Below are 115,343 nucleotides of genomic sequence, written 5' to 3'. Positions count from 1 at the left end.
TGACTCCGTTGGAAATATTGTACGTGTTACCGAGTTTTTCTTTGTTTAAACAATTCAATGAGTTCCACAATCATACTTTGAACGGCATCCTCTTGTGGCATTTTAATATACCTGCTCAAATGAATGATGTCGTCCTTAAAGAAATTTATTAATTGAATGATAGCGTCATGGTTGTTCTGTTGGGCTAATTGAATCAATCTTGAGAAGTCATCGTCTGATATAGAAACTGGAGACTTTTTTTCTTCCATTTATTCACCGCCTGCTGACTGATGTTTAGATTTTGAGCAACCTGTACCTCCGTCTTATCTTGCAAATAAAGTTCATATATAATTTTTTTCCCTGTAGCTGAAGGAATAGAGCAAATCAATTGATGCAACAAGACGGATTCCACCCACTCAGTTGAATGGTTAGGTTGTGGACTATAATAAGTTAGTGGAAGTTCACGGTTACAATTTCTTCTTGCCCGATATTGCAGTCGCCATGCGATTCTATGAAGCTCTTCTTTATAAGAATCTATAATACTTAAGCCTTGGTTCATTGGATATACCCCTTTTATAATTAATGACTTCATAAAATATGGAGTTCAAAAAAGGAATTTAACAACCAATATGAGAACTTATGTTCCTATATTAATACGTATACAACAAATTTAAAAGACAAAAAATGTTATATTGTATCGAAAAAAAGGATAAAAAAAGCTCCCGCATCACTTTTTGTGATACGAAAGCTTGTATTAAGGCTCATGAGTTCAGCATCATTTAGGGCAATATCATTATGAAGCTACCTCTTGTTTCTCTTTGCCCCCTGACTGTAGTCTACCTTTACCAATAAACAGCGATACGAGTATACCGAGCACAATAAAGATTAGGCCGCTCAAAAATACGGTAGAGAAGGAAGCTGACCAATTGTCTTTAACAAGGGTAATAATCGTATCTTTTGCTGCGGCCGGTATTTTCTCCTGCACCTCAGGATTCACTAATATTTGATACAGTTTGTTAGAATCTGTTCCAATTTGTTCAAACATTCCTTTGACCAGCGGGTCTGCATGAGCAGTAGCTGAGGCCATGTTAGATTTGACCACTTCGTTCATGATAACGTTAAATACAGTAGCACCGATTGTTCCCCCGATAGAACGGAAAAACGTAGTCGATGAAGTAACCGTACCTAACTGCTCCCGCGGAAACTCATTTTGCACAACGATGGTAATCGTAGGCATTACTAGACCGATGCCGAATCCGAGCACAATCATAAACAGATATGCGGTGAACTGTGAAGTGCCTACCCCCATCGTACTCATCAAATAAAAGCCAACTCCAGCAATTGCCATGCCTGCCGCCAGCACACTGCGGTAAGGTACTTTCAAGAGCATTCTTCCCCCGAGTATACTAGCTGCAATAAGGGAGATCATCATAGGTGTCATCGTCGAGCCTGCTTGAGTAGAGGAGACACCCAGTATACCTTGCATAAACATCGGCACAAACATAATGGCCCCAAACATACCCAAACCAACAAGGAAGCCGAGCGCAGAAGAAACGTTAAATACACGGCTTTTAAACAAGCTCATATCAATTATAGGTTCCTCTGCACGTCTCTCTACAAAGATAAACAGAATAAGAAATACAAACGATGCTGCGAACAACGATAACGTTGTAAAGGAATCCCAAGGGTAAGTCTCATGATCAATAGACATTGCCAGCAGCATAAGCACCAAGCACGGTATTAGTGTCATTATGCCGTACCAGTCAATGGGTGGTCTTTTGCCCGAAAGGGTCACCTTTGGTTGTTCAATTGCTTTCATGCCAATAAAAATAAGTGCAGTGGACAACAATCCAAAAGGTACATTAATCAGGAAAATCCAGTGCCAGCTAATATGGTCTACAATAAATCCGCCGATAAACGGCCCAATAACAGAGCTTAATCCGAAAATGGCACCAAATACACCTTGCCACTTGGCGCGCTGTTCAGCGTCAAATATATCACCGATAATCGTCTGTGACATGGGCATCAACATGCCGCCGCCCAAGCCTTGAATGGCTCGGTAAATAACTAGCTGCTCCATATTAGTCGCAGTTGCGCATAGCGCGGAGCCGACAACAAAGATAAGCCAGCCGATCAAATAAATAAATCTTCTACCGAACATATCGGCTAATTTCCCTGCAATTGGGATAACGGTCGTAGAACAGATCATATAGGCTGTCGTTACCCAAGCAAAGAAGGAAAAACCATTAAGCTCCTTAATAATCGTGGGCATAGCCGTACCTACGATGGTCTGTTCTAGGGCGCTAAAGAACATCCCCAAAATTAGTCCGGCCAACACCATGTTACGCCTTGACTTTACGTGGTCATTACTCATGTAGATATCACCTTAATCCTTTCTAAATCTGTGACTGTTGCGGTATTCATTCGCTCGCGATGCACATTAATGACGCGGTGGACACTGCCGTGACCAAGTGGTCAAAAATAATCATGACTTGTAATATATACTGTGATGACTTAAAAGTCAAATGTTTTCGTTCTAAAATATTTCTTTCACAAACAGCTTTATGTTACCATAAGGGGTAGAACATAACCGATGCATGACTTCATGGTCAAATGACATCGGTGAGGAGGCCGAGTCACATTGGAACCGAAGAAGCGTCAGATTATGGAGGCTGCCTTGGCGTTATTTGCTGAAAAGGGATACCATGATACGTCGATTCAAGAAATCGCAGATCGAATTGGTATTGCAAAAGGGTCTATTTATACGTTTTTCCGTTCAAAGGAAGAGCTGATGACTACGATATTTGAATATTATCATCAGCATATGTACGAGAAACTTCGCGACACCTTAGCTGAACAAGTACCTCCGCGAGACAAGATGGAACGATTAATTACACAATCATTGGAACAGTTTGTTCGCTTTAAAATGTTTATCTTTTTACAAAGAAAAGAAGCACATCTTCAGCAGAAGCGTGAGCTTAAAGAGATGATCTTTGATTTCCGAGCAAAGCGCTTCTTTACGTATCGGCATATTGTTAGTGAAGTGTACGGCGCACAAGCGGAACCTTACTGGTTAGATTTGGCAGCCGTATTAAGCGGAATGACTTTCGAGTTTATGAATTATACGGCTTTTGACAAGAAGCATATCGATTATGAGCGGGTAAGTGGGTTTATTATGAGTGTGCTGGATGCATCTGCCGAACACTTTATGAAACGTCAGACGGAACCGCTGCTCACAGACGATATGATGAATGACTTCATTCGTGCAGGCCGGATTGGCATATCGCCACAGCAGCAAGGGCTGCTGAATACAGTATGGAAGCTCAAGGATACCATTGCAGTCTGGGACTGTGATGTGAAGCATAAAGAAGAAGCTGAACAGGCTTATACGGTACTGGAATCTGAAGTGTTAAAAGGTAACGGGGATAGTGTGAAGGCACGGGCTATGGCGATGTTTCTCCAGTCGATGCCGAATCCGCTCATTCATGAGGCGGTCGCGGATGTATTCAACGGAATCACATTGCTGACGGAATCGGCAGAGAGCGGCAGGGGGCTGCAGTTGTAGTATGGCTAACACGGGTAAGAATGGAACCCGCCTGCGGGCATGGCTGCATACAATTGACCCGCTGACAAAAGGGATATGGCTGCTCAGCACGGGACTTGCCGTCATGATGACGATGTCTTTGGCGGGACAAGCAGCTTGGTTTGGTTCTGTCCTCTTATTAGGATGGACAGGAGGAGATTGGAGCAGCAGACAATGGAAGCTGCTTGCCATCTGGCTGTTGAGCTTTGGCATTCCGCTCATCGTGTTTCAATGGCTTGTGCTTCCCGGTGAGACGCCTATTTTGGCTTCGCTCACCGGGAAGCTGCTGACCGAAGAGGCGTTGCGTGATTCGGTCAGCTTGACGCTGCGATCGATGACGTTAATGGCGTCATCGATCGTATATGCGACGACCACGGAGCCGCGCGATGTGGTCGCCGCGCTTACCGGGCGGCTGCGCGTACCGGATCGCATAGCGTACGCGGCCGCCATTGCGCTCCGCTTCGTGCCGCTGCTGCTTGCCGAAGCGGAGCAGATGCGCCATGCGCAGCGCCTGCGGCGCATGGCGCCAGCACGCGGGATTGGCGAGCGGCTGCGCTCCGCTCGCCAACTGCTGCTTGCCGTGACCCAGACTGCGCTGCGCCATGTTCACGTCGTGTCGACGTCAATGGAGGCGAAGCGCTTTGGTCAAGGCGGGCAGCGGACCCAGTGGCGCAAGCTGCCCATTCCGCCACTGGGGATAGGCTTGGCAGCGGTTTCTATAGGTACCGCTGCCACTTCCTTGTATTGGCTATAGCTTTATAGCGCGTGTGCAATAATTTACGCTTGCATTTCTGAAGGTCCCCTTGTACCTTATATAAAGGTAAACCATTTTTATTTGAAAAGGGGTAACATTTACATGAGACAAGCAGGTAAATCATTCATACAGTCCATTACGATTACCGAGTGGGTGCTAATGGCACTTTTAGCTGCATCCAATAGTGTGCTATCCAGTTTAATCTCACCGCTTAGCAAGCTGCTGACTGCATGGGGAGGTCCTATACTTACATCAACTATAACTGGTGTGTATATGGTTTACGGTTTGCTTGCGATGTATATCATTCGCAAGCCAGGCGCGGCATTATTTACTTATGCTATAGGTGCATTACTGCAAATTATGATCGGGGTAGCCTACGGTGCCTGGTCCGCAATAGCCGCGGCGGCATGTTACGCTGTTATTGTTGAGCCGATTTTTTATTTGTATCGGTACAAAAAGTTCAGTTGGGTTACGATGCTGTTAGTGGGAACTCTTATGGTGCCGTTATGGTTTGTAGTCGCGGCATTTATGTTTGGTTATACGAAGTATGCACCTGTAATTTTGCTTATTACTTTGATCGTACGCTGCATAAGTGGAATGCTGCTTTGCGGTGCCCTGACCAAGTGGCTAGGTGATCAATTAGCGGGTACAAGATACGTTCGTCCATTTGCAATTGGACGGGATGCTCGCTCGAAACAAGCTTGAGTCTAATCGATTTTACGCTTATTATTATGTAAGAGCATACACAAGGGAGGGGCTATCTGTGGAACGAACACGGATGGAGTATAGTTTGCAGCAGCCCCTGCACAGAGCGGAGAAGGTCATGCGTGTAGAGCGCGTGACCTTTACCTATGTCGGGGAACGGATGCCGATCCTTCACGAGTGCAGCATAACGATCATGCAGGGGTCTGTTCATCTTGTTGTTGGTCGTAACGGCAGCGGCAAATCTACATTATGCAAACTGCTTGCAGGTTTAATGCATACGCACGATGGTGATCTGTCTGGTCATATTGGCTGGTACGAGAGCGAGGACCAAGCAGTTACTCAAGAAGTAAACGAAGATGAACAATGGACAACGTCTAACCGAAGTAACGTATGTCTCCCACCAGAGCTTTCACCCGTAATTGGATATATAGGTGGCGACGCTTCGCAACAGTTTGTAATCGGTGTAGTTGAGGATGAGCTTGCATTTGGTCCAGAAAATATGGGGGTAGATGCGGCAGAGATCGGTCACAGAATAGATGCCCAATTGGCGGCTTTGAGTATGGAGCCTTACCGGCATGCAAAAGTAGAAAAGTTGTCTGGTGGTCAGCAGCAGCGAATAGCAGCAGCATCGGTATGGACGATGGAACCGGATGTGCTTATTGTGGATGACGCTTGGAGTCATCTGGACGCAGAGGGGCGTAGGCTCTTTGCAGCATCCCTTTATAAATGGATGTACCCAAACGGTGAACGCTCTGCTACACGTACGTTATGGATGACGGTTCCACGGCTCGATGCGGAGGATTGGCAGCATCCGATTTGGCAGCATGCAACATGTTGGCAATTGGACAATGGCAAGCTGCAAAAGTATAAACCAGACGGCACGACAAGCCGTGTCGATATGTCTGCTGCTCGCGGTTCAGAAGCAGAAGCTGTGTACCCGGGATCAGCACAGGTGCGTAAGTTACCCGTTCACGTCGTACTTGACGCAGTATCTGTCCGTTACTCACATGGAACGGAGGCGTTACGTGGTGTAACGGCTGAAGTGCGTGGAGGGCAGGGTATATTGTTGACAGGTGCAAACGGAGCAGGGAAATCAACCTTATTCCGAGTATTAACTGGCGCGTTACGTGGCTATCGTGGATCTGTATTATTTAACGAGCACGAACTGCGTATGATGAAGGCGGAACCATTAGCTCAGTATGTCGGATACGCCCCTCAACAAGCTTATGCGTCATTTATTACTGATCAGGTCTGGAAAGAATGTATGGCGGTGTGGGATTCGTTGGATCTGGCGCAGCAGTCCAGTTCATTGAACGCATGCAGCCTACTTGAGCCAGCTTTATCAACTTTATCAGCCAAGGAATGGTGCCACCAACAGCTGGTGAAACTTGAACTGCTGCAAGAAGCGGATCGTCATCCTCTCGATTGCTCCTTATCTGCTCAGCGTAAGCTCAGCTTGTTTATTGCAACTGCTCATGCCCCTGCGCTCATATTGTTGGACGAACCGACAGCGGGTTTGGACTTGGAAGCAGCGCTAGACATTATAAGCTGGTGCGATCGCGCAAGAGCTAACGGTGCTGCTGTTGTGGTTGCTACGCATGATACCTTGTGGACAGCGCTTACAGAAGGAAATTCAGAATGGTTGAATTGGAACATGCATGAAGGAATACTGCGGGTGTAAGATGAAATTATTGTATTCTCAGCCTTGCTCAGCAGAGAACATGAGGAGGACCAAAATATATGTCTAGCGAGACGTCAAATGGTGGTGCCTATCACAACGGTCACGAAGCGACAATGAAGCCTGGGCGCAGCCGTCAGATGGTTACGCTAGCACTTCTATTGTCTACTTTTTTAGCTGCAATAGAAGTTACCGTTGTTAGCACAGCTATTCCTAAGATTGTAGCCGATCTTGGAGGGCTTAAACTTATTAGCTGGGTCTATGCGGCTTATTTATTAACGACGGCTGTATCTACGCCGTTATTTGGCAAGTTATCTGATTTATTTGGACGCAAAAATGTGTTTATTTTTGGGTCCGTGCTGTTTGTTGTCGGCTCGATGTTGTGTGGGTTGTCCCAAAATATGACGCAAATGATTGTATTTCGGGCGATTCAAGGGATAGGAGCTGGCGCGGTGCTGCCCGTGACATTTACGATGGTTGCGGACATTTATAACTTCGAAGAGAGAGCCAAGATTCAAGGACTATTCAGCTCGATCTGGGGAATTGCGGGGCTTGTGGGACCGCTTGTTGGCGGATTTTTTGTGGACTCTTTATCGTGGCACTGGATCTTTTTCTTTAATGTCCCGTTTGGCATTATATCGGTATGGATGATCATCGTCACTTTCCATGAAAAGGTTGAGCGTAAAAACAAGCCGATTGATTATGCCGGTGCGGTCACATTTACGATTGGGATGACGGCCTTCTTGTTTGTGCTGATTACGGGAGGGCAAGATATTGCTTGGAATTCTCCAGTGATGTATACACTTATCGGAATTGCAGTTGTGTTTTTAATGTTGTTTTTCCGCATTGAATTAAAAACGGAGGAGCCGATGGTTCCGCTCCAATTGTTTCGTGTCCGAGACATAGCTGTCTCCAATGGTATTGGCTTTTTATTAAGCGGGGTACTTATCGGCATTAATTCTTATATGCCGCTTTGGATACAAGGGGTGCTCGGAGAGAGTGCGCAGCATTCTGGATTATCCTTAACGCCGATGTCTATCGGCTGGCTGATCGGTTCCGTTGTCGGTGCACGTATGTTAATCAAAAGTGGTGCGAGACTTGCGGTAGCTATAGGAACGACAGCAGTTGTAATAGGCTCAGTATGGCTTGCCAGCATAAGCGGTCATACCTCAATGTGGATGATTATGGCGCTTACCTTTATTTCGGGACTCGGTTTTGGATTTTCCTTTACTTGTTTTACGATTATTGTCCAATCTACCGTCGCTTGGAACTTGCGTGGAGCGTCAACCGCACTGAACACGTTTATCCGTACATTAGGGCAAACGTTAGGTATAGCAGTGTTTGGTACTTTTTTGAATAGTCACATTGCCCAAGCGGTTCGTCATGCGGGTTCTGAGGTGGCTTCCAAAGTGACTAATGAGGACCTGAACCAATTGTTAACACCGGAAAAGGCGCATCAGCTGTCACCGGATTTGCTTGTCCAATTGCGTCAGTTTTTGGAGAATGGCTTACATAGTGTATTTGTATTATTGGCGGTACTTGCTGTGGCAAGCTGGTTGTTTGTCTGGTTCATGCCAGCGCATCAGTCAACTGCCAATAAGCAGCATGCTACGGAAGAGCAATGTAAACAAGCGAATTAGAGACATTTACCGACAACTATCGGTTGTCGGTTTTTTTCTGATTGTGGAGTAGGAAAAAGTAACCTTGATGTCGAAATCATTGTACAGGGAACTTCTATACACAGATGGAGTATAGATGGAATGCGTTTGATATGTAAAGGAGCATCACCGTTATGCCGCGTACTCTCATGCCTTATCATTCGCTTCGTGCGAGTGTCGTCTGCGCGCTGCTCATCATTCTGGCGGCCATATCCACGCAATACGGCATACAGTATTCATATGGCGCGGAATTTATGATTTGCAGTGCCTTTTTGCTCGTCATTCTTGTATTGTTTGGCTCTTATTGGGCTGCGAGCTCGGCGCTAGTAGTCAGCTTAGGGCTTTACTTCTTCGGGCACGGTTCGATTACGTTGCTGCTGATTGGTCTTGAGTTGATTATGGTCGGATACTTGTACGAACGTAGAAAAGCTCACTTGCTTCTTTGGGACGGCGTGTTTTGGTTTGTGATCGGCGCACCGTTCGCCACATTATTTTTTTACCTGCAGACTGATATTTATAGCTCCGAAGCACTGCTGCAATATTTTATGTTCGCGATGAATGGCCTGCTTAACGCCTTTATTGCAGATATCATCATTACGTATTTTCCGTGGTCGAGGATCATTCCTAACTCGGAGAAGAAGACCGTATCCTTAAGTCAATTACTTACCCACCTCTGTGTTGCAGCCGTATTTATCCCGTTTATGATCAATATGGTGCTGGATAGCCAACAAATGCGTAAAGAGATTGAGACGGATTCGCTTAGTCTGGTAGAAACGCAATCGCGCCTTATGACGGACTGGCTGCAAAATATGAGCCCAAAAGAACAGCAAGGTTTGTATTTACGCTCCATTATTGAGACTGGAAAAGTAGAGGAGAAGCTGAATAGCTACTCGCTTCACAGCCTGTTGAAGATGGCCGTATACGATGAACAAAACCGTATTGTCGGCTCAACGGATCCACGCTGGTTCGACTCTATGAACACGTATAGACCACAAGGAGAAATTGATGAGGTAGCTTTAGTCCTGCTAAGTGACAAAGTATCTCAAAGTACAGCCAATCCTAACGTGGATAAAATGTTCTATCGATGGCTGCCGCCCGAACACCAATATGATTATGACACTAGGCGCTGGAATGATGGCTATTATGTGCTGGAGAAGACGATCAGCAATCATCCGGCCCATCGTGTAATGACGTTTATTCCGATCTCGTACTATTTGCAGGGTACGATTGAGATGTATCTGAAGAAGTTTTTGACGTTGTTTTTGTTATGTGCGTTAGCAGGCGGTATTGCCTTGATGGTTACCCGTTATATCACACGTTCTTTAGGCAATTTGAAAGAAATAACGACAGGCATGCCAACGAAGCTGCTTACGCAGCAGTCGGTTCCGTGGCCTGACAGCAACATTGGTGAAGTGAGGTCGCTTGTGCATAACTTCAAGATGATGTCCGAACGATTGATCGAGATGTTTCGCGAGATGCATCGTATGAATGAGAAACTGCTTGATCAGACCAATATGTTGGAAAAGTCAGAGGAACGACTGCAACAGCTTGCTTACTATGACACACTCACCCAGTTGCCCAATCGCCACTACTTCTCTATTAATTTAGAGAAGGCCATTAAGGCAGCCGAAATTAAATCTTCGCAAATTGTGCTGTTGTTTATCGATCTGGATCGCTTTAAGCACATTAATGATTCGCTTGGTCATAATGTGGGAGATGCGCTGCTCGTAAGAGTCGCTCAGCGATTAAGCGGTTGTATGTCCAAGCTAAGCGGTTCGCACATGTGTGCTCGTTTGGGCGGCGATGAGTTCGTGATCGTACTGGAGGATAGCACAAGGCAAGACGCAAAGACGGTTGCACAGCGTATTTTGTCGCACTTTAGCGACAGCTTCTTTGTGTTGGAACATGAGCTGTATGTCTCGCCAGCAATCGGAATAGCAGTCTATCCTCAAGATGGACAAGAGTTTACGACGTTGCTGAAACATGCGGATACAGCGATGTACGCAGCCAAAGATCGAGGCGGTCAGACTTACATGTTCTATGATCAACTCCATCCCGAACAGCTTCCAGAGCGATCCATGCTGGAAAGCGAGTTACGCAAAGCGATGGAGAGAGATGAGTTGCTGCTCCATTATCAGCCCATTGTAAGTGCTGACGGAGAAGTGACAGCGGTAGAAGCACTTATACGGTGGAATCATCCAGAGCGAGGCTACATCTCACCTGCTCAATTTATTCCGTTAGCGGAGGAAACAGGAATCATTATTCCTGTAGGGGAGTGGGTGCTGCGCACAGCTTGCATTCAGCATAACGCTTGGATGGAGACAGGGAACATGCCGTTGTTTGGTCTATCCGTAAACGTGTCGCTCCGGCAGTTTTTGAATCACGACTTTGTAGCAATGGTGGACCGAATTTTAAGAGAAACCAGTTTTAATCCGCATCATCTGATTTTAGAAATAACGGAAGGTTACGTGCACAAGCATGTGGAACAAGCTAATTATGTACTCCGACAACTGAAGAAACGTGGCATCCGGATTGCGGTAGACGATTTTGGCACAGGTTATTCCTCATTAAGCCGCTTAAAAACGTTGCCTATACATGTCCTTAAGATGGACAGGTCATTTGTTCGTCACTTGCAGCATGATCAAGCGAATGCCTCGATTGTACAAGCGGTTATTCAGATGGGGCAAAGCATGAATCTGAAAGTGATGGCCGAGGGTGTAGAGACAATTGAGGAACTGATCCATTTGAAGTCGCTTCATTGTATGCAATATCAAGGATATCTCATCAGTCCACCGCTTGCAGCGGATGAATTTGCCGCTCGGTTTCATGAGTTTTCGGTTGTGGAAAGGATACTCGGAGCGGCGCAACTTGGGGGTTGAAACGGTATGACTCATGCAAGGTTGTTACGAGGGTATGGTTGGATAAGCTTCTTTATACTGGTTTTGCTCCTAACAGGATGCAGAACAGAGAAGATTTCGACGCTGCCTGTAGAGAATGTCAGTGCATCAGATGTTCAGCCTCCACAAGAACTGACGGTATGGTGTTATGGTGATAGTTGTGCCGATTTTGCGAGTAAGTTTGAACAAGAGAACAAGGGTGTTAAGATTAATGTCAAACGTTTTACCTACAATGATCATGCGCAAACGTATTTAGATGCTATGGTCAAGGGGAAAGCACCTGATGTCATGGAAGTGGAGAATACGTTTCTGGGTGAATTTAATGCTATTGAAGGCATCGTAAATTTGTTGGAGGAACCGTTCAGAGCAGATTTGCTAAAGGCTACCGTTGCTCCAGCACTGTGGGATGCGACGTTATCTTATGACGGGACCAGACTGATTGCTTTGCCCGTTGCCTCTTCACCCAGGGTCACGTTCTATCGAAAAGATATTTTGGAGAAGTACGGCTTTCCCTCAGAGCCAGAGGCGTTGGGGCGTTATATGGAGGACCCTGAGCGGTGGCTGAATATGGCCATTAAGCTGCGTAAAGAAGGAATCTTCATTACGCAGTGGGATGCGGACCCTATGGAATTGTACGAGACAACAGTACCTCAATTTGATAGTAGTATGAGATTTAACCGCAATAATGAAGTTATTCGACAGGGGCTTGAGTTGTCCCAAGAGGTTAACCGCAGAGGGCTTGATGCTAATATCGGATTATGGACAGAGCTAGGAGAGCAAGCCTTACAATCAGGCAAGCTGGCGATGGTATACCTTGGCACATGGGGAGAACTGCAATTAGAACAGTGGGCCCCTAAGACAACTGGACTATGGCGTGTAACACGTTTGCCCTTTAATCTTTATGGATATTCTGGATCTACATCTTTGATGTTATCAGAACAATCCAAAAATAAGCCGCTCGCGTGGAAATTTATGTACTCTATGTTTATGGGGATGGATGGTAACGCTACGGTAGCCGCGCATTTGCCTTCTAGGAAGACTGTATTAGATCGGAAATACAGCAGTAATTTCCTCGGGGGCCAGTATTCAAACGAGCTGTACATGGATCTGGCTATGAAGATGAGAGAATACAAGCCGACACCACTTGATGTGGTGGCTAATGAGTGGTTCCGTGTGGCTAAGCTAAAAGCGATTGAATTTAATATGTACCCTGCAACAGCTTTAAAGACGATAAACGATGAGATTAATGTAAAGCTAGAAGAATCCAGACGGATCTTGTTGGCACGTCTAAATAAACGACGATAAGCGCGTTAACGCGAACGATGTAAATTCGTACCATCGTCGGTATAGGATAAACTTCTGTTTAAGTAGACTGCAATAACGTTACAGCCTAAAGAGCCGGTATAACTACCGGCTCTCGCTGTTGAGATTAAGATCCCGATTTGTTGTTGGTGCATCCAAGTCGTTCAGCTTGCAGCCCCAGTTTCTTTAATAAGGCAATCGCCTGCTGCTTCTCATCCAGCGTAAGGCCGCTTAGTGCTCGACGAAGCATGACTGCCTGACGTGGGAAAATACGCTCCATCATGTTACGACCATCTGCTGTCAATTCCGCGAAGATAACACGGCGATCTTTGGCGCTCGGGTGACGCTCCAGATACCCATTTCGCTCTAGCTTATCGATGACATAAGTTACATTGCCGCTTTGCAATAACAGCTTGGAGCCAATCTGTTGAATGGGTTGCGGGCCTTTATGATAGAGCATTTCAAGTACGGCGAAATCAGTTGGGTTAAAACCTTCATGTTTGCAACCGGCTGCGGAATGATCAGACACACTTTTAAATGCTTTGGAAAATACACGGAACAAATGTAAAGATGCTTCGGTTTCTCGGTCAATACGCTCATGCATAGTAATCCCACCTTACTCGAATGGTTACGATTTCATGATAGTACGAAATTAAATTTTGTAACGTAACATTAATCACATTTGTGAAAGATTGAACACAATAAATTTAAACTTTTTTAATTTGTTTGATTTTTGGTCAGATTATGAATGCGAAATCTCACATTTAAGGAGGATTATGAGGATGCAAAATAGGATGAAGGCATGTTTAGTTGGAAGTGATCATGACTTATACTGGGGGGATTGGGAAAAGCCAACATGTGGTCCCGATGAATTGTTAGTCCGAATTTATGCAACGGCCGTCAATCGGGCAGATCTATTACAGAAGCGTGGCAAATACCCAGTACCGCCAGGCGCTTCTCCCATTCTTGGCCTTGAAATGGCAGGCACGATTGAGGAAGTAGGAGCAAATGTCGTGAATTGGCAGGTTGGTGAACGAGTAGCAGCGCTTCTCTCAGGTGGCGGATATGCACAATATGTAGTAATCCCACAAACGATGGCGATTCACATACCCGATCAATTGTCGCTGGAGCAGGCTGCTGGTATTCCTGAAGTTTTTCTGACGGCTTATTTGAACGCTTTTAAGTTAGGCGGACTACAGGCGGGAGAGCGTATTCTTGTGCATGCAGCAGCAAGCGGTGTAGGTACGGCAGCTGTTCAACTGGCGAAAGCCGCAGGTGCTCACGTGTATGCAACTGTCGGTACAGATGAGAAGGCGGAGGCAGTGAGGAGACTTGGCGCAGATTGCGTTGTAAACTACCGTCATCAATCGTTTAAAGAGACCATTCAACAAGAAACAAATGGGCATGGAGTAGAGCTTATCCTAGATCCCGTAGGGGCCTCTTACTGGCAAGATAACGTGGACAGTTTGGCGTATGATGGTCGCTTCGTGTTGTATGGTGCGCTTGGCGGCGCCAAGATTGACTCGTTTGATCTTATGGCGGTCATGCTGAAGCGGGTTCATGTTATAGGAAGCACCTTAAGAGGGCTCCCTCTGTCCCGAAAGGCAGCATTAACAGCTAATTTTGTCGAATGGGCGCTGCCTTTATTTAAGTCAGGGCAGTTGCAGCCGATTATCGATTCTGTCTGGGATGCAGAGGAAGTTAATGAAGCGCATGCCCAGATGGAGAGAAACGCCAACATTGGCAAGCTGATTATATTGACTCCGTGATGTTAGAAGGGGTCTGGTTGGTTTGAATTATAATATTTGCTTGTGCACTAGGCAAAAGTCTGCTCATTATGTGCCCTTGATGAATTATATGTAAGGGTACATCAATACCGCGCTTGAGCGGCTGCGGCAGGGGGCTCGGTACTATTGAATTACGTTCTGGGAATATTCTATGTGAATCGTTTGGATTTATTGTATAAGGCACTTTACAGTGTTCAAGCGTATTGGCCTCATGTAATTGTGATTGATAATTCTTGGAACAAGGAGTTGCGGTCCGCGGTGGCTATCCCGAAAGGGGTTACCGTATATGAGCCGCCGATCCCGTTGTCGCATAGCCAATCACAAAATATGCTTCATTACTGGGGCAAGGAACAGAATTGCGACTTTGTGATGTATATGCATAGTGATGCTGAAGCGGAGAGCGGCACACCTGAACTGTTTCTAAAACGTCTAACGTGTCTAATGGAGGACGGGACGAAGTGGGGGGCAGCGAACACATATTTCGACACCTTGGCTGCATTTTCTATGAAAGCCATTCAATCCGTCGGTCCTTGGGATCAGAACTTGCCGATGTATTACTCCGATATTGATTGGTTCAGAAGGATGCGTCTCTGTCACTATGAGCTGATTGAGACGTTGCTTCCGGTTAAGCATCATAATGATGGAGCTTCTACGGTGAAATCAGACGTGTATTTGTTGCATGTACACGAGGTGACATTTCCTCTATATCAGGATTATTATATAAGAAAGTGGGGCGGCGGCATGGGACAAGAGACATTCTCCCTAGCGTTTGATCGTTTCCCCCTTAATCCAGTCCCCGATTATTTGGCTGACCGTTAACGTCTGCCTCTATGCGAAGTATAGTGACGGGGACAAACGGATGGTTATAGAGGAGGATCGTGTATGAGCATACTTAAAGTCAATTTGGAGCAAGCAGGGTACGATGCTCAGGAAATGAAGATCCATCAGATTAGCTTTGACGTGCAGCCTGGTGAATTGGTAGGCATAATCGGGCCAAATGGGGCTGGGAAAAGCACTGCCATTAAGTCGATACTAGGTACTATGAGGCATGTTAAAGGCAGCGTCAGCTTTGGTCAAGACGGGAAAGGCAAATATGCTTATGTGCCAGAACAGCCCATCCTGTATGATACGATGACATTATGGGAGCATCTTGAGTTAGCAGCCGCCGCCTATAATATGTCTGCGGAGCAATTTAAAGCTCGAGCAGACGAGCTTCTTACCCGCTTTCAGCTTAATGATGTCGTCCATCATTATCCGACAAGCTTCTCCAAAGGCATGCAGCAGAAGTTGATGTTGATTATTGCCTTTATGTTGCAGCCTTCACTTTACATTATTGACGAGCCCTTTGTAGGTCTGGACCCGCGAGCGACCAAACGATTTTTGGACATGCTTTATGAGGAGCGGGTAAGGGGAGCAGGGGTGCTAATGAGTACCCACGTGCTTGATACGGCTGAACGAATATGCGATAGGTTTATTCTAATTCATCAAGGTCGAATTGTGGCACAAGGGACGTTTGAAGAAATAAGAGAACAGAGCAGCCTGCCGGCGGGTACGTTGATGGACTGCTTCGAGGTATTAACATGATGCGGCCGTGGCCGCTGGTGTTTCGACGTTGGCGCTTGAATCTGAACTATCAATGGAAAGCCCTGCGTATCGTGATGGATTGGACAGTTATGTTGTATATAATTGTACCCGCTTTGCTGCTCGGCTTTAAATTTTATTATGGCTGGTGGACAGAACCCGTTGTTATTCCGTCACAAGCAGTATTTCAGACGTTATGGATTTACCCGTTTTTTGTACCCATTCTGATGTCACGTGTTCGAACATGGTCGGAAGGCGGGGACATTTTGTTTCTACGTCAGCACCCCGTCTGGTATGAGACATTTGTTCGGTTTGGCTTGTTAGAGCTTGCCGTGAGGCAGACGCTGCTGACAGGTGCTGTGACCTTGCTTTTGTTGCCTTGGCTTCTTTATGGATATCATTTTGAAGTCGCAAGTGTAGTGATGTTAGTGCTCCTTACAGGATTGGTTGGCTGTATGCATGCACTCATAAGTAATCAGATTACTGTACGTATAAGTGGCTGGAAGAAGGTTGTATGGATTTGGGTATGGAATGTGGCTATGTTGCTAGCTTTTCGATACATAATGATTTCCACGTTGTCGTACTTGCTCGCAAGTGCAGTGATTGCCGTGCTGCTCATCCTGTGTACATATGTGTTGGCTAAATGGCGCATCCATGTCCGATATACATTCGACAGAGATGTAGATGTAGAGACAGCCTTTAAGATGAAGCTGACAAGTCTGCTGTTAAAACAAGCGCTTGGCAAACAACCTAGACTGAAACGTGGCAAGAAGCCGCTGCTGTTTCCTCATTCAGGGTACTGGAGGCCGCTTAATACCGCAGGTGAGCGAATAGGTGCTATCGCCGTAAAGACGATGTGGCGGAGCAGTGTTCATCTCCTATTTTATGGCCAACTTATTGGGGTAGGTATGATTGCACTGTTTATAGTGACGTTAAAGGCGGTATCCTTGTTGATGCTCGTTTTCCCAGTGCTGTGTGCGATTTTGGGATACTGGCTGAATTCCTATTGGCGGGAGCTAATAGGCAGTGAAGTGTGGAAGATGTATGCCTTTGATAGGGAACAAGTTCAGATTGGAGCCTCTCATTTTGTGAAAATAAACGGAATAGTGCCTGGTATTCTGTGGGGTGCGGCTTCCGGCTGGCTCATATCACCTGTGGCGGGCATCTTATATATGGTAGGAGGTGCTATTGCATCGTCCTTTATATCCCACATGGTAATGATGATGCGCGGCTACAAACTGAAGGAAGATTATAAGGTGGAATGAAGGCCATCGTGAAGATGAACGAGCCACAGCAGCATGATCTTTTCCTGATACGGGTATAGTAACACCATCCAGTATCAAGTAGGAGGGGTTTTCATGCAGCAGGCTGTAATCAGATTTCAATTTAGCGATGCTCACAGCACCGCACTGGCGTATGATACATTGGACGAGTTGGGTTATCATCCCGTCAAGGAGGCTGCGGTTAACCAGCTTCATATTCATGTGGAGAGGCAGGATATTACGTCTGCATTGGAAATCGTCGAGGCGCATGGCGGTCAACTAATAGAGCAAGCTGAGATGACTGAAATGAGTGTTATAAACGATGCCTACGGAATGGACATTATCCCGATACCTGCCCATGTGGTGAATGAAGATTGGATTCATCATGATGCATATGTACAAATTGACCCTAGAGAAGACGATTTGTCCCATCGTGATGAGGAGACGCGAGGTTGGTCAGATGAGGAATCAACGAATCACTTTCAAGGTGGGATTCACCTGTAGCCCCTGTTAACCAATAGAGCCGGAAAGATTCACTTGTTCCGGCTCTCTGCCTATTACTTAAATGGACATCTATTTCGCCGCGCTCATGCCGGCGGTATATCCTGTTACAAATGCGGCTGTAATGTTGTATCCTCCTGTATAGCCGTGGATATCAAGTATTTCACCGCAGAAAAATAGGCCGGCTGTAAGGCGTGATCCCATCGTTTTAGGATCAAGCTCTTTCAGATGGATTCCCCCACCTGTTACAAATGCTTCTTCCAAGGTGCGGGTTCCGCTAGCTTTTAGCGGAAATGCCTTAATATGCTGACACAGGAGCGTCCATGCCTGTTTAGGGACGTGATCAAATGTGATGGATTCGTCAATGTCAGTCATGCTAAGCAGCAACGCAACCATTCGTTCTGGAACGATCTGCTTTAAAATGTTCTTGATCGCTTTTTTAGGTTCTTGCTTCCACAAGGCAAGCGCTTCTTGACTCAGCGCATCAAGTGACAATTGGGGCTTGAGATCGATTGTTAACTGTACGGTCTCGCGGCCGGTGCGTTTACGTTCCTTCACGACGAACTGGCTACAGCGCAGCGCGGCTGGACCAGACAGTCCGAAGTGGGTGAAGATCAAATCACCTTCATGTTCCACTACTTTTTTACCTTTCTCATTCCACACAGCGATGCGGATATCTCGTAATGAGAGCCCTTGCAGCACTCGATCACGAATAAAGGAAGTATTCGACGTTAAGGGAACCTCTGTTGGATATAGCTCTGTTATCGTATGACCAGCAGCTTCCGCCCAAGGATAACCGTCACCTGTTGAGCCTGTGTGCGGAACAGATTTACCACCTGTTGCGATCACCACGGAATCTGCCCGTAGACAAGAGCCGCTCTTTAGTCGGACACCACGGACAGCGTTGTTCTCATAGAGAACTTCTTCAACAGGTTCGTTTGCTCGCAGTACCACGCCAAGTCTGACCGCTTCGCCAATGAGAGCATCCACGACAGTTTTGGCTTTGTCCGACACGGGGAACATGCGCCCGTTGTCCTCTTCTTTTAAAGCTATTCCCAAACGCTCAAAGAAAGAAATGATTAGATCAGGATTAAAATGCTGGAACGCACTATGCAGAAAGCGGCCGTTACCAGGTATGTGACGGATGAGCTCATCGAGCGGCTTGTTGTTTGTAACGTTGCAGCGACCACCACCTGATATGGCCAGCTTGCGCCCTAATTTATCTCCTTTATCAATAAGCAGTACTTTAGCTCCATGCTCGGCAGCTGAGATTGCGGCCATCAGCCCAGAAGGACCGCCTCCAATAACTATAACTTCAGTTTGTTGCATCGTAATCTCCTTTTACGGTAATTCGCCATGATTAATGATTCTTGTCTTATTGTATCCTTGTGTAGATTGAATGCAACCACGGTTTAATAAAAATATACTAAAAGTTAATCGATAACAATTGTTTAACTAGCAGTAGTATGCTTTAATCTAAGCGACAGAGGAAGAAATAACCAATTTAATATGGAGGAGTCGTGTATGTTTGTTGCTTTAAAGGAGACCGTATTGCAAGTTTTTATTGCCTACATACCCGCTTTTTCCTGCCAACTGTATACGATGAAACCAGAGCGTATATCAAAGTCCCATATCAATATAGGAGTTTTTTCATCCTTTTCTGTACTGTTGTGTATGATGTTGTCATTTTACTATTTTGCAGAGACAGCGCAGCCTTTTGATTTTCGGTTAATTCCTTACATGCTAGGTATCCTTTATGGAGGCTATCGTATTGGGGGGCTCGTATCAGCGCTTTATTTTTTTATGCTGCTCGGATTTCCAGAAGCTTATTTTTCATACTCGATATGGAGTGATGCTCTTGTTTATTTAACGCCATTTCTATTTATGTATGTTAATAAATTCGCACATTCGAGCGCCCGACAACGGATGATAATCGTTATGAATTTTGCTTTGCTTGGTATGGCGCTGTATTTCATTCATTATGTATATGTCCTGTGGGAGAGTCGAGTTAAACTAGACATGGACGTATTTTTGTTTATGGCGATGTTTGGTGCGGTGTTTTTGCTGGCAGCGTGTACCGTTGTGCATTTTATAGAGAGTGCGCGCGAAAAGGCTTATTTACAGCAGAGCTACTTATCCATATGGCGGCAATATAGACAGGAGGCACAGAAGCTGCATCAGGTTATTGATGCAACACCATTAGGTGTTATTGCGGTTGATGCCAACGCTCGTATTACGGCTGTTAATCAATCGCTGCTCCACACGCTTCGTCAAATTAATCCACATTATGATGCTTCAAATATAATCGGGCAAGAGTATGGACAATATTTTGCTGACAATCAATTTTGGGAAACGGATAATTTACTAGTATACCGTGTGCTGCGTGGTGAGTCGATGCAAAGCGAAATGCTCACCGTAGGCGAACGGACTTATCTGACGCGTGCGTCATCGATGCGAAATCAGGAGACTGGGGAAATAGTAGGCGCCGTTGGGATGATGCACGACATTACGGAGCTTGTTCAGCTGCGGGCTGAAATGGGCAATATGGAGCGGTTAAGCCTAGTTGGTCAAATGGCGGCTAGCATTACACATGAAATACGTAATCCAATGGCGGTCGTGCGTGGTTTTATTCAGTTGATGAAGCAGAAAAGTCCAGGGCATCTGGAGGATTATTATACGATCGTCATGGAGGAACTGGACCGAGCAAACAGCATCATTAATGACTTTTTGTCGCTTGCGCAAAATCGAATTGTAGAGAAGGAAAGTATTTATTTACATGAGTTAATTATTAATATTTCTCCTCTTTTGTGGGCTGATGCGAACTTGCGCGGACAAGAAATTAAGCTGGAACTTGCAGAGGAACTGCCCCCACTTTTATTAAATCCGAAGGAAATGAAGCAGTTGCTGTTGAACTTGGCTCGCAACGGCATGGAAGCGATGACGGATAAAGGAACGTTAACGATTAGGACTAGGTATTGCAACGGTCATATTGAGCTGCTCGTTCAGGATACCGGAACCGGTATACCAAAAGCGATTGTGGATAAATTGTTCGAGCCTTTTTATACAACGAAAGCAAAGGGTACAGGCTTGGGCCTGCCGCTCTGTTTAAGTATTGTAGAACGGCATGAGGGTGTCATTCGGGTGGAAACGAAGGAAGGTGAAGGAACGACCTTCATAGTAGCTTTTAAAGCTGAGGCTAGCGAGCAGGATACCGTTGCTTCTGCTGCTGTATAACAAGGCAGGTATGGCCCTAATTATGGTAGTATAGAGTCATATATATGTTAGCGGAGGTCAGTCATGGAAGTCATTCAGTTCGGTTCGTTCACATTACAATGGAGTATGCTTGTGCTGCTCGTCAGTCTAATCTTCGGGATCGTGGCGATTGCGTTGCGCCTAAAGATGGAAAATGTACCTGTGAAGCCTTGGACAGAGTGGGCAAGCACTATTTTTGTCTGTATATTGTTAAATGAAAAGTTTGGTTATTTATGGGATTCACCATCCATTATATGGAATCAGACCAAAGCGCTTTTATTTCTAAGCGGCACGTCTATTAATGGCAACATCCTACTAATTATCGGTTTGATAGCTTGGACGATTACCTATATACGTAAACATCAACTCCGTTACGGCTTACTATTGGATGTAGCCGCACATGGCTTGCTGATGGGACTTGCTGTGTATGGATTTATGTATGCCTATTCAGGTGCACCTGCTCCCTACTTGACACCGCTCCCTTTGCCAGCAGTGATGGCGGTTTCACTGCCGCCGTTTGAATCGATTATGAGCTTGCTGCTGCTAGTTGGACTATGGCTGCGCAAGCGGGAACTGGGCAGCTATGCAGATGCCCAGCTAGCGGCACTCGTTGCTGGTGTCATAGGCATGCTGCTATCCTATCTGTTTCCAGATGATAAGCCTATAGTGGGCTTAACTGCGCTACAATGGGTGTCCATTGTTATGCTTGTTGTGGCATACGTCATTACACGTACGCGTGAGCGAGTGGCAGCCGTTTGTGTAGAGGCTGACGTTGTTACGAGCGAAGCTTCTCCGTGGCCTCTTGGGGAACATGAGGCAGCAGATGAAAAGAGCGGTAAAATCGGATAATCCGTCTGTAGCAAGCACATAATAGCTGAGACTATATGACGGAAAGGAGGCTATCTGATATGACACAAGATTCCAAGGAACAACAACAGCAAGCAAATCGCAGCACGAAGGCAAATGGTGGTACAGGTAACAAGAAGCTGAATGGTCCTAACCGTCCATCAACGTAAGTGGAAGTAGTTGGCTTCCTTCTCTTGCTTTTCACTCCTGAGCATGGTTACAATATTACCGATAGGTCACGATGAGGGCGTTCTATCGGATTATATTTTATTTAGGAGTGAATGTGGATGTCAATGTCATTTGAGCAATATATGCAGGATATGGTTCAACCGATGCGTGAGGAATTAACAAGAGCGGGTATTGTCGAACTTCGCACAGCGGCAGAAGTGGAAGAGAAGCTTCCTACAGCAAAAGGCACTTCATTGGTAGTTGTGAACTCGGTGTGCGGCTGCGCGGCTGGTCAATGCCGCCCAGGTGTTCGTAAGGCATTGGAGAATGACGTTACTCCAGATCATTTGTTTACCGTATTTGCTGGTCAAGACAAGGAAGCAACGGCTAAGGCGCGTGAATACTTTGCGCCATATCCACCGTCTTCTCCTTCGATTGCACTGATGAAGGATGGCGAACTGGTCCACTTTATCGAACGTCTCAGCATTGAGAACCGTTCAGCAGAAGAAATTGCCGCAGAATTGTCAGCAGCATTTGATCGTCATTGTCGCTAAGCACAGTTTAGCGCCTACACCCCGCGCATCGTTTGCATGCGCGGGGATTTTTGCACCATGAACATGGAAGGAGTATGACAGATGAGCTTGCAAGAGGAGATTGTAAAGCGTTTTGGTGTGCAGCCTCAGATCAATGAGGCGACAGAAGTACGCAAGCGTGTTGATTTTCTGAAACAGTACGTGAAGCAATCGGGAACGTCTGGTCTGTTAATTGCGATTAGCGGGGGAATTGACAGTGCTGTAGCCGCAGCGCTTTGTAAGCAGGCGACAGATGAATTAGCAGCGGAGAGTGGTCAGCCTTACATGACGCTTGGCGTATTTCAGCCTTACGGTGAACAGGTTGATATTGCAGACAGCTATGCGGTTGCGGAGGCTTTTAAGCTCCAGCATACCGTAGAGACCAACGTACAAGATGCTGTAAACGAAATTGCGCTGGAGACGGAGCAGGCGTTTAAACAGCTAGGCAATTATCGTCATATTAGTATTCCTGGCAAAGGGAATGTGAAAGCACGGATTCGCATGGTGACCCAATATGCGCTTGCATTTGATCTGAATTTGCTTGTAGTAGGTACGGATCATGCCTCTGAGGCATTAACGGGCTTCTACACGAAGTGGGGGGACGGCGCTGTAGATATTACGCCATTATCTTCTCTTAATAAGCGTCAAGTTCGCCAGTTGGCTCGTTATGTTGGCGTACCTGACAGTGTGATCGACAAAGCGCCTACTGCTGGATTGTGGGAGGGTCAAACGGACGAGAAAGAGCTTGGCATTACATACGATGAAAATAGTGATTATTTGGAAGGTAAGCCGGTCAGCGATGAAACACGTGAGAAGATCGAACGTCAATATCGTAAAACGGAGCATAAGCGTTCAGCAATCCCAGGAATCTAGTTAAGTACAAATGGGGGATCGTGCAATCTTCATTCAAATGGAGATTAGCAGATGCCCCATTTCTGTTTTTAGACCGTATATTCCGTACCTCTTATTGCATTCCTCATATAATAATATGAGGAATGCAAGTTGGATCAGCCTTGTAAGAGGAGGTGCAGAATGAAGTCATATATCCTATACTGTAATTGCCATGCCAAGCCGCTGCGTAAATTTTTAGAAACTTCGCTTACTTTTAGTCGAAATTATCAGATGGTAGATATTCCATTTATTCAGGATTGCCCACGTACAGGCTTAGCTCCTGAGTTGCTTCACCGCTGCGACTTGTTTATTTATATGCGCACAAGTGATGCGTTTGGGCCTAATTTATCAACAGATTATTTACTAGGTCAATTGCCACAACACTGCATGCGCATCAGTATAGGCAATAGCTATTTTACCCCTTACTATCCTCAACTTACTGCTAATAACAAGGAGCCGCAATTTGCCTATCCCGATCAAAACATCATTCGAATGCTGCGAGAGGGGAAGAGCAGACAAGAGATTATGAAAATAGTGTCTGATGAGGATTTCTATACAGAGGCTGAGCTAGAGGGGCTGTATGCTGATTTTATGTACAACTTTAGAATAAGAGAGATAGGTTTGGATATTCCGATCGCTCCATTTATAGACAGCTACTATCAGCAACTCCACCTATTTAGTACGATATGTCATCCACGGACTGATATTATAAGAGCAATCGCCAAAAACATACTGCAAGCTATTGGCATTCCCCCCCATGAGGTTGCGCCATATGTCAATGGCGGGGATTTTACGGATTTGATCTCTCCTATTTATCCCTCGGTGATCAAACATTTGAAGCTGCAATTTGCTATAGGCGATGCCCCTATTTATGCGTTAGATTACACGCGGCTTAACTTTGAGCAGTACATGCATCGTTATATCACTTATCACCAGAGCCAACTGGCGATTCGGGAGTAAGGTATAACAAACAGGCTCTCTACCGCTTGAATAAGGAGAGCCTATTTGTCTAGCCCCTATTTTTGTGCTACATCGCTTCCGCGTGTGGAATGTCGGATGTGCCACTCCAAAATAACGCCTCCAGGCGCGGCTTACATCCTGAGCCAACTGGGCACTGCTGATGCAGTAACAGCATTAACTTCGTGCAGGCTTGTTCCAGCATGGCCTCTGTGGACGCGATAACAAGCAGTCCCTTTTCGGGTGAGAAGGTGATCAAAATCTCGTCCTCCGTCAGATCCCGCTTGAGTCGAAAAGGCGAATCCTGATGTTTTAATTGCGCAGTTGTACTTATTTGAATCGTTTCTTTAGGGGACAGTGCTATCTCAATAAAGGGAGTATGAGAAATACGGACAGCATTAAATGTAAGCGTTGTCAATGTGTGCTGCAATTTATGAATAATAGTGGAAATACGTCCTGCTAATGGGGACGCGGCAATAATCGTCATGCCCATCGTGACTCCTCCTCGCTTTCTGCCTGCTTGCTTGAGCGGCCTCTTCTTCCTGATCACCATGTGATAGGTAAACATAAGATTATCCGTATAATAACAGATTACATCAGAACCACAAGCGACAGATTTGTGACGGGACGAGGGATGAGTATTGATGGCAAGGGGCCGAGGTTTGGCCCCCTATATGCCAGATAACACCAGACTTACATCTGCAATTGCTCATGCGTCTGCAACTGCTCACGTATCCATGTGGCCGTGGTCTGTATAGCATCGTCCAATGCCTCTGTTGCGCCTACAAAAGGATGAACCGTATTAAACGTATGTCCGGCGTGCGGGACCGTATGCCAGCTTGCGCGGACATAACGTTCTACAAGTTGAGCAGAGCCGTCACGGAAGCCTGGCAGATCATCAGAGCCTTGGACGAGCAGCAGCGGGAAGGAGGCACTGGATATACGGCCGATCAAGTCGTACCGTGCTTGGTGCAGCTCCAAATCGTGCAGCAAGACGGCATCCAGAGGAAGTGCTTCACCAGTTCGCGCGTTTAGAACTTGTGAGCGTCCAGTGCGGCGTAGTTCTTCTTTTTGGGAATCGGAATAAATATCCATATTCGTAACCCCATTCCATGATATGACACCCGTCAGTTCGGTTGGATGATCGAGCGCATACAGGATAGCTGTTGCGCCTCCCCGGCTGTGGCCCAGAACGAATAGAGGGACATCATTGAACGAGGTTGCCGTACGATGTGCCAAAGGGGATGCTAGGGACGGATTGCTTTGTTTGGTCGTTGCAATGGTTTCCTGTTCGAAATGCAGGTGTGATGCAGTCGCTTCCGCTTTGGCTTGCTCAAGTGAGCTGTAAAATTGGTCAGTACGAATGAGGTTTAAAAGCGCTGTTAAGTCCTCTTGCTCACGTGTATACGAATTAACGGCAAATTTCTCAGGTTCGCTAAAGGTCAGTAAATCACTACCAATGCCGTTATGGGAAAAATTAAAGCATACCGTTGTTAGACCCGTCTTCTCAGCGAGCTGTGCTGCGGCATAAGGAAAGAATCCCCAGTCTTTAAACCCTTTAAAACCATGACAGATGACGAGCACGCCCGATTGTGGAGCAGCCCCCGAGCTTAAATGGGGTATATGAACGTCTCCTCTAATTACGCTGACGAGCGGCTTTTCGCGATTCATATCAAGCTGAAAAGAATATCGCATAATAAACTCCTCCTTAAGCGTGTTGTGAACAGCTATTAGCGTAAACGTGATGATTACGAAGATTGTAACACAGTTGTGGGCAAGCAACCCCTTTTAAATAGATGAAGCATAGAAATTGACAACAGCAAACGCTACATGTATTATGTGTATTAAGTGTACTAGTTGATATAGTACACTATCTTGCGGATAAGGAAGTGGCTCGTTGCTTCAGTAGCTTCAAGAGCTAGACAGATCCTGCTTGTAGACGGGAAGGTAGGGTCAAGCTGGGAATCGTTTAAAGAGTAAGGCCAGTCAGTATCTGTTTGTACGAATGTAATGGAAACATTATGTGCAGGAGCAAGTAATGAATAGTTGGTAGTCAAGGGATACGTAAAAGGTACAGTAAGTGTAAGAGAGGAGGTAGCGCATGATTCGTCTTCAAGAGCGTGGCACAACCCCTATCTATGAGCAGATTGTCGAACAGATGAAGGCACTGATTGCCAAAGGAGCGATGAGGACAGGGGAGAAAGTGCCTTCTGTTAGGGAGCTGTCCTCAACGCTGCTCATTAATCCGAATACGGTTAGTAAAGCCTATCAGGAGCTAGAGCGTCAGGGGGTCATTCAGACGATACGAGGAAAAGGTACTTTTGTGGCAGAGCCAGATGCTCCACGTATGGCCGTTGAGCGGAATGAGGCGTTACAGGAAGAGGTGCGGCGCTTAGCGGTGGAAGCCAAGCATCTCGGGTTAAAGAGAGAACAATTTGTAGAGATGATTACGCGGGAATGTGATTTTTTATGGGGGGATGGACATGCTGCGGATTGAATCCGTACATAAGAAGATTGACGATAAGCAGGTGCTGTCCGGTGTGTCGTTGTGTATTCAACCAGGTACGATTATCGGCTTGATCGGGCGGAACGGAACCGGCAAGACTACCTTGATGCGGACGATTGTTGGTATTTATGATCCAGATCAAGGCCAGGTGATGATCGATGACATCAACGTACATAAGCGTGCACAATCGAAAAAAGATGTTGTGTTTATTCCGGATTCACCAGTAGCTTTAGAAGGGTACACGCTCCAGCAGTGTGCTCAATTGTTCGGTCGTATTTATCCGAACTTCGACGGCTTTTTCTTTCTTGAAGCGATGGAACGGTTCCAATTGCCCGTTGGCAAGCCGGTGCGCTCCTTATCAAAAGGGATGAAGATGCTCTTTAGTACCGCACTGGGGCTTGCGACCCGTGCCCGTGTAATTATGCTTGATGAGCCGACAAATGGAGTTGATGCGGTCGCCAAGAAGCATTTGCTAGCGCTCATTATGGAATCGGTCACACCAGACAGCGCTATTTTGATCTCGTCTCATATGCTCCATGAGTTGGACCGGATCGCAGATACAGTCGTACTGCTGCGCGACGGTCGGACTGATGAACAGTGGACACTTGAGGACTTGCGCAGTCAAGTACGCAAGCTGCAAGTTGTGTTCGCCGAGCAAGAGCCTCCGGCTTGGCTTCAGCAGGAGCAAGTCCACGTGCTTCAACAGGTAGGGCGTGTTTTTACCGTGCTTATCGAGTCGGAACAATTGTACGGCACATTGCGGCAGCAAGATACGCTGTTAATCGAGGAGCTTCCGCTCACATTGGAAGATTGGTTCAGTTGGAAGTCGGGAGGTGACGGTGATGTGGCTTAGATGGTTTCCCTCGGGGCTGTGGGCAAAGGAACTGCGACAGGTTAGGCTCATGATGTGGGCGATGCTGGTGATGGGGCTGTTTGTATTGCCGATTCCACATATGAACAAATGGATGTTAGACTCCTCTGATCGTGTGGAGGATGCACTAATATTTATACAAGAACATGGAATGTATTATAATGAATACAGCCTCATTAGTCTCCGGATTATATTATGTTTGTTAGCTGCGATACTAGCTATTTGGCAGCTTGGGTTTGAACGACGCTCTGGTATTCAAGAGTTTACATTTTCTCTACCTTACTCACGCCTGCACATTTTCACAACAAAGTTTCTAGTAGGGATGAGCTTTATTACGATGGCGGTGCTCGTTAACGTCGTCATTGATGTTGTTGTGCTTTACAACACAGTTGCCGAGCCTTACGTACAATGGGATCATTACACCAACAATGTTGTCGTCTGTTTACTTGTGGTGTATTCTGCATATGCAGTATCCTTGTTTATCGGCACCATTAGCGGGAGTTGGGTGTCTCAGCTTGTTTTTTCCTTTATTATGCTGCTCTTACCCTATTTTTTAGTTTTACAGTTTAGAAAGCTGATATCTGCGTTTAGCATTTTTCATGACAGCTATTATCAAATTGAAAATTTGTTGCCGGATACCAATCAGTGGTTGAATGGTTATCATGGCAATTACAGTTGGTTCAACCTGCTGTTGCTAACCGTACTCGCATTTGCGGGAGGTTTATACGCCTACTCCAGAAGTCGAGCCGAAAACAATGGCAAACTTGTTATTTTCCCAGTATGGGAAACGGTGCTTAAGATTGGCTTTACGTTATGTGTCGCACTGCTTGGCGGCTCATTCTGCTACGAGAGCATTTACCAAGGACGGATTGGGTATACCATCGGTTTCCTAGTAGCGGGGCTGATAGGTTATGTTCTGATTAGGACATTATCACGTATGAAAATAAAACTGTAAGTGAATTGACAGGGCTGGCCGAAAAGTCTCAAACTAAAAAAGTTGGGCAGAAAAACGTCATGTTTTCCGTCCAACTTTTTTGGTTCTTATGCTTCTGCCTAAAATGGTGAACCGGATGCCCGCCGCCTTCAACTGGTTATCGTTTGCCATCTGCATATTGTAGACCGGTTTCAATTGACCCTTTTCCATGTGATCTTACTTCATAAGCATAAATCCGCATATCCGCATAAACGTAGCGCTCCAAATCCACAATCATCTGAGCTTGTTTGTTGTCATGGGGCTTAATGGTAGGTGCGAGTAGGTGTTTGTTAACAGGGTGTTCTTCCATTGCCCCTAGAGGAAGTGTCCACTGTATAGTATGCGGTTCTCTAGTAGTTATTTGATTACGTATAAAAACCGTCCTTTGTGAAATGTTAGTGTCGTAACTTCCATTTTGCAGGAATAGGGTTTCTACGTATCCATTCGTTAAATTTCTACTCGCACACGCTATCCATCGTCTACCTATCTGTAACGAGCTAGGGCGATGCGCTCACATCTAAACTACTAATTTTCAAACCAAACAAAATATTTCATAATGAAACAATATGTCGATGTACAGTTCGCGCCGATCATCGGTATGATGGTGCGGTAGTGGCGCGGAATACGTGACCGGACGAGAGATCCGTTATGGGGTAGATGTAAAAATTATTTGGCCCCTTAGCGGACAGGAGGTACGCTAATTGCGTATTTCGTCCCCGTTTGGCGGTAGTTTGGAGGCAATAGCGAATATCCTGTCCGGTAGCTACCCCAAAAGCGTGTTTTTACCGCACATAACGGATCTTCTGTCCACCAAAGTCAGCCTATTCAACCAGCTATCATCGCTCTCTGCGCTCTACTCTATCGTTTTTTATTTCTTAATGCGAATGTAGCGGCTACTCGGGCACACGAACCGATCAACGTGTCCTTCCTACGTCCAGTTTGAGGCATGTCCAATGTCCTTTTCGTAACGACGTGTCTTCTCCTCCATATAGCTGTGGTAAGACAGGAGCGCATCAAAACGCTGTACTTTGTCTTCCCCTACCGCATACAAATCATTTTCCTCCCTGCCATAGCCCGCGTCGGCTAGCACCGTCTTGGGCATCGGCAAAGCAGATGCGGCCAGGCGCTTCATAATGGGCGGATGAAGCAGCGTGTATCGGTAAGGCGTTGGTGCAGGTTGTAGGACAGAATGAACTGGTTATCGTTTGCCATCTGCACATTGTAGACCGGTTTCAATTGACCGTTTTCCATGTGATCTTCCTTTATAAGCATAAATCCGCATATCCGCATAAACGTAGCGCTCCAAATCCACAATCATCTGAGGTTGTTTGTTGTCATGGGGCTTAATGGTAGGTGCGAGTAAGTGTTTGTTAACAGATTGTTCTTCCATTGCTCCTAGAGGAAGTGTCCACTGTATAGTATACGTTTCTCTAGTAGTCATTTGATTACGTATAAAAACCGTCCTTTGTGAAATGTTAGTGTCGTAACTTCCATATCACAAGAAAACACAGTTTTTTGTGCTTATTTATGACACTCAACAAAAATGGGGGGGGCCGTAGTCAAGTCAGTTTAGACTGACTTTCTGGACATCCCCTTTTCTGTTTATTCGAAGTATGCTTCTTCATAGTTTGGAATGGAAGATTGACAGGGAACAAAATGAGGTCTACCTTATTAATTAGTCGACTAAATAATAAGGGGCTATAGGTATGGATATATATCAATCGGAATCATTGACGCATGTCATGATACAGGTCATGAAGCTGCACCGACGCACATTACATGATTTGACCCAGGATGTGGAGGTTTATCCGGGGCAGCCGCCGTTGTTGTTCCGTCTTGCAGAAGAAGATGGGCAGAGCCAGAATGAACTGGCGCACAAGCTGCGTGTACAGCCGGCAACCTTAACCGTTATGATTACGCGGATGGAGAAGACGGGGCTTGTGGAACGGAGACAAGATGAGCAGGACCATCGTTTGTCACGTGTATTTTTGACGGACAAAGGTCGCCATGCCGCTGGTGTGCTAACGGAGACGTTACAGACGTTGGAGCATCAATGTTTTGAAGGTTTTGTGCCGGAAGAGAAACTTCTATTTCGACGGATGCTGCTTCATATGTACGACAATCTGAATCGAATAGAGAAGGAAGTTCGTTAGTCGGCTTTATAATTAGAGGAGTGTCGGGATGATTCGTTTAATTCGTTATTTAAAACCTTATTGGGCAGCGGCAATATTAGCGCCTTTATTTATGGTTCTGGAAGTAGGCATGGATTTGTTGCAGCCGCAGTTAATGGCATCGATCGTGAATGAGGGTGTGATGAAAGGGGATGTACAACATATTTGGCACGTCGGGGCGATAATGATTGGTGTTGCTCTGGTGGGATTGATCGGGGGTGCTGGGTGCACCGTATTTTCAAGCAAAGCTGCACAGAACTTCGGCGCAGATTTACGGTATGATCTGTTTCGCCACATCCAAACGTTCTCGTTCCGTGATTTGGATCGTGTGACGACGGGGTCGTTGATCACCCGTCTGACGAGCGATATTGTGCAGGTGCAAAATATGGTACAAATCGCATTAAGAATTATGGTTCGTTCGCCGTTGATGCTGCTTGGCAGCATTATGATGGCGGTGATCATTAGCCCACGATTGTCACTTGTGTTAGCCATTACGATTCCATTGTTGTTAAGCGCCTTACTAATATTGATGAGACTGTCCATCCCGATGTTTGGTAAGATGCAGCATAAGCTGGATCGGGTAAATACGGTGCTGCAAGAAAATTTGTCCGGCATTCGGGTGGTGAAGGCTTTTGTTCGCTCAGACTATGAAGAAGCGCGGTTTGAGAAGGCGAACCAACACTATTTTGAGCATGCTTTAAAGGCGTTTCGAACGATTGCTCTTCATATGCCCCTTATGATGCTAGTGCTTAATACGAGTATTGTAGCGGTGCTATGGTATGGTGGCGCACAAACATGGAATGGAGCTATTAATGTAGGCCAATTAATTGCTTATTTGAATTACATGACTCAAATTCTGTTTTCTTTGCTGTCCATCGGATCAATGATTATGAACATTTCCCGAGCTAAAGCTTCCGCAGACCGCATTAAAGAAGTGCTGAACACAGTTCCTGACACGGTGGAGGACATGGTGGACACGACACACACAGTAGAGGACATAGTGGACATGTCAGACACGGTAGTTACAAGCAATCCACGGGAGGAAGGCGTGCTAAAGGGTCGGATTTCATTTGAACATGTTTCCTTTGCTTATGATGAGGGGATGCAGGCGCAAATACTAAACGATATTCATTTTCAGGTGGAAGCAGGTCAGACCGTAGCAATTATAGGAGCTACTGGATCAGGAAAGTCGTCTCTTGTCCATCTAATTCCAAGATTGTATGAGCCAACTTCTGGCCGTGTACTTATTGATGGTCACAATATAAAGGATATGGATATTTATGAGCTGCGCCGCAGAGTAGGGATGGTGCTACAGCAAGCTTTGTTGTTTAGCGGCACGATCAGGGACAATATACGCTATGGCATGCCAGAAGCTTCTCAAGCGGAAGTGGAGGATGCAGCGCGTGCAGCCGAAGCGCATACATTTATCGAACGACTGCCAGCCGGTTACGATACGGTTGTCGGCCAGCGGGGCGTCAATTTATCAGGTGGTCAGAAGCAGCGGATATCGCTCGCACGAACGCTGCTTGCCAAGCCTGATATTTTAATACTGGATGACAGCACAAGTGCTGTCGATTTAAAGACGGAAGCGCGTATTCAGCAGGCATTGCGTGAACGAATGCGCCACCGTACATCTATCGTAATTGCGCAACGTATCTCTTCTATTGTAGCAGCGGACAGCATTATCGTGCTTGAGAATGGACAAATTGCGGCACAGGGGACGCATGATGAGTTGATACGAACGAGTCTCTTGTATCGAGATATTGTTGAATCCCAGCTCAGAAAGGAGGACGTATTACATGGCTGAAGCAACATCAGGGCACGGAACTACTTCACAAGCAAAGCCCCCGAAGGAATTGCCAGCAGCAGCTGGCTTTGGCGGCCGCCGTCCCGTTGGGCCTGTACCAAAGGAACGGGCTAAACATACAAGTGCTACATTAAAGCGGCTGTGGGGTTATTTAAGTAGACAGCGGTCTAGTTTAACGTGGATCATTATTTTGGCTGTAGCTAGCTCAGGCCTTGCTTTAATTGCCCCTTATTTGTTAGGAAGAGCAGTTGACCGTCATATTATCCCACAGGATGCGGAAGGGCTGTTTCAGCTCTGCCTTGTTTTGCTGCTTATATATGTTTGCAGCAGCGTAATGTCATGGCTCCAGACGTACCTGATGGCGGGCTTGTCCCAACAAACGGTGTTAGAGCTGCGCAGAGACTTGTTTCACCATATGCAGCAGCTGCCGTTAGGTTACTTTGACCGCACGCCGCATGGGGAATTAATGAGTCGAACGACAAATGATATTGAGAATCTGTCCAATACGTTAAACCAGAGCCTCATTCAAATGATTTCAAGTGCTGTCACTATTATCGGGGCCATCAGCTTTATGTTGTACTTAAACGTCTGGCTAACAATGGTTAGTCTGATTACGATTCCGCTTGTAACGGTTGCAACGAAGAAGATTGCGGTACGTACCCGTAAACATTTTAAAGGCCAGCAAGAGAGCTTGGGGCAATTAAATGGTTATATCGAGGAAACAATTTCGGGACAGAAGGTCGTTAAGCTGTTTCGCAGGGAAGGGCGCTCTGCCGAGGAATTTAAAGTTATGAACGAGCGGCTTCGTCAGGCAGGCACGAGAGCACAAATTTTGTCTGGCATGATGGGACCTGTTATGAATATGATGAGCCACCTTACGTATATCGTAATCGCTGTCGTTGGGGGCTGGATGGCTTTTTCAGGATGGACACGTGTGGGTGTTATCGTTAGCTTTCTTAATTATTCCAGGCAGTTAAGTGGTCCGATAAATGAACTGGCAAATCAATATAACATGATTCAATCCGGTATTGCAGGTGCTGAACGTGTTTTTGAGGTTATGGATACAAAGTCTGAGTTTAATGCAGAGTTAAAGCATGAATCGATTGGTCGCGTAGCCGGTCACGTTCAATTTAATGAAGTAAGTTTTGGTTACAATCCAGAACAGCCTATTCTGAAGCGAGTAACGTTTTCGGCTAAGCCAGGTGAGATGATTGCGCTTGTGGGCCCTACTGGTGCAGGGAAAACAACGATTATGAACTTGCTGACACGGTTTTACGATATCGATCAGGGTACGATTCGGATTGATGGCCAAAACATTGGCCTTGCTGACAAGCGGAGCTTGCGAAGTCAGCTCGGCATTGTGCTACAGGATGCGCATGTATTCACCGACTCGATTCGAAACAATATTCGTTATGGCAAGTTAGATGCTACAGATGAGGAAGTGGAGGCCGCAGCAAAGCTGGCTAATGCACACGAATTTATTAAGAAGCTTCCACACGGATATGATTCTATGCTTAACGGGAGTGGAGGAAGTCTGAGTCAGGGGCAACGGCAATTGCTGACGATAGCACGTGCTATTTTGGCTGACCCTGCAATACTCATTTTGGATGAGGCTACGAGCAGTGTGGACACAAGAACGGAATTGCATATTCAAGCTGCCATGCACACGTTGATGAAAGGACGAACCAGCTTTGTTATTGCTCATCGTCTCAGCACGATTCGTAATGCGGACATGATTCTTGTTATTAACGATGGTGAGGTCATGGAGCGTGGTTCGCATGACGAACTGATCGAGAAGAGAGGGTTCTATTACGAATTGACCATGAGCGAGGATCGAGAAGAGGCGGGTTAAGCACTGTATTTCATTATCCGTTATCGGATGTATATTCTTTAACGAACAAGCCCTCCGTTACTTCGGAGGGCTGTTGGCGCAAACGATAATAAGCGGCACGAAGTACATTTGAACAGCAGCCCACAGCAGGGGAATTTACAACTACAATAAAGCATCTGAAATGATAGTTGTTCTATACATGAGAGGGCTTTGCACTAGCTGTTGGTGCTGCTATTCAGACAGCCTCAATACACGTCGCAGCACGCGTATTGTACGCGTGACGATATCGCGTACGTCGTCTGCCGTGGTGCATAGCGGCAGCCAAAAGTACAGCGTATCGCCGAGCGGGCGGAGGATGAGTCCCTCCTCGAAGCCCGCAGCGTAAGCCGCCGCCCCGATTCGTTGTTCGGGGCGAAAAGGCAGGCGGCGTTCGGCATCCTCGTAGAGGTCGAACGCCGCTACTAGGCCGAGCTGCCGCACATCTGCCACGTGCGGCAGCTTGGCCAAGCCGGAATCGCCGAGCGCAGCGGCGAGCGCGGCGATGGTGTCCTGCGCCTGTTCGAGGACATGCTCTTCCTCGAACAGGCGCAGACTTTCCAGGGCCACGGCGCAGGCAACAGGGTTGCCCGTGAAGCTGTGGCCGTGGAAAAAGGTTTTCTGCGCCGCATAGTCGTCGTAGAACGCAGCGTAAATCTCATCGGTGCTGAGTGTTGCAGCAAGCGGCATCACTCCTGCGGTAAGCCCCTTGCTTAAGCACATCAAATCAGGGCTTACGCTTGCGTGCTCACAGGCAAACATTTTGCCTGTCCGTCCAAAGCCAGTTGCGACTTCATCGGCAATGAGATGCACGTTAAATGCCGTGCATAATTCTCGAAGTCCCTGCATATACGCAGCAGGCGTCATTATCATGCCGCCAGCGCCCATCAGCATCGGCTCCACGATGATCGCAGCGATCGTGTCGCTTTCTTTTGCGAACAGCTCACGCAGGTGAGCAAGCGCTATTTCGGCAATTTCATGGGCACTGCGTGAAGCTGTTCGGTCTACTTGCCTCAAATCCGGCGCAGGCACGCAGTGCGCATGGAAGAGCAGCGGCTTAAACAGTTCATGGTATAGTGCTACACCGCCTACGCTGACGGCTCCTAACGTATCGCCATGATAGCTGCCCTCCAAATACACAAATTTTGTTTTTTGGGGTTTTCCAAGCTGCTGCCAATATTGAAACGACATCTTTAGTGCAACTTCTACAGCTGTGGAGCCGTTGTCTGAATAAAACACTTTATTTAACCCTGTTGGTGTGATCTGCACAAGCCGTTCGGCCAGTTCAATGCCTGGAGCATGAGTGAGGCCACTAAACATAATATGATCGAAAGCATCCAATTGACGGGCAATTGCAGCTTTAATACGGGGGTGACCGTGGCCATGCAGGTTGCACCACCAAGATGAGACGGTATCGTAATATTGACGGCCATCGGCGTCGTACAAGTATAAGCCTTGTGCTCTCTCGATCAGCAGGTGGTGTCGATCTTCATACTCTTTCATTTGTGTAAAGGGATGCCAGACATATGTACGATCTTTAAGTAACAATTCCTTATGGTATACGGGATTCATCATATCAATTCCCTTCTCATTAATGTTAACCCATTTTTTGTTTATAAGGTTAACATTATAAAGTGCAGATCGCAATAGGAAGTCCGCCGCTACACAAAAACAAGGGGGCAAAAGCCCCCTTGTTTCAAAAGCCGTTTGGAATGTTCAGGAGTGTCTCCAAGCACGAACGTATGGTGCTGGTCTTGTAGCTTCGATACTGCGTGCAGAGAAGCTTGGGATCATCAGATTAGGTCAATAGCCAGAACTTTGTTGAGTGGAATATATACCGCGTTGCCGTTGTTTCTTGAAATAAGAACGGAACCACTCTGAATACCAAGGAATATGCCTTCGTGTGATGTGCTGTCAAAGTGAACCCGAATACGAGTACCGATTGAAATTCGGTGAAGTAAGCCTGCAATCCCGTTGTTACCACCATTGTAGCCGTAGTAGTTGTAACCTGACATCTCTCATACCTCCATCTTTAAGAAGATACTATAATGTATTCTATGAATCTTGTTTTGACTAGATAGATGGCTCAGGAGAAACGTTGATTTTAAGAGAGTGCTAGCCACTATGGAAAGGAAAACTAGGCAGATGTAATGTCTCGTGAAGCTGTTGAGTACATAAAGGGACAATATTAATTTGCAAATCGAATATGCACATAAGATAATGAAAAAACTTATTATGTTGTTTTCAGGTAAATAATAAGTTTATATAGATGCTGTTTATACGGAAGGGACTATAGAAAGAGAGGAAAAAGCCTCGTGATATATGGAGTCGGACATGATGTGCTGAATATGGAGAGAATTAGCCGAATTGTAGAGGGACATAGTAAAGACCGCTTTCTGCATCGAATATTAACAGCTAATGAACGACAAGCACTGGAGCAGCGCGAAGCTCGTAGTGTGGAATGGGTGGCTGGAAGGTTTGCGGTGAAGGAAGCTGTAGTGAAAGCATTTGGCTGCGGCATCGGCAAGCAGATTGGCTTTCAAGATGTTGAGGTGCTGCCTGATCCACTTGGCAAGCCGCATGCGATACTAAGTGAAGCTGCTTGGGAGCGGCTTGGCCTTGCATCAAGCGCGATGCGCATTCACGTCAGCATTTCTCACCAGCCTGGCATGGCTTCAGCGTTTTGCGTGGTTGAGTTAGTATAAGGCTATTGAGCGATGATAGCAGACAGCGTTTGTAGGGAACCTGCATGATGTGAGCCAATGCAGGTGCATCGTCTCGGGTACTCCAGAAGGTATGCATTATCAAAGCAAAGGACGTGCTCGTTAGTCTAATTAGACTTTCGAGCACGTCCTTTGCTCATGGATTGCGTATTCGTAGAACAGATTGGTTTAACTGATGCGCTTACATTGCAGCAAGCATCGTCCCTTTTATTTCTTATCAGACAACCAGACCGCAATTTTCTCAATGTCAGCATCTTCAATGCTGCCACCAAGCGCAGGCATACGCTTGCCGCCATTTTTCACCGTGAGCACGATGTCGTCTTTTGTAAGCTTAGCGCCAATCTTGGAGATGTTGGTCTCTGCGCCCATACGTCCCTTCAAATCTGTCCCGTGGCACTGCATGCAGCGCTGCTTGTAGATAGCAACTACATCCTCTGGACCCTCCAGTGCTGCTGAATCGGCGGGTGCACTGTTGTTAGCGCCAGAACCCGCCCCGCATCCCGTCAATGCAAAAACAAGTACAATGGCACATGCAATGAGTAATTTCTTACTTCGCGGCTTAGGCAATGATTGAAGCATCGATATCGCTCCTTTGGATAGCGTCAATGATATTGATTACAGTATGGATAGGATAGGAACTAAAGGCAAGCTGTTCCGCAGATTGTTGGCAAAACGTTCACAACTGATACCATTCGTGTATAATGGGCGAAGGGTTTCTATCTGCAGGAAACAGCGTGACGATAAAGTTATCTATTTAAACCCATTCCTAGATTATATTATCCATTATGTATGTAGATATAAATGAAGGGAGCCGACATGGAAGAACAAAAACGATATTTTAGCCGTGAACTGCTGCGCTGGTATATGAACAATCGACGCGATTTACCGTGGCGACGACAGCAGAACGCTTATTACACGTGGGTATCGGAAATTATGCTGCAACAAACACGCGTGGATACCGTCATTCCCTATTTTAACCGGTTTATCGATAAGTTTCCGACAGCCACTGCTCTTGCTGATGCACCGGAAGAAGAGGTGCTAAAAGCATGGGAAGGGTTAGGCTACTACTCTCGAGCGCGCAATCTACAAGCCGCAGCACGTGAGGTAAAGGAGCGCTATAACGGGGAAGTGCCTGATGACAAAGCAGCCGTAGCTTCACTGAAGGGAGTCGGCCCGTATACGACGGGTGCGATTATGAGTATCGCATTTAACCGTTCAGAGCCAGCGGTAGACGGCAACGTTATGCGTGTGCTTTCTCGTTATTTCCGTCTACATGATGATATCGCCAAGCCGAGCACACGCCCGCATATTGAGCACATCGCGCAGGAGCTTATTCCAGAAGGGGAAGCCTCACATTTTAATCAGGCTTTAATGGAGTTGGGGGCGCTTGTGTGCACGCCTAAATCACCGTCATGTCTACCATGTCCTGTAATGGAGCATTGCGCCGGACGCATTGCAGGAGAGGAACTAATCTTGCCCATTAAGACAAAGGCCAAGCCTCCGAAACCAGAGCTTCGCTATGCGGCGTTAATTGTAGGGACGGGCCCAGATGAGGGCAAAATACTAATCCGCAAACGTCCGGATACGGGGCTGCTTGCCCGTATGTGGGAGCTGCCGCATCTGCTTGCACCCAAAGCGGCCCAACTCACAGGGCTGCCAGACAACGAGGCGATGGACATGCTTCGCGGAATGCTGCATGCGGATGGAATTGAGATTGAGCCTATAGAACGGCACATCGATGCGGAGCATACATTTAGCCATATTCATTGGCAAATGCGTGTGTTTCGGTGTAAAGGAATCAACACCCCTTCTATTTTACCGGAAGGATATGCTTATATCCGACCCGCCCAGATGGAAGGGTATGCGTTTCCGAACTTATTTTTACGATTGATCAACCAGTATTTTGAATATGAAGAAACATAAGCAAGTATAAATTAAAGAAAAGGTGTACTTATTTAAGGAGGTTGCTCGAACAGGAGTAATCTCCCTTTTTTTATGGGCTATTTTAACTATAATAGGAGGAAGATTATGTGGAAGCGCTAACATTGGTTTGTAACCGTTACCAAGAAGGTGCTTGCTATATTGGACATCTTAAGGGGGAGAATGACATGAAACGAATGAAACCTACTGTGTTATCTCGCAGCAGCATAAAGAAAAAGATCGGAATGGTTCTCGGCACCGCATTAATTGCTGGTACTTTGGCTGGCTTTGCAGGGCAGGCGCATGCCGCGCAGCCGCTGTCTTCCTTCTGGTATCCGGAAACATTACTAAGTTGGTCGCCTTCAACAGATAAAGACGCCGCCTTCAACCGCAGCACGGTGAAGCTGAATAAAGATCGTGTGCAAGGTCAAAAGGAAAATGCGAATGCCAAGACTGAGCCTAAAGTGATGGCACTGTCCGCGATGTACAAAAATACATCTGGTGCTCCTTCGCAAGGCAATGATAGCTTTCATGGGTATGCATTCAGCTACTGGCAATACATCGACAAACTAGTGATGTGGGGCGGTTCTGCGGGTGAGGGGATCATCGTGCCGCCAAGCGCAGACGTTATCGATGCGGGACATAAAAATGGTGTTCCGGTGTTTGGAACCGTATTCATGCCGCAAACGGAACATGGCGGGAAGTTCCAATGGACTAAACAATTGTTGCAGCAAAAAGCGGATGGCTCTTTCCCAGTCGCAGACAAACTGATCGAAGTGGCGAAGTATTACGGTTTTGACGGTTGGTTTATTAATGAGGAGACGCAAGGCGGAACAGCAGAAGACGCTAAGCAAATGCAGGCATTTCTGAAATACTTACAAAAAATCAAATCGCCTGAAATGGAAATAATATGGTACGATTCCATGATCGATGATGGTCCTGTAAAATGGCAGGGCGGTCTGACGGATAAAAACAAAATGTTCTTGCAGGATGGTGATCAACGTGTTGCGGATAACATGTTTATCGATTTCCGTTGGCAGTTCAAAAAAGAGGGCAGCTACGATTACATTACGCCATTTTTAAATTCGCCTGACAAAGCAAAGGCGTTGGGGCGCAGTCCGTTTGATTTATTTGCGGGCATCGATGTGGAAGCAGGGGGATACAAAGGCAAGTATAATTGGCCGGTACTTTTCCCGAAAGATGGCACTCCAGTCACATCATTAGGTATTTATCGTCCTGATTGGGCATTTAATGCTTCTAAAACTAACGAACAATTTATGGACAATGAGCAGATTTTCTGGGTCGGTGCAGACAAAAATCCAGTTCAGACCAAAGAAAATGATAAAGAATGGCGTGGTATCGCTAACGATATCGTAGGACGTACGGTCGTGACAGATACTGATTTTATAACCCATTTTAATACAGGTAATGGTAAAATGTTTAGCGTATTTGGCAAGCAAGTACGTGATCGTGAATGGTTTAACCGCAGCTTGCAAGATGTGCTGCCGACTTGGCGTTGGGTGAACGAGGAACAAGGCAATCAGTTGAAAGTAGACTTTGACTTTGATAAAGCATTTTATGGAGGCAGCTCGCTTAAAGCGGCTGGCAGCGTGACAGCTGGAGGCACATCCCATATTAAGCTGTACAAAGCGGAAGTGCCAGTTACAAATACTACAGAAATGACCCTAACTTACCAAGCGACTCATAAGGATGCCGCTGCTCTGAACATGGGGATAGCTTTGGAAGGTGCAACTGATCAATACGTTATTTTGAAACCAAAACATACGAAGCAAGCGGGCGCCAAGAGTGATTGGCTGACGGCAACTTACGATTTGTCGGCATATGCAGGCAAAAAAGTCGTCGGATTGTCTGTCCAAGTTGAAGGAAAGCAAGCTGTAAACAACTATACGGTTAACCTTGGTGAATTTACGATCCGAGATAAGAAGGTTAAAGCGGCGCAGGTTAAGGATGTTAAGCATGCAGCTATTATTGAAAATGATTTCCGCGACGGAATTTATGCAGATGCTCGTCTCAAATGGGACAACGCTGGCGAGGATGTTATGTATTACCAAGTGTACCGCGTGAAGTCGGACGGCACTCGTGAATTTATGGGAGCGACAGGTAATGACCATTATTATGTATCAGAAATGCGTCGCAATGGCCTAGAGAAGGAAACGAAGCTAGTCGTTGTTCCAGTGAACCGTCATTATCAGGAAGGACGTGCGGCAACAGTCGCTTTCCAATGGCCGGCTTATCCGTCTCCGAAGGCAGACTTTGAAGTAGATAAAACCTATGTGGCACCAGGTGAAACCGTACAAGTGACAGACAAGTCTACAGAGGTGACTAGTGAATGGGATTGGAGTTTCCCAGGTGGAACACCATCTTCGAGCAAGGATCGCCATCCAACTGTGAAGTATGCGCAGGAGGGTGAATATGAGATTACGCTGACGGCGAAAAATGAAGTTGGTCAGGACGTTGTTACGAAAAAGCTCATCACCGTTGATAAAGAAGCTGCGTTCCGCTCTGAAGACTTGGCGAAAGGCAAAAAGACAACAGCATCTTCCTTTGTGAATGATGGCGAAGCTCCGCAATATGCAGTCGACGGGGAAACGAAGACAAAGTGGTGTGCGGTAGGTAATCCTCCACATTGGATTCAGGTTGATCTTGGGGAGAGCTACGACCTGACGGAGTTTGTTATTCATCACGCGGAAGCGGGTGGAGAATCTGCATCCTTTAACACGCGGGAGTTCAAGATTCAATTAAGTGCAGACGGTGACAATTGGAAAGATGCCGTAGTGGTAAATGACAATACAAAAGGCGTGAGCAAGCATGCGATCGCCAAAACAAAAGCACGTTATGCGAAGTTGATTGTGGAGAAGCCAACACAAGGCGGAGACACGGCGGCACGTATATACGGGTTTGAAGTTAAAGGAATTGCTAATAAAGTGGAAGTGAAGTAATTCTGAATGAACGGAATGAAGAAGCGGGCTGCTGTTCAAGCGGCCCGTTTTTGTATATTTTAGTATACAGAGGGGTTTATATGTATATAGGTAAACAAAGGAGTTGGAGAGAATGACTATACGAACGATATTGCCATTTGGTGATCCGTTGCTGCGTAAGAAATGCAAGCCTATTACAGAGATGACACCACGCATCCTCACGATGCTGGGAGATTTGAAAGAGACTTTGTATGCAGATCGCGGTCGGGCGGGGCTCGCGGCACCACAGATCGGACTGCTGCGTCGTGCTGTTGTGCTGGATGTAGGCGAAGGATTTTGGGAGTTAATAAACCCGGAGATTGTAGATGCTGATGGAGAACAGGAAGGTATGGAGGGGTGTTTGTCCTATCCAGGATATTATGGGTTAGTGAAGCGTTTTGAACGGATAAAAGTAAGGATGATGAATCGCCAATTAGAAGAAGTGACTGTTGAAGCGAATGGTTTTCTGGCCACTTGTATGCAGCATGAGTTGGATCATTTGGACGGTGTTTTGTTTATCGATCGGATGGAGAGTGATTATTTGGTTCACGAGTCATCGCATGCACGTATTTCATTGCTAAAAGTGATTGAGCTTGCAAATCAAAATGTTTGTCATTTGAAATAAAGCAAGGACGGTCTGCCCTATTGATCCGCTTAGAGGGTGGGTCGTCTTTGTTGCTTGTGTTTGCTATTTATATTATTAGTATTATATTATATTATATTAATGAAATTGTAAAATATAACAATTTTCTTTTTGAAGTCGATAAGTCCTCTAAATCATTTCGTTACAAACAAGCTGTTAGTTGCAAAAAAATCTACTGTCTCTATTTTTATAATTCAAATAAGCAATCTGGCAGCTAATCTATCTCATGTATCCGCAATGACCTCACACCTCACGCAGGAAACATCCGTCAGCTCTCAACTAAGTACCTACGTCAGAAATAACCATATATTTTCGAAGCACTCGCTCTTACGTCTTTTTCCCTGTGCCGGCAAAGGTGGAAAGAGGGGGAACGCAGAGCTACGGCATATTATTTGTGTTTTGGATTAATGTATACCAAGATGGAGAGATTTAAGCTAATTGGCTTATACAGTGTTTGTTGCATGGTGGCGTTAGTATTATTTCTTAGATTAGATTTGTTAATCGGATCATTAATTGTTGTACTCCTTGGTTGGTATGCTAACTCAAATCAATTGAAATGAGGGAACCCAATGCCGCATCTTCTGCTTGTCATAGGACTTATCGGGTATGTTATTTTTCGTTCTAGTCCGCCGTATCATTATATTTTTGTAGCTGTACTGGTGCTAGGATTAGTGCTCGTTTTTACGAATAACAAAAAGAAAAAAGCCGCACAATCGATTAGTAAAGAAAAATAAGCTTAGCGTGGTGGACTAGAGATGTATACGATTGCCAAACGTGAATTTTTATCCTTATTTAAAAGCTTCAAGTCAGTTGCGATTGTGCTTTTATTTGTCGTTTTTGCTTTTTCCATATCTAACTTCGTAAAGAGTAACCCTACCCTCTTTTTGAATGAAAATTCAAATCCATACGTATCAGGTATCCGATTTTTAACGACTATATTTGGATTTTTATTTGTGCTGACACTCTCTCATGATGTGTTAAACATTGGACAGGATCAAGAATCAGATTGGAGTTATGCCTGACGCCGCCAATTACTATTATGAGATGACTGCGCTTAATCACATGATCTTTTTCTCTGAATTAAAGCATGCCAAAATAAAACCAGATCAGCTTGTCCACCTGTTAGAGCGCGTGGGGCTGAGTGGTCATGAACGCAAAAAAGTAAAAGGTTTTTCCTTTGGAATGAAAAAGAAGCTGGGCATTGCACAAGCTTTAATTGGGGACCCCGAACTGATTTTTCTGGATGAACCGACGTCGGGTTTGGACCCGGAATCTGTTGTTGAGATTCAACAGCTAATTCAAGAGCTTCACGCTCAGCAGAAGACGATCTTTTTAACATCACATAATCTCCATGAAGTAGAGAAGCTGTGCTCACGTATCGTTATTATGGAACAGGGGTTAATTACAAAGTACGGTTCAATGGAGGAACTAAAGAGTCAATACCGACAGCACATTGAGTTGTCTTTGAAGATTGGGCCGATTTTAGACGAGCATGTACAAAGTATACAGCAAGAGTTGTCCCCGTACTGTACAGATTTGGCGATTGAAGGGTCAGAGCTGACTTGCTCTGTCTCTAGTGAGGATCACATTCCACGAATGGTGCATGCTTTAGCCAAAAGAGAGATCGATATTTATAAAGTGGTTCCTAAGCAAGTCACATTAGAGGATATTTTTTTTGGATAAGGGTGAATTCTATTGTGTTCACTACGCGCTAAGTGAACGACGATTTGATCCCATTTTTTAAGTGGGCAATAGCAAGAGGCTACATATTGCGACTTCTACCTGGAATTGTACCGGGGAGAAGTCGCTTCTTAATTTCCGATACCCATTTGCTTTATAGGTACATTCGTGTAGGAATGCTCACTCACAACGTAGAAACCTGCTATGTTGTGAGAGCCTTCCACATACACGTTCATTCCTTGCTGACAGCTAGATGCTTGGTATCACTATCATTTTGACTATAGTAAATCGACGGCGACACGGAAGCCGATATTTCCGCTAGAGCTATCTGGCGTATTGCTGCTGCGTGCGGCAACACGGTAACGGTTGCAGTAGGATTGATGACACAAATAAGAGCCGCCTTTCATTAAGCGGCTGGTTCCGTGGGCTGGGCCATTTGGTCGTTCGCTCGACCCACGGTGCATTGGATTGGAAGTGAACCAATCCGAACACCACTCCCATACGTTTCCAGACATATTATAGAGTCCGTAGCCATTAGGTTTATACGTATGAACAGGGCAAGTTCCTGCATAACCGTCGCTTGCATGGTTAAGGGTTGGGAATACACCTTGCCAAATGTTGCATTGGTGCTCTCCGTCTTGCCGCAGCACGTCTCCCCACGGATAACGCTTTCCTCGGAGCCCGCCTCTTGCTGCTGTTTCCCATTCGATTTCCGTAGGCAAGCGTACACCGGCCCAGCGGCAATACGCTGTGGCATCGTTCCAGGATATATGAACGACAGGATGATCCATTCGGGAGACGATCTCACTTCCTGGTCCTTCTGGCTGCTTCCAATAGGCGCCTTCTACAGCCAGCCACCAAGGGGTTTGTGGTGGCGTGCCGATGATGTTGGCCTGTTCAAGAGAGGGGAGCAGCAGATGGAAGACGTACGACCAACCAAATCGCTCGCTCTCCGTTACATACCCTGTGGTGTTCACAAAAGCAGCATACTCCTGATTGGTGACTGCATAGGGTGAGATTCGGAAGCTTGCAACTGCAACCTCGCGCGCAGGCCCCTCGGCATCTGCTATAAAGCCTTCGTCTCCATCTGTTCCGAGCCAATAGTTGCCCGCAGGTACAATGGGCCAACGCTCAACTGGAACAGGCATAACCGCTTGCTCAACAACAAGCGGTTGCTCTGGAGATGTGATACCGCAGGGCACTTGTATATTGGATATTGCTGCACGAGTCGATGAGCAGCAAGCCGATGGTGTCGGTCTTTTGGCTGCTTTTGATCCTGTTTGACGATCCAAAGGAACTACCTCCTTCCCGTTTCAGTTCTCTAATACGTATCGCAACTGAAGAGAGCTTGTGTCGAGCAGGAATTGCTGTACTACTCTGTTAATTTGTCGATAACGATTAGCGCAGCACCTACAGCTAATGCTTCCTCACCATAACTTCCTTTGCTGAACACGACCTGATAATTCGGGTAATGATAGGTTTTGCGTATGGCGGTCTGTGTAGCCGTATAAAAAAATAAATCATGTGAGGTCATTAAAGGTCCGCCGAGCACGACTTTCTCTGGATGTAACACATTCAGCAAATTGGCTAACCCGATGCCAAAGTAAGTTGCAGCTTGGGTGACAATTTCAGTTGTAAGCGGATCACTAAGCCGCAGCGCCTCCATAACATGGCGAAATTGTACAGGCTCGTCGCGGCGCAGCATTTGTTGCAAGCAGCTTTGTCGCCCCATGCGAATATGGGCATTCATTTCGCGCTCAATGGCATAAATGGTTGCGTATGAATCAAGACAGCCATAATTCCCCTCTGGTGTGCGGAAAGGAATGCCATCAGCTTGAATAATCATCTGGCCAAGTGATCCTTCCATGTCCACAGCGCCGTAGATTAATTTACCGTCCGACATCATGGCAGAGCGCAGACCAATGCCTGCGTGGACATACAGCATATGCTGTACATTTTTGGCCCGATTTGCCCAAGATTCAGCGATAATGGCTGCGTTTGCTCCATTGTCTAACAAGACAGGAAAGCAAAGTTCGCGCTCCAATTCTTTAACGATCGGAACATGCTTCCAGCCAGGAGCGGCAAACCATTCTGGTTCTTCGATGACGCCTTTGAACCGATGAAGCGGGCCAACAGCTCCTACACCAAGACCAATCACATGCTCGGTCTTGAGTTGATGCTCGTCTATCCAGACCTTAATTTGTTTAACTACCTCTTGAATCAATTTCTCGGGCGTCGTGTCCTCATTCATCTCCCAGACGCACGTATCCAGCTTGTTTCCAGCCAGATCAAGCAGCACGAGGCGAGAGCTGACACGTGAAATATCCAACCCGAGACTGTATCCATAATCAGCACGGACCCGATATAAAATGGGGCGTCTTCCACCTGTAGAAGCGCCGAAACCACTCTCTTCAATCAGTCCCAGCGTGACAAGTTCTTCTAATACACGAGTTAGCGTGCTAACCGTTAAGCCGCTGTCAGCAAGTAGATCATTTTTAGCAATTTCATGTTTACGTCTTATCCGGTGGAACAATTCTTTGGCCTTAGGAGAAGGCAGTCGTTCCGCAAGTTCGATTCGACGGGTTGGTCCATTAAGCATATATAGCAATCCCCACTATTCCTGATAATAGGATGACGGTTATAGGATGCATTCTGAATTTCACTAGACCGAGCAAGGAAAGTGCAAATATGACGATACTAGCATAAGTGCGAATGGAATAACCTTGGACAATCTCGGAATGCATCGCCATATTAACGGCCGCGTACGCCACAAGTGCGATCACAGCTGGCTTCATACCGCCAAGTGCAGCTTGCACCCATTGATTATCATACATTCGATAGAAAATAGTGGCAACCAAAAACATGATCATAACGGATGGCAAAATAATACCAAGTGAGGCAACGAGACTGCCAAACCATCCGGCAGCTGTAAAGCCTACATATACAGCGATGTTCATCGCTACAGGTCCGGGAGCCATGCCGGCAAGTGCGACGGCTTCCGTATATTGTTGAGCTGACATCCAGTGGTGGACAGCAGCTTCATATTCAATGACAGGCAGCATCGCATAGCCGCCGCCGAACGAGACAAAGCCCAATTTTAAAAAGGTCCAAAATAAGCTCCATAACATAGCAAGGCCTTCTTCCTTTATTCTGCTGTGATCGCCCGTCAATAATTGATACACGCTTGACATTGCTGACTACGCCGTCCTTCTGTGTAATAATTCAACAGCTCATATGTTGTTTGAGAATGCACAGGCGTATTTAAGATTATCCATGAAGGAAACATAGCTCAGCGAGCAGATGAGGAGGAGTGATACGTATTATGATCTTTTAATTGATGTTTTTTAGTAGAATGGCGTCTCAAAAAACGATTACGCATGTACGCTGCGCTTAGCCCAACTAACGAACCGAGCAGAAGAATAATTAACGGATTAATGGCTGTAAGCAACAGCAATAAAAAGCATATAGCTACCAAGATCCAAGCAAGCATGTTGTTGAGTGTTTGACGTCCCATTCGGATGGCGGCATAGGCGATCAGCGCAATAACGGTAGGTTTGATACCTATAAGTGCTGCCTGCACCCATGGATAGTGGCTATAGTGGGCTGCACCAAGACACATCATCAGCATGATAGCGATCGTCGGTAAAGAGATACCGATAACTGAAACGAGCAGTCCAGGTAGGCCAGCGATACGGTAACCAACTAAGGAAGCGACATTAATGCCAATGCCTCCAGGGGCAGCAGCCGACAGGGCTGTGATCTCGCTCATTTCATCTTCTCGCAGCCATTGGCGGCGTCCTGTGATTTCCTTATCAATAATCGGCAGAATAGCGTAGCCTCCACCGAAAGTTGTTGGCCCAATTTTCAAAAAAGTAATAAATAAAGGGATGCAAAGCAGCAACTTGGAAATTGGAGGGGTAGATGGTTCTGACATAGCGTACCCTTCTTTCCTGTTAAATAGTGACGAGAGCTAAATCAAAGTTAAAGTTGTACATTAAGTATACCTCACTTAATTTCATAATGATATAAACTATTTGTGAAATAGGTTGTTTTATTGTGGATAAATCTAATTTGGTGTCAAAATAGAGCTTAATAAGTTTACTTAATTTCAAATTGGGTGTTAAATAAAGATAATAGTAGTGTAATGAGGACAGGGGGATAAGAGATGACAACTTCAAGCGACAGCTCACAGCGCCCCAATGTGCTGCTGATCACGGTTGACCAAATGCGCTTTGACTGTCTTAGTATAGCTCGCCATTCGGTCGTAGAAACGCCGAATCTGGATGAGCTGGCACGTACAGGTGTCCGATTTGATCGTGCATATTCGGCTACACCAACTTGTGTGCCTGCACGCGCGGCCATATTTACAGGCCAAAGTCAGCGCAAGCATGGTCGTGTAGGTTATCAGGATGGTGTCCCGTGGAATTATGACACGACACTTCCTGGTGAATTGGCTAAGGCAGGCTATCATACACAGTGTGTTGGCAAGATGCACGTTTATCCTGCACGCCGCTTATTAGGTTTTCACAACGTAATGCTGCATGACGGTTATTTGCATCATAACCGCAATCGCTCTCATGTGGCAGCAAAGGATCATTATGATCAGGTGGATGACTACCTGAATTGGCTGCGTGAGCGTGTACCAGGAGCAGATCTGACGGACTTGGGATTGGATTGCAACGCCTCCACAGTAGCAAGACCATGGCACCTTCCTGAAATGCTGCATCCGACCAATTGGACCGTCACTCAATCGATAGACTTCTTACGTCGTCGAGACCCTGATAAGCCATTTTTTTTGTGGATGTCGTTTGTGAGGCCGCATCCGCCATTCGATCCGCCGCAAGCATATTTGGATTTATACTCAGATGTTGAATTTGAGGCACCAGCAGTTGGCGATTGGGCGGATTGGGACGATGCCATGCAGGAAGGATTGAATCCAGTTACATTCCGTGGTAAAGTGCCGCAGCGTCGTCTAAAACAAGCAATGGCTGCCTATTATGCACTGATTACGCACATTGACCATCAGATTGGACGATTTTTACAAGTACTGAATGAGTATGGAGAATTAAACAATACGATAATTATGTTTACTTCTGATCATGGGGAGATGCTTGGCGATCACCATTTGTTCCGCAAATCGATGCCTTATGAAGGAAGTGCTCGGGTGCCATTTATCGTAAACGACCCGAGCGGGCGTCTAGGCTTGAAGCAAGGTGCGGTTGTTAGCGATGTGATTGAGATGCGGGACATTATGCCGTCGTTATTGGAGGCAGCAGGCGTACCGATTCCATCGAGTGTCGATGGGCAAAGTATATGGAAGCTTGTACAGCCTACTGAGAAGACGGATGCTTTAAATGAAGGAATTGCCGTTAATGAGCGGTCGGAATTGTCAGGACAAACACAAAGGATAGAGGCATCAACTTGGCGTTCCTATTTGCACGGTGAGCAAGCACAAGGAGATGCGTCGAATCAATGGCTGACCAACGGGAAAGAGAAATATATTTGGTTTTCCCAAACAGGCGTAGAGCAATATTTTGACCTGATTCACGATCCGCTTGAACTTCACAATGCGGTTCATGATGTGAATATGACAGAACGTGTAGCTTACTGGCGAAATATTCTGGTTCAAGAATTGTCAGGACGTGAAGAAGGGTACAGTAATGGACAAAAATTGATTGTAGGCTGCAAGCCAATTGCGACCTTGGCCCACGTATACGAATAACGGCGTTTCATGAGAAGCGAACAATTTGATAAAGAGCAGAGCGTTTTTGATATTAGCATCTTGATGATGACTCCGCTGTATACTTGGTATATATGGATGGAAGGACGTAATCGACTAAGTTGAGCCGATACTGTTGAGGTGTTGGCTCAGCTATGGTTAAGCAGAGGTTGCATGGTATGACCCAATTAAGCTATAATAGCCTCATTGAATTGTTACTTATAAAACTATAAATGTTTTAAGAGTTTTATGTGTTGTATTAGGAGGTGGAAGAGACATCAATGCGTGAACGAATAATGAAGGCATTTGTGGATGAGATATTGGATAAAGGCATGAAGTTTACAATGGATGATCTGGCACATCGACTAGGGATTAGCAAGCGAACTTTATATGAGCACTTTCCATCCAAGGCCGAAGTGCTGGATGCAATCGTAGAGCAGGCACTTCACGAGTCTGAGGTAAGAGCAAAAGAAATTGTGCAGGACAGTTCGTTAACTGTGCTAGATAAAATTAGAGCGGTGATGACAGTGCTGCCGAGTAATTTTGAGCTAGTGGACAATCGAATATTGGATCAAATGAAACGCTTATTTCCCGCGCAGTGGGAAAAGATCGATCGTATGCTCAAGGACGATTGGGCGATGCTGCGTGAGTTAATTGAAGAAGGTATGGAGCAGGGTGTTATTCGTAAGCAGAATGTTTCTTTTTTAATAAAGTTAATAACAGATGCTGTTAATTCTACATTGGATCAACGATTTTTTGCTAAACAAAATATTTCATTGCCAGAAGCGATGAATTCGATTGCAGATGTGATTTTGTTCGGACTGGTACCGCGAGATTGCTGATGAAGAAGTTCTGGGTATGTATCAAGGTAAGACACAAAGGAATAGAATCGTAAAAGTTGGAATGCCAGGCTTTTAGCTTGGCATTATCATATAATAAAACTAATAAAAACAAAATAGTTTTAGGAGTGGAAGTATGTCATTGTTTCAAAAATTTACACGTACACAATGGATTGGTTTAGGTTTAGTGATCAGTATTTTATTTATCGACATGTTATTATACAGTATCTTTATTCCTGTCGTGCCGTATTTTACGGAAGCGTATCAGATGTCTTCGACGACATTAGGACTGCTATTTGGGAGTTATGCGGCTGCGCTGTTTCTAATGACACCGATGTTTGGCCGCATTACAGATCGATTTGGCAGACGTAAAACGATTATGCTCGGGCTTGTCTGTATGATTGGAGCTACGATGTTGTTCGTATTTTCACAGACGACAGGGACACTTATTTTAGCACGATTTATTCAAGGATTGGCAGCAGCAGCGTCCTGGACTGCCGCATTGGCGCTGCTGGCAGATTTGTTCTCAGGAGCGATGCGGGGCACAGTTATGGGAATTGCGATGACAGGAATCTCATCTGGCTCATTGCTTGGTGCTCCGATTGGTGGTTGGCTGTTTGAGGTAGGGGATCATCATACGCCGTTTTGGTTTGCGGCGGCTATAACCGCCGTTATATTTGTACTGGCGCTGCTCTTTTTGCGTGAGCCTGAGCGGAGGGAGCGGCAGGCTAGCGGAGGCACATTTTCGCTGCTTCGTCATCGCACGGTGCTTTTTATAGCCGTTGTTATTTTGTTGGCAGAGACTACTTTAACATTATTAGAGCCACTGCTGCCCAACTTTATGACGGAGCGGTTCCAAATGTCGCCGCTGATGTTAGGGTTACTCTTTGGTGCAATGACGTTAAGCTATGGTTGTATCGCTCCAATAGGGGGAACGTTAGCTTCGCGTGGTAATCCGTTTAAGTTAATGCTAATCGGCCTGACTGGAATTGCCGTTACGTTGCCGCTAATTGCGGTAGTAGATCACATCGTGCTCGTATTTGTAGTAGGATGCTTGATTGGTGCGGCGGTTGGTTTCACTCTTTCACCGACTTTGCCAACATTAGGCGCAATCGTGGATCGAGACACAGATGGGGACTACGGAGTTGCGTATGCGTTATTTAATATGATTCATGCTGTGGGTATGATGCTTGGACCCATAGCGGGAGGTGTGCTTACAGACTTAATGTCTGTGACGACCGCACTAGTAGTTATAGGTATTATGATACTAGCAGGTGTGTTTAGCGGGTTCGTCTTGATCAGAACAAAGCCAGCGACATTTACGGCGATCCGTTCACCTCAAGCGGGTGCGAAAGTTTAACAGCAGTAAAAAGTAAAAGAACAGAGGCCCTTGTCTTAGCAGTATACCTGCTGAAGCAAGGGCCTCTGTGTATGTTGTCCTAATTAGTTGTTCAAAGCTGCTGCGTAACGTTTCTCAACTTCAGTCCAGTTGATGACGTTAAAGAATGCAGCGATATAGTCAGGACGTTTATTTTGATAGTTCAGGTAGTAGGCATGCTCCCACACATCAAGGCCAAGAATCGGTGTCTTGCCTTCCATAATTGGGGAGTCTTGGTTAGGTAGGCTGTAAACGGACAATTTGCCGTTGTTATCTACTGCCAAGAAAGCCCAGCCGGAGCCAAAGCGAGTTGTAGCTGCTTTCGCAAAGTCCTCTTTGAACTTGTCGAAGCCGCCAAGTTCAGCATTGATTGCTTCTGCTAATGCGCCGGAAGGTTGGCCGCCACCGTTAGGCCCGATCACTTCCCAGAAGAGGGAGTGGTTCGCATGACCGCCGCCATTGTTGCGGACAGCTGTACGGATGTTCTCAGGTACGCTGTCAAGATCAGCGATCAAGTCTTCAATCGACTTGGATTGCAGTTCTGGAGCGGATTCAAGCGCCGCGTTTAAGTTAGTTACATAAGTATTGTGGTGACGATCGTGGTGAATCATCATAGTTGTTTCGTCAATGTGCGGCTCCAATGCATTATTAGCATAAGGAAGTGCAGGTAATTGGTGTGCCATTTGAAAATACCTCCTAAAAGATATGTAGTAGTCTATACACTTCATTAAACATGATTCAAGGGAATAAATCAACAAAAATGTTTAGAAAGTAGCTCGAAGTCAAATGTGTTGATGTCCCAACCTTACCACATTACCCGAAAACAGCGAATTTCAAACGGGGAGCACTTTAATTTCACGCTATTTCGCATAACTTATACGAATGCCCATATTTCGACAGCAGCTGAAGTGGACGACTTTTATTAAGGAAGTGTCAATATCATGCTAGTTTTACCAATATATTATGGAACTGGGGTAATGAAGATATGTAAACGCTTACTATTAAGCGCTTACAGAAGCAAATAAGAGAATTACCATGATTTTTTATGGAAAATGGTTAAGAAAGAAGGAATTTCGTCTTTTTTGTCGTAATTGTAAACTGTATAATAGATATAAGTTAGATATAAAGTAGCAGACGGACGTAGAGATAAATAGTCGAACCACTATAGCTCAGGATGAGGGAGAAGCTAAACATGAATGTTCGTTCCTTTCGATTGTCGGATTATATGCCGGCTACAGAGTTGTTGCAAGCGTCATTATCAGAAGAGTGTTGTGAGAAGACGTTAGAAGCTTTCGCCAGACAGTTGTCGTTGGATGGCGAATTGGTTGTTGTGGCAGAAATGGAGCAAGACGGTGAAACTAGTATCGTCGGAATTGCTATCGGCACAGTAGACCGTGACAATGGTTATTACTATCGATTAGCCGTGCATCCGGAGTACCGCAGTCAAGGTGTAGGTCGTGCACTTGTCGCCAAGTTGGAGCAGAAGTTCCAGCAGCGTAAGGTCAAGAACATTATGATTGCTGTTGATGAGCATACAGAAGTTGTACTGCCATTCTTCGAGCAATTGGGTTATGGAGCGCAATACGTCATGCGTTCGCTACAGAAGCTTCGTATCGTTACGGGCTAATGCAACAAGAGTGATTACAAACACTCTAATCAGGATATCATTGTATGGGAAGGCATATCTTTTCAACCGTTGCAATCGGGGGAAAGATATGCTTTTCTATTACTATAAATAATTTGTTAAAATTACGTCATTTATAAATGAGGAAAGCGTATGGAGCGTTATGAACAAGTGCTCGTAAAAAGTTTTAAGCATGATGGTCATCTTCACCGCATGTGGCTGAAGAATTGGATCGTACCGCAGTCGAAGCGTCATCCGCTTCATACAGGCGAGGACATGCGTATTCTCATTAATAGCCAGACGCCGATTCAGGAAGCGGATGGGAAGCAGTGGCTAAGTAAAGTGCCAGCTGTTACCTTTTTTATTCCTCAGCAATGGTTTAATGTAGTTGCGCTAATAGAAGAGCACGGCGTTCGTTATTATTGTAATGTGGCGTCTCCTTATTATGAATGTGCAGGTGTGTACACCTACATTGATTATGATCTGGATGTTATACGACATGCCAATGGTCATGTAGCGGTGGTGGATCGGGATGAATATGACCATAATCGCTTAGTATATCGTTATTCGGAACTCGTGGAACGTAAAGTATCGATTGGTCTTGAAGCTGTAATGGAGCGAATACGCGCAGGTCGTGCGCCGTTTCAGGATGAGGCGGTCTGTTGGTATTTTGAACAATGGAGGCTTTGGATGTCGGCGGCGGAGTTGTCGGAGCAGGAGTTGGATTAGGTAGGGGGTGTCACCACATTAGCTTAGGTTAATGTGGGAGTTAACCGAACTGACGCTAAGAGAAGCTGAGATATCCGTCGTTACAAAGCAGGTTGATTTCGGTGCTGGGGGTATACAGGTGAAGAAAGTTACAATTTATACAGATGGCGCCTGTTCTGGGAATCCTGGTCCCGGAGGATGGGGCGCTGTTCTTCTTTATGGGGAGTATCGCAGGGATATGTCGGGAGCGGAAACGTATACGACCAACAATCGTATGGAGATCAAGGCGGTCATTGAGGCGCTTATGGCGCTGCATGAGGCTTGCAGAGTCCAGCTATATAGCGATTCGGCGTATGTGGTGAACTGTTTTCAACAAAGATGGATCTACAATTGGGTGAAAAATGGCTGGCGCAACAGCAAAGGGCAGGAAGTAGAAAACAAGGACCTATGGCAACAATTGTGGCAGCTAATGCAGAAGCATCCGGTTGAATACGTAAAGGTTAAAGGTCACAGCGACAATGAATTTAACAATCATTGTGATTTTTTGGCGCGTGAAGCGATTAAAAGCATGAAGAAATAAGATCGGTTGATTAGGGTGTCTCCTGATACAAACGACAAATGGACTCAAATGTAAATGGAAGTGGACGCTAATTTGTATGTGTCAGGCAAAGGGAGGAGGTGAGCGGGAATGAAGCAGCAAGATCGTGTCGAACTGGTGCCGAAATGGGCACGAGAGCAGACCACACGCTGGGCACGTCTGAAAGAGCTTATTTTAGAGGCAGCGCCACAGCTTGGTATCGACCAGATCGGCTTTACGACAGCCGACCCGTTCATCGAATTGAAGGAGCGTCTGCAAGAGTCAGTCGATAAAGGGTATGCATCGGGCTTTGAAGAGCCTGATTTGGACAAGCGTACGAATCCCCGTCTGCTGATGCCTGAAGCACAGTCTATTCTCTCCATTGCGATAGCGTATCCTTCCAAACTGCCAGAAATTCCGAAGTCTGAGCCAGGTGCATACCGTGGTATGTTTGCACGAACGGCCTGGGGCATGGATTATCATCATGTGCTGCGTGAACGTTTAAAACGATTAGAGGCATACATCCATGAGCAGGTGCCCGATATGGAACTCAAATTGATGAGTATGGTAGATACCGGCGAGCTGTCAGATCGGGCAGTAGCGGAGCGGGCGGGCATCGGCTTTAGCGGCAAAAACTGCTCTATTATCTCGACTAAGCTCGGTTCATGGATTTACCTTGGAGAGATGATTACGAACATTCCATTTCCGCCAGATCGCCCTGTGACGGAGGATTGTGGGGAGTGCACGCGCTGCTTGGATGCTTGTCCGACGTCAGCATTTGTCGGGCCTGGGCAGTTGAATGCGCAGCGCTGTATCTCGTTTCAGACACAGGTAAAGGATACGCTGACCGACGAGATGATGGTGAAAATGGGCAACCGCTTGTATGGCTGTGATACGTGTCAGATGGTGTGTCCGAAAAATAGAGGACTGAACTGGACACACCAGCCAGAGCTGCAGCCTGATCCAGAGCTGGCCAAGCCGCTGCTCGTTCCGATGCTGACGTTGTCTAACCGTCAATTTAAGTCGGAATTCGGCATGAGCGCCGCCGCATGGCGCGGCAAAAAGCCGATCCAGCGCAACGCAATTGTGGCGCTGGGCAATTTCCGCGACCGCCAAGCCGTGCCGGCACTGGCGGAACTGCTGCGTGCGGACGATCGTGCCGAGATTCGGGCGACGTCCGCATGGGCTCTTGGCCGCATTGGTGGGGCGGCCGCAATTGAGGCGCTCACGAAGGCATTGCCGCGTGAGCGGGTTGAGGAGGTCGTGCAGATGGTGCAGGATGCAATAGCACAGGCAGTGGGCGAACCAGAGCCGCTATACGTGCAGGAGATGGTATCACCAATTGGACCTTTGACGTTGGTAGGAACGCTGGATGGATTGTGTGCCATTGAGTTTGGCACCATTTTGGAGCGCTCGGAGAAGATTCATGCATGGGCGGAAAAGGCGATAGGTCCTGTGACTTTACAGCGTCACCCTGAAAGGCTGAAGGCAGCCAAAGAGCAGCTGGAGCAATACTTTGCAGGTGAACGTCGTGAGTTCGATCTCAAGCTTGACCTGCGCGGAGGGACACCTTTTCAGCGCAGTGTGTGGCTGGCGCTAAAGGAGATTCCTTACGGCACAACGTGCAGCTATAAGGCAATTGCAGAAGCGATCGGCAATCCGCAGGCTGTTCGTGCGGTTGGAGGTGCCAATAATCGGAATCCGATGTCGATTATTATCCCTTGTCACCGTGTAATTGGCGCGTCTGGCGCGCTGGTAGGTTACGGCGGTGGGTTAGATATTAAGGAGCAGCTGCTGCGCTTGGAAGGAATCATCACGTAGTCGAGAGCTTGTATTTTTCAGTAGAGAAGATTAGGGCATAATTGTAAAGGAGCGGCTGACATGCTATCATTATTGCGGTGGCAGTCTGTTTGTCGCTTTAGGTGTAGAGCAATATTACATTAGATGATGTTGGGGTGACCATAAGAAGATGTGGATTACGATTACGGCAATCGTGTGTCTTATAGTTGGCGCTGTGGCAGGATTTGCAGGCGGCGTATACTATTTGCGCAATCAGATGACCAAGATGCAGTCTGATCCTGCAATGCTACAGAAGATGGCGAAGCAAATGGGCTATAACCTGAATTCGAAGCAGATGCAGCAGGCGCAGAAGATGATGTCTGGTAATGCAGGGATGCCAGGCAAGGGCAATCCGGGAAAGAAATTTAAAAGATAAGCGATTTTGTATAGACGGGTGTCTGACACCTAGAGTGTATGGCAGGGGGGAGCAATCATGGCCGGCGTGAAAGATTACGTCAATACGCAAGTTGGCGCAAACCGGGAGCGGATCGAATTCCATATTAAGGAGTTGTTGAAGCTGATCGGTGAAGATGTCGAGCGAGAGGGGTTGCTCGATACACCTGCGCGAGTCACACGTATGTATGAAGAAATATTTGCGGGATATGACGTTGATCCGCGTGAAGTATTAGGAGTCACCTTTGACGAGCAGCATGAAGAGCTTGTCATTGTTCGAGATATCACGTATTATAGCCAATGCGAGCACCATATGGCGCCGTTCTTTGGTAAAGTGCATATTGGGTATATTCCAAGCGGCAAGATAGCGGGCCTTAGCAAGTTTGCCCGCCTCGTTGAAGCGGTCACACGCCGTCTGCAAGTGCAGGAGCGGATTACGTCCGAGATCGCAGATATTATGGAAGAGGTATTACAGCCTCATGGCGTTATTGTTGTGGTAGAAGGCGAGCATTTGTGCATGTGTGCACGAGGTGTGAAGAAGCCAGGCAGCAAGACGATAACATCTGCGACACGAGGCGTCTATAAGACCGATGCCGCACAACGCTCGGAATTTTTGACGTTATTAAAGCAGTAATCGCAGGGTTTTAATTCATGTTATTATGGAACCCGTTCCGGGCTGGAACGGGTTTTTGTATCGTAAAGAAGTTCGTGCTGCTAATCCTCTGTGTGTAAAACTGAACAAAGATCACAGACGCAGCAAAGATTCGAATGTATTTAAGCTTCGGATCTGTTGGAATGATGACCAGAAAGTACGCTTGATACAGGAGCGCTCTTTAAGGTTCATCACGACAGCGATGGATTACGTTGTCAGGCACACAAAGGAGGAAGACAGAACAAATGATAGAATCAAAAGAGCAAGTGGAAGTGACTGAGCAGGAAATCGCCTTGACGGAAGAACAGGCGGAATGGGTACGATTATATGAAACAGCTAGCGCCTATAAGAAAATGGCTAGCTGGAAGTGGATGTCGGGGAACCATATTTTTGGTGTGCGTAATCCGGAAAATGGAGAGATGGGCTACTGCAGCATTATGGGTTCAGATGAGTCGTTATTTGGCCTAGCGGTGTTCCGTGGCGGAGAAGGATTGGAGAGCTTGCACGATATGCTGCTGGAGCGTGATGAGCGTTACGCTTGGCTGCATCGTCAGAAGTGTATTATGGTAACTTTTGAAGACCGTACGGATCTGGAGAAGCAAGACCTTGCGCAAATTAAGGAATTGGGTCAACGCTTCCGTGGACGCAAAACATGGCCGATGTTCCGTATTTTTGACCCAGGACTTGTGCCTTGGACGCTGGATCAGGAGCAGGTACGTTATTTGACGGTAGCCTTGGAGCAGGCTATGGACTTGGCCGGCCGTGCAAAGAAGAACGAGGCTGTGTTAACTGCACCTCGATCCGGACAAGTGCTCGTTCGCTCCAATGAGAACGGCGAGTGGCAGGATGTGTGGATGGACCCAGAATTTGTTCTGAAGCGCCCAGTGAAAGCGGAGTGTGAAGATCAAGCTCTGTTAAACGATTTGATGGCACGCTTCCCCAACAAAAAGGGGCAGTGGGAGACGGAGTTCTTCTTTGCGCCAGTAGCCGTTAAGGGAGAAGGCGATCGTCCGTATTATCCGCGTTTGTGTCTATGGGTGGATCGGGCAACTCGTTCAGCTGTAGGATTCCACTTGGCCTATGACGACAATTATGAGCAGGAATTTTTGAAACATTTCTTGCAACTGGTTGAGGAGAAAGGGGCAAGACCGCAAAAGCTGATTATTCGTACAAATGATACGGTCGACCTATTCGAAAAGACGGCACAGCGCATGAAAATCCGCATTGAGCGTGAACCACGTCTTGCTTATTTGGAAGAAGCACGCGACGATCTGTTTGAATACTTTATGAAGAACCAGAAGTAAGGACAACAGGCTTCACAGTGATATTGGCTGTGTGGTCATATCAGCATAATTTGTGAATAAGAGGTGGCTTCTGAGTGGATCAGAGGTCACCTTTTTTATATAATCATAATGAAAGAAGGAACGTAATTCCCGACGTAGAGCGGGAGTCACGTTCCTTTTTATATTTTTAAAGCCATGACATGTTCTTGTTGCTCGGATAATAAATTTTCTCCTAGCGGTGGTGGCTCATAGTTCATAATAATTAGCTCAGGTATTTTGCCCCGCGCACTAGGTACGGAGTTAATTAGTCTCCGTGCTTTTACATGGTGAATGTGATACTCCTGAAATAGGTCCATAATAAAATCAGTCGCATGGTTGGACAGCATCACATATACGCCACGCTTGTCCAATTCCCGAAACAACTCGGCAAGCCTGCGCTGCTCTTCCCGCCCGAATCCTCCGATCGTATACGTAGTGAATGAGGAGGTTGTAGACAATACATCGTACGGAGGGTCAAAATAAACGAAATCCCCGGCACGCGCGTGTCGTAAAGCAGCTGTGTAATCGCCTTGTCGCATCAAAATTTCATTGGATTGAAAATAGTTTGATAAGGCACGGATCTTTCGCTCCTGAACAAAATCGATTGCGCAATATTTTCCAAAAGGAACATTAAAAAAACCTTTGCTATTAACCCGATATAATCCGTTAAAACATGTTCTGTTCATATATAGGGTGCGTGCAGCCCGCTCAATGGGACTAAGTTTTGAATAGTTTACCCGATCACGATCCCATGATCTTACCTCGTAATAATAATTTTCTGTGTTCTGGTGTGTCGATAAAATAGAGATCAGTTCCTCAGGGTGCTGCTGGACGACACGATACACATTAATCAAATCTTCGTTTATGTCATTAATAACTGCGCGTACAGGGCATACGGCAAATAAAAGAGCACCTCCGCCGACAAAAGGCTCGTAATAGGACGCAATTGACCAGTCAAGCAGCGGTAACCGCGCACGAAGATGAGGCAGCAATTGTCGTTTGCCACCTGCCCATTTGACGATTGGCTTAAGCATTCTTATCTCCTATCTCATGTCAATTATTTTAACGGTAAACGATTTATATAAAAGAAAAAGCGGCTGAGAGCCGCAGTGTTGAACAAACTAATATTAAAAAATGAATGTTGATAATACTATTGTATCGTTGGCGAGATAGGGAAGCAAGACTGAAAAGACTGGGGATAAAACCAACTTCATTGTAGTACATGTTTCGTGTAAAGTGGAGGTCCGTTAAAGCGGTTCTTTTTTATACAAATGCTCAGTCATAGGGTGAACAAAACTGTGGTAACAAAGAAGGTATTAACGTGTAGAGTCAAAGGTTAGAAAGGTTCCCATTGCAGTTTGCGTGCATGGACATAACGCTCGTTTACAATCGGCCAATAGACGACGTTCCACCAGTCTGAAATGTAATTGGCGCGTTTATTTTGATGCTTTAAATAATAGGCATGTTCCCAAACGTCAACAGGCAGGAGCGGAACGATATCCCACTGTGACAGGTTTTGATGTTTTTCAGCTTGTAATATTTCAAGTCGGCGGCTGCGTGGGCTCCAAACTAGGACAACCCAGCCTCCCCCTTCCACCTTGATGGCTGCCTGCGAAAAGTGCTGCTTAAACGCTGCGTAGCTGCCAAAGTCACGCTCGATCTGCTGCCGAAGTTCGCCCTGCGGTTCTCCTCCGCCATGTGGATTCATCGTGTCCCAGAAAATAGTGTGGAGATAATGACCCGCACCGTTAAACGCAAGCTCCCCAGAGAGCGCCTTGACCAAGTCATAGTTGCCCGTCCGGCGTGCCTCTTCAAGCGCAAGTTCCGCATGGTTTAAGCCGTCGACGTAAGTTTGATGATGCTGATTATGATGGATACGCATCGTCTTCTCGTCAATGTGCGGCTCAAGCGCATGGTAGGGATACGGAAGCGGCGGCAGGCGGTGTTCGCCGGGCGGCACGTATACATTGTCGGGGCGATTGGCGACCTGTGGCGCCGCAATAGGTGCGCTGCTGCGCTGCGACTGAGCGCCAGCAGCCCCACCAGCGCCGTTGCCGCTGCCGGCAAGCCACGGCTTGCCGCCGTTCGGGCGCTGACCGCGCCCAGTGCCGATGAACGCGCGGATCTCGTCAGCGCGTTCTGTATGCGTCTGCGCCACAGCGCGATCGTCCGCACCAGGCTGCGCGGCGGAACTAGGCGATACCGCCCGCAGCGCATGAATGTGCGCCTTCGGCTCGGCTGGCTGCGCTGTGTTATTGCTGATCGCAGCCAGCGGCATGTTGGCGAGTGTCTGCGTCGCACTCACAAACACATACGATTCGCGTACAATATGCGCGATAACAAGGGTGACAAGCGGTAAGTTGTGCACCGCTTGACTGTACTGCTTCAAATATTCGAGCTGCTGGGTAAATTGTTCGGATTGATATACAGCGGCTTTAAGCAGCAGTTCGATCTGTTCGTTCAGAGCCTGATCTGTCTGGCCGTTGTTATTTTGAATGGCAAGGAGCCAATTACGGGCAGTTTCTTCTGTCTTGATAAAGACATGCTCCCACTCTTCTAATAGTTGTACGTATGTGGGCTCAAGATCCGGAACTATTTTCTGAATAAGTACGGTATGCTCCTGTTCTTGATTTTTCCAGCTTATAATTTCCTCCAACAAGCGAACGGGCATTAATGGCCCATAAATCGTTAGCACGACAGTCCCTCCCTAGCCTCATAGCTCCGTGGTGCGCTGCTATAAATATATGACAAGAAGGCGTTGTCCTATTATCGATTTTAAACTGTCAAAGCTGAAGGTGCGCGTTAGCCTGAGCCAATCCAATTAGCACGCTCGTCTGTATGCTAGTTGGAGATGAATGCAGTTTATCCTACAATATTACACATTTGTTATGTTGCATAATTCTGGTTCAACAACAATTTTCTTCATTGCAGCCCCAAAAAACGAGGCTGTCCAGAAAATCAGTCTAAACTGACTTGACTACGGACGACCCGTTTTGTTGAATGTTAAAAATAAGAACAAAAAGCCGTCCTTTGTGAAATGGAAGGTACACTAACACTTCACAAAGGACGGTTTTTATGCGTAATCAAATGACTACTACGGAACAGTATGTTATACATTTGGCACCAACGCCCTACCTATAAGCGCTGCTTCACCCCCATCATGTAGAGCCTAGCTGCGTCTTCTTTACCGTTGCCCAAGACGGTGATAGCCCGACGTAGGCTATGATAGTGAGGAAAATGATTTGTATGCGGTAGGGGAAGACAAAGAACTGCGTTTTAATGCGCTCCTACCTTACGATAGCTATATGAAGGAGAACAGACGTCGTTACAAAAAGGGCAATCGGCATGCCTCGATCTGGACGTATGATGGGCACGATGATCGGTTCATGTGCCCGAATGGCCGCTACGTTCGCTTTAAGAAATACAAAACGATAGAGGAAAGCATGGAGAGCGATGATATCTGGTTGAATAGGTTGGCTTTGGTGGACAGACGATCCGTTATGTGCGGTAAAAACACACTTTTGGTGTAGTTACCGGACAGGATATCCGCTATTGCCTCCAAACTACCGCCAAACGGGGACGAAATCCGCAAATAGCGTACCTCCTGTCCGCTAAGCGGTCTAATAATCCTTACATCAAACCCTTAACGGATCTCTAGTCCGGTCACGTATTCCTCGCCACTACCGCACCAGCATACTGATAATCCGCACATTCTGCACCTAAGTTGTAACGGTATGCGTTAATGGTATTAATCAGCTTCACTTTGGTAACAAGGTTAATGGTATTAATAAGGTTGATGTGCTAATGAGATTCATTGTGCTAGTGAGATTTATGGTGTTAACAAGGCTAACGATGTTCATTGCGCATCGCAAGCAGCATTTCTCGCTCCTCTGTGCGCTCCAGAAACAAGGACACTTGACGCAAATAATCTTTACTATGCGCTCGGTAAACCATCTCATGCTGGGCTTGCGGGACGATCCAGGAGGAGGAGAGCGCTGGATCTTGGTTAGCCGCAATTTGTTCAGCAATCGTATAGGGTGCTTTAGTATCGTCCGTGCCGTGAATAAACAAAGTTGGAATCGGATACTGATGCTTTTTTACTTCGTTATAAGGGATCTGGTTCAAGCTTGTATCGTTAAGTAGCGGGAACATGCCGCGCAGTATGTCCAGTGAAGGATGCTTAGGCACATTAACGAATTGCTGCAAATTGTGATACAGTGTATCGGGCTCCAACAGAAACGTACTGTCAAGAACCATACCATCAATCCCGTTATTTTCAACAAGTCCTGCCTGTAATGCAGTTCCCGCTCCCATTGAGAAGCCCCATACAATAACTTCTTTAGCACCACGTGCCTGAGCCAGTTCTACCGCCCCAAGGAGTTGTTCCTTCTCCAAACGGCCACCTGTTGCTTTTGTCTTATGCTGCTCTGAAGCAAAACCATAATCAAACATAACAACATTGTATCCTAGCCGATGTGCGTATTGAGCCAAGTCATACATAGGGACCCAATATTCTTCACGATTGGCGCCGTAGCCATGACTGAATACGATCGTCCGTTCAGAAGCTTGGCTAGCTGGAATGTACCATCCGTCAACTAATGTATGTTTGTCCCGAGCAGGGAAGGTAACGGTATCATACTTCATCCCTTTTGAGGCTAATGGATTAGAGAACAACGGCGGTACTTCAGGATTGGCAAACATCCAAGCAATAAAGGCATGGAGGGCCAGAAAAATGATAACAGCCGCAAATAGAATCGACAATGAGAGGGCAATGGCTACGTGTTTAAGCCGCAATCGCTTAGCTGCCAAAGAGCTGGGACTTAAAGGAGCAAGCCATTCTGGCTGTACAGCTGGGGAAGTCGTCGTCACAGGTGTGTTCATAATGGTGCCCTCCTTTTGCGAGTGAATGCTGGATAAATAGGCTTCACTGGTCATGCTCGTTAGTTATGTCTTCTCGGCGATAAAAGAAAAGGCTAGGGCCTAAGTCTTATTTGAAAGAGTTGTTATCGAAAATGTCGATAGTTGCAGCTCAAAGTATGACGAAATCTGAATGTTGTTCTTCTATGTCTATCGTATGCGGGGAAGCCTATCATAGCAACGGTTCTAAGTGATTTGTAAGGATAATGTAATCATCCCGTAACATAAGGGGGCCAGATAGGCGTTTATGTCGAAAGAGGGACTAAAGTCCAGGAATAACTCAGCAGCGTTGAGAGATGTACGTATTTTTAGAACTAGTGAGCAGGAAGGCGTCATAATATGAATGAGAAAGGATACTTTACGATTGATGAACAGGAGAGTTATACTAGATGTAACGAGGTTTCATAGAATGAAACGGAAGAAGGCGGTATAAGATGGAAGAACGCGGAGGAAAGCAAACCGTCCGCGCGGTTGAACGCGCGCTTGATATATTAATGTGTTTTGCTGGAGAGAAGGACTTAAGTTTGACCGAGATTGCGGCTCGAATTGAGTTAAATAAGAGCACTGTCCACCGACTGTTGGCTACGTTGGAGGAGCGCGGCTTTATTTTACGTAATAATGATAAGTTTCGACTAGGTTATAGCATCTGGGAGCTTGCGGCAAATTTGACGGAAGTGGATGATCCCGCCCAATTGCTGCTGCCAGAGATGGAACGATTGCGTGAACAACTAGGGGAGACGGTAAGTCTATACGTTCGCGATGGGAATAACCGCATTCGTATTCAGGCTGTCCAAAGTAAGCAGGCGATTCGACGTGTAGCCACTGTGGGCGCCCGCCTGCCGTTGTATGTTGGCGCATCCAGTAAGGTGCTGCTGGCTTTTGCGGATTCTGCTGAACGGGAAGAAGCTGTACAAGAATCCACTTGGCCCGCTTCCATCGATCGCGAATCTTATTTACACCAACTTGAAGAGGTGAGGCAAACGGGTTATGCGCTTAGCGTCGAAGAGCGGGAGCCGGGTGCTGCTGCTGTGTCGGTGCCGATCTTTGATCGGAATCATCAATTGACAGCAGCGTTGTCTGTATCTGGCCCAGTCAGCCGAATGTCGGTGGAGATGATGCGTGAGTATGCGCCGCAATTGATGGCAGCAGCTCAACGGATGCAAACGATGATGAGAGCTATAACCTAGAGCGACATATTGGACATCAATTGTGTCTTGCCAAATGTTTTAATTTCGTGTATCTTAATATAGATTAAATCGTTAATTATTTCCAACCAATTTAATCATGCGTTACTAGGGGAGCCCCGAGCGTGGGCTGAGACAAGATCGCAACGAAGATCTTAAACCCTTTGCACCTGATCTGGATTATACCAGCGTAGGGAAGTAATCGGCACTTGAGATGGATGCAGCGAAACTTGTGTGACTTGTCACCGCTTGTTGCATCTTGAGGCAGTTCGTTGACGCCATTCAAGCCGGTTCCTTCGGGGATCGGCTTTTCTATTTGTTATGATCGTAATGGTGTATGCGGCTGTTCATATTGTCTAGTGTCACGTTCACCTTTGAAATGGAAATTAGGCTAGATAGATCAACGTTTCTGTTTTCCGCAGGACGATATTGATGCGCCGCTCCTTTCCGTTTCCCTGTCGCTTCACTTGCAGCATGTTGTTCGCTGCAAGTACCCGCATAATCCTCAGCGCTGCATAGTCCGCATGAACCTTCAATCGGGTTTGGAAAGTACAAGGAGGAATCATGATGTCAAATGGATACAAAAATAGTTCTCATATGGATGCAGACGTTCGAGAGTGGTGCGCTCCTTTTCCGAATAGCACTAAAGTGTATACGGAGGGGTCGCGAGCAGACATTCAGGTGCCAGAGCGCAAGATTAGACTCGCGGACACTGAGACACCAGACGGTGTGGAGATGAACGAGCCATTGCGTGTTTATGACACTAGCGGTCCATACACAGACCCTCAATATGTAGTAGATATCCGTAAAGGGATACCCGGTATCAAGCAAGCCTGGATTTCGGAGCGTGGTGATGTAGAGGCGTATCAGGGACGAGATATCCGTCCTGAGGACAACGGCTTCCGAACAATCGAAGCGGTAACAATTGCAGGTGCTGAGCTATTTCCGGCGGAACGCCATGTGCCGCTTAGGGCGAAATCGGGGTGCAATGTGACACAGCTTCATTATGCGCGTCGTGGCATTGTAACACCTGAAATGGAGTTTGCAGCTATTCGCGAAGGGTTATCGCCGGAATTTGTACGTGCTGAGATTGCAGCAGGACGTGCCATACTTCCCGCTAATATTAATCACCCTGAGTGCGAACCGATGATGATCGGGCGACATTTTCATGTCAAAATTAACGCCAATATCGGCAACTCTGCTGTAGCGTCTTCGATCGAGGAAGAAGTAGAGAAGATGACGTGGGCCATTCGTTGGGGCGCCGATACGATTATGGACCTATCTACTGGAAAAAATATTCACACGACTCGGGAATGGATTATTCGCAACAGCCCCGTTCCGGTCGGAACAGTGCCGATTTATCAAGCGCTGGAGAAGGTGAACGGCAAGGCAGAAGATTTGTCCTGGGAAGTATTCCGCGATACTTTAATTGAGCAGGCCGAGCAAGGGGTAGATTACTTTACGATTCATGCTGGTGTGCTGCTGCGTTACATTCCGATGACAGCTAAGCGGATGACGGGCATCGTATCGCGTGGCGGCTCGATTATGGCAGCGTGGTGTCTGGCGCATCATAAGGAGAACTTTTTATATACGCATTTTGATGATATTTGTCAAATTATGAAACAGTATGATGTTGCCTTTTCGTTAGGAGATGGACTTCGTCCAGGCAGCATTTATGACGCCAATGACGAAGCGCAATTTGCTGAGCTGAAGACGTTGGGCGAATTAACGGAGATCGCATGGCAGCACGATGTACAGGTGATGATTGAAGGGCCTGGTCACGTGCCGATGAATAAAATTAAGGAGAATATGGACCTCCAACTGGAAATATGCAAGGAGGCGCCTTTTTATACACTTGGACCATTAACGACTGATATCGCCCCAGGTTATGACCATATTACTTCCGCAATCGGTGCAGCTATGATCGGCTGGTTTGGCACTTCGATGTTGTGTTATGTGACACCGAAGGAACATCTTGGCTTGCCAAATAAAAATGATGTGCGTGAAGGGGTCATTACCTACAAAATTGCGGCGCATGCAGCTGACTTGGCGAAGGGACATCCGCGAGCGCAGCGACGTGATGATGCGTTATCGAAGGCACGCTTCGAATTCCGGTGGCGTGATCAGTTTAACTTGTCACTCGACCCGGAACGCGCCATAGAGTTCCACGACGAGACACTGCCTGCCGAAGGCGCGAAGAGTGCCCATTTCTGCTCGATGTGCGGGCCGAAGTTTTGCAGCATGCGGATTACGCAAGATATTCGACAGTATGCGAAGGAAAATGGGCTAGACGATGCTGAAGCTATCGAAGCAGGCATGCGGGATAAAGCCGAACAATATCGAGCGGCCACATAATTATATAATTCGTATCCTTAAACAGCTCCCTTCTTCATATGGGAGCTGTTGTTGTATGGATCTCCTTTTAAATAAGCTCACAAAAAATAGGGTTGAATTATATCAAAAATCGTTGATTAGTACTGTTAATTTGTCAATTTTTTCATGTATGATTGGAGGCGTGATGTTAATTATTTGATTAAAGGAGAGCATATGGGGCTTATTAGAGTTGAACAATTATACAAAGTATATAAGGTGAAAAACTCTAGGAAAGGTCTATTGGGGGGAGTCGCAGATCTTTTTGCACCTCAATGGGTGGATAAAGAAGCCGTTAATTGTATAGACTTCACAATTAATCAAGGCGAGTCTGTAGGTTATATAGGACCGAATGGTTCTGGAAAGTCTACGACAATTAAGATGCTGACAGGTATCTTGTACCCCACAAGCGGCAGGGTATTAGTCAATCATGTAGAGCCGTATCACAATCGACTGAAAAACGCTTCGATGATTGGTGCTGTATTTGGTCAACGATCTCAATTGTGGTGGGATTTAGCGATTAGGGAATCGTTTGAGTTGTTTAGACACATTTATCGAATTCCCTACCCTATGTTCAAAAAAAATTTAGACAAGATGGTAGAGTTACTGGGACTAAATGAGTTTTATTCTACGCCAGTTCGCCAATTGAGCTTAGGACAAAGAATGAGGGCCGAAATTGCTTGTGCCTTTTTTCATGAGCCGCTAATTGTCTACTTAGATGAGCCTACGATTGGTTTGGATGTCGTTGCGAAAGAACAGGTTAGACTTTTTCTAAGAGAGATTAATAAGGAAAAGCAGACAACGATTATATTAACGACACACGATATGGATGATATTCAACAAGTTTGTGAGCGCTTAATATTGATTGATCATGGACAGCTAATTTTTGATTCACCGATGGAACATTTTGTGAACCAGTACGGGAAAGAACGAATGTTATTACTTCAATTCGAACACCATGTCGATAATTTACAGGTTGATCACGGTGTGTTGGTAGAAAACCAAAATAACCAAGCCAAAATATTATTTAACAAAGATAGTATAAGTGCAACGAAACTGATTCAGAAAATGACAGAATGCTACCCCGTGATGGATTGCAAAATTGAGGAGCCGAAAATTGAACATTTAATGCGAATGGTATATGAGGAGCGAGGTAGGAATGAATAAGCCATCCTATTTCTCAACGTTTTTAGTCATTAGTAGACAGTCTTTTCTTAACTCGCTTGTGTTCAGAGCTAACTATTTCATAGATCTTATAACAGAATTTATTTTGGTTTTACTCGGCATCATCCTATGGAAGGCACTTTATAGCAGCGGGGGGACGAATGCTCCGATATCAGTAGAACAACTTGTCGCCTATATGGCTTTATCGAGAATTATTGTCAGAATAGATATGGAATTTGTTACTCAAATTCAACAGAAGGTTCTTAATGGAGAAATTGCAGGTGAGCTGCTTCGCCCCATTCCCCTCAAAGTGAATATGTTATTTCAAGAAGTGGGGCGGTTTGCAAGTACGCTTCTCATGAGAACGATCCCTATTTTTCTAACTGTAAGTTTATGGATCGGGGTATCTCTACCCAAATCTTATGCCTCTTTGTTTCTGTTTATTGTAAGTCTTATTTTTTCCTTTTCACTCGTTTTTTATATGAATTATATCGTTGCTCTTATGGCATTTTGGGTGACAAACTTATTTAGCTTAAGTGTATTTAAAGATCAAACGATTCGGTTATTATCTGGTACGCTCATTCCTCTATGGTTTTTCCCAAAATCATTGGTGGCCATCGTATATGTGCTCCCATTTGCAGGGATTGTGTTTGTTCCTATTAATATTTATTTAGGAAATTTTGACAGTGCACAATCGCTAAAATTCATAGCGATACAAGTGATATGGATCGTGGTATTGGAGTTGGTGTCGATATGGGTGTGGAGGCGAGCTGTAAAACGAATTTGCGTAAATGGAGGTTAAGAAGTGCATAGTTTATTACTATATTATAAATCGATGATCATGCAGGTGAAAACGAGTCATAGCTATCGATTTAATTACTTTTTGACCATATTTACCGTTATATTTCATTATATGGTGCAGTTGCTTGCTTTATGGATTACTCTGAATTACTTTGATTCGATTGGGGGGTGGAGTATTTATGAAGTGAGCTTTATGTATGGTTTATTTACGCTCTCTTATGGCATCATGATTTTCTTTTTTGCTGGTTTTCGTGATTTTTCCAGTCTAATTCATCATGGGAGCTTTGATATTTTGCTTATCAGGCCGCATAACCTTCTGCTTCAAGTCATATGTGGAAAGTTGGAACTGACTTCAATTGCTCACTTTGGTGTCGCGTCCTTGCTTTTTTGGTGGTGCTTTGAACATATCGAACTCACGTGGTCACTATTCAAAGTGCTGCAATTCATTGAAATTTTAGTGGCGGGTGCTTTAATTCAAGGCGGATTACTTCTTTTATGGGCGGCTTTAAGCTTTTGGTTGGTTAACACGAGCGCGCTAGTGCGTTTTGGTTGGGTGATCAATGCTAATTTTTTGAGCTATCCGCTAAGCCTATACAACAAGCCTGTTCAATGGGCTTTCACTGCTTTTCCGCTCTCTTTTATTACGTATTATCCGGCGAAGTGGTTTTTAGATAAAAGTGACACAATGGCTCCTTGGACGGCAAGTATCGGATCAATGAGTTTGATCATTGGAATATTGTTTTTTATTGTTGTTTATATCCTTTGGCTACTAGGAATACGAAGTTATAAAAGTACGGGCAATTAGGAGTGTAGGTGATGAGGCAACGATAGGAGAAGCTTGGCCTGAAGTCAGCGTTAATTTGCCGCTTTTCATATCGCGTCGTATGAACCAGAAGGCGGAACATGTCGTAACGATCCCCATGACGAGCACTAGTGGTACACTAGCGGCAATAACGCTTGCTACAGGGAGATTGGCTGCATCTGCTGTAAGCTTTGGCGCGCCTTGAATGATAAAGTCGCCTGAGAGGGCGATGCCGTGACCGAACAGGTTCATAGACATCGCCACTGCCAGCGCGGGCAAGCCAACTCTTATCGAAATAATTAGAATCGTGCCGAGTAATTCTTTAATGGCATAAACGAAGCTGGAAAATATACCGCTGACGGCTGTAATAAGCGAGCCACCCGCCATCCATCCGAGGGCGCATATGCCCACAATACAAATCAGGGTCGTATCCCTCCGACAAATTAGAAAACCGATAATCAGCGCGACAAATGGGACGTATATACCGTGTATGGCTGCAAGTTCTATTCCCATAGGACACCTCCGTGTATGGGCTTTCATTATGCTGCGTTATTATATGCATAGGCTTATGCGGAGGGAAGTATGTTGTCTCAGCAGCGCAAAAGGCCTTCTGCCAGTTATTGGTCAGAAGGCCTTTTGTGCTACTTTTTATGAGTCATTCGGTACAAAATGGCTGCTGTTTCCGCTCTAGTAGTCTGTTTGTGCGGGCGATAGCTGCCATCCTGATAACCTGTAACAATATGAGCGCTGTATAAGGCTTGGATCGCATCTCCTGCCCAGGTCGGGATAAGGTCTGCATCCGTAAATGTAAGCTTGCTGACTGCGGCAGACGGCGTAAATGCACGATAGATCATCGTTGCCATTTCGGCACGAGTGATGAAGGCATGAGGCTTAAACTGCCCGTTATGATACCCTTTCACAATGCCTCTGTTGTACAACCGATAAATAGAAGTCGCTGCCCAATCGGGAATTGACGGTTTGTCCGTAAAGCTAGGAGCAGATGCAGCTCCTTCTAATTGGAGGAGCCTGTCCAGCAGGACCGCAAATTCTGCACGTGTGATAGAGTTGTTTGGACGGAATGTTCGATCCGCATACCCGTTAATAACCTTATTCTGGATCAGGCTAACAATGTTGCTCTCGGCCCAATGCCCTTTAATATCGAGTAAGGAAGTATCCGGTTTGATCGAGCCTTCACCGTCTTTGCCGCCGGTGTTACCATTGGCATTTCCGTCTCCATTGCCGCTTCCATTGCCGTTAGACCCGTCTGTGCCTGTATTTCCATTGTTATTCCCGGTTCCTGAACCAGAATCCCCACCAGAGCCAGATCCGTTGTCCCCACCTGAACTTACAGGTGTGATGGTGGTAAGGTGGCTGGTTGTATTGTTAGCGATCTGTTTCTCGCCCCCACCGCTAACCGTTGCACGTGCGGATAACGTCGCCGGCGCGTTAGACGCGACCTTAACCGTGACGGTTAGTACGGGAGCAGACTTGCCGACATCGACAACTCCATTGTAAACGCATGTGCTGGTGCTCGTGTCACAAGTCCATTGCGAATCGCCAGCCTTGACTAGTGTCAAATCAGAAGGTAGCTGCAACTGCACAGATATAGGTGCAGTCGTTGCGGCAGCGCCTTTATTATGGACAGTGATTCCATACTTGGCGTCGCTTTGCCCTTGCTTAAAGGTGCCGCTCGGACTTAATTGTAACGTTAAGTCGGGCAGCTGTTTAATGGCAGCTTGCAGTGACGCCTTATTATTGGCGTCATTTATTTCTGCACCTCCGCTTACTTCCGCTGTTATCACATAGGATGCCAAGGCATCCCAAGGAATGTTAAAGCGAAGCAGAAGGGCAGGGTAGGCTTGGCTTTGGGTCAGTTCATCCGAACGTATACATTGCTTTTGAGTAAGGTCGCATGACCAGCCGTTACCTGTAGCTGTGAGCAATTGTAACCCTTGCGGGAAGTCCAGTTGGACATGTACAGTACCTTTCGTAGACCCTTGTCCATAGTTGGCTACAGTAACCGTCATCTCGGCTTGCTGCTGCCCTTGCTCATATGTGCCCGACGCTTGTAACCATGCTGCTAAATCTGCTGCTGGTGTAATTGTAGTGTCCACCACAGCGTCGCTGTTTGCTGTAAGAACCTCGCCCCCACCGCTTACTACAGCTTTGGCAGTCAGCGTGGCAGGGGCATTATGCGCAACCGCGACGGTGGCAACAATGTCCGTATAGTTGCCACCGGGTTGTGCGACGTCGCTGCGCGTACATTGGGCTGTCGCTACGTCACAGGACCATCCTATGCCAACTAAACGCTTTAATATGAGCTGTGACGGTAGTTCGAGCTTGGCATTAACGCTGCCTTCAGAAGGGCCGCTGCCTATATTCGACACCGTCAGCCTGTAAGAGGCGTCCTGCTGCCCTTGGCGGAAAGTACTGTCCGCAATAAGCGCTAGTTTCAAATCAGCTAACTGCTTGACTGTTACCTGTTTGCTAGCCGTATTATTGACGTTGTTCACGTCACTGCCACCCTGTATTTCTACGTTGATGACCGCTGCTGCTGGTGCATGATCTGCAATGCGGAAGACGGCACCCACGTCTGGTGCAGCAGTTCCAGCATCAATTGCGCCAGCGTAGGAACAAGAGCTAGTGTTAACTTGACATGACCAGCCCGTGCTGTTGTTCCAACTGTCCAGCGTCCAGCCAGCGGGAGGAGTAACCTTCAATGTTATTGTGCCTGAAGAAGGGCCTGTGCCGTTATTTTGGGCCGTTAAGAGCACTTTGGCACTGCTCTGGTGCTGTGCATACGGGCCAACTGCTGTAATAGATGGTACGAGATCCGGCTTCTGCACTACTTGAACGTGATAGGTCGCCGCATTATTAGTCGTGTTCTGCTCGCCACCGCCCGACGCGGCTGCTTTTAGCTCAATGGATGCAGGCGCGGTAGGATCTACTGCCAACTCGGCCGTTATCGTTGATGAACTATGTGGTGGGATGGCAGTATTTCGTGTGCACAATTTAGTGGTCTGGTTGCAACTCCAATCCTGTCCATTTAGTGCTGTCAATTGAAGCCCCGATGGAATTTGAAGCGTTACATTAATGGCGCCTGCTGTGGCTCCATCACCTTCATTCCGAACCTCAATTTTGACTATTTTGCCGCTATCACCCTGAGTAAAAGTATCGTTTGATTGCAGTTGAAGGGTAATGTCCGGCACTTGTTCGATAACAGTAACGAGTGAAGTCGTGTTGTTGGCCGAGCTGGTATCTCCTCCACCAGTAATTGCTGCACCCATCGTTACGCTGGCGGGTGAATTGGCCGCAACCATCACCTGGGCTGTAATGCTCGGGTAACTGGCTGAGACAGGAAGTTCATTTGTACGCGTACAGGAGGAGGTTGCAACAGAGCAGGACCATCCTGAACCACTTAATCCAGTAAGCGTAAATGATGCAGGTACGGTAAACGATGCCACGACTGCCGAGCCATCGGTCTTATAGGAGCCCTGATTTGTCACGCTAAGTATATAAGTTCCTGACTCATTCTGACGGAAAGCTCCCTGTGGCACCAAATTAAGAGTCAGGTCCACGCCGGACTCAATCAGAGTCGGATCTTCGACCATATTATTCGTCGAATTGCCGTCTCCGCCGCCAGATATTTCGGCACGGTTAATGGCAGTTGACGGCACACCATTCACGTCTACGAGTAGGGTGATTGGTGGATATTGGCCTCCACCAGCCAAAGCGTCGCTGCGTGTGCACGTAACTGTACCAACTGTGCACGTCCAACCTGCGCCTGAGATAGACTTGGCGATAAGGCCTGGCGGCAGCGTATCCGTGACCTTGACGAGCCCTGAGGTAGCAGCAGCACCTATATTACTCGCAGTTAGCGTATAGCTGGCATTTGTCTGCCCCTGCTTGAAATTGCCGGTATGTGTCTTCGAAAGTGTCAAATCCGGAATAGCAGTTATCGTCACATCGATGGAGCGTGTGCCTGTCCTTCCGTCAAGTGCGGTTGCTGCCAGCACAACCGTTGCTACACCCGATTTGCCCGCGACGGTGTGGATTTCAAGCGTCCGCTCTTGTCCAGAACCAGTGACTGTTGTGCTTGAAATCAGTAAAGGATCATAAGTCACTGCGGTGACGTTTACGCCTCGGCTTGCATCACCAACTCTAAACGGAATATGGACAGAGCCGCCACTTGTAACCTGCTGTCCGGTAATAGGCGATAGGGTAGGATGCGCTTCAATAGCTCCGATATCAACCGTTGCAATAGTATCTGCATCTGCACTATCTAAAATCCGTGTGCCCCCATCCATATCTGTTGAGGTTAACACAAGCAAATTGTTGCCAGCATCAATAGCTGGACTATCCATATGCAGTGGCATATGTGGCAGCTTGCCAGCAGCAGTAGTAGTCAACGGACCTAAGCCCGCACTGATAACATCAAACTGATTACCCACATCTGTAGTTAAGGTGCTGTGGCCAGGACCAATCAAATTATGTTGAGCAGATTGTATGGCTGCTCCCGCAATATTACCGCCGACGCTCGTATTTTCTGCAACGATGTTATTGTGCAGCGATAGTTTGGAATTGTTCGCTTGTACCCACAGGCCGCCACCTGATACGGTGGCTTGATTGTGGACAATCGTATTTTGAGTAAGCGTAACGGGTGATCCTGATTCTATACTAATCGCTCCGCCACTTGCAGAAGAGGAGTTGCCGACAAATGTGGACTGTACCACACGTCCAGTCATTGAATATAACGTCAGGGCGCCACCACGACTGCTTGGATAACCAGAAGCTGCATTGTTTATAAAAGAAGAGTTCTCGATATTAATGTAGCTTGGTGTTAAGGCGGATTGACTGTCTGCATATAACGCTCCGCCAGCGCGTGAGGCTGTATTATTTGAAAATATATTATTTTGGAGGTTAGCAGTTACTGCACCTGTAATAAACACAGCTCCTCCATTAGAAGTTGAACGATTCTCGCTAAACGTTGAGCCGCTAATAATCAAATGTGCGCCGTTGATGCCGCCATAGTACAGGGCAGAGCCGCCGACGTCCAAGCTTACTCCACTTTCTTTGGACTCAATGTGCTTAAAAATGGAGTTGCGAATGGTTAACGAGCCACCATTAACATAAGCGGAAATACCACCGCCATACTCGTCTTTTCCTTTAGCATTTAGCAGCGTCACATTCTCAATTGTAACGTTAGCATTAGTCAAAGGTTCATCCGGCGATAGGGAACCTACTAGCTCGAATATTCGATCGATACTGCCAGCAGGGGAAGCACCTGCTTGAATGATCACCTGACCAGGATCTGCCCCCATACCCCTGATCATAACCGAGCTGTGGATGTCCAAATCTCCGGCAAGTCCCGTATGGTCAGTGCCTGCAAGTGTCAGTGTATAGACACCAATAGGGACCAAAATGGTAGTGAGATCAGGAGTGCGGTTGCTCTCCATAATGGCTGCACGTAAGCTGCATTGATTGAAGCTGTCCGCACATTTTCCATCCTGATCGCTGATATCAATCGTATCCGCGAACGAATTAACTTCAATGATAGTAGCACCCGCGGCTTCTATTACGGGCATATTTAAAGGAAATGCTTGGAGTATTAACAAGACCGACAGGACGATTCGGACCAAGAAGGAGAAGGCACTTCTCGGCTTTCTTATACGCATGCGATAAAGCTCCTTTCTGTGCTCAGACTGCACAACTAACTTCTTGGCGGGAAAACCCCTTCCAAAGCAATAATATAATTCATTACCAAATAAGGCTGCATGTTGTTATGCGACTGGCTTCCACCGGCTGGCTGTACAGCGTACGGAGACATCGATACATCTGCTGTGCTTTGGTACAGATTGGGCCGTGGCTTTTTGGAAGACTCCGCCCATAGGTTGGGAGAGGGCAGCTCTTGATTTGCTCCTTTGGTAAATTGCGGTGTATGTGTGTGCGACGGTATTTCCGTTTCCAATAGGGTCACAGTTTCGCTGCCGCCGGTGCTGCCGAGCGGGTATTCACTTAGAGCAGGTCCTGCTCCTTGATGAATGGGCGCTTTGCCCTGCATATTAGGCAGTGCAAAGGTGTTCTTGCCATCCCCACCATACGTTGTTCCTAGTATGGCATACAGCGCTGAATATGATCTGATGTTTAGAAGCTGTCCGTTGCATAAAGCCCAACCTACAGGCGCAAAGTTACCTGCGAATATTCTAATTTCACCTACAAATGGATCCATAAATGTGTCCTCCTCCGATTAGCTGCGGCTAGGATAAATACCAACAATTGCAATGCAGAATTGTAAGCTAAGGTAAGGCTGCATATTGTTATGCGGTTGGCTGCCTCCTACTGGAGCAAGGGCAGAAGCAGACATGTTGCTCGGAGCAGCCGCCACAGGTACGTAGCTGTCAGCAACTCCTGCTGCCCATACGTTGTCCTGCGCGGATGGGAGTGAAGGCGGTTGTGAACTCGCGCGAGCTATATGTACATGCGCAGGCATTTCATTAATCGTTAGAGTATGCGTCGCTTCCCCTTGAGATTGCCCTAGCGTATGTGATGAACTTGTATGAATAGGGACTCTTCCTTTCAAGTTGGGTAGTGCAAAGGTCGTTCTACCATCGCCGCCATAAGTTGTACCGACTAGTGAAAATAAGGCCTGATTGTTATTAATGCTAAGTATTTGTCCTTCACAAGGCAACCAGCCTTTAGGGGCAAAGCCATATGGGAAAAGACGGATTTCGGCCAAAAAGGGTTCTGACACAAGAATTCCTCCTTCTATGAATTGTAGTTTAGCTTTGACTAGGAAAGATACCGAATAGTGAAATGATAAAATTGACTGTGAGATAAGGCATGATGTTGTTATGAGGCTGATTGCCGCCTGCTGGCAGTATGCTTGCAGGACTCATCGTGCCCACAGGTGCTTGGTCCCCGTAAATGGCGCTGCCAGGAGCCGCCCATGTGGCGTTCGCAGGGCTCTGCTGCGTCGCCTGCTCATTTGTTGAGACGATGCTATGGCTATGACTTGGAAGTTGCGTCGCCGTAAGTGTCACCGTCTCGGTTCCGCCTCTGCTGCCAAGCGGATACGTGGGCGTGTTATGAATCGGTACACGACCACGAAGGTCAGGCAGCGCAAATGTGGTCTGCCCATCGCCACCATAAGTAGTGCCAAGCAGTATAAATAAAATTTCATTTTCCGAAATGGATAACAGTTGCCCATTACACAGCGCCCAGCCTTGAGGGGCGTAACTGCCTGAGAACATACGAATTTCACCAACATAAGGTTCAGCCATATTAATCTCCTTTCAAATAAGCGCCATCTATGGCGGTTGGTATGTATTCCATCGGAACATAAGGATATTGCACGACAGGCTGGGACTCAAAGCCTAGCTTGTCATACCACATTATCGCCTTTCCTTGCAGGTCTGCATGCAAATAAATAGAACGACCGGTATTATAAGCCGTTTGCATCATAGTGCGCAGGAGGTGGGTCCCGTGGCCCTGACCTTGATGTTCTGGAACGATAGCGATATCTAAGATGTGAATACGAGCTGCATCTTGATGGAGAATAAGTCGACCGATTGGTCGATTGTCCAGTTCAAGGATGCTGCACTTTAATTGGGGGTATCGCTGCTGATAGGTGTGCAGTTGATATGTTAATTGCTGTTGGATAAACGCTTCAAGCTCCAGTGCAGGCCAGTTCCATGCTGCAAGCTCATCTCTCTTGACGGTAGCAGCCAATTCGAACAAGAGCGGGTGATCTGGCTCGACAAGCCTTGTGACAGCGCCGATTACAAGCACCTCATTTCATCGTTAGATTCATAATATGAATAGTACAAAGCTAATTGTAACAAAAGTGCGTCGTTCTGTGTCAAAAAACGGAAAAAATATAATAAAAAAATGAATAATTATGCTTATGTCTAGTTATTTAGTAGGAATAGGAGTATTTAGAGGTGGTGGGAGATAGTCGGTGCTGCTGTCAGCACACACAACAAAGCACCTGCGGTTAGTTCCGCAGGTGCTGTTCTAATGGAGATAAGCTATTAAGCGTGAGTACGCTCACTGGCAATCATTTGACGAAGTACGGTTTGCAAGATACCACCGTTGTGATAGTAGTCTACATCCACCATGCTATCAAGTCGGACGATAGCGTTAAATTCAAATGTGGTCCCGTCCTCGCGTGTAGCCGTCACTCGCACTTCTTGACCTGGCTGTACGTCATTGGACAAGCCTACGATATCAAATTTCTCGCGTCCAGTAATGCCTAGCGCCTGCCAGCTTTGGCCTTCTTGGAATTGTAACGGAAGTACACCCATGCCAACCAAGTTGGAACGGTGAATCCGCTCAAAGCTTTCTGCGATGACAGCTTTGATGCCAAGCAGGAACGTACCTTTAGCAGCCCAGTCGCGGGAGCTGCCTGTTCCATACTCCTTACCAGCAATAACGACTAGGTTATTGTTTGCCGCTTGATACTTCATGGAAGCATCATAGATCGACATAACGGCATTATCAGGCAGGTAAGTGGTGACACCGCCCTCTGTACCAGGCGCAACTTGGTTGCGGATACGGATGTTTGCGAATGTACCACGCATCATCACCTCGTGATTCCCGCGGCGGGAACCGTACGAGTTAAAGTCTTCGCGTTTCACACCATGCTTGATCAAGTATTCGCCGCCAGGGCTGTCCGCCTTAATGTTACCTGCTGGAGAGATGTGGTCTGTCGTAACGGAATCGCCCATTAAAGCAAGGACATTGGCATTTTTAATATCTGCAATATCAGTCAGGCCATCTCCTAAGTTCGAGAAGAACGGCGGGTTCTGAATATAGGTAGAGTTCTCGTCCCACTCGTACAGTTCACCTTGCGGCACAGGGATAGAGTTCCAACGTTCATTTTGTGTAAATACGTGCTCATATTTATCACGGAACATCTGTGGTGTAATCGCTTGGGCTACTGCCTGCTTGATTTCATCGTTAGATGGCCAGATGTCCTTCAAGTATACAGGCTGATCGTTCTGATCATAACCGATCGGGTCGTTAGCCAAGTCAATGTTCACCGTACCAGCCAGCGCATAAGCAACAACAAGCGGCGGAGAAGCGAGATAGTTAGCTTTCACTTGCGCGTGAACACGGCCCTCAAAGTTACGGTTACCAGACAATACTGCCGCTACGGTCATGTCATTGTCTGTGATTGCCTTGCCGACTTCATCTGGCAGTGGGCCAGAGTTGCCGATACAAGTTGCGCAGCCATAACCTGCGACGTGGAAGCCAAGTGCTTCAAGCGGATCAATGAGCCCGGCTTTCTTCAAATATTCGGTTACAACTAGTGATCCTGGCGTCAGGCTGCTCTTCACGTATGCTGGTTTCTTCAAGCCACGCTCAACCGCTTTTTTGGCTACTAGGCCCGCACCAATCATGACGCTCGGGTTGGATGTGTTCGTACAGCTCGTAATCGCTGCAATGACAACAGCACCAGTACCGAACTTGCTTACTTGACCGTTCGGGTGAGAAACCGTTACTTCTTCTGCAATCTTCTCATCTGATAAGCCATAGCCGCCCTTATCGATAGGTGTACGAATGATGTCGTTGAAGGCTTGCTTCATGTTAGCCATCTCAACACGGTCTTGAGGACGCTTTGGTCCTGCCAAGCTTGGTACGATAGAACCAAGATCCAGCTCAATCGCATCCGTAAATATAGGATCTGCTGTTTCATCGGTACGGAACATACCTTGCGCACGATAATAGGCTTCAACCAGCTCAATCTGATCTTCCGTGCGGCCTGTGCTGCGCATATAGTTTAACGTTTCGCTATCTACGGGGAAGAACCCGACGGTAGCGCCATATTCTGGGGCCATATTGGCTACTGTAGCGCGGTCAGCCAAGCTGATGTTGGACAATCCTGGTCCGTAAAACTCTACAAACTTGCCAACAACGCCTTTTTTACGCAAAATTTGTGTTACTGTCAGCGCCAAATCAGTCGCTGTAGCGCCTTCAGCCAATGTACCTGTCAACTTGAAGCCGATAACTTCAGGGGTTACGAAATAAAGCGGCTGACCAAGCATACCGGCTTCAGCTTCTATACCGCCGACACCCCAGCCCACTACACCGAGACCATTAATCATCGTTGTATGAGAGTCTGTTCCTACAAGTGAATCCGGGAATACTTCAGTTGCGCCGTCAACTGTCTTGGTTGCTGCAACGGAAGCCAAATACTCCAGATTGACTTGGTGAACGATACCTGTTGCAGGTGGAACTGCGCGGAAATTATCAAACGCAGTCTGCGCCCAACGAAGGAAACGATAACGCTCTTCGTTGCGTTCAAACTCTACGTTCATGTTATATTCAAGTGCATCCTTTGTGCCAAACGCGTCAACCATGACAGAGTGATCAATGACGAGATCAACAGGCACGAGCGGATTGATTTGTTTTGGATCACCGCCCGCTTTCTTAACGGTATCACGCATCGCCGCGAGGTCAACAACGACAGGCACGCCTGTAAAGTCTTGCAGAACGATACGTGCCGGAATAAACGGGATTTCCTTGTTCTCGTCACGACCTTCAGCCCAATTAGCAATTTGAGCGACATGTTCTGAAGTAATCGCGTGGCCATCAAATTGACGGATGGCAGCTTCGAGGAGCACCTTAATCGAAAACGGCAGGCGGGACACGCCATTAAATCCTTGTGTTTCAAGGGCCTCCAAGCTGTAGTAACGGTAAGACTTGGCTCCGACGCTTAGATCACGGGCAGCGGAGAATGCATCTGTTCTTGCCATAATAGTACCTCCTTCATGGTTGTGTTAATGACTGGTCGAGCGGGTTTGATGTAAAGTAGGGTAACTCATCCAAATTTTTGTACACGTTTCACTAGATGAAACATGATTTCATGTTTTTATTCGTACTCTCAGTATAGCGTTTATTAGAAATTTGGTAAAGGTTTTTTGCTGCAAAATAATGCCTAAATATTTGTTCCGTTTTAACATTATGCCAACTTCATCATGACCTCATCATGTGATCTACATGACCCGCATACAATGAACTATCTAATTAAGCTTGGGTGGGCATGCTCCTTCTATATCGAGCGCCATGCCTGTCTAATGAAGAAACGTTCTATTAAAGAGACACAAGACGCGGATCAAGGAGGCGTGAATGATGCGGCAGGCATGGAAAAATACGCTCTATTTATATGTAGATCAGCATAATCGGCATGAGGTGGATGATCGGCATCAGACACTCCATGCCCCAATTACAGATATGGACTACACACTGCGAATGAGTGAACGAAGCAGACGTTTAAAGCGTTGGTACCGGGAACGCGACACATCTCCTCTCAAAAGTCAAACCAAAGCGAAGCTGATCCGAACACGCGAGGGAGAAGGCGAAGTAACGGTAGATATGGAGTTCCATGTACAGCGAGAGGCCGATCAGCAAGGAACAACTTTTGTTGAAGAACGGATTGATCGCGAGCGCATTACGTTGACTAGAGAAGGGAAAAGCTGGATTATATCACAGATTGACCATCCACAGATGGAGCGGCATATGCGCAACATTCAACTCGGGACAGAGCAGGAGCAGGGCGCATTATCACCTCCACTGCCCTACTTGAATATGGATGTGCTAGGAGCAGTGAAGACGGCAAAATCGTCACCTTATCTTAGGGAGAAGGCAGTCCAATATGCGGAGCAATGGTGGAATGAGTCAAACCCGAGATTTTTGTCATTTGAGGTCGATTGCACCAATTATGTCTCCCAATGTCTCTTTGCAGGTGGGGCGCCTATGAACTATACTGGTAGGAGAGAATCAGGTTGGTGGTATAAAGGCATGGTTAATGGCAGCGAAGGCTGGAGTTACAGCTGGGCTGTATCAAACAGTATGGAGCGGCTTTTAACCTCCAGTACGACAGGCCTTCGGGCTGTCGCTGTTAAGCATGCAAGTGATTTGCAGTTGGGTGACGTTATTGCTTATGATTGGGATGGCGACGGCCACTACCAGCACAATACGATTGTGACCGCATTTGATAAGAATGGAATGCCGCTGGTTAACGCACATACGAACAACAGCAGGCACCGTTATTGGGATTATCAAGATTCCTATGCGTGGACAGAAGCGACTCAGTATCGCTTTTTTCATATAACTGACTTCTTCTGACTGAACAGGCTGGACACGTTCCGATTAGCGGGCTGGTAGCGGGCAGGACGGATGACGTCATAAGAGAGAACTATTGGCGCTATAGCGCTGACGGAGGGACTTATGGGACAACAAAGAATAATGCGCATCGGCATCGTGTACGGCGGCAAGTCGGGAGAGCATGAGGTATCTTTATCGACTGCTTTTGCGGTTATGAATGCATTTGATTATGACAAATATGAGCTTGTACCTTTCTTTATTACACGATCGGGGGAATGGCGTGTCGGTGAGCCGCTGCATGCACCATTTCAGGACATAGCGGAACTGACGCTGCTTTCATCGAGTGGTGGAACTGTACGAGCAATGGAATTGCTATTTGCGGGCTTGGATAGCAGCAGAGAAGCTGTGCCAAACAAGACGCTTGATGTTATCTTCCCGTTACTGCATGGTACTAATGGAGAAGATGGTACGATTCAAGGGTTGTTTGAGATGGCGAACCTGCCGTATGTAGGAGCAGGCGTGCTTGCTTCCTCTGTAGGGATGGACAAAGCCTTTATGAAGCAGGCATTTGCCCATGCCGATATTCCACAATGCAAGTATGTGCACTTTATCGTAAGCGAGTGGAAACGTGAGCGTGAACAGGTGCTGCTTCATACCGAAGCGGAGCTAGGTTATCCTTGCTTCGTTAAGCCGGCAAATCTGGGTTCTTCGGTTGGTATATCCAAGGCGCGCAATCGCGCAGAACTGATCGCCTCCATTGAACTGGCTCTGCAATACGATCGAAAAGTTATCGTGGAAGAGTTTGTGGATGCACGAGAGATTGAAGTGAGTGTTCTGGGCAACGACGATCCTAAGCCTTCTGTGCCGGGTGAAATTATTTCGGCGCACGAATTTTACGATTATAAGGCCAAGTACACAGACGGCAAGTCCAGCATGGCGATACCGGCACCGATAGACAGTGAATTGACGGAGCGTATTCGTGAGCTTGCGGTAAAGGCCTATCGTGCGATCGATGGATCAGGCTTGGCGCGTATTGATTTCTTCGTACGCCGCTCGGATATGGAAGTATTTATTAATGAAGTAAATACGTTGCCTGGATTTACACCGTACAGCATGTATCCGCTGATGTGGAAAGAAACTGGCCTGCCATATCAGGATTTATTGGATCAATTGATTCAGCTTGCGCTTGATCGCTTTGAGGCGAAACAACAGCTTCATTATGAAAGTGTGTAATTTCATTAACTGCACTTATTATATGTACAATTAACAAATAATACTCTTTATGTGGGCAAGAAGCTGGATGAACGTTACCAGTGCCCATGTAAGGGGTATTTTTATGTTCATTTTTCCGTATTTGTGCACGTTAATGAAATTTAATGTTTTGCTCATAATTTATTAAGAAGAGCTGCTAACGCTAGTGTTATGCCGTGGCAGATTTGGATTGCATCCAAAAAGCCATGAGTAAGTGAAGCAGGAGGATTAAAAATGAAAAAGAACATACGGTGTTTGGTGGTGGTCGCTTTTTTGAGCGTGCTGTTGCCTGTTGAAGCTTGGGCAAACGATAACAAGCCTGAGGGCATTTGGATTGAAGCTTCACAACTCTCTGAGAAGGTGCCAGATACAAAGTATATGCATGGTGCCAGAAAGGTCAGAATGATGGACGTGGATAAGGCTTTCGAATCGCTCGGACTTGGTGAAGATGCAAGGAAGAGGGCAATATCGAAAGGCCAATCATTAGTTGAATTCGCTGCTGCTAGTGGCGTATCGCGCAGCCAACTTCTACAAGCACTGCGCGGTCAGTTGGAGCAGCAGCTGCAACAGGAAGTGAAGCAGGGCACAATGACAACTGAGCAGGCTGCTCAAATCAAGGTATCGATGACAGCAAGGCTGGAACGGATGATTGATCGTAAGTATAGCCCAGCAGAATTGGCAAAGCGAGAAAGCAAACGGAAAATATTTAAAGACTCGCTGCATGCGGTGTTTGGACAAATCGGTCTTAGTCAGATGGAAGTAAGAAAAGCAGCGGCAGCAGGACAGTCTCTGGGTGACATGGCGGCAGCTAAAGGCGTAAGTAAGGCGAAGCTCAAATTGATGCTAAAGTCGCAGGTTGAGCAGCGAGTTGAAGTAGAAGTAACGAGTGGCAGGCTGACCGCGGAGGAAGGTGCCCGGACGAAAACTAAAATACTTTCACACATGGACAGATGGATTGAGGGGTATCACTACAATCGGAACAACACGCACGGAAAACCAATGAAGAAGGTAGAGCCGAATGTGTAAAATGTAAATAACGGATAACGCTAACTTCACGTTGCGTACAATGGAGGTCGTAACTGCCAACTGTTGTACGCTATTTTTATATGTTTTTAAGGTTGGATTCAGGTTTAGCTAAGAAGTGACCCCTATACTGGGCTTATTCAGTGAAGTTGCTGCGCATTTGCTAAGCATAGGGAGTTAACAGTACCTAATTTCATAGGTATTGTCTAACATGGAATAGTACAATTTTATTTTGTCGGATTATTAATAAACAATCGAAATAGAACTGTGGAGGACAAACGCTATGACGAAGTACGCTAAACTTATAGCCATTACGATTTTGTTAGGGATGTTGATTCCAGCTAACGCTTATGCGGAAACAACTGCATCTACATCCTCATTGTCAAAAGATAAAACAACGATAAAAGCAGCAGCTTTGAATCAGCGTACAGATGCGGCAGCTCGCACAGCTCGAAATAAGCAGCCAGCTGCTACAGTTAACGTAAGCAAGCAGTTGATGATGCTTGGACTTGCACACGATGCGTTATGCCAAGCTATGCAGAACGGTAAGTCGCTCGGTGAATATGCAAGTGATCAGGGGATTGAGCCAGAGCCGCTGAAACGAGCTATGACATTGGAAATGGAGCATCAGCTGTATGAACAAGTCCAGCATCATCAGCTCTCTACGGAGCAGAGAGCCAAGCTTCAGCAGCACATGACACAGCGAATTGAGCGCATAATTGATGCTAAGAAGTAGCAACTGTTTTTGATTGAACATATGGAAAATCTACATCAGGTGTCCGTCAGTGCTTGGTTTGGAGCAGTGGTTTACATCGTTAATGAAGTCGGCCGTCATTGACTAGTCGAAGCAAGATCGGTTTGCCTTCTTTTCTGTATTCATGGTTCAATAGAATGAAAAACAGGTAAAGGGGCGGTGAAGATGGGATTTTCTACGGAGTTTAATTCAGTATGTAAATTCAAGACCGATCAGGAACTGTACGAGCTGCTAGAGTACGGGCGTGGCAAAATGAAAAAAACGGGGCTGCGTATTTTCCCGACGGGTCAAAAAGTGATTGCCTATAGTTCTGCTAATGTGGCTGTTGCGATTGTCAAAATTGTGGCCTCGATAGCCGAGATCAATTTTCAAGGCGAGGAAGTAACAGAGGTGGAGATGGAATTGATTCGGAAGTTAACACCAGAAGAGTCTCATGTGCAGACTGCTCTCGCATACGAAATGTTTTTCGGCGAGCCGAATCGCAAGTAAACAAGGTTCGCTGGAGCGCCAATTGTCACGGAGGAATGTGACAATTGGCGCTTTTTGTGTTGGCAAAAGCGAGTGCAAATTCGGCTTATTGACAACAAAATAAACACATTCAGCCACAACGAAAGCGTTGTCATTTTAGTGTTAATAGTCCCGAAAACCCTTACGCAACAAAGGTTTCAGCTATAAAAGGTGAGAAGCGAAAACGACATATTTACGATGTGTAAAGAAGTGGCCTACAATTATCAATGTAAGCGCTAGCAGCAATGCAATCTCAAAATGCTTAACTGTTAAAAGTCGAGCAACAGGGTGACGTTGATGAGCTTACTTTTTGGGCGAAGCAGCGATTTCACTCTATGTTGTAACCGCTTTCTATCGTGAAGGCTAGCTGCTTCCATTATAGATGGATGGAGAAATGGACAGAGAAAAGAGAAAGCCTAACATTCGAAAGGAGGGAGTGGACACGATGCAAGAAAACGCACAAGGAGCACTTTCAGCCAACGTGATTCCGAATCCGGGCAAGAACAACAAGACAGTGTGGAAGAGGATGCTTCAGAACTGGGAGCTTTACTTATTTATAGCACCCGCATTTCTGTACTTTCTTATTTTCCATTATGGTCCGATGTATGGCATTCAGATTGCGTTTAAGAACTTTATCCCGACAAAGGGAATCTGGGGCAGCCCGTGGGTTGGATTCGACCACTTTACGCGCTTTTTTGAGTCGTATTACTTCTGGGATTTGTTGTGGAACACGCTTAGCATTAGCTTATACGAGCTTGCAGTTGGGTTTCCGCTGCCGATTATTTTGGCCTTAGCATTTAATGAGGTCAAGGATGGCTTCTTCAAACGAAGCGTACAAACGATTACTTATGCACCACATTTCATTTCTGTTGTCGTTATGGCAGGTATAATAATCACCTTTTTGTCGCCGTCTACCGGCATTATCAATCATATTATTCAGTTTTTAGGGTTTGATCCTGTTAACTTTTTAACGGAACCGGCCTGGTTTAAAACCTTGTATGTGTTGTCGGGTGTCTGGCAAGGGACTGGGTGGGGCACGATTATTTATCTGGCTGCATTATCAGGCGTAGATCCACAGCTTCATGAAGCAGCGATTGTAGACGGCGCAAGCCGGTTTAAACGGATTTTGCATATTAATATTCCGGCCATTACACCTACGATTACCATTTTGCTTATCTTGAACATGGGTAGCATTTTAGGTGTCGGCTTCGAGAAAATTTTGCTCCTGCAAAACTCGCTTAATATGGGTGCATCTGACGTCATTTCAACTTTTGTGTACCGTTCCGGTCTTGTAGATGCACAGTACAGCTTTTCGACCGCAGTAGGATTGTTTAACTCAGTCGTAAACGCCATTTTGCTAATTACCGTTAACCAAATTGCACGACGCACCGGCAATAGCTTGTGGTAGAAGGAGGGTGGCTATATGGCAGCCGTAGCTGTAAAGGAATCAAGAGGAGATAAAATATTCGTAATTTTAAACTACATTTACTTATCAATCGCACTTCTTATCGTATTGTATCCTGTGCTGTATATCATAAGCGCGTCTATAAGTGATCCGAAGTATGTAAACTCGGGTGAAATGTGGCTGTTACCAAAGGGCATCACATTTGAAGGATATGTAAGAGTATTTGAAAATTCAAAAATATGGTCTGGTTATGGCAATACGATTCTGTATACGACCGTCGGCACGTTAGTTAACTTGTTTGTAACCTTGCCAGCAGCTTATAGCTTAAGTCGAAGCGATTTCGTTGGACGTGGTTTTTTTATGGGGATGTTTATGGTCACGATGTTCTTTGGTGGTGGTTTGGTTCCTGGTTACCTGCTAGTTAAAAATTTAGGTATGATAAACAGCATGTGGGCACTTATTTTGCCTGGTGCAGCATCCGTGTGGAACATTATTGTGGCCAGAACGTTTTTCCAGTCAACTATACCAAAAGAGCTGCAAGAGGCAGCACATATTGACGGTTGCACCAATATGCGTTTGTTTATTAAAATCGTACTTCCGCTCTCTGCGCCGATCATTGCTGTTATGGCTTTGTTCTACGGAGTAGGGCATTGGAACAGCTACTTTAGTGCCCTCATTTATTTGAATGAGGAATCGAAGTATCCTCTGCAAATGATATTACGCCAAATTCTTGTGCTGCAAGAAATGTCAGCCGAAACAACTGGCGCTGCCATCAACGCATCGGTAGCTTCTGCATTGAACAATAAAGCGGATGCGGCATCACTCTTGAAATATGCGGTCATCATTGTATCTACCTTGCCTGTCGTCGCTGTTTATCCATTTTTGCAGCGCTACTTCGTACAAGGAGTCATGATTGGATCTGTAAAAGGTTGATTTTCGGGTGGAAGTTACCGATATCTTAAAGCAAGCCTAACCAAAGACTCGTCTATGAATCACCGTGTAAGGCCAAATAGCACGATTGAAACAAAAGGTTATGTAATAACGTAGGCTATTGCCTATGATTATTATAGATGCTTGTGCCATTGCAAGAAAGACCACACAAAAGGGAGGATCTTTACATGCAAAAAGGAAGCAATGCGGTCATGGGACACAAAAAGATATGGGCAATGTTATTATCCATGACTCTTCTCATCTCATTATTGTCTGGCTGCGGCGGTTCATCCGACAAAGCTGCGGAAAATGGAAGCACAGGCAGTGAGGCAAGCGCCAATCTGAATATGGAAGGCTTCCCGATCGTTAAAGAACCAATCACGTTAACGATGATGGGGCAAGACGTAGGGATGCAAAATTGGCAAGACATGGAGTTCTTCAAACAGATGCAAGAAAAGACCGGCATTAAGTTTGATTTCCGTAATGCGCCGCTAGACAGCTTTGATACGAAGCGCAACCTTGTATTTGCGAGTGGTGATTATCCTGACGTATTTTTCTCCGGCCAATTGAAAGCGGCTGATGAAGTGAATTACGGTGGCCAAGGCGTACTTATTCCGCTCGAAGGGTTGATCGACAAGTATGCACCTAATTTGAAAAAAATACTGGATGAGCATCCTGACATCCGCAAGTCAATTACTACACCAGACGGTCACATTTATGCTTTGCCAAACATCGATCTTGATGCGGGCTGGTATCGGGGGCCCCTCTGGTACAACGGGAAGTTCCTGAAAGCGCTAGGTATAGATAAAGTGCCGTCTACCACGGAAGAATTGTATACCTATTTGAAACGAGTCAAAGATGAAGATCCAAATGGCAACGGTAAAAAGGATGAAATTCCATTTGTGTCCGTCAAGCTTGATGATGTACGCATGTGGCTGCTAGGCTCATGGGGTATCTTTAATGAACAAATTTATGCGGATAGAGAAGATAAAGTGCATTACACGCCGATGGAGCCTGGATATAAACAATATCTTACATTCTTGAACCGTCTTTGGAATGATGGCTTGCTTGATAAAGAAACGTTCTCCCAAACAGACGAGCAGAAAAAAGCAAAAGGGAAAAACAACCAAGTGGCCTTGTTCGCTGACTACCATGCTTACTTTACATTAGGTGGCGATCCTAGCCAAGACGATCCGATGTATGCGCCTGTAAAAAGTGAAGTAGTCGGTTCACCGGTAGCTGCCAAGCATCCTGGACTTGTCAGAGGTGTATTTGCGATTACGAACAAAAATAAGCATCCAGAAGCGACGATGCGTTGGGTTGACTATCTTTACTCAACTGAAGGAGCGGACCTGATTAGCAGCGGACCAGAAGGTGTATTGTGGAAATATACCAATAAAGCAGATTTTACGAAAGAGAAGTTGGAAGTGCCTGGCGGTAAAGACCGTGAGGAATATCGTGCCACATTAACACCGGATTATGGCGTAGTACTGCCAAAAGTAAGTAATGAAGATACGAAACGTGGCTTTGAGGACGACTTCGCACGTTGGTTGAAAAAAGAAACATCCGAGAAAATAGATCCAATTAGCAAAGTACCGTTCCCAAGTGTGTACCTGTCTCAGGACGAACAAAGTGAAGCATCTGCTAAGCTGTCTGATCTGGATACTTACGTCAAGCAGATGGAAGCGAAGTTTGTTACGGGCCAAGAGCCGTTAAGCAACTGGGATAAATATATCGAGACATGCAAAAAGATGGGTGGCGAACGTGTCGCTGAAATTTACCAAGCCGCATATGATCGCTGGAAGCAAGGATAAGTACAAGTACAAGCTGGAAGTACAAGTACAAGCTGGAAGTACATCTGCAAGCTTCTTCACAAACTACCCCCTAGTTTGTTAAAGAATCAAATCCCCGGGATGAGTGTTCATCTCGGGGATTTGACTTAGCAGGTCAATCGAATGGTGCTAAACATCTTCGGCTGTGCTGGCAATCTCGTCTGACGCAAAAAGTTTGCGGTATTGCCCAGGTGTGTGGCCGGTCTCTTTTTTGAACTTGCGGATGAAATTAGGTGTGTCCAAATAACCGACACGGTTGATGATGTCCTTCAAGGAATCAGTAGTCGTCAACAATTGCCGAATCACTTCCTCCATACGCTTCTGCCAAATGTATTGCGAGAAGTTCGTGCCTACCTTCTCCTTGAAAGAACGGCTGAAATAGGAGGATGAAATCGCATACTTGAGTGAGATCGTTTCCAGGCTCAGCGTGTAATCGGTGTAGTGCTCATCGATATACGCTACGATCTGATCCATTAAGGAACGTTCTTCTTTATCTGTTTTTTGCTCCACTTGCGAGCAGATTTGGGATGCGAGTCGCAGCAGCTTCTGCTCCAATTCTTCCAGTGAATCAAAGGAAGTTATATTGGGCAGGTCTTGTACGACATCATTAATGCCCATTTCAGAGGCCGTTTTCAGCATCGTATTTAAAATGTCAAAACAGATGCAGCGCAGCAGTGGTACGGTCAGCTTCTCGTTTTTTACGTTAGCAAGTGCGTTGCCAACCATATGAATAGCAACATCGTGGCTGCCTTGCTTTAAGCTTTGGGCTAGCTTTAAGAGCACATCCTTTGGTATCCAGAACGCATGATCTTGCGTATAGGAAAGTTTATCAAAGAAGGTAACGCTGCCCTTGCCATTTACCATCCGGCATTCAAATGCAGATGAAGCTTCAATATAAGACTGGTTTAATTGCTCCAAAGTGGTGTAGCAGGTGCCTACACCGATGGCAGGAATCAAATTGGAACTTTCCATCACGCTAATACGCAGAGCCTCAACGATCTGTTCCATCCGTATGTTTACCGGTATGGCCAGCTCAGTCGTAAAGCTGATAAGAAGGGCCAACTGGTCAGGTTGAGGCAGCTCAACACCATAAGCATGGGCTTCATATTCCGGAATTTCGACTTCAGTCAGCAGTTCCATAATGACTTGTCGCTCATGAAGGTCGTCTTGAAGTCCTGGCGTAACGTCCCATCCCATATGAATGACAAAGTGGTGGGTACGATCCAACTGGATGCCAAGTTTGTCCATCAAATCACGATTCATATAGCTTGCATTACCGTGCTTTAACATCATAAACAAATATTGATTACGTGCGTAAGGTTCCTGAATGTCTACACGAGAACTGTAGTCGTGCAGCGTTTTTTGAATCCACTCCAGCTCATTACTGGCTGGCGAAGGTGTTCCGGATACGGATTCCGTATTTAGCTTGGCGTACTCCATCAGATTAAATATCGGATGATATTGCCTTCTGGCCAGCATTATGGCGATAACGGTACCTGCTAGCACTACAATACAGAACACATACACAATAATTGTCTGGATATGGAAAATTCGACTAAAAAACTGTGCGCTCGGCATGGAGGTCACATACGTCCAGCCATTGACCTCTGACTTGATCGAGACGACAGAGTGCTGTTCATGGTTTAGCGTCATGCTATGAATGCCAGGACCTAGCGCAGATAGCAGCTCAATGTCCTGTTTGGAATTTAAAGCACCTTGATTGTTAGCGGCCAAGATTTGACCGTTTGTATCAAAGATATAACTGTTGCCTTGAAAATTGTCCAGAATGGACTCAATCAGACCAGTCAGCATAGACTCATTTATCCAGTACATGATCGTGGCGTGTGGATAAGGGCTATTTGGAGTTATCGGTACCAAATAGGCGAGCTTGGATTCCTGCACGGAGTTCCGATTGACCAATTCCGCCGGACGTATCGTTGGCACATTCATATGGTTTAAGTCCTGAACGAATGCTTCTTTTGTCCAATTGTGGAACATGTAGGACTTGGTGAATACGTCCAGATTCGTTAACCCTTGTGAGGAGTATATGACGTTGTCTCCTCTAAAATAAAGGAACAGCTCGTCGATAATAGCACTGGTCACTTTATATTTATCTAACGCGTTAATGGCATCTCTACTGAAGTAAGGATGATGAACCTGATAAGAGCTTAACTGCTCATCAAAAGCGATACGTGTTGCAATATTTTGCAGCTCTTTCATCCGATCGTCGATTGACTTTTTAGCTTGGGTTAACTGGTTCACATTCGTTTGTTCGATCTCGGATCGCAAATTGTTGACAGCATTTTGATATATAAAGACAGTCAGGATGACCAACGGGATGAGACAGATCGACAAATAAGAAACGATGTATTTGAGCAGCAGCTTGGACTTAAAGTGATTCCATTTCATGTAGCGCCTCCTGCATGTCTTTGTGAATGGTATTCCACAGCTTCGTGAAAACGCATTCCTTACTGAAAATATTAGGGGAGCGCGTGTGATAAATCAATGGATTTTATATTTTTGGTCGTGAAATAGATCAGAAGATTCATTTTTGAAAGCTTCGTTTAGGAGGCAAGCAGGAAAATATTTAGGCAATAAGGAATTGTTGTACAACTCTAAAAATGGGGTTGACGTTCCAGACGCAGGTTCACGGCGAAGTAGCGGGACAAAAACGATGGAGGTATAGCAAGTATGAAGCCATTTACGGAGCTAGTGAAGGAGTATCGTGCAGGTGTACTGGAAAATGTGCATTACGGTGCAGTTTGCGTAGTTAACGAAACAGGGGAAGTCATTTATAAGGCGGGGGATCCGGAGCATGTCGTATTTCTCAGATCAGCGGCCAAACCTTTCCAAGCTATCCCCGTCATGAAGCGCCGTGTGGATCATGTATACGGTCTGACGGGGGAAGAGGCCTCTCTATTTGCGGCCTCACACAGAGGAGAGGCGTTTCATATTGCGGCATTGGCGTCAATCGCACAAAAGACGGGCATATCAGAAGAGCAGCTATATTGTTGCCCTTCGCTTCCCCTTAACGAACAAGCAAAGGCAGAACGTATTATGAACGGCGAGACTAAGCGCCGTATTTTTCACAATTGCGCTGGCAAGCATTTGGGACTTCTTGCTTTATGTAAACAGATGGGCTGGGACGAGAAGTCTTATTATGAACTGGAGCATCCCGTTCAACAAGAGATTTTATCGGTTGTTTCCGCAATGACAGAGGTTCCTAAGGAACGGATAGCGGTTGGTGTAGACGGCTGTGGTTTGCCTATTCATGCAGTGCCTTTGCATACGATTGGCCGCGCTTATTTGAAGCTTGCTTGTCCTGACTTGATTCGTGAACATGATATCCGCGAGGCCGCAGAGCGAATAGCTTCACTGATGAACGAAAATCCGACTATGATTGCGGATACTCACTTTGTGTGTTCGGCGCTTTTGCAGGATGCTAACATTTCGGCGAAAGGGGGAGCGAAGGGAGTATACGGCATCGGCTTGAGAAAAGAACGGCTTGGTATCGCGTTAAAGGTATCTGATGGGTCTGAACAGGTGTGGCCTTGTATAATCGCTTCAATTCTTGAACGTCTTGGCTATGACCAGAAAGATACGATAGCTAGGCTGTACGAGATCGTGCCAAATACGATTTATAATGATGGCGGCTTCATTGTTGGGGAGCGAGAAGCGGTGTTTGAATGGGCGTAAAAGGGCACATGATCGGGTGTACAACAACACTATTTCGTAACCAGTGAAATCGCTTGGACTTCAATGGGATAAGTAGGAGGATAAATCGGATGATTGTGATTGCAGAGGGTTGCTGTGATGCTGCTGTTGTACAGCTCCATATACAGGATGACAGTGAAGATTTCCATTGGCCACTTCCGGCAGGGAAATGGCGGGTGGGAGAGCATTTGTTGTTCTACAGCCGTTCCGCTGAAGAGCCGACCCTCATGGTCATTCACATGGGTAATCGAAGGGGATGCACACGTGAAATAGTGAAGCGGGCTGCAAGTTCGGCAGCACGCAAGCTTCGGATGGACGGATTTGAAAGTGCTCGTTTGATGCCTGTGTCAGCACGTGCAAGAACATTATTTGGAATATCATCAGAAGAATGGTTGACAGCTTGGGCCGAAGGCTGGCTCCTTGGAAACTATCAATTTCAACAGTATAAGACTGCATTAGCGGAGTCACAGCCAGTATATTTACAGGTAGATCGCGAATTGTTCTCGACAATGTCCGTATCCATGTTGGAGCATGCGGTGCATACAGCCAAAATTCGTGCCCAAGGGAATATATTGGCGCGTGACCTCGTAAATGAGCCTGCAAACACGCTATTTCCCGGGGAATTTGTCGAGCGTATCGTGTCGCATTTCAAAGCTGCTGAAGGGGTGCAAACCTATGTGTATCAAGGTGAGGAACTAGTTCAGCAGCAGATGAACGGCTTGATCGCAGTAGGTGCAGGAAGCAAGCATCCGCCTGCTATGGTCCAAATGCGTTATACGACAGATCCGGAACTGCCGCTGCTTGCACTGATTGGCAAAGGAATCACGTTTGATATGGGCGGAATGAACATCAAGCATGGCAACGATATTAGCGATGCGCGAATGGATATGGGAGGAGCTGCCGCGGTCATTGGTGCGTTGGACATCGTGGTATCAAATAAGCTCAACGTAAATATAGTCGCCTTAATTCCAATCGCAGAAAATATACCGGATGCTAAGGCGCTGCTGCCTTCTTCGATTATACATTATCCGAATAACATGACCGTGCAGGTAGGCAATACAGATGGCGAAGGACGGCTTATACTGGCAGATGCACTTCTACATGCAGAGCGTCTCGGAGCAAAGCAAGTTATCGATATTGCGACGCTGACAGGTAATGTAGGCGCAGCCTTAGGTCTTGGTATCGCCGGGATATGGGGCGATGAGCAAATGAGCGCACATTTGGTAGAAGCAGGTGAGAAGTGCGGGGAAAGATTGTGGCCAATGCCGTTAATGGACGAATACGAATGTTACTTGCACAGTGACTATGCGGATATAAACAATACAAGCTCTTCGCCATTGGCTGGGGCGATAACAGCTGCTTTGTTTTTGCGCCGCTTTGTTGCCACCGGTATGACTTGGACGCACATTGATATGGCGGGAACATCACAATACAAGGCCGAGACGGCTTATGCTGCTGCCGGGGCGAGCGGGTATGGTGCTTGTTTGTTGGCTGATTATGTGGCAGCGAGGGCTAGTTGTCGAGAGAAATAGAGGATAAGCAGCACGAAGAGCGTACGAAGGCAGTCCATTCCTTATTTTATCCAAGAGGAGATGAAGGTTTGTATGACGATAAATAGAAGCCATGTACCAGAGCCTGTTATTGCTGAATATGCTCCCGAACATTATATATGTAAACGTGCAAGCGAGCCGCTTGTAATTGACGGTCGTTTGGATAAGCCTTTTTGGGAAGCAGCGGCTTGGACGAATGATTTTGTAGATATTGAGGGTGATATTAAGCCACTTCCTACCAAGCGAACTCGACTAAAAATGCTTTGGGATGATCAATATTTTTATTTTGGTGCAGAGATGGAAGAAGAGCAAATTTGGGCTACGCTGACCGAACGAGACTCGGTTATTTTCCATGACAACGACTTTGAAATTTTTATCGATCCCGATGGCGATACGCACAATTATTATGAATTCGAGATTAATGCTTTAAATACGGTATGGGATCTGCTCCTTCCAAAGCCTTATCGGGATGGGGGGCCGCCTATTAATGGATGGGATATTAAAGGGCTCCAGACAGCAGTTCATATTGATGGCGAACTAAACAATCCGCATGCGTTAAATCGGAAATGGAGTGTCGAGGTGGCAATGCCGTGGAGCTCCTTGAGAGAATGCGCCGCAGAAGGCCGCATGCCAAGGCACGGTGAATTTTGGCGTGTCAATTTCTCACGTGTCGAATGGCATGTTGACATTGTAGAGGGGCAATATGTCAAAAGGCGACACCCAGATAGCGGACAAACATTGCCAGAACAGAACTGGGTATGGAGCAGTATGGGCATTGTGAACATGCATTATCCGGAACTGTGGGGCTATGTTTGGTTTACGGAGGAAGCAGATGCTTCATTTGAGCTACCCTTGGATGAACAGTCAAAATGGCAGCTGCGAAAAATATATTATCGGCAACGCCAATATTATGAACTGCACGGCCAGTTCTGTGGTGAACTAGTAACACTTCAGAAGGACGAACAATGGTCTGAAGCTGATCACATCAAGCTTGCGACAACAGGAGCACTATTTGAGGCCTCGGTGCCGTCAACGGATGGATGCACGAGGTTGTACATTCGGGAAGATGGCAAGACGTGGCGAGAATGACAGATGGAAATACATCTAGCTCAAGAAGGGTGGACTGGGGAATGAACACAACTGGAATTTACGGGATTGATCCGCTCGTGTTGGAACAGAAATTGGCGATTAAAATGGATTGGGCGCAGCATCGTAAGGATGCGCTGTTTCAGACGTTTAATTCTAAATTGACAGAAGAAGAGATCCTTTTGCTGAAAGTGCTGTATGCCTACATGCCGCTTCATGATCTGGCCGACTATGATGGTGACTTCTTTCTGAGTCATGTGCGGCAAGCTTTAAAAGTTCGTGAACAAATGTCATGGGGAATTACGATACCAGATTCCATATTTGTGAACTTTGTGTTGCCGTATCGGGTAAACAATGAAAATATTGATGATAGCCGAAAGGTCATTTATGAAGAGTTAGCAGGACGTGTAAAAGGCTTGTCTATGTATGATGCTATTATGGAAACCAATTATTGGTGTCATGAGCGAGCGACTTATATCGGTACAGACATGCGTACGGTGTCTCCGCTTACGATTATGCGTACGGCGCTTGGACGCTGCGGCGAACAATCTACATTGGCAGTGGCGGCCCTGCGCAGCATCGGCATTCCTGCTCGCCAATGCTATACACCTAGATGGGCGCACTGCGATTCGAACCATGCCTGGGTGGAAGCTTGGGCGGACGGCAAATGGCATTTTCTTGGCGCTTGTGAGCCAGAGCCTAAGTTGGATGAAGGCTGGTTCCGTTCCCCGTCCAGACGGGCTATGCTTGTAAACACACGAGTATCGGCTGATTATAACGGGCCCGAGGAAATATGTTCCGATCATCCGTGGTACGCCGAAATTAATATGCTTGATAACTATGCGCCGGTTAGGGAAATTACGGTGCAAGTGGTCGATGCAAAGGGGCGTCCAGTCGAAGCTGAAGTTCATTTTCAGCTCTACAATTATGCTGAGTTTTATTCCATTGTAACTAAGAAGACGAATGCTGCTGGTCAAGTGACTTTAAAAACAGGGCTTGGCGATCTCCTGCTGCACGCCCGTAATGAGCAGGGATTTGGGATGCGGAAGATCAGCGTAATCGACACGGATCCGAATAGCTTTGAAGTAGAATTACATGCGGTGACAGAACAGTTGGTACAGGAATGGAACATGGTTCCGCCTCCAGTGATGAATATAGACAATTGCACGGTGTCAGAAGAGGCGAAGCACACACACGAGGAACGTGTCAAAGAAGGCGCAGCTATTCGTGCGGCATTTGAAGCAACATTTTATTCAGAACAGCAGGCAATGGAACTGGCCGAGCAGCTTGGATTAGCGGCTGAGCGGGTATGGCCAGTAGTAGAGAAGGCCAAAGGAAATAGTGGTGAAATTGCAGCATTTCTGTTAAAGGAATGTCCAACATACGGTGATCTTCCGTTAAGATTATTGGAATCACTGCGTGACAAAGATTTGACGGACACATTTTCATCGACATTAGTGGATCATTTACACTATGCAGCAGCGTATGTGGATCAAGGCATCCCAGAAGAGCTGTTTGATGCCTATGTGTTATGTCCACGTATCCATTTCGAGATGATTGCTCCTTACAGAGAGCAGCTCCTGCAATCGCTATCGGAAACGGAGCGTCGTCAGTATGTGTCTGATCCGCAATTACTCATTACACAGATTAACAATAGTATTTTAATAGTGCAGGATGTAGATCGATACTCGGGTATGATGACTCCAGCGGGTGTTCAGCGTATGAAGGTGACAGATCAAAAGAGCCGCGACATTTACTTTGTGGCAATGGCAAGATCGCTAGGGATTCCAGCCAGACTGGAACCACTTCAATTGGGTGCTCAATATTGGCTGAACGAGCAATGGCAGGAGGCGCAATGGGAGACTGAGGCTAACCAACTGGAGACGAATATAACTGCAAAAGGCTCGGTTGTGTTTGTTGCGGCGGAACAACATGCTGAGTTGGCAGCCTATCAGCAGACGTTTACGATTGCTCGCTTGGAAGATGGCTTGTACCAGACGATGTTGATTCCTTTTGGGGAAAAAGATGTATACGGCAAGCCATATGAAGTGTTAAGCGGTAACTATCGTGTAACGACTGGGACACGGCTTCGTGATGGTACGGTGCTTGTCCACTGTAGTTACTTTACAGTGAAGCCGAACGATACCGTGCATACAACGCTTATTTTTAGACAAGAAAGCATATCTGTTCCCGTACTCGGGGAGGTGTCGGCAGACACCATTGCTCGTATTTCACCTGATGTAATGATAGAACTGCCACAAGCAGGTGTCATACTAGCATGGCTGGATCCTGAACGGGAGCCATCTAAGCATTTGGTGCGAGAAATGAGAGAGTTGAAATTGGAACTTGAAAGCTGGGGCGGCGCTGTACGACTGCTAGCCCGTAACGAAGATGCTGTTGCCAGCATTGATATGAAAGGACTTCCCGCCACAGCGGCAACGATACAAGATTCCTCCTGCGAAGGTCTTAAATTTATGCAAAAACATATGAACATAATAAAAGGAATTGAGTTCCCGATAGTCATTGTCTTAGATGCGAAGCGACAGCTTCGTTATGTATCAGAGGGGTACAAGCTTGGAGTTGGTGCTGAGATCGTAAACACAGTACTGAATATGAAAATACATTAGTATGCACAAATCTAATCCGACCTGAGTTCGACTGCCACCGTAGTGAGCCGGAAGCAACAGCCTACACATACACAGAGCTCCTTTCGGGCAACATAGAACATAAATCACAACCTTATTTACTTTTAATGTTGCCGGAAGGAGCTTGTCCCTTTATGCTAGTTCGCCTTGGTTACGTAGCTATGTCCATGACTGTCGCTAATAGTTCTCCCTCCAAAACGATGACCTATGCTTCATTCAGCAAGCTTGATGACCGCGAGGCGGCAATTCGCAGGCTAGAGCGTGTTGCAGAAGAGAACCTGAACAATACTTTGCGATTGTTGAAGCATAACAAAGCGCATGATATTCATTGCTATCGTTTTTCTTCCAAGTTAATTCCACTTGCCACACACGAGGCACTTCTTCACGAGTGGGACCCTTTCCCTGCATTAAAGCATGCTTTTTTGGCCATTGGCGATTATGTAACAAAACACCGGATGCGTGTCTCGTTTCATCCAGATCATTTTACGGTATTAAGCTCCCCGCGAGAGGACGTGCTTGTTAAGTCTGTACGTGATCTTCAGCACCATCTGCATATGTTAGAGGCGATGGGACTTGATGCGCGCGCCAAAAATAACATCCACATTGGTGGGGCCTACGGGGATAAACCTGCGGCTGCTGAGCGCTTTGTTCATAACTTTGAGGCGTTGCCAGACAAGATCAAGTGCAGAATGACCTTGGAAAATGACGATAAGACATTTAACGCAGCAGAAACACTTGCCGTATGTAACCGTCTCCAAGTTCCGATGGTGCTGGATATTCATCACCATTGGGTGAACAACGACGGTGAGCATGCAGCGGAACTGTGGCCTGATATTATGAAAACGTGGTCCACACGTAATGCGCAAATGGATGCATTATCCGATGATCCACTGCCACCCAAAATTCACGTATCGAGTCCGAAAAGTGAAAAGGACATCCGTGGGCATGCGGACTATGTCGAGGTAGGGCCGCTCCTTGATTTTTTGCGACGGATTGCGCCCTCGACCGAACGTTTGGATGTGATGATCGAGGCCAAGCAAAAGGATGAAGCCTTATTCCGATTGATGCGTGAACTGTTGTCTTATACAAATGATGGTGTTACTTATGTCGATCAGGCCAGCATAATCGTTGACGGTTAAAGGCGGACAGGGGCAAAATGGATCATAAGCACGTTAATAAGGAGCTAATATTAAGAGCTGGTACTAAAAAAATTTCTCAAATGATGTAAAATGAGCCTCGATTGACTTGAAAATCATCGTAAAATACGTTACGTTGGACAAAGAGTGCAAACCGTTCTCATGCTCGGGCATTGCTGTACAAGCGATGGCACCGGACATGATTAAGGCGGTAAGAGGAGGATTTTATAACATGACTCAAGTATTAGCAGGTAAAAATATCGTGGTCATGGGCGTAGCAAATGATCGCAGCATCGCGTGGGCGATTGCGCAATCACTTGCCGCACAGGGCGCTAGATTGGCATTTACATACGAGAGCGAGCGTGTGGAAGGGCGCGTGCGCAAGCTTGCTGAAACGATCCCGAATTCCGTTATTTTACCGTGTAATGTGACGGTTGATGAAGAGATTGATACGTTGGCTGCCCAGCTCAAAGAAGAGTTCGGCACACTGCACGGTCTCGTGCACAGCATTGCATTTGCGAAGACAGAGGAATTAACAGGCTTGTATGCAGACACGTCTCGCGCAGGCTTTGCGCTTGCTCAAGACATCAGTGCATACTCGCTTGTGGCGGTGTCGAAGCGTTTGTACCCGCTTATGACTGAAGGCGGCAGCATCATGACGATGACTTACCTCGGCGCAGAGCGTGCGATGAAGAACTACAACGTCATGGGTGTAGCTAAAGCTGCGCTGGAAGCATCCGTGCGTTACTTGGCGAATGATCTTGGCCAGTTTAACGTTCGTGTAAATGCAATCTCAGCTGGCCCGATCCGCACCTTGGCGGCTAAAGGTATCTCCGACTTCAATTCGATCTTGCGTGATGTGGAAGAGAAAGCGCCGCTTCGTCGTACGACAGAGACAGCCGAAGTGGGTGATACAGCGATGTTCCTTATGAGTCATTGGTCCCGCGGTATTACAGGCGAAGTCATTTATGTAGATGGCGGCTTTAATATCGTAGGTGTATAATTTGCTATCGTTCGCTATATCGTAAGATAGAGGCGACATCTGTACGTCAATCGTCCGCCTTGCGGCACAAGTGCGCTCTTGCAGCGTCATTTGGGCAAGGCGGATTTTTGCGTAAGTGAAGCAAATACCTCTTGTATACTTCTTAGATTACACTTTGTACGTGAAAGGTTGAACATAACATGGTGATAACGATCTTGCTTCTGGCAATAATCGGGCTCGCTGCTGCGACATTTGGCAGTATCGTTGGACTTGGTGGAGGTATTATACTAGTTCCAGGTCTTATTTATTTAGGGCCGCTCATGTTAGGCAAGACGATTGACGCTCAGGTGGCAGTCGCCACCTCACTGGCCGTGCTTATTTTTACCTCCTTATCCTCAACGCTTGCGTATCGAAAAGTGAAGCGTGTGGATTGGCGGAGCGGGATCATTTATTTTGTGACAAGCGGTCCAGCATCGATGCTGGGTGCAGCTCTCACGCAACAGTTCAAAAACCAGTCCTTTGAGCTTGCATTTGGGTTCTTTATGCTTGCTATGGCGATTTTGATGGTGATGAAGGACAAGATGAGGCCGCTTAACATTCGATGGAGTCAGACCAAGCAGTTTACAGATGGGGCGGGGGTTACCTCTGAATATGGTCAGCATGTAGGACTCATGTTGCTCATAGGCTTTATGGTTGGTCTCGTATCTGGTCTGTTTGGCATCGGAGGCGGTTCGTTATTTGTCCCACTCATGGTGCTGTTGTTCCGTTATCCAGCCCATGTAGCTACCGCAACTTCCATGTTTGTCATTTTTCTCAGCTCCATACTTGGTACAACTGTACACGCATGGAACGGTTCCGTCGATTGGCTGCTTGTAGCTATTTTGGCACCGAGTGCGTGGATTGGCGGTAAGCTGGGGGCAAAGATTGCGAATAAAATGTCGGGCAAAGGACTGCTGTTGCTTCTTCGTCTGACCTTGCTGATTCTGTCCATACGGATGATAGTCAGTGGCTTACTGGCCGGATGATTCAATTCATAACAGATAGGGCAAAGGGATGAAACTTCGCTAGCATGATGGCGTATAGTTGAATAAGGGTGTGTCACTTTATTACAGAAAGTAGTGTGAATGCATTGCGCAATGAAGAGAAAGTTCCGTATGTAGTGACAGGCAAAAGCTTTACCGCAGTTGCTGTTAACTGTGCAGCTAAAGCGGGAGAGTGGATTAAGAGCAGACTAGGACAATTTAAGAAGTTGAGTACAAAGTCATCTATGCATGACCTTGTCACTGAAGTAGATAAAGGGGCGGAGGTCATGATCCGGAAGTTGATTATGACCCATTTCCCGCATCATGAAATACTGGGCGAAGAAAGCGTAGAGCCTGGCCGAGACGCCTCCCAGCGTGCATTGGAGCAAGCACAGAAGGCGGAATACTTATGGATAATTGACCCGCTTGATGGCACGACTAATTTTGTTCACGGCTTTCCTTATTTCTCGGTGTCGATTGCGCTTGCCCATAAAGGCGAAGTAATCGTAGGTGTTGTGTATGATCCGATCAGAGACGAGCTATTTGTAGCGGAAAAAGGCAAAGGGGCTTACGTACATGGTGCGCCAATGGAAGTTGCGAAGGAGAGCGAGCTGGCTGACAGCTTGATCGCCTCAGGTTTCCCAACGGAACGTGAACGAGCGCTTCCGTTGAATTTGGCGGGTATTCAAGCGCTGGCCCCACAGGTGCGCAACATTCGAACGTCTGGTTCAGCTGCACTTCATATGGCCTATGTAGCTGCGGGAAGACTGACAGGCTTTTGGGAATTGAACCTTAATGCGTGGGATTTAGCAGCAGGAAGCTTGTTGATTGCTGAATCCGGTGGTCGCCTCACGGATACGCATGGTAATCCCTACCACTTGGCGGTGCGTGACATTGTAGGTACAAATGGACATATTCATGATGCAATGATTAACGTGCTTAAGGAAGCCAAAGCACAAGGATAGTTTAACATTTGGCAAATCGTATCACTTGGACTTTTGTTGCTAATACTCATTAATGTACGAGCTATAAAATAGCTGTAGTCTCACGATGATGATGAACTAACAATTAAGCATGATCAAAGAACCGTAAGGTTTTGGTCATGCTTTTCTACATCTTCTTACCTACTTTACACACAGGAGGCAGACCGTGTATGCATAACAATGAATCTAACCCTAAAGCTGAAAATCAAAAAGACACAACAGATGATCTAGTAAAAATGGAATCAGAGACTTTATCGATACAAGAGCTGGAAGCGCGGTTGGAGGCACTGCTGACGGCTGGAAAGATGGAAACAGAGCAGGTAGATCAAGCGGCAATGAAACGTATTTCACCGCGGACAGAGATTCGTATACAGACGCAGTTGGATCCAATTGTGGAGGAGACAAGACAGTTTCGGAGTATCGCAAAAGAAGTGGATAATCGTTACGATTCATACTTAAAAGGTGAAATTAAATAAAGCCTCCCAGTGTAGGGAGGCTTTATACTTACGAGCGCTTGCGAAACAGAGGTTGACGGTACTCCACTTAAAACCTCGGTGACCCATAACAGCTAAATACACGCTCTATTCACTTTTAGGCAATATGGTAATAGCTTGGCTGCCCATTTGCTCCCAACCGCGGCGGAAAGCCTCACGTTCTACTTTATTTTTGCGGCCAAGCGGATCATGAACATAAACGTACTGCTCGTCATATCCTGTTACAAGCAAGGAATGCTCGTAATAGGTAACCTGAATTGGGCCCGTCGGTGTCTGCCAAGTACGCCATGCAGAAGCAGGAACCCGATCGTATAAAGTGGTATGGATAACCCATATCGGAGAGCCTTGTGCCACTGTAAACAGCAGATGCTCAAAGGAAGTCCCTGTTATATCCGCGACCCGTCCAGGCAAATAAGATTCCGCCAACTGGGCAATCGGTTCGTGGTACACACCGAGTCCTGGATTACGGATGGAGTACATATCCCCTACAAACCCGTCATGTGGGTTGCCGAAATAAGTCTTGCTGCCTTCTACTCGGAAGGTAGAAGGGTCCTTCTTAATCTTCTTCGCCAGATCCATCTTGCCTACTTGAACCCCTTCGTTCTGAAGCAGCATGGCAAGTACGGTCACCTCGCAACCTCGCGGCAGCTCAGGAAGCTGGAGAATAAGCGGTGCGCCATTTAATTTAAACGACTTAGGCAGCGGCTTGGACGGATCAAACATCGCATGTTGTCCCCGATATTTGACGGATCTGCCAGGTGCTTGGCGCGCGTAAGCGACAGCCTCGCCCCATGTACGGAACAGAGCCTGAAAATGACCTTGAATCTCCACCGAGTAGGGACCAAAAGATTCATAGGCCAAATAGGCGGTTAACTCTTTCTTCCAATCCGCCCATTGTTTGTCCCCAGGTGGATCTTCATCGCGAGACAGGAGAACTAATCCATTTTTCACGTGGATGTAACGCCCAAACGTTTCACTTGCTGCACGCAGTGGAACGTAGGCGATTCCGTCTCTCATCTGTGGAGCAGTTCCCAGCTTATAATTTAATTTCTTGCCGGACTGGACAGCATGGGCTTGCTTCGATTGATAAACAATTTTGCGTTCGTCCGATGCAAGTGTAATGTTGCCGTTGCTGGTGTCATAGCTGACTTCGGCATCAAAATTCCTCGCTAAAAAGCGTGCAGGAACAAGTGTCTCCCCTTGCATCGTGTATGGTGCTGCGCGTGAAGTGCTCTCGTCGATTGGGATCAAATATCTGCCGGCGCGAGCAGTATTGCTGTAAAGCATCAGCACGACGTCATCACCAGGCATTTCAAAGGAGAAAAATGAATTGCCTTTGCCCAACTTGGAATCAAACAAATATTGTATCGGAAACGCACATAGTGCTAGTAATATAAAAAACAGCAGCCAGCGGTTAAGCTGTCGAACAAAGCGTGGCACTTCAAGCTCCCCCTAATAAAGTCATACTGTTAACTATGTATCGGCTAAAATGTCACATTTCTTTAGGACAAGCGTACCTTGAGTCTAGTAAATTTGCAATGCTCAGATAATATCTACTTAAAATGAAAATAGGAGCAAGCATAGGTTATTACGTTATTCATTTTGGATAAGGCGTTCTGGTTGGAATGTAGGAATACTAATCTATCATTGGTGAGCGGTAACATCTATTGTTGGATTCAAGTACCCTAAATGTTATAATTAAAGGTGGAAGCGTTATCTTGTGAAGAGAGCGCAAGGTAATGCAAGCTGGAGAGAGAACAAGAGTAATTGTACACACTAGAGAGCAGGCACGGAGAGCGAGGAGAAACCTACATGACAGTATTAGGAGCAATTGAAGGCGGCGGTACGAAGTTTGTAGTAGGCATTGGTACACCGGATGGTAAGATTGAAGACTTGCAGTCGTTTCCAACGACGACGCCCGAGGAAACGATGGGCAGAACGGTCGAATATTTTGCAGATAAGGGCGTCAGTGCAATCGGGTTTGGTTCGTTTGGTCCTGTTGACTTGAACCGCCAAAGTGCTACTTATGGGCATATCGCTTTAACACCGAAGCCGCATTGGAGCCATTACGATGTAGTGGGACATTTGAAACGTTACTTTGATGTGCCGATCGGCTTTGATACAGATGTAAATGCAGCGGCTCTTGGTGAAGCGACCTGGGGTGCGGCTAAAGGCTTGAACAGCTGTTTATATATTACAGTCGGAACAGGCATCGGTGCAGGGGCGGTCGTGGAAGGGAAGCTTGTCCACGGTTTGACACATCCAGAGATGGGACATATTCTAGTTCCTCGTCATCCAGAAGATACGTATGCCGGCAAGTGTCCTTACCACGCAGATTGTTTGGAGGGGCTGGCAGCAGGACCTGCCATTGAAGCGCGTTGGGGAGTAAAAGCCTACGAGCTTGCTGAGGATCATAAAGCATGGGAATTCCAAGCGTATTATTTGGCACAGGCGCTAATGAATTACATCCTTATTATGTCGCCACAGAAGATCATTTTGGGCGGCGGTGTATCCAAGCAGACACATTTGCTGCCGCGTATACGTGAACAACTGCGTACGCTGCTTAATGGATATGTGCATCATCCAGCTATATTGGAGCAGGCTGATCAATATATCGTAACACCAGGATTGGAAGATCGTGCAGGCATCACAGGTTCACTTGCGCTTGCCTTGCAGGCATTGGAAGAGAAATAAAAGATACGATAATAAATATTCAGCTAAGCCGCAATTGGCGCTATGTCTTGGGATTTGGGACATGCCGCCGATTGCGGCTTTATTTGTTATGCGAGCTGCACAGATTCATTTCATGTACAGACAGGTCTGATGATTGTAACTAATGAGCGATTAGGATAGAATATATTGTTGAAACGTTAACTATCAATAAATAAATATAGGTTTACATATAAGGTGGTGAGCGACATGTCCGACGTAAAAGGGCGGACGGCTGGTCTTTTTGTGTCATCAACAGGCACGGAATTAGGAAAAACAATAGCTGTTTCAGGTATATCAGCATGGTTTAAAGTTCATACAAAACGTTCTCCCCAAGTATGGAAGCCTGTGCAAAGCGGGGTTCAGTTGGGTGATGTGAATGCGGATAGTTATCGACTAAAGCATGGTGGTTGGTTAACAGATGTGTCGGAAAAGGAAATTGTATCGTCAACGTTCTCAGCTCCGCTAGCCCCGATGGCTGCGGCAAGACGAGAGCAGTCAACTATTTTCTATGCCGCTTTGTTAGAAGAAGGTAGAAGGCGTATGGAGCGACAGGGTCCATTGCTTGTGGAAGGGGCTGGTGGTGTTGCAGTACCTTTTACACCAAACAAGACGATGGCACATTTGGCAGCTGATCTGGAATTGCCGCTGCTAATTGTGGCAGCGCCGCTGCTAGGGACGATTAGCCATACCGTAACGGCTATTCATTATGCGCGTAATTGCGGGGTGCAAGAAATGAAGGTGGTTATAGGGGGCATGACACCACAGCTTCAAGAAGAACGACTATCTGATGTAGAAGAAAATGCAGCGATTATCGAGGAACTAACAGGTGTTCCTGTGTTAGCCATGATGCCGTGGCTGCCGCATCCCGTTACCTATTCGGAAGTAAAGTGGCAACTTTGGCGAGAAGAGTGGGTTCAAGCGATGGAACAGCAACAAGCTTGGACGGACTGGCTAAGTCAATGCTTAGGTAGCTAGCGTCAAAACGGCTAATAGTAGACCTTGTTTTCTCAGGATGGTTTGCTGGTGTCTACGATTTGTGTCACGAAGAGGGCAGCTGGCTCACAACAAATAAAAGGAGGATGGTAGAGATGACAACTACAACGGCTACGACTGTATACGACTGGGGAGCACTCGCCCAAAAAGCAATTGCGGGGGACGTATTAACGAAGGAAGAAGCACTTTCGGTTATGCAAGCGGACGAGAGGGAACTGCTTGCTATTATGGCTGCTGCCTATCAGGTACGTCATCATTATTATGGAAACAAAGTAAAGCTTAATTTGATTATTAATGCAAAGAGTGGCTTATGTCCGGAAGATTGCGGTTATTGCTCACAATCGCGAATATCTGAGGCTCCTGTAACGAAATATCCTTTATTGGAAAAAGAAGTGCTGGTAGATGGCGCTCGGAAGGCAATGGAAATGCAGGTAGGTACGTATTGTATCGTTGCCAGTGGTCGGGGTCCAACCCCCCGTGAGGTGGACCAAGTAGTAGCTGCTGTGGCGGAAATTAAATCGACGATGCCGATGAAAATTTGCGCGTGCTTGGGTATTTTGTCAGATGAGCAGGCTGAGCGTTTAAAAGCGGCAGGGGTTGACCGCTATAACCATAACTTGAATACGAGTGAAGATCATTACTCACATATTACTTCTACCCATACCTATCATGATCGGATCGATACGGTGGAAATGGCCAAGCAAGCAGGCATGTCTCCTTGTTCTGGTGTCATCATAGGTATGGGCGAGACGGATGAACAACTTGTACAAGTTGCGTTTGCCCTTCGCGAATTGGATGCTGATTCAATCCCCGTTAATTTTTTGAACCCGATCCCTGGCACCCCGCTAGCTAATTTGTCCAATTTAAATCCGAGACGCTGCTTAAAGGCGCTTGCCTTATTCCGATTTGTGTGCCCTTCTAAAGAGATCAGAGCTTCGGGCGGCAGGGAAGTGAATCTGCGCTCCATGCAGGTTATGGCTTTATATGCAGCCAATTCGGTGTTTGTCGGCGATTATTTAACGACTGAGGGACAAGAGGCTTCGGCAGACTACGGCATGATAGCCGATTTGGGATTTGAAATCGAACGATGTGCGCTGTAGATCGTTTTTATGCAGCACGACAGGCACGCTATGGTTGGATGCACGAGGAACTGGATCATTGGGATAAAGGGAGTCGGATGCGGGTTCTCGAAGTGACCCGTTGGTTAGAACAGGGTTGGATGGAACGCGAGGGGAAGCCGCTTTTTAATTTGGCATCAAATCATTATCTCGGACTTTGTCCTTGGCTGGACGAAGCAGCGTTGATGGATGTGAAAGCGGAATGTTTTGCTGCGGGTGAAGACGGTGTGCGTATAGGTTCAGGCGCATCGCGACTTGTTGCCGGACATGACCCTCTGCATGCAGCACTGGAACGGGATATGGCTAATTTTAAGCAGAGAGATCGATGTCTCGTTTTTTCAAGTGGATATATGGCAAATGTCGGGGTTATTAGTGCTCTGGTTGGCAGGCATGACACTGTATTTAGCGATCGATTAAATCATGCAAGCCTTAACGACGGAGTGATATTGAGTCGAGCGGAGCATATTCGTTATCCACATCGTGACATGAATCGTTTGGAGCATAGTCTGCGCAAATGGAGCGGAGCGCGTTCAACACGGCGTAAAGGGCTTATTGTGACAGATGGGGTATTTAGTATGGATGGAACGGTTGCTCCGCTTGAAGATTTGGTTAGTTTGGCTGAGCGATACGGTACGATGCTTATGGTTGACGAGGCGCACAGCGGCGGTGTGTACGGCATTGGCGGGCGAGGGCTATGTCACGCTGCTCGTGTACATCAGCGCATCGATGTTGTTATGGGCACGTTCGGCAAAGCTTTTGGTGCCGTTGGTGCTTATGTTGCAGCGGATGAGGTCTTAATCCGCTATCTGATTAACCGTGCGCGCACACTGGTGTACAGCACAGGGCTGCCGCCGCTTATGGCGGCCATTGTACACAGGCGGCTGCGCGAGGTGCAAGCCGCTGACGAGGCGCGCGACCGGTTAGTACGCCATGCGGCACTATTTCGAGCGCGGCTGCGGGCGGGCGGCCTTAACATCGGCGCGGGCGATAGCCACATTGTGCCGGTGCTGCTTGGCAGCGACAAGCGAGCTGTCGCTGCGGGGCAAGCGCTGGCGGAAGCGGGCGTCGCCGGTATTGCCATTCGGCCGCCGACGGTACCCGAAGGGTCGGCGCGTATTCGTTTTGCGCCGATGGCATCGCATCAGGAGGCGGATTTAATTTGGGCCGCTGATCAGATTATACAGGTGATTGGCAGCTTGAAGGAGGGTGCGACTGATGAAACCACGTTTTAGTGATGAGGGTGAACAGGATCTTTGTCTGTGGATTCATGGATGGGGAGTATCCGCTGACATTTGGCGTACTGCTGCCGAGTCATTTCCTCAATTTGAACATCATTATGTCTCGTTTCGTCATTGTCAATCTGCCGAACAGTTGATCAATACAGTCCAACTCCTGCCACAGATTGCAGCAGCAGGCAGGAACAGGCGGCGCTTTCATGTGATTGGCTGGTCCCTAGGGGGCATGCTTACCATTGATGCTGCCGAAAGGTGGCTGTCAGCTTGGGCTCTAAATCAGGATAGCAAAGGGAATGATGCGCAACAGAACAGAACAACTACTGACAGAACAACTACTGATAGAACAGATACTGACGTTGGGATGTTAAGCGGTTGTTCTTATATGGAAGATGCTGTGACTCCAGATAGCAGCAGGACAATAACAAGCGAATCAGTTGGTAACATGGTCAACCTGGAGCTAGAACTCATTAGTGTAATTCTGGTAGGCTCTACGTTGAGCTTTATAGACGATACGGGTGCAGCAGGCTGGCCTAAACGGATCGTGAAACGGATGCGTTCACGTTTGCTGCAAGCGCCTGATTCTGTGCTGCATGATTTTAAGGCCAAGTTCTGGTCAGCGTCCGAACTTGGGGACTCCGGCCTACAGCCAATTTCGGGGCTTTGCCAGCACCATTTGCTGGCGGCGACAGACTTTTCGCTGGCAGGCTTAGATGCAGGGCTTGCTTATTTGCTGCAAGCAGATTTACATAGAGCTTGGATGCGACTGCGGAATACAAACATCCCCGTGTTATGGCTGCACGGGGCAGAAGACCCGTTATGTCCACTGGGTGCACAGGCGCATGCCGCAGCCTACCAGGGGCGCGGCAATTTGACTAGTCGTGTCCTTGTTTCAGCAGGCCACGCGCCGTTCCTGACAGCACGGGACTGTTGGAATGAGGAATTGTATGCATGGTTTCAAGATCTAAACGTGCGTAAGGAGGGCGAACAGCCTGAATCAACATCGGCGTTTTCCATCCCATAACGAGCAGTGTCCTTCCGCTATTGACCACTTGCGTGGAGGTGCAGTTCAGCCTAAGACTGTCATTGATAAGCGGCTCGTAAAGCGACGTTTCGACCGGCACGCTCACGAATACGACAAGTACACGGACATTCAGCGTGATATGATTCGGTTTCTGCTTGAGCATCCTGTCATACAATCCTATTTGGAGCTGCATCAGAGAACGGCACTGCATCACAGAAATTACAAGCAATTGCAAGCACCCGTCACCATGTTGGATGTTGGCTGCGGCACGGGCTCATTGGCCTTGGCTATACTTGAAGTGCTGCCACAGGCCACTATTTCGTTGCTGGACTTGTCTCCTAATATGTTGCAGCAGGCTGTTGCCAAGATCACGGGGCGTGCAAGCGCTGCTTGTATAAAAGAGACGATTACAGCTGATGCAGAGCACTGGTTGTTGGAGCATGGTGCTTCGCAGTATGATTTCATAATATCCAGTGCTGCATTTCAATGGTTTAATACTCCGCATTCCACGTTGTTAGCAGCCATTAAACGCTTGCGCCCGGGAGGACTGTTGGCGTTTACGACATTTTTGCCTGGGACGCTGCGAGAATTACACGATTGTTGCGCAGCTGCTGATCAGCATTGTCATTCTAAGCATTCCGCTCGTGGACAAGATTACCCGAATGACGGCGAATGGACACGTTGGCTGGAAGAAGCATGTGCCAATGAACCAGCGTCTTCACCAGAAGGTTTCCGCCTAACGAAGGAGACGAAAACGCAGCTGCCTCGGAATCGATACTGGTGGTCTGAACACGAGCTTACCTATCAATATCCTAACGTTGAGGCGTTATTGCAGCATGTGAGGCGAGTCGGAGCGGGTAATGCACTAGCGACACCAAACATGCCGGTGAGCAAGCGGTGGCTTAATGCTTTAAAACATGAATATTTGAAACGATATCGTTGCGGCGAGGGGGAAGGGATTCAGGCGACTTACCGGGTTGCGGTTGGATGTGTTCTCGACTTAAGTACATCTTTTAAATAATTTTCAAGTAATCTTAGTTAGTTGTTGGGAAGCTTTTGATGAGTCGTTCACATGTAATAAGCTAGTTAGCCTTCATTAATCTTAAGTTTAAAATGTGGGCGATCTGGTTACTGTAAGGAGATGAATGATAACGGGAAGCATGGCATACCGAGGTGATGATATGGGAAAGTCAACTAGTAATGTTACTCGTGTGCACACAGAGCGATATGAAGTTCGTTGCGCTGGAGACACGTATCGATCCAAGACATTGGATTGGGCAAGACAGTACGCGGTTAGAAAATGCATTCCTAATGGATTGCCATTTGTAATTTGGGATTTAGAGCTGGATAGTGCTGTTATTGAAGTGCATGTAACATCACGCTCCATAAGTGAGTATTTATCCCCATAAAAAATGAACCGTCTGCACCTAGTGTCGTAACATTGTCAGAGTAGCAATGTTTATTGTTTCTGACGCTACTTTGATGGGTGCTTACCACTTTAAGGTGCATGACGGCTTTTTGTTATTTAGACCTTTATCTGTGTAACTTCAATCTGTTTCATTAGCGAGCCGACATCTTCCAGACGTACTAGACCTGCTGCTGGCATGAGTGCATTGGCAGTTCCGCATGCAGCTCCCATACGAAGCTGGTCAATCGGCGGCAGGCCGCGCTTATCGGCAACAACAATACCTGCCAGCATTGAATCGCCGCAGCCCACCGTATTCACGACATCAACCTTCGGTATAGTGACGCGATAAATACGATGATGAAGACCTGCAATCGCGCCTTGTCCGCCTAGTGAGACGACTACATTTAAGACCCCTTTCTCCATTAACCGACCGATTGCTTCGATTACGGAAGATTCATCTGCCGTTGTTCCACCGCTCAGATGAAGCACTTCGTGCTCATTGGGCTTAATCAGGAGTGGTTTCGCCTCGACTCCGGCAAGAAGTGCATCTCCGCTTGCGTCGAGTACGGGGATCGCACCAGCATCCTGAATGAGCTTGATACAATCCGCATAGAAGGTTGGATGGCAGCCTTGTGGCAAGCTCCCTGACAAAATAACATGGCTGGAACGACGGGCCAGCATGCCAATCTTGGTCTTCATCGCTTCCTGTGTGGCCTCATTTAGTACAGGACCTTGTTCCAGCAATTCTGTCTGTGTGCCGGACAACGGATCAATAATAGTAAGGCAAATTCGAGATTCTCCGTCTACAGCGATAAAGTCGTGATTGATTCCTTCTTGGAATAGCTGCTCTTGAATATACATTCCATTGTATCCAGCGATAATTCCGCTTGCTGTCACGTCTTCTTTCAGCGTTCGGATTACACGTGCGACATTAATCCCTTTGCCGCCTGCACAAGCGTGCATATTTTGAATACGGTAAAGCTGGTTAGGTTGAAACTGAGAGGTCACATAAGTTTTGTCGATTGCCGCATTCATCGTTACGGTCGTAATCATCCGTATACTCCCCCAACTTTCTCTATCCAGCACAGTAAGAGAAGGAGCGAGCGAGTCGCCACCATCATCGAAGTGCTCTCATAATAAGTGAAGAAAGACTTTCCAACGACAAATGCCGAAGCTGGAAAGCCTATCTCCATCATCTATTTATTATATCGTCGAATCAAGTAAAAGTTTTAAGATGACGTAGCTGCCAACATAAGCTCGGCTTTACCACCGCAGCCGGCCATTGCGATCTTCTCTTTCGTTAGTGCTTTAACAGCTGCTTTGGCGGGGACCATATATTTGCGTGGGTCATTTTCGTCAGGATTGGTGTCAAATACAGTTCTAATCGCATTGGAAAACGCAATTTTGAGTTCTGTTGCGACATTCATCTTCGACATGCCTAGCTTTACGCAGCGTTTCACCTGTTCTTCAGGAATACCCGATCCTCCGTGCAGCACAAGCGGAATACTGACAAGACGCTGGATCTCCTCCAACCGTCCAAACGCGATATGCGGCTCCCCTTTATAAATGCCATGTGCGGTTCCGATTGCAGGGGCAAGAGTAGAAACGCCTGTCTCTTCCACAAACCGCTGACACTCTTCTGGTACCGCTAGACGAGCGTCCTCATCTTCTACTACAAGGTCGTCCTCAACACCACCGACTTTACCCAACTCGGCCTCTATATTAACACCAGCAGCTTGTGCGACTTTGACCACTTCCAACGTGCGGCGCACATTGTCTTCATAGGTATGCATAGATGCATCAATCATCACGGATGTATATCCAGCGCGTATACATTTCACAATGAGGGCATAGTCCGTGCAGTGATCAAGGTGAAGGGCAATCGGGATGTTGGCCATCTTTGCGGCTGTTTGGGCTGCGGCGACAATATATTCGGGTCCAAGATGGTTGACGGTTCCAACAGTAGTTTGCAAAATGAGCGGGGCGCTCATTTCTACAGCGGCATCTACGACAGCTTGCAGCATCTCCAATGTGTGAACGTTAAAAGCGGTAATCGCAAAACGTTGTTCCCTGGCGGCTTGGAGCATAATGGTAGAACTGATGAGATGGCCCATAATGACATATCCTCCTACAATATAATGATTGAAACAATCAAAATAATGACTTATAATTTCATTAACATGATTATAAGGGAGGGTCTTTATCGATGTCAAACGTGAATACGCATACGTACAACGAGATTTGTGCGCAAAGTGAGGCGTTGCAAGCAGCATGGGAACAGCTTAATAACCAACAAGATTGGTTGAAACAATATATAGGAAATACCGAATTTGAGCAGGTGCTATTTATAGGCTCGGGATCATCGTGGTATCAGGCGATGACGATGGCCGCAGTTTATCGTGCTTGGACGGGGCGCCCTGCAACTGCCCACCCTTCATCGGACCTGTTTTTGTTCCGCAATCAGACGGTGACAACAGCGCTTAACACTTTATTGGTTGGGGTATCAAGATCCGGTGAGTCTCATGAAGTCATTTTGGCGTTGGAATCGGTACAAGACCTTACAAACTGGGCGACTTGTGGTATTACGTGTTACGCGGACAGTAAGCTGGCAAGGATGACGGAGTGCTTGGTGT

At 46.5% G+C, this 115,343-nt stretch carries 102 protein-coding genes, 1 pseudogene and 1 riboswitch (1 of these 104 only partly in view); of the genes and pseudogenes, 71 read left to right on the top strand and 32 right to left on the bottom strand.

Features of this window, described 5'->3' with window-relative positions; genetic code table 11:
- Window positions 1-193: 193 nt before the first annotated feature.
- The gene (locus tag H509_RS27160; protein WP_028544697.1) at window positions 194-538 is read right to left on the bottom strand and encodes a hypothetical protein; all 345 of its coding nucleotides are present in this window, start codon (window positions 536-538) and stop codon (window positions 194-196) included.
- A gap of 234 nt (window positions 539-772) precedes the next feature.
- A complete protein-coding gene (locus H509_RS24705; protein WP_036696749.1) occupies window positions 773-2,353 on the bottom strand; it encodes an MDR family MFS transporter in 1,581 nt (526 codons plus the stop codon).
- 267 nt (window positions 2,354-2,620) lie between these two features.
- Between H509_RS24705 and H509_RS24700 the strand changes: the two genes are divergently transcribed.
- From H509_RS24700 to H509_RS24685, 7 genes are all read left to right on the top strand, one after another.
- Window positions 2,621-3,544 (top strand): TetR/AcrR family transcriptional regulator, encoded by a 924-nt coding sequence (locus H509_RS24700; protein WP_051286899.1) that lies wholly within the window; start codon window positions 2,621-2,623, stop codon window positions 3,542-3,544.
- Between the two features lies 1 nt (window position 3,545).
- On the top strand, window positions 3,546-4,316 hold the full coding sequence (locus H509_RS0108415) for an energy-coupling factor transporter transmembrane component T family protein (RefSeq protein WP_051286898.1): 771 nt from the start codon (window positions 3,546-3,548) through the stop codon (window positions 4,314-4,316).
- 102 nt (window positions 4,317-4,418) lie between these two features.
- Window positions 4,419-5,021, top strand: coding sequence for an ECF transporter S component (locus tag H509_RS0108410; protein ID WP_028544695.1), 603 nt, complete (start codon window positions 4,419-4,421; stop codon window positions 5,019-5,021).
- A gap of 58 nt (window positions 5,022-5,079) precedes the next feature.
- The gene (locus tag H509_RS0108405) at window positions 5,080-6,702 is read left to right on the top strand and encodes an ATP-binding cassette domain-containing protein (RefSeq protein WP_028544694.1); all 1,623 of its coding nucleotides are present in this window, start codon (window positions 5,080-5,082) and stop codon (window positions 6,700-6,702) included.
- A 113-nt stretch (window positions 6,703-6,815) separates the two neighbouring features.
- The gene (locus H509_RS24695) at window positions 6,816-8,339 is read left to right on the top strand and encodes an MDR family MFS transporter (RefSeq protein WP_051286909.1); all 1,524 of its coding nucleotides are present in this window, start codon (window positions 6,816-6,818) and stop codon (window positions 8,337-8,339) included.
- A 152-nt stretch (window positions 8,340-8,491) separates the two neighbouring features.
- A complete protein-coding gene (locus tag H509_RS24690; protein ID WP_051286897.1) occupies window positions 8,492-11,236 on the top strand; it encodes a putative bifunctional diguanylate cyclase/phosphodiesterase in 2,745 nt (914 codons plus the stop codon).
- Between the two features lie 6 nt (window positions 11,237-11,242).
- The gene (locus H509_RS24685) at window positions 11,243-12,559 is read left to right on the top strand and encodes an ABC transporter substrate-binding protein (protein ID WP_051286896.1); all 1,317 of its coding nucleotides are present in this window, start codon (window positions 11,243-11,245) and stop codon (window positions 12,557-12,559) included.
- Between the two features lie 124 nt (window positions 12,560-12,683).
- On the opposite strand, the gene H509_RS0108385 is transcribed toward H509_RS24685, so the two are convergent.
- Window positions 12,684-13,160: a MarR family winged helix-turn-helix transcriptional regulator gene (locus H509_RS0108385; RefSeq protein ID WP_028544693.1), complete on the bottom strand. Its 477-nt coding sequence runs from the start codon at window positions 13,158-13,160 to the stop codon at window positions 12,684-12,686.
- A gap of 178 nt (window positions 13,161-13,338) precedes the next feature.
- On the opposite strand from H509_RS0108385, the gene H509_RS0108380 reads away from it, so the two are divergent.
- From H509_RS0108380 to H509_RS0108360, 5 genes are all read left to right on the top strand, one after another.
- The gene (locus H509_RS0108380; protein WP_211234318.1) at window positions 13,339-14,325 is read left to right on the top strand and encodes an NAD(P)H-quinone oxidoreductase; all 987 of its coding nucleotides are present in this window, start codon (window positions 13,339-13,341) and stop codon (window positions 14,323-14,325) included.
- Between the two features lie 144 nt (window positions 14,326-14,469).
- The gene (locus H509_RS0108375; RefSeq protein ID WP_028544691.1) at window positions 14,470-15,162 is read left to right on the top strand and encodes a glycosyltransferase family 2 protein; all 693 of its coding nucleotides are present in this window, start codon (window positions 14,470-14,472) and stop codon (window positions 15,160-15,162) included.
- A gap of 63 nt (window positions 15,163-15,225) precedes the next feature.
- On the top strand, window positions 15,226-15,927 hold the full coding sequence (locus H509_RS0108370; protein WP_028544690.1) for an ABC transporter ATP-binding protein: 702 nt from the start codon (window positions 15,226-15,228) through the stop codon (window positions 15,925-15,927).
- Entirely contained in the window at window positions 15,924-17,189 is a 1,266-nt protein-coding gene (locus tag H509_RS24680) for an ABC transporter permease (protein WP_036696746.1), read from the top strand. The genes H509_RS0108370 and H509_RS24680 overlap by 4 nt, the downstream gene beginning before the upstream one ends.
- Window positions 17,190-17,282: 93 nt before the next feature.
- Window positions 17,283-17,690, top strand: coding sequence for a hypothetical protein (locus H509_RS0108360; protein ID WP_028544689.1), 408 nt, complete (start codon window positions 17,283-17,285; stop codon window positions 17,688-17,690).
- 69 nt (window positions 17,691-17,759) lie between these two features.
- On the opposite strand, the gene H509_RS0108355 is transcribed toward H509_RS0108360, so the two are convergent.
- Window positions 17,760-19,016: a BaiN/RdsA family NAD(P)/FAD-dependent oxidoreductase gene (locus tag H509_RS0108355; protein ID WP_028544688.1), complete on the bottom strand. Its 1,257-nt coding sequence runs from the start codon at window positions 19,014-19,016 to the stop codon at window positions 17,760-17,762.
- Window positions 19,017-19,211: 195 nt separating this feature from the next.
- On the opposite strand from H509_RS0108355, the gene H509_RS0108350 reads away from it, so the two are divergent.
- The 5 genes from H509_RS0108350 to H509_RS0108325 all read left to right on the top strand — a co-directional run bounded on the left by H509_RS0108350 (window position 19,212) and on the right by H509_RS0108325 (window position 24,376).
- Window positions 19,212-20,921, top strand: coding sequence for an ATP-binding protein (locus tag H509_RS0108350; protein ID WP_028544687.1), 1,710 nt, complete (start codon window positions 19,212-19,214; stop codon window positions 20,919-20,921).
- Between the two features lie 63 nt (window positions 20,922-20,984).
- Complete coding sequence (locus H509_RS24675; protein WP_051286895.1) at window positions 20,985-21,788, top strand: hypothetical protein; 804 nt, start codon at window positions 20,985-20,987, stop codon at window positions 21,786-21,788.
- Window positions 21,789-22,072: 284 nt separating this feature from the next.
- On the top strand, window positions 22,073-22,507 hold the full coding sequence (locus H509_RS0108335) for a BrxA/BrxB family bacilliredoxin (protein ID WP_028544686.1): 435 nt from the start codon (window positions 22,073-22,075) through the stop codon (window positions 22,505-22,507).
- A gap of 81 nt (window positions 22,508-22,588) precedes the next feature.
- A complete protein-coding gene (gene nadE, locus H509_RS0108330) occupies window positions 22,589-23,398 on the top strand; it encodes an ammonia-dependent NAD(+) synthetase (protein WP_028544685.1) in 810 nt (269 codons plus the stop codon).
- Between the two features lie 159 nt (window positions 23,399-23,557).
- The gene (locus H509_RS0108325) at window positions 23,558-24,376 is read left to right on the top strand and encodes a WcbI family polysaccharide biosynthesis putative acetyltransferase (protein WP_028544684.1); all 819 of its coding nucleotides are present in this window, start codon (window positions 23,558-23,560) and stop codon (window positions 24,374-24,376) included.
- Window positions 24,377-24,443: 67 nt separating this feature from the next.
- Here H509_RS0108325 and H509_RS0108320 read toward each other — a convergent pair whose 3' ends face one another.
- On the bottom strand, window positions 24,444-24,866 hold the full coding sequence (locus H509_RS0108320) for a hypothetical protein (protein WP_051286894.1): 423 nt from the start codon (window positions 24,864-24,866) through the stop codon (window positions 24,444-24,446).
- A 200-nt stretch (window positions 24,867-25,066) separates the two neighbouring features.
- Window positions 25,067-26,068 carry an alpha/beta hydrolase family protein gene (locus H509_RS0108315; protein WP_028544682.1) on the bottom strand — a complete coding sequence of 334 codons (1,002 nt, stop codon included), beginning with the start codon at window positions 26,066-26,068 and terminating at the stop codon, window positions 25,067-25,069.
- Between the two features lie 406 nt (window positions 26,069-26,474).
- Here H509_RS0108315 and H509_RS0108310 point away from each other — a divergent pair, with 406 nt between their 5' ends.
- Genes H509_RS0108310 through H509_RS0108300 form a run of 3 tightly spaced genes read left to right on the top strand, consistent with a single transcriptional unit; the run spans window position 26,475 to window position 28,705 of the window.
- Complete coding sequence (locus H509_RS0108310) at window positions 26,475-26,870, top strand: GntR family transcriptional regulator (RefSeq protein WP_028544681.1); 396 nt, start codon at window positions 26,475-26,477, stop codon at window positions 26,868-26,870.
- The gene (locus H509_RS0108305) at window positions 26,857-27,732 is read left to right on the top strand and encodes an ABC transporter ATP-binding protein (RefSeq protein WP_028544680.1); all 876 of its coding nucleotides are present in this window, start codon (window positions 26,857-26,859) and stop codon (window positions 27,730-27,732) included. The genes H509_RS0108310 and H509_RS0108305 overlap by 14 nt, the downstream gene beginning before the upstream one ends.
- Window positions 27,722-28,705 (top strand): ABC-2 transporter permease, encoded by a 984-nt coding sequence (locus H509_RS0108300; RefSeq protein ID WP_028544679.1) that lies wholly within the window; start codon window positions 27,722-27,724, stop codon window positions 28,703-28,705. The genes H509_RS0108305 and H509_RS0108300 overlap by 11 nt, the downstream gene beginning before the upstream one ends.
- Window positions 28,706-28,841: 136 nt before the next feature.
- Here the strand turns inward: H509_RS0108300 and H509_RS0108295 are convergent, their stop codons facing one another.
- The 3 genes from H509_RS0108295 to H509_RS27595 all read right to left on the bottom strand — a co-directional run bounded on the left by H509_RS0108295 (window position 28,842) and on the right by H509_RS27595 (window position 30,164).
- Entirely contained in the window at window positions 28,842-29,033 is a 192-nt protein-coding gene (locus H509_RS0108295; RefSeq protein ID WP_028544678.1) for a hypothetical protein, read from the bottom strand.
- 618 nt (window positions 29,034-29,651) lie between these two features.
- On the bottom strand, window positions 29,652-29,855 hold the full coding sequence (locus H509_RS27600; RefSeq protein ID WP_157277561.1) for a hypothetical protein: 204 nt from the start codon (window positions 29,853-29,855) through the stop codon (window positions 29,652-29,654).
- A gap of 66 nt (window positions 29,856-29,921) precedes the next feature.
- Entirely contained in the window at window positions 29,922-30,164 is a 243-nt protein-coding gene (locus tag H509_RS27595; RefSeq protein ID WP_157277558.1) for a hypothetical protein, read from the bottom strand.
- 265 nt (window positions 30,165-30,429) lie between these two features.
- Here H509_RS27595 and H509_RS0108280 point away from each other — a divergent pair, with 265 nt between their 5' ends.
- Genes H509_RS0108280 through H509_RS0108270 form a run of 3 tightly spaced genes read left to right on the top strand, consistent with a single transcriptional unit; the run spans window position 30,430 to window position 34,553 of the window.
- Window positions 30,430-30,876 (top strand): MarR family winged helix-turn-helix transcriptional regulator, encoded by a 447-nt coding sequence (locus H509_RS0108280; RefSeq protein ID WP_028544676.1) that lies wholly within the window; start codon window positions 30,430-30,432, stop codon window positions 30,874-30,876.
- 28 nt (window positions 30,877-30,904) lie between these two features.
- Window positions 30,905-32,701 (top strand): ABC transporter ATP-binding protein, encoded by a 1,797-nt coding sequence (locus H509_RS0108275; protein WP_028544675.1) that lies wholly within the window; start codon window positions 30,905-30,907, stop codon window positions 32,699-32,701.
- Window positions 32,694-34,553: an ABC transporter ATP-binding protein gene (locus tag H509_RS0108270; protein WP_028544674.1), complete on the top strand. Its 1,860-nt coding sequence runs from the start codon at window positions 32,694-32,696 to the stop codon at window positions 34,551-34,553. Before H509_RS0108275 ends, H509_RS0108270 begins: the two co-directional genes overlap by 8 nt.
- Before the next feature lie 210 nt (window positions 34,554-34,763).
- Here the strand turns inward: H509_RS0108270 and bioA are convergent, their stop codons facing one another.
- A complete protein-coding gene (gene bioA / locus H509_RS0108265) occupies window positions 34,764-36,140 on the bottom strand; it encodes an adenosylmethionine--8-amino-7-oxononanoate transaminase (protein ID WP_028544673.1) in 1,377 nt (458 codons plus the stop codon).
- 221 nt (window positions 36,141-36,361) lie between these two features.
- Entirely contained in the window at window positions 36,362-36,583 is a 222-nt protein-coding gene (locus H509_RS0108260; protein WP_028544672.1) for a hypothetical protein, read from the bottom strand.
- 300 nt (window positions 36,584-36,883) lie between these two features.
- On the opposite strand from H509_RS0108260, the gene acpS reads away from it, so the two are divergent.
- Complete coding sequence (acpS, locus tag H509_RS0108255; protein WP_028544671.1) at window positions 36,884-37,273, top strand: holo-ACP synthase; 390 nt, start codon at window positions 36,884-36,886, stop codon at window positions 37,271-37,273.
- A 225-nt stretch (window positions 37,274-37,498) separates the two neighbouring features.
- Here acpS and H509_RS0108250 read toward each other — a convergent pair whose 3' ends face one another.
- A complete protein-coding gene (locus H509_RS0108250; RefSeq protein WP_036696742.1) occupies window positions 37,499-37,870 on the bottom strand; it encodes a c-type cytochrome in 372 nt (123 codons plus the stop codon).
- A gap of 237 nt (window positions 37,871-38,107) precedes the next feature.
- Between H509_RS0108250 and mutY the strand changes: the two genes are divergently transcribed.
- The 6 genes from mutY to H509_RS24670 all read left to right on the top strand — a co-directional run bounded on the left by mutY (window position 38,108) and on the right by H509_RS24670 (window position 44,515).
- Window positions 38,108-39,214, top strand: coding sequence for an A/G-specific adenine glycosylase (gene mutY / locus H509_RS0108245; protein WP_028544669.1), 1,107 nt, complete (start codon window positions 38,108-38,110; stop codon window positions 39,212-39,214).
- A gap of 185 nt (window positions 39,215-39,399) precedes the next feature.
- On the top strand, window positions 39,400-42,171 hold the full coding sequence (locus H509_RS0108240; protein WP_028544668.1) for an endo-beta-N-acetylglucosaminidase: 2,772 nt from the start codon (window positions 39,400-39,402) through the stop codon (window positions 42,169-42,171).
- A 112-nt stretch (window positions 42,172-42,283) separates the two neighbouring features.
- Complete coding sequence (gene def, locus H509_RS0108235) at window positions 42,284-42,814, top strand: peptide deformylase (RefSeq protein WP_028544667.1); 531 nt, start codon at window positions 42,284-42,286, stop codon at window positions 42,812-42,814.
- A 587-nt stretch (window positions 42,815-43,401) separates the two neighbouring features.
- On the top strand, window positions 43,402-43,566 hold the full coding sequence (locus H509_RS27590; protein ID WP_157277555.1) for a hypothetical protein: 165 nt from the start codon (window positions 43,402-43,404) through the stop codon (window positions 43,564-43,566).
- A 21-nt stretch (window positions 43,567-43,587) separates the two neighbouring features.
- Window positions 43,588-43,854 carry a hypothetical protein gene (locus H509_RS27955; protein ID WP_028544665.1) on the top strand — a complete coding sequence of 89 codons (267 nt, stop codon included), beginning with the start codon at window positions 43,588-43,590 and terminating at the stop codon, window positions 43,852-43,854.
- The gene (locus tag H509_RS24670) at window positions 43,817-44,515 is read left to right on the top strand and encodes an ABC transporter ATP-binding protein (protein ID WP_157277552.1); all 699 of its coding nucleotides are present in this window, start codon (window positions 43,817-43,819) and stop codon (window positions 44,513-44,515) included. The genes H509_RS27955 and H509_RS24670 overlap by 38 nt, the downstream gene beginning before the upstream one ends.
- Window positions 44,516-44,790: 275 nt before the next feature.
- On the opposite strand, the gene H509_RS0108210 is transcribed toward H509_RS24670, so the two are convergent.
- From H509_RS0108210 to H509_RS24665, 4 genes are all read right to left on the bottom strand, one after another.
- Window positions 44,791-45,660: a formylglycine-generating enzyme family protein gene (locus H509_RS0108210; RefSeq protein ID WP_036696796.1), complete on the bottom strand. Its 870-nt coding sequence runs from the start codon at window positions 45,658-45,660 to the stop codon at window positions 44,791-44,793.
- Between the two features lie 224 nt (window positions 45,661-45,884).
- On the bottom strand, window positions 45,885-47,111 hold the full coding sequence (locus tag H509_RS0108205; RefSeq protein ID WP_028544663.1) for an ROK family protein: 1,227 nt from the start codon (window positions 47,109-47,111) through the stop codon (window positions 45,885-45,887).
- Window positions 47,104-47,703, bottom strand: a complete 600-nt coding sequence (locus H509_RS0108200; protein ID WP_245596005.1) for a chromate transporter — start codon at window positions 47,701-47,703, stop codon at window positions 47,104-47,106. Before H509_RS0108200 ends, H509_RS0108205 begins: the two co-directional genes overlap by 8 nt.
- A gap of 98 nt (window positions 47,704-47,801) precedes the next feature.
- A complete protein-coding gene (locus H509_RS24665; protein ID WP_051286892.1) occupies window positions 47,802-48,446 on the bottom strand; it encodes a chromate transporter in 645 nt (214 codons plus the stop codon).
- 231 nt (window positions 48,447-48,677) lie between these two features.
- Between H509_RS24665 and H509_RS0108190 the strand changes: the two genes are divergently transcribed.
- The 3 genes from H509_RS0108190 to H509_RS0108180 all read left to right on the top strand — a co-directional run bounded on the left by H509_RS0108190 (window position 48,678) and on the right by H509_RS0108180 (window position 52,430).
- Window positions 48,678-50,234 carry an arylsulfatase gene (locus tag H509_RS0108190; protein ID WP_028544661.1) on the top strand — a complete coding sequence of 519 codons (1,557 nt, stop codon included), beginning with the start codon at window positions 48,678-48,680 and terminating at the stop codon, window positions 50,232-50,234.
- A gap of 278 nt (window positions 50,235-50,512) precedes the next feature.
- The gene (locus tag H509_RS0108185) at window positions 50,513-51,073 is read left to right on the top strand and encodes a TetR/AcrR family transcriptional regulator (protein ID WP_028544660.1); all 561 of its coding nucleotides are present in this window, start codon (window positions 50,513-50,515) and stop codon (window positions 51,071-51,073) included.
- Between the two features lie 133 nt (window positions 51,074-51,206).
- A complete protein-coding gene (locus H509_RS0108180) occupies window positions 51,207-52,430 on the top strand; it encodes an MFS transporter (protein ID WP_028544659.1) in 1,224 nt (407 codons plus the stop codon).
- An 83-nt stretch (window positions 52,431-52,513) separates the two neighbouring features.
- Here H509_RS0108180 and H509_RS0108175 read toward each other — a convergent pair whose 3' ends face one another.
- Window positions 52,514-53,131, bottom strand: coding sequence for a superoxide dismutase (locus H509_RS0108175; protein WP_028544658.1), 618 nt, complete (start codon window positions 53,129-53,131; stop codon window positions 52,514-52,516).
- Window positions 53,132-53,640: 509 nt separating this feature from the next.
- Here H509_RS0108175 and H509_RS0108170 point away from each other — a divergent pair.
- The 7 genes from H509_RS0108170 to H509_RS0108140 all read left to right on the top strand — a co-directional run bounded on the left by H509_RS0108170 (window position 53,641) and on the right by H509_RS0108140 (window position 59,545).
- On the top strand, window positions 53,641-54,075 hold the full coding sequence (locus H509_RS0108170; RefSeq protein ID WP_028544657.1) for a GNAT family N-acetyltransferase: 435 nt from the start codon (window positions 53,641-53,643) through the stop codon (window positions 54,073-54,075).
- Window positions 54,076-54,225: 150 nt separating this feature from the next.
- The gene (locus H509_RS0108165; protein ID WP_028544656.1) at window positions 54,226-54,801 is read left to right on the top strand and encodes a DUF402 domain-containing protein; all 576 of its coding nucleotides are present in this window, start codon (window positions 54,226-54,228) and stop codon (window positions 54,799-54,801) included.
- A 118-nt stretch (window positions 54,802-54,919) separates the two neighbouring features.
- Window positions 54,920-55,360, top strand: a complete 441-nt coding sequence (gene rnhA / locus H509_RS0108160) for a ribonuclease HI (protein ID WP_028544655.1) — start codon at window positions 54,920-54,922, stop codon at window positions 55,358-55,360.
- Window positions 55,361-55,468: 108 nt separating this feature from the next.
- Window positions 55,469-57,178: a tRNA epoxyqueuosine(34) reductase QueG gene (gene queG / locus H509_RS0108155; RefSeq protein WP_051286891.1), complete on the top strand. Its 1,710-nt coding sequence runs from the start codon at window positions 55,469-55,471 to the stop codon at window positions 57,176-57,178.
- A gap of 148 nt (window positions 57,179-57,326) precedes the next feature.
- Entirely contained in the window at window positions 57,327-57,572 is a 246-nt protein-coding gene (locus tag H509_RS0108150) for a YneF family protein (protein WP_028544653.1), read from the top strand.
- 57 nt (window positions 57,573-57,629) lie between these two features.
- Window positions 57,630-58,223 carry a GTP cyclohydrolase I FolE gene (gene folE, locus H509_RS0108145; protein ID WP_028544652.1) on the top strand — a complete coding sequence of 198 codons (594 nt, stop codon included), beginning with the start codon at window positions 57,630-57,632 and terminating at the stop codon, window positions 58,221-58,223.
- Window positions 58,224-58,486: 263 nt separating this feature from the next.
- Window positions 58,487-59,545 carry a DUF7309 domain-containing protein gene (locus tag H509_RS0108140; RefSeq protein ID WP_028544651.1) on the top strand — a complete coding sequence of 353 codons (1,059 nt, stop codon included), beginning with the start codon at window positions 58,487-58,489 and terminating at the stop codon, window positions 59,543-59,545.
- Window positions 59,546-59,703: 158 nt separating this feature from the next.
- On the opposite strand, the gene H509_RS24660 is transcribed toward H509_RS0108140, so the two are convergent.
- Both H509_RS24660 and H509_RS0108130 read right to left on the bottom strand, forming a co-directional pair.
- Window positions 59,704-60,597 (bottom strand): DNA adenine methylase, encoded by an 894-nt coding sequence (locus H509_RS24660; RefSeq protein WP_084159120.1) that lies wholly within the window; start codon window positions 60,595-60,597, stop codon window positions 59,704-59,706.
- A gap of 302 nt (window positions 60,598-60,899) precedes the next feature.
- A complete protein-coding gene (locus H509_RS0108130) occupies window positions 60,900-62,258 on the bottom strand; it encodes a Fe-Mn family superoxide dismutase (protein WP_028544650.1) in 1,359 nt (452 codons plus the stop codon).
- 610 nt (window positions 62,259-62,868) lie between these two features.
- Here H509_RS0108130 and H509_RS0108125 point away from each other — a divergent pair.
- Entirely contained in the window at window positions 62,869-63,093 is a 225-nt protein-coding gene (locus H509_RS0108125) for a hypothetical protein (protein ID WP_157277549.1), read from the top strand.
- Between the two features lie 316 nt (window positions 63,094-63,409).
- Here the strand turns inward: H509_RS0108125 and H509_RS0108120 are convergent, their stop codons facing one another.
- A complete protein-coding gene (locus H509_RS0108120; protein ID WP_028544648.1) occupies window positions 63,410-64,444 on the bottom strand; it encodes an alpha/beta hydrolase in 1,035 nt (344 codons plus the stop codon).
- 470 nt (window positions 64,445-64,914) lie between these two features.
- On the opposite strand from H509_RS0108120, the gene H509_RS0108115 reads away from it, so the two are divergent.
- Entirely contained in the window at window positions 64,915-65,667 is a 753-nt protein-coding gene (locus H509_RS0108115; RefSeq protein WP_028544647.1) for an IclR family transcriptional regulator, read from the top strand.
- 97 nt (window positions 65,668-65,764) lie between these two features.
- Window positions 65,765-65,878: riboswitch (TPP riboswitch) on the top strand.
- A 98-nt stretch (window positions 65,879-65,976) separates the two neighbouring features.
- On the opposite strand, the gene H509_RS24655 is transcribed toward H509_RS0108115, so the two are convergent.
- Entirely contained in the window at window positions 65,977-66,219 is a 243-nt protein-coding gene (locus tag H509_RS24655; protein WP_157277546.1) for a hypothetical protein, read from the bottom strand.
- A 42-nt stretch (window positions 66,220-66,261) separates the two neighbouring features.
- On the opposite strand from H509_RS24655, the gene thiC reads away from it, so the two are divergent.
- The 4 genes from thiC (at window position 66,262) to H509_RS0108095 (ending at window position 70,804) form a co-directional block, all read left to right on the top strand.
- Window positions 66,262-68,019 carry a phosphomethylpyrimidine synthase ThiC gene (gene thiC, locus H509_RS0108110; RefSeq protein WP_028544646.1) on the top strand — a complete coding sequence of 586 codons (1,758 nt, stop codon included), beginning with the start codon at window positions 66,262-66,264 and terminating at the stop codon, window positions 68,017-68,019.
- A gap of 192 nt (window positions 68,020-68,211) precedes the next feature.
- A complete protein-coding gene (locus H509_RS0108105) occupies window positions 68,212-69,201 on the top strand; it encodes an ABC transporter ATP-binding protein (protein WP_028544645.1) in 990 nt (329 codons plus the stop codon).
- On the top strand, window positions 69,194-70,000 hold the full coding sequence (locus H509_RS0108100) for an ABC transporter permease (protein WP_028544644.1): 807 nt from the start codon (window positions 69,194-69,196) through the stop codon (window positions 69,998-70,000). The genes H509_RS0108105 and H509_RS0108100 overlap by 8 nt, the downstream gene beginning before the upstream one ends.
- Before the next feature lie 111 nt (window positions 70,001-70,111).
- Window positions 70,112-70,804, top strand: coding sequence for an ABC transporter permease (locus tag H509_RS0108095; RefSeq protein WP_169450871.1), 693 nt, complete (start codon window positions 70,112-70,114; stop codon window positions 70,802-70,804).
- On the opposite strand, the pseudogene H509_RS0108090 reads toward H509_RS0108095, so the two are convergent.
- From H509_RS0108090 to acnA, 7 genes and pseudogenes are all read right to left on the bottom strand, one after another.
- Window positions 70,805-71,314 (bottom strand): annotated as a pseudogene (locus tag H509_RS0108090) (hypothetical protein); the annotation flags it as partial.
- A 128-nt stretch (window positions 71,315-71,442) separates the two neighbouring features.
- The gene (locus H509_RS0108085) at window positions 71,443-76,476 is read right to left on the bottom strand and encodes an S-layer homology domain-containing protein (RefSeq protein ID WP_028544641.1); all 5,034 of its coding nucleotides are present in this window, start codon (window positions 76,474-76,476) and stop codon (window positions 71,443-71,445) included.
- A gap of 35 nt (window positions 76,477-76,511) precedes the next feature.
- Window positions 76,512-77,030: a phage tail protein gene (locus H509_RS0108080; protein ID WP_028544640.1), complete on the bottom strand. Its 519-nt coding sequence runs from the start codon at window positions 77,028-77,030 to the stop codon at window positions 76,512-76,514.
- Between the two features lie 18 nt (window positions 77,031-77,048).
- The gene (locus H509_RS0108075) at window positions 77,049-77,552 is read right to left on the bottom strand and encodes a phage tail protein (protein WP_028544639.1); all 504 of its coding nucleotides are present in this window, start codon (window positions 77,550-77,552) and stop codon (window positions 77,049-77,051) included.
- Window positions 77,553-77,580: 28 nt separating this feature from the next.
- Entirely contained in the window at window positions 77,581-78,081 is a 501-nt protein-coding gene (locus H509_RS0108070; protein WP_028544638.1) for a phage tail protein, read from the bottom strand.
- A gap of 1 nt (window position 78,082) precedes the next feature.
- Complete coding sequence (locus H509_RS26715) at window positions 78,083-78,589, bottom strand: GNAT family N-acetyltransferase (protein ID WP_051286890.1); 507 nt, start codon at window positions 78,587-78,589, stop codon at window positions 78,083-78,085.
- A 242-nt stretch (window positions 78,590-78,831) separates the two neighbouring features.
- Entirely contained in the window at window positions 78,832-81,558 is a 2,727-nt protein-coding gene (gene acnA / locus H509_RS0108060) for an aconitate hydratase AcnA (RefSeq protein WP_028544637.1), read from the bottom strand.
- Between the two features lie 376 nt (window positions 81,559-81,934).
- Here acnA and H509_RS0108055 point away from each other — a divergent pair, with 376 nt between their 5' ends.
- The 8 genes from H509_RS0108055 to H509_RS0108020 all read left to right on the top strand — a co-directional run bounded on the left by H509_RS0108055 (window position 81,935) and on the right by H509_RS0108020 (window position 90,593).
- Window positions 81,935-82,930: an amidase domain-containing protein gene (locus tag H509_RS0108055; protein WP_028544636.1), complete on the top strand. Its 996-nt coding sequence runs from the start codon at window positions 81,935-81,937 to the stop codon at window positions 82,928-82,930.
- Between the two features lie 102 nt (window positions 82,931-83,032).
- Window positions 83,033-84,142, top strand: a complete 1,110-nt coding sequence (locus tag H509_RS0108050; RefSeq protein ID WP_028544635.1) for a D-alanine--D-alanine ligase — start codon at window positions 83,033-83,035, stop codon at window positions 84,140-84,142.
- A gap of 252 nt (window positions 84,143-84,394) precedes the next feature.
- Window positions 84,395-85,186 carry a hypothetical protein gene (locus tag H509_RS0108045; protein WP_028544634.1) on the top strand — a complete coding sequence of 264 codons (792 nt, stop codon included), beginning with the start codon at window positions 84,395-84,397 and terminating at the stop codon, window positions 85,184-85,186.
- 280 nt (window positions 85,187-85,466) lie between these two features.
- A complete protein-coding gene (locus H509_RS0108040) occupies window positions 85,467-85,919 on the top strand; it encodes a hypothetical protein (protein ID WP_028544633.1) in 453 nt (150 codons plus the stop codon).
- A gap of 183 nt (window positions 85,920-86,102) precedes the next feature.
- Window positions 86,103-86,426 (top strand): hypothetical protein, encoded by a 324-nt coding sequence (locus H509_RS0108035; RefSeq protein WP_028544632.1) that lies wholly within the window; start codon window positions 86,103-86,105, stop codon window positions 86,424-86,426.
- A gap of 463 nt (window positions 86,427-86,889) precedes the next feature.
- Entirely contained in the window at window positions 86,890-87,852 is a 963-nt protein-coding gene (locus H509_RS0108030) for an ABC transporter permease (protein ID WP_028544631.1), read from the top strand.
- Window positions 87,853-87,867: 15 nt separating this feature from the next.
- A complete protein-coding gene (locus H509_RS0108025; RefSeq protein WP_028544630.1) occupies window positions 87,868-88,782 on the top strand; it encodes a carbohydrate ABC transporter permease in 915 nt (304 codons plus the stop codon).
- Window positions 88,783-88,967: 185 nt separating this feature from the next.
- Entirely contained in the window at window positions 88,968-90,593 is a 1,626-nt protein-coding gene (locus H509_RS0108020) for an extracellular solute-binding protein (RefSeq protein WP_211234317.1), read from the top strand.
- 147 nt (window positions 90,594-90,740) lie between these two features.
- Here H509_RS0108020 and H509_RS0108015 read toward each other — a convergent pair whose 3' ends face one another.
- Window positions 90,741-93,020: a helix-turn-helix domain-containing protein gene (locus tag H509_RS0108015; RefSeq protein ID WP_028544628.1), complete on the bottom strand. Its 2,280-nt coding sequence runs from the start codon at window positions 93,018-93,020 to the stop codon at window positions 90,741-90,743.
- Between the two features lie 282 nt (window positions 93,021-93,302).
- Here H509_RS0108015 and H509_RS0108010 point away from each other — a divergent pair, with 282 nt between their 5' ends.
- From H509_RS0108010 to H509_RS0107970, 9 genes are all read left to right on the top strand, one after another.
- Entirely contained in the window at window positions 93,303-94,307 is a 1,005-nt protein-coding gene (locus tag H509_RS0108010; RefSeq protein WP_028544627.1) for an asparaginase, read from the top strand.
- A gap of 89 nt (window positions 94,308-94,396) precedes the next feature.
- On the top strand, window positions 94,397-95,857 hold the full coding sequence (locus tag H509_RS0108005; RefSeq protein WP_036696734.1) for a M17 family metallopeptidase: 1,461 nt from the start codon (window positions 94,397-94,399) through the stop codon (window positions 95,855-95,857).
- Between the two features lie 78 nt (window positions 95,858-95,935).
- Window positions 95,936-96,964 carry a carbohydrate-binding family 9-like protein gene (locus H509_RS0108000; RefSeq protein WP_028544625.1) on the top strand — a complete coding sequence of 343 codons (1,029 nt, stop codon included), beginning with the start codon at window positions 95,936-95,938 and terminating at the stop codon, window positions 96,962-96,964.
- 41 nt (window positions 96,965-97,005) lie between these two features.
- Complete coding sequence (locus H509_RS0107995; RefSeq protein WP_028544624.1) at window positions 97,006-99,588, top strand: transglutaminase-like domain-containing protein; 2,583 nt, start codon at window positions 97,006-97,008, stop codon at window positions 99,586-99,588.
- Window positions 99,589-99,740: 152 nt separating this feature from the next.
- Window positions 99,741-100,745 (top strand): UV DNA damage repair endonuclease UvsE, encoded by a 1,005-nt coding sequence (gene uvsE / locus H509_RS0107990; RefSeq protein WP_028544623.1) that lies wholly within the window; start codon window positions 99,741-99,743, stop codon window positions 100,743-100,745.
- A 229-nt stretch (window positions 100,746-100,974) separates the two neighbouring features.
- Window positions 100,975-101,745 (top strand): enoyl-ACP reductase FabI, encoded by a 771-nt coding sequence (gene fabI, locus H509_RS0107985; RefSeq protein ID WP_028544622.1) that lies wholly within the window; start codon window positions 100,975-100,977, stop codon window positions 101,743-101,745.
- A 179-nt stretch (window positions 101,746-101,924) separates the two neighbouring features.
- Window positions 101,925-102,749 carry a sulfite exporter TauE/SafE family protein gene (locus tag H509_RS0107980; protein WP_211234316.1) on the top strand — a complete coding sequence of 275 codons (825 nt, stop codon included), beginning with the start codon at window positions 101,925-101,927 and terminating at the stop codon, window positions 102,747-102,749.
- Window positions 102,750-102,853: 104 nt separating this feature from the next.
- Window positions 102,854-103,711 (top strand): inositol monophosphatase family protein, encoded by an 858-nt coding sequence (locus tag H509_RS0107975; protein WP_028544620.1) that lies wholly within the window; start codon window positions 102,854-102,856, stop codon window positions 103,709-103,711.
- Between the two features lie 188 nt (window positions 103,712-103,899).
- Window positions 103,900-104,205 carry a hypothetical protein gene (locus tag H509_RS0107970; protein ID WP_342663637.1) on the top strand — a complete coding sequence of 102 codons (306 nt, stop codon included), beginning with the start codon at window positions 103,900-103,902 and terminating at the stop codon, window positions 104,203-104,205.
- 105 nt (window positions 104,206-104,310) lie between these two features.
- On the opposite strand, the gene H509_RS0107965 is transcribed toward H509_RS0107970, so the two are convergent.
- Window positions 104,311-105,663 carry a C39 family peptidase gene (locus H509_RS0107965; RefSeq protein WP_028544618.1) on the bottom strand — a complete coding sequence of 451 codons (1,353 nt, stop codon included), beginning with the start codon at window positions 105,661-105,663 and terminating at the stop codon, window positions 104,311-104,313.
- Window positions 105,664-106,035: 372 nt separating this feature from the next.
- Between H509_RS0107965 and H509_RS0107960 the strand changes: the two genes are divergently transcribed.
- From H509_RS0107960 to H509_RS0107930, 7 genes are all read left to right on the top strand, one after another.
- Window positions 106,036-106,917: an ROK family protein gene (locus H509_RS0107960; RefSeq protein ID WP_028544617.1), complete on the top strand. Its 882-nt coding sequence runs from the start codon at window positions 106,036-106,038 to the stop codon at window positions 106,915-106,917.
- 225 nt (window positions 106,918-107,142) lie between these two features.
- The gene (bioD, locus tag H509_RS0107955) at window positions 107,143-107,910 is read left to right on the top strand and encodes a dethiobiotin synthase (RefSeq protein ID WP_028544616.1); all 768 of its coding nucleotides are present in this window, start codon (window positions 107,143-107,145) and stop codon (window positions 107,908-107,910) included.
- Between the two features lie 113 nt (window positions 107,911-108,023).
- Window positions 108,024-109,028, top strand: coding sequence for a biotin synthase BioB (gene bioB / locus H509_RS0107950; RefSeq protein WP_028544615.1), 1,005 nt, complete (start codon window positions 108,024-108,026; stop codon window positions 109,026-109,028).
- Entirely contained in the window at window positions 109,016-110,278 is a 1,263-nt protein-coding gene (locus tag H509_RS0107945; RefSeq protein ID WP_245596004.1) for an aminotransferase class I/II-fold pyridoxal phosphate-dependent enzyme, read from the top strand. Before bioB ends, H509_RS0107945 begins: the two co-directional genes overlap by 13 nt.
- On the top strand, window positions 110,262-111,302 hold the full coding sequence (locus H509_RS26710; RefSeq protein ID WP_051286889.1) for an alpha/beta hydrolase: 1,041 nt from the start codon (window positions 110,262-110,264) through the stop codon (window positions 111,300-111,302). The genes H509_RS0107945 and H509_RS26710 overlap by 17 nt, the downstream gene beginning before the upstream one ends.
- Before the next feature lie 28 nt (window positions 111,303-111,330).
- Window positions 111,331-112,323: a methyltransferase gene (locus H509_RS0107935; RefSeq protein ID WP_028544613.1), complete on the top strand. Its 993-nt coding sequence runs from the start codon at window positions 111,331-111,333 to the stop codon at window positions 112,321-112,323.
- A gap of 160 nt (window positions 112,324-112,483) precedes the next feature.
- Window positions 112,484-112,711, top strand: a complete 228-nt coding sequence (locus H509_RS0107930; protein WP_157277543.1) for a hypothetical protein — start codon at window positions 112,484-112,486, stop codon at window positions 112,709-112,711.
- Between the two features lie 116 nt (window positions 112,712-112,827).
- Here the strand turns inward: H509_RS0107930 and pfkB are convergent, their stop codons facing one another.
- The gene (gene pfkB, locus H509_RS0107925) at window positions 112,828-113,763 is read right to left on the bottom strand and encodes a 1-phosphofructokinase (RefSeq protein WP_028544611.1); all 936 of its coding nucleotides are present in this window, start codon (window positions 113,761-113,763) and stop codon (window positions 112,828-112,830) included.
- A gap of 176 nt (window positions 113,764-113,939) precedes the next feature.
- Window positions 113,940-114,824, bottom strand: coding sequence for a class II fructose-bisphosphate aldolase (locus tag H509_RS0107920; RefSeq protein ID WP_028544610.1), 885 nt, complete (start codon window positions 114,822-114,824; stop codon window positions 113,940-113,942).
- Between the two features lie 92 nt (window positions 114,825-114,916).
- Between H509_RS0107920 and H509_RS0107915 the strand changes: the two genes are divergently transcribed.
- Window positions 114,917-115,343, top strand: the 5' end (the start) of a protein-coding gene (locus H509_RS0107915) for an SIS domain-containing protein (RefSeq protein ID WP_028544609.1). Its footprint extends 629 nt past the window's final position; only the first 427 of its 1,056 coding nucleotides appear in the window; the start codon lies at window positions 114,917-114,919; the stop codon falls past the right edge of the window.

This window comes from Paenibacillus taiwanensis DSM 18679, from assembly GCF_000425125.1.
Taxonomy (GTDB): domain Bacteria; phylum Bacillota; class Bacilli; order Paenibacillales; family Paenibacillaceae; genus Paenibacillus_B; species Paenibacillus_B taiwanensis.
Note: the sequence above shows the minus strand (reverse complement) of the source record. Positions and strands in the feature narration are given on the sequence as shown.

What these genes read in the sequence shown, in the direction of transcription:
- H509_RS27160 (WP_028544697.1), bottom strand. Translation starts at nt 538, where the DNA reads ATGAACCAAGGCTTAAGTATTATAGATTCTTATAAAGAAGAGCTTCAT.
- H509_RS24705 (WP_036696749.1), bottom strand. Translation starts at nt 2,353, where the DNA reads ATGAGTAATGACCACGTAAAGTCAAGGCGTAACATGGTGTTGGCCGGA.
- H509_RS0108415 (WP_051286898.1), top strand. Translation starts at nt 3,546, where the DNA reads ATGGCTAACACGGGTAAGAATGGAACCCGCCTGCGGGCATGGCTGCAT.
- H509_RS0108410 (WP_028544695.1), top strand. Translation starts at nt 4,419, where the DNA reads ATGAGACAAGCAGGTAAATCATTCATACAGTCCATTACGATTACCGAG.
- H509_RS24695 (WP_051286909.1), top strand. Translation starts at nt 6,816, where the DNA reads ATGAAGCCTGGGCGCAGCCGTCAGATGGTTACGCTAGCACTTCTATTG.
- H509_RS24690 (WP_051286897.1), top strand. Translation starts at nt 8,492, where the DNA reads ATGCCGCGTACTCTCATGCCTTATCATTCGCTTCGTGCGAGTGTCGTC.
- H509_RS24685 (WP_051286896.1), top strand. Translation starts at nt 11,243, where the DNA reads ATGACTCATGCAAGGTTGTTACGAGGGTATGGTTGGATAAGCTTCTTT.
- H509_RS0108385 (WP_028544693.1), bottom strand. Translation starts at nt 13,160, where the DNA reads ATGCATGAGCGTATTGACCGAGAAACCGAAGCATCTTTACATTTGTTC.
- H509_RS0108380 (WP_211234318.1), top strand. Translation starts at nt 13,339, where the DNA reads ATGCAAAATAGGATGAAGGCATGTTTAGTTGGAAGTGATCATGACTTA.
- H509_RS0108370 (WP_028544690.1), top strand. Translation starts at nt 15,226, where the DNA reads ATGAGCATACTTAAAGTCAATTTGGAGCAAGCAGGGTACGATGCTCAG.
- H509_RS24680 (WP_036696746.1), top strand. Translation starts at nt 15,924, where the DNA reads ATGATGCGGCCGTGGCCGCTGGTGTTTCGACGTTGGCGCTTGAATCTG.
- H509_RS0108360 (WP_028544689.1), top strand. Translation starts at nt 17,283, where the DNA reads ATGCAGCAGGCTGTAATCAGATTTCAATTTAGCGATGCTCACAGCACC.
- H509_RS0108355 (WP_028544688.1), bottom strand. Translation starts at nt 19,016, where the DNA reads ATGCAACAAACTGAAGTTATAGTTATTGGAGGCGGTCCTTCTGGGCTG.
- H509_RS0108350 (WP_028544687.1), top strand. Translation starts at nt 19,212, where the DNA reads ATGTTTGTTGCTTTAAAGGAGACCGTATTGCAAGTTTTTATTGCCTAC.
- H509_RS24675 (WP_051286895.1), top strand. Translation starts at nt 20,985, where the DNA reads ATGGAAGTCATTCAGTTCGGTTCGTTCACATTACAATGGAGTATGCTT.
- H509_RS0108335 (WP_028544686.1), top strand. Translation starts at nt 22,073, where the DNA reads ATGTCAATGTCATTTGAGCAATATATGCAGGATATGGTTCAACCGATG.
- nadE (WP_028544685.1), top strand. Translation starts at nt 22,589, where the DNA reads ATGAGCTTGCAAGAGGAGATTGTAAAGCGTTTTGGTGTGCAGCCTCAG.
- H509_RS0108325 (WP_028544684.1), top strand. Translation starts at nt 23,558, where the DNA reads ATGAAGTCATATATCCTATACTGTAATTGCCATGCCAAGCCGCTGCGT.
- H509_RS0108320 (WP_051286894.1), bottom strand. Translation starts at nt 24,866, where the DNA reads ATGGGCATGACGATTATTGCCGCGTCCCCATTAGCAGGACGTATTTCC.
- H509_RS0108315 (WP_028544682.1), bottom strand. Translation starts at nt 26,068, where the DNA reads ATGCGATATTCTTTTCAGCTTGATATGAATCGCGAAAAGCCGCTCGTC.
- H509_RS0108310 (WP_028544681.1), top strand. Translation starts at nt 26,475, where the DNA reads ATGATTCGTCTTCAAGAGCGTGGCACAACCCCTATCTATGAGCAGATT.
- H509_RS0108305 (WP_028544680.1), top strand. Translation starts at nt 26,857, where the DNA reads ATGCTGCGGATTGAATCCGTACATAAGAAGATTGACGATAAGCAGGTG.
- H509_RS0108300 (WP_028544679.1), top strand. Translation starts at nt 27,722, where the DNA reads ATGTGGCTTAGATGGTTTCCCTCGGGGCTGTGGGCAAAGGAACTGCGA.
- H509_RS0108295 (WP_028544678.1), bottom strand. Translation starts at nt 29,033, where the DNA reads ATGGAAGAACACCCTGTTAACAAACACCTACTCGCACCTACCATTAAG.
- H509_RS27600 (WP_157277561.1), bottom strand. Translation starts at nt 29,855, where the DNA reads ATGAAGCGCCTGGCCGCATCTGCTTTGCCGATGCCCAAGACGGTGCTA.
- H509_RS27595 (WP_157277558.1), bottom strand. Translation starts at nt 30,164, where the DNA reads ATGACTACTAGAGAAACGTATACTATACAGTGGACACTTCCTCTAGGA.
- H509_RS0108280 (WP_028544676.1), top strand. Translation starts at nt 30,430, where the DNA reads ATGGATATATATCAATCGGAATCATTGACGCATGTCATGATACAGGTC.
- H509_RS0108275 (WP_028544675.1), top strand. Translation starts at nt 30,905, where the DNA reads ATGATTCGTTTAATTCGTTATTTAAAACCTTATTGGGCAGCGGCAATA.
- H509_RS0108270 (WP_028544674.1), top strand. Translation starts at nt 32,694, where the DNA reads ATGGCTGAAGCAACATCAGGGCACGGAACTACTTCACAAGCAAAGCCC.
- bioA (WP_028544673.1), bottom strand. Translation starts at nt 36,140, where the DNA reads ATGAATCCCGTATACCATAAGGAATTGTTACTTAAAGATCGTACATAT.
- H509_RS0108260 (WP_028544672.1), bottom strand. Translation starts at nt 36,583, where the DNA reads ATGTCAGGTTACAACTACTACGGCTACAATGGTGGTAACAACGGGATT.
- H509_RS0108250 (WP_036696742.1), bottom strand. Translation starts at nt 37,870, where the DNA reads ATGCTTCAATCATTGCCTAAGCCGCGAAGTAAGAAATTACTCATTGCA.
- mutY (WP_028544669.1), top strand. Translation starts at nt 38,108, where the DNA reads ATGGAAGAACAAAAACGATATTTTAGCCGTGAACTGCTGCGCTGGTAT.
- H509_RS0108240 (WP_028544668.1), top strand. Translation starts at nt 39,400, where the DNA reads ATGAAACGAATGAAACCTACTGTGTTATCTCGCAGCAGCATAAAGAAA.
- def (WP_028544667.1), top strand. Translation starts at nt 42,284, where the DNA reads ATGACTATACGAACGATATTGCCATTTGGTGATCCGTTGCTGCGTAAG.
- H509_RS27590 (WP_157277555.1), top strand. Translation starts at nt 43,402, where the DNA reads ATGCCGCATCTTCTGCTTGTCATAGGACTTATCGGGTATGTTATTTTT.
- H509_RS27955 (WP_028544665.1), top strand. Translation starts at nt 43,588, where the DNA reads ATGTATACGATTGCCAAACGTGAATTTTTATCCTTATTTAAAAGCTTC.
- H509_RS0108210 (WP_036696796.1), bottom strand. Translation starts at nt 45,660, where the DNA reads ATGCCTGTTCCAGTTGAGCGTTGGCCCATTGTACCTGCGGGCAACTAT.
- H509_RS0108205 (WP_028544663.1), bottom strand. Translation starts at nt 47,111, where the DNA reads ATGCTTAATGGACCAACCCGTCGAATCGAACTTGCGGAACGACTGCCT.
- H509_RS0108200 (WP_245596005.1), bottom strand. Translation starts at nt 47,703, where the DNA reads ATGTCAAGCGTGTATCAATTATTGACGGGCGATCACAGCAGAATAAAG.
- H509_RS24665 (WP_051286892.1), bottom strand. Translation starts at nt 48,446, where the DNA reads ATGTCAGAACCATCTACCCCTCCAATTTCCAAGTTGCTGCTTTGCATC.
- H509_RS0108190 (WP_028544661.1), top strand. Translation starts at nt 48,678, where the DNA reads ATGACAACTTCAAGCGACAGCTCACAGCGCCCCAATGTGCTGCTGATC.
- H509_RS0108185 (WP_028544660.1), top strand. Translation starts at nt 50,513, where the DNA reads ATGCGTGAACGAATAATGAAGGCATTTGTGGATGAGATATTGGATAAA.
- H509_RS0108180 (WP_028544659.1), top strand. Translation starts at nt 51,207, where the DNA reads ATGTCATTGTTTCAAAAATTTACACGTACACAATGGATTGGTTTAGGT.
- H509_RS0108175 (WP_028544658.1), bottom strand. Translation starts at nt 53,131, where the DNA reads ATGGCACACCAATTACCTGCACTTCCTTATGCTAATAATGCATTGGAG.
- H509_RS0108170 (WP_028544657.1), top strand. Translation starts at nt 53,641, where the DNA reads ATGAATGTTCGTTCCTTTCGATTGTCGGATTATATGCCGGCTACAGAG.
- H509_RS0108165 (WP_028544656.1), top strand. Translation starts at nt 54,226, where the DNA reads ATGGAGCGTTATGAACAAGTGCTCGTAAAAAGTTTTAAGCATGATGGT.
- queG (WP_051286891.1), top strand. Translation starts at nt 55,469, where the DNA reads ATGAAGCAGCAAGATCGTGTCGAACTGGTGCCGAAATGGGCACGAGAG.
- H509_RS0108150 (WP_028544653.1), top strand. Translation starts at nt 57,327, where the DNA reads ATGTGGATTACGATTACGGCAATCGTGTGTCTTATAGTTGGCGCTGTG.
- folE (WP_028544652.1), top strand. Translation starts at nt 57,630, where the DNA reads ATGGCCGGCGTGAAAGATTACGTCAATACGCAAGTTGGCGCAAACCGG.
- H509_RS0108140 (WP_028544651.1), top strand. Translation starts at nt 58,487, where the DNA reads ATGATAGAATCAAAAGAGCAAGTGGAAGTGACTGAGCAGGAAATCGCC.
- H509_RS24660 (WP_084159120.1), bottom strand. Translation starts at nt 60,597, where the DNA reads ATGCTTAAGCCAATCGTCAAATGGGCAGGTGGCAAACGACAATTGCTG.
- H509_RS0108125 (WP_157277549.1), top strand. Translation starts at nt 62,869, where the DNA reads ATGAAGGAGAACAGACGTCGTTACAAAAAGGGCAATCGGCATGCCTCG.
- H509_RS0108120 (WP_028544648.1), bottom strand. Translation starts at nt 64,444, where the DNA reads ATGAACACACCTGTGACGACGACTTCCCCAGCTGTACAGCCAGAATGG.
- H509_RS0108115 (WP_028544647.1), top strand. Translation starts at nt 64,915, where the DNA reads ATGGAAGAACGCGGAGGAAAGCAAACCGTCCGCGCGGTTGAACGCGCG.
- thiC (WP_028544646.1), top strand. Translation starts at nt 66,262, where the DNA reads ATGGATGCAGACGTTCGAGAGTGGTGCGCTCCTTTTCCGAATAGCACT.
- H509_RS0108105 (WP_028544645.1), top strand. Translation starts at nt 68,212, where the DNA reads ATGGGGCTTATTAGAGTTGAACAATTATACAAAGTATATAAGGTGAAA.
- H509_RS0108100 (WP_028544644.1), top strand. Translation starts at nt 69,194, where the DNA reads ATGAATAAGCCATCCTATTTCTCAACGTTTTTAGTCATTAGTAGACAG.
- H509_RS0108095 (WP_169450871.1), top strand. Translation starts at nt 70,112, where the DNA reads ATGGTGCAGTTGCTTGCTTTATGGATTACTCTGAATTACTTTGATTCG.
- H509_RS0108085 (WP_028544641.1), bottom strand. Translation starts at nt 76,476, where the DNA reads ATGCGTATAAGAAAGCCGAGAAGTGCCTTCTCCTTCTTGGTCCGAATC.
- H509_RS0108080 (WP_028544640.1), bottom strand. Translation starts at nt 77,030, where the DNA reads ATGGATCCATTTGTAGGTGAAATTAGAATATTCGCAGGTAACTTTGCG.
- H509_RS0108070 (WP_028544638.1), bottom strand. Translation starts at nt 78,081, where the DNA reads ATGGCTGAACCTTATGTTGGTGAAATTCGTATGTTCTCAGGCAGTTAC.
- acnA (WP_028544637.1), bottom strand. Translation starts at nt 81,558, where the DNA reads ATGGCAAGAACAGATGCATTCTCCGCTGCCCGTGATCTAAGCGTCGGA.
- H509_RS0108055 (WP_028544636.1), top strand. Translation starts at nt 81,935, where the DNA reads ATGCGGCAGGCATGGAAAAATACGCTCTATTTATATGTAGATCAGCAT.
- H509_RS0108050 (WP_028544635.1), top strand. Translation starts at nt 83,033, where the DNA reads ATGGGACAACAAAGAATAATGCGCATCGGCATCGTGTACGGCGGCAAG.
- H509_RS0108045 (WP_028544634.1), top strand. Translation starts at nt 84,395, where the DNA reads ATGAAAAAGAACATACGGTGTTTGGTGGTGGTCGCTTTTTTGAGCGTG.
- H509_RS0108040 (WP_028544633.1), top strand. Translation starts at nt 85,467, where the DNA reads ATGACGAAGTACGCTAAACTTATAGCCATTACGATTTTGTTAGGGATG.
- H509_RS0108035 (WP_028544632.1), top strand. Translation starts at nt 86,103, where the DNA reads ATGGGATTTTCTACGGAGTTTAATTCAGTATGTAAATTCAAGACCGAT.
- H509_RS0108030 (WP_028544631.1), top strand. Translation starts at nt 86,890, where the DNA reads ATGCAAGAAAACGCACAAGGAGCACTTTCAGCCAACGTGATTCCGAAT.
- H509_RS0108025 (WP_028544630.1), top strand. Translation starts at nt 87,868, where the DNA reads ATGGCAGCCGTAGCTGTAAAGGAATCAAGAGGAGATAAAATATTCGTA.
- H509_RS0108020 (WP_211234317.1), top strand. Translation starts at nt 88,968, where the DNA reads ATGCAAAAAGGAAGCAATGCGGTCATGGGACACAAAAAGATATGGGCA.
- H509_RS0108015 (WP_028544628.1), bottom strand. Translation starts at nt 93,020, where the DNA reads ATGAAATGGAATCACTTTAAGTCCAAGCTGCTGCTCAAATACATCGTT.
- H509_RS0108010 (WP_028544627.1), top strand. Translation starts at nt 93,303, where the DNA reads ATGAAGCCATTTACGGAGCTAGTGAAGGAGTATCGTGCAGGTGTACTG.
- H509_RS0108005 (WP_036696734.1), top strand. Translation starts at nt 94,397, where the DNA reads ATGATTGTGATTGCAGAGGGTTGCTGTGATGCTGCTGTTGTACAGCTC.
- H509_RS0107995 (WP_028544624.1), top strand. Translation starts at nt 97,006, where the DNA reads ATGAACACAACTGGAATTTACGGGATTGATCCGCTCGTGTTGGAACAG.
- uvsE (WP_028544623.1), top strand. Translation starts at nt 99,741, where the DNA reads ATGCTAGTTCGCCTTGGTTACGTAGCTATGTCCATGACTGTCGCTAAT.
- fabI (WP_028544622.1), top strand. Translation starts at nt 100,975, where the DNA reads ATGACTCAAGTATTAGCAGGTAAAAATATCGTGGTCATGGGCGTAGCA.
- H509_RS0107980 (WP_211234316.1), top strand. Translation starts at nt 101,925, where the DNA reads ATGGTGATAACGATCTTGCTTCTGGCAATAATCGGGCTCGCTGCTGCG.
- H509_RS0107970 (WP_342663637.1), top strand. Translation starts at nt 103,900, where the DNA reads ATGCATAACAATGAATCTAACCCTAAAGCTGAAAATCAAAAAGACACA.
- H509_RS0107960 (WP_028544617.1), top strand. Translation starts at nt 106,036, where the DNA reads ATGACAGTATTAGGAGCAATTGAAGGCGGCGGTACGAAGTTTGTAGTA.
- bioD (WP_028544616.1), top strand. Translation starts at nt 107,143, where the DNA reads ATGTCCGACGTAAAAGGGCGGACGGCTGGTCTTTTTGTGTCATCAACA.
- bioB (WP_028544615.1), top strand. Translation starts at nt 108,024, where the DNA reads ATGACAACTACAACGGCTACGACTGTATACGACTGGGGAGCACTCGCC.
- H509_RS0107945 (WP_245596004.1), top strand. Translation starts at nt 109,016, where the DNA reads ATGTGCGCTGTAGATCGTTTTTATGCAGCACGACAGGCACGCTATGGT.
- H509_RS26710 (WP_051286889.1), top strand. Translation starts at nt 110,262, where the DNA reads ATGAAACCACGTTTTAGTGATGAGGGTGAACAGGATCTTTGTCTGTGG.
- H509_RS0107930 (WP_157277543.1), top strand. Translation starts at nt 112,484, where the DNA reads ATGGGAAAGTCAACTAGTAATGTTACTCGTGTGCACACAGAGCGATAT.
- pfkB (WP_028544611.1), bottom strand. Translation starts at nt 113,763, where the DNA reads ATGATTACGACCGTAACGATGAATGCGGCAATCGACAAAACTTATGTG.
- H509_RS0107920 (WP_028544610.1), bottom strand. Translation starts at nt 114,824, where the DNA reads ATGGGCCATCTCATCAGTTCTACCATTATGCTCCAAGCCGCCAGGGAA.